The organism is Denitrificimonas caeni (assembly GCF_905120345.1).
Classification (GTDB): domain Bacteria; phylum Pseudomonadota; class Gammaproteobacteria; order Pseudomonadales; family Pseudomonadaceae; genus Denitrificimonas; species Denitrificimonas caeni_A.
In genome coordinates this window covers 332,130-446,193 of sequence record NZ_CAJHOA010000002.1, presented here as the reverse complement: position 1 = coordinate 446,193, position 114,064 = coordinate 332,130, and the positions used below count along the sequence as shown (strand labels likewise).

The 114,064-nt window shown below is 49.1% G+C and carries 110 protein-coding genes, 1 tRNA gene, 2 pseudogenes and 2 riboswitches (2 of these 115 only partly in view); of the genes and pseudogenes, 55 read left to right on the top strand and 58 right to left on the bottom strand.

Annotated elements, in window-relative coordinates; all coding sequences use genetic code 11:
* On the bottom strand, positions 1–105 hold the 5' end (the start) of the coding sequence (locus tag JYJ62_RS05690) for a solute carrier family 23 protein (protein ID WP_205341227.1). It extends 1,272 nt beyond the left edge of the window; 105 of the gene's 1,377 nt are visible here — the first part of the coding sequence; it begins with the start codon at positions 103–105; its stop codon lies off the left edge, out of view.
* A 100-nt stretch (positions 106–205) separates the two neighbouring features.
* Positions 206–1,828 carry an acyl-CoA synthetase gene (locus JYJ62_RS05685; protein ID WP_205341226.1) on the bottom strand — a complete coding sequence of 541 codons (1,623 nt, stop codon included), beginning with the start codon at positions 1,826–1,828 and terminating at the stop codon, positions 206–208.
* A 152-nt stretch (positions 1,829–1,980) separates the two neighbouring features.
* Between JYJ62_RS05685 and JYJ62_RS05680 the strand changes: the two genes are divergently transcribed.
* Complete coding sequence (locus tag JYJ62_RS05680) at positions 1,981–4,287, top strand: PAS domain S-box protein (protein WP_205341225.1); 2,307 nt, start codon at positions 1,981–1,983, stop codon at positions 4,285–4,287.
* 15 nt (positions 4,288–4,302) lie between these two features.
* Entirely contained in the window at positions 4,303–4,950 is a 648-nt protein-coding gene (locus tag JYJ62_RS05675; RefSeq protein ID WP_205341224.1) for a response regulator transcription factor, read from the top strand.
* Positions 4,951–4,959: 9 nt separating this feature from the next.
* Here the strand turns inward: JYJ62_RS05675 and JYJ62_RS05670 are convergent, their stop codons facing one another.
* Positions 4,960–6,195, bottom strand: a complete 1,236-nt coding sequence (locus JYJ62_RS05670; RefSeq protein ID WP_205341223.1) for a multifunctional CCA addition/repair protein — start codon at positions 6,193–6,195, stop codon at positions 4,960–4,962.
* A 282-nt stretch (positions 6,196–6,477) separates the two neighbouring features.
* Here JYJ62_RS05670 and ahpC point away from each other — a divergent pair, with 282 nt between their 5' ends.
* Both ahpC and ahpF read left to right on the top strand, forming a co-directional pair.
* A complete protein-coding gene (gene ahpC, locus JYJ62_RS05665) occupies positions 6,478–7,041 on the top strand; it encodes an alkyl hydroperoxide reductase subunit C (protein ID WP_205341222.1) in 564 nt (187 codons plus the stop codon).
* 122 nt (positions 7,042–7,163) lie between these two features.
* The gene (gene ahpF, locus JYJ62_RS05660; RefSeq protein WP_205341221.1) at positions 7,164–8,717 is read left to right on the top strand and encodes an alkyl hydroperoxide reductase subunit F; all 1,554 of its coding nucleotides are present in this window, start codon (positions 7,164–7,166) and stop codon (positions 8,715–8,717) included.
* Between the two features lie 147 nt (positions 8,718–8,864).
* Here ahpF and JYJ62_RS05655 read toward each other — a convergent pair whose 3' ends face one another.
* Positions 8,865–9,128 carry a DUF2249 domain-containing protein gene (locus tag JYJ62_RS05655; protein WP_205341220.1) on the bottom strand — a complete coding sequence of 88 codons (264 nt, stop codon included), beginning with the start codon at positions 9,126–9,128 and terminating at the stop codon, positions 8,865–8,867.
* A 492-nt stretch (positions 9,129–9,620) separates the two neighbouring features.
* Between JYJ62_RS05655 and JYJ62_RS05650 the strand changes: the two genes are divergently transcribed.
* The 11 genes from JYJ62_RS05650 to JYJ62_RS05600 all read left to right on the top strand — a co-directional run bounded on the left by JYJ62_RS05650 (position 9,621) and on the right by JYJ62_RS05600 (position 21,249).
* Positions 9,621–10,451 carry an SDR family oxidoreductase gene (locus JYJ62_RS05650; RefSeq protein WP_205341219.1) on the top strand — a complete coding sequence of 277 codons (831 nt, stop codon included), beginning with the start codon at positions 9,621–9,623 and terminating at the stop codon, positions 10,449–10,451.
* A gap of 228 nt (positions 10,452–10,679) precedes the next feature.
* Complete coding sequence (locus tag JYJ62_RS05645) at positions 10,680–11,030, top strand: metalloregulator ArsR/SmtB family transcription factor (protein WP_205341218.1); 351 nt, start codon at positions 10,680–10,682, stop codon at positions 11,028–11,030.
* Positions 11,031–11,066: 36 nt separating this feature from the next.
* Positions 11,067–12,350, top strand: a complete 1,284-nt coding sequence (locus JYJ62_RS05640; protein WP_205341217.1) for an arsenic transporter — start codon at positions 11,067–11,069, stop codon at positions 12,348–12,350.
* Between the two features lie 64 nt (positions 12,351–12,414).
* Positions 12,415–13,128 (top strand): arsenical resistance protein ArsH, encoded by a 714-nt coding sequence (arsH, locus tag JYJ62_RS05635; protein ID WP_205341216.1) that lies wholly within the window; start codon positions 12,415–12,417, stop codon positions 13,126–13,128.
* Positions 13,129–13,261: 133 nt separating this feature from the next.
* The gene (locus JYJ62_RS05630) at positions 13,262–13,684 is read left to right on the top strand and encodes a hypothetical protein (protein ID WP_232365721.1); all 423 of its coding nucleotides are present in this window, start codon (positions 13,262–13,264) and stop codon (positions 13,682–13,684) included.
* A 108-nt stretch (positions 13,685–13,792) separates the two neighbouring features.
* On the top strand, positions 13,793–15,988 hold the full coding sequence (locus JYJ62_RS05625) for an OsmC domain/YcaO domain-containing protein (protein ID WP_205341214.1): 2,196 nt from the start codon (positions 13,793–13,795) through the stop codon (positions 15,986–15,988).
* 255 nt (positions 15,989–16,243) lie between these two features.
* Positions 16,244–16,792: a glutathione peroxidase gene (locus JYJ62_RS05620; RefSeq protein WP_205341213.1), complete on the top strand. Its 549-nt coding sequence runs from the start codon at positions 16,244–16,246 to the stop codon at positions 16,790–16,792.
* Positions 16,793–16,925: 133 nt separating this feature from the next.
* Complete coding sequence (locus tag JYJ62_RS05615; RefSeq protein WP_205341212.1) at positions 16,926–17,333, top strand: DUF3592 domain-containing protein; 408 nt, start codon at positions 16,926–16,928, stop codon at positions 17,331–17,333.
* Between the two features lie 232 nt (positions 17,334–17,565).
* The gene (locus JYJ62_RS05610; protein ID WP_205341211.1) at positions 17,566–18,972 is read left to right on the top strand and encodes a YcjX family protein; all 1,407 of its coding nucleotides are present in this window, start codon (positions 17,566–17,568) and stop codon (positions 18,970–18,972) included.
* A complete protein-coding gene (locus JYJ62_RS05605; protein ID WP_205341210.1) occupies positions 18,969–19,979 on the top strand; it encodes a YcjF family protein in 1,011 nt (336 codons plus the stop codon). The genes JYJ62_RS05610 and JYJ62_RS05605 overlap by 4 nt, the downstream gene beginning before the upstream one ends.
* Positions 19,980–20,085: 106 nt before the next feature.
* Positions 20,086–21,249: a hypothetical protein gene (locus JYJ62_RS05600; RefSeq protein ID WP_205341209.1), complete on the top strand. Its 1,164-nt coding sequence runs from the start codon at positions 20,086–20,088 to the stop codon at positions 21,247–21,249.
* Between the two features lie 10 nt (positions 21,250–21,259).
* Here JYJ62_RS05600 and hrpB read toward each other — a convergent pair whose 3' ends face one another.
* A complete protein-coding gene (hrpB, locus tag JYJ62_RS05595) occupies positions 21,260–23,746 on the bottom strand; it encodes an ATP-dependent helicase HrpB (protein ID WP_205341208.1) in 2,487 nt (828 codons plus the stop codon).
* A 222-nt stretch (positions 23,747–23,968) separates the two neighbouring features.
* Here hrpB and JYJ62_RS05590 point away from each other — a divergent pair, with 222 nt between their 5' ends.
* The gene (locus tag JYJ62_RS05590; RefSeq protein ID WP_205341207.1) at positions 23,969–25,042 is read left to right on the top strand and encodes an endonuclease/exonuclease/phosphatase family protein; all 1,074 of its coding nucleotides are present in this window, start codon (positions 23,969–23,971) and stop codon (positions 25,040–25,042) included.
* Between the two features lie 320 nt (positions 25,043–25,362).
* Positions 25,363–25,581, top strand: coding sequence for a hypothetical protein (locus tag JYJ62_RS05585; protein WP_205341206.1), 219 nt, complete (start codon positions 25,363–25,365; stop codon positions 25,579–25,581).
* A 68-nt stretch (positions 25,582–25,649) separates the two neighbouring features.
* Here the strand turns inward: JYJ62_RS05585 and JYJ62_RS05580 are convergent, their stop codons facing one another.
* The 5 genes from JYJ62_RS05580 to rsmA form a co-directional block, all read right to left on the bottom strand.
* Positions 25,650–26,075: an OsmC family protein gene (locus JYJ62_RS05580; protein WP_205341205.1), complete on the bottom strand. Its 426-nt coding sequence runs from the start codon at positions 26,073–26,075 to the stop codon at positions 25,650–25,652.
* A 154-nt stretch (positions 26,076–26,229) separates the two neighbouring features.
* Positions 26,230–26,556, bottom strand: coding sequence for a thiosulfate sulfurtransferase GlpE (glpE, locus tag JYJ62_RS05575; protein ID WP_205341204.1), 327 nt, complete (start codon positions 26,554–26,556; stop codon positions 26,230–26,232).
* Positions 26,557–26,580: 24 nt separating this feature from the next.
* Entirely contained in the window at positions 26,581–27,402 is an 822-nt protein-coding gene (locus tag JYJ62_RS05570) for a symmetrical bis(5'-nucleosyl)-tetraphosphatase (protein ID WP_205341203.1), read from the bottom strand.
* Entirely contained in the window at positions 27,402–27,782 is a 381-nt protein-coding gene (gene apaG / locus JYJ62_RS05565; protein WP_205341202.1) for a Co2+/Mg2+ efflux protein ApaG, read from the bottom strand. Before apaG ends, JYJ62_RS05570 begins: the two co-directional genes overlap by 1 nt.
* A gap of 8 nt (positions 27,783–27,790) precedes the next feature.
* Positions 27,791–28,603, bottom strand: a complete 813-nt coding sequence (rsmA, locus tag JYJ62_RS05560; protein ID WP_205341201.1) for a 16S rRNA (adenine(1518)-N(6)/adenine(1519)-N(6))-dimethyltransferase RsmA — start codon at positions 28,601–28,603, stop codon at positions 27,791–27,793.
* 719 nt (positions 28,604–29,322) lie between these two features.
* Here rsmA and JYJ62_RS05555 point away from each other — a divergent pair.
* Complete coding sequence (locus tag JYJ62_RS05555) at positions 29,323–30,357, top strand: IPTL-CTERM sorting domain-containing protein (RefSeq protein ID WP_205341200.1); 1,035 nt, start codon at positions 29,323–29,325, stop codon at positions 30,355–30,357.
* 369 nt (positions 30,358–30,726) lie between these two features.
* Here the strand turns inward: JYJ62_RS05555 and JYJ62_RS05550 are convergent, their stop codons facing one another.
* From JYJ62_RS05550 to leuS, 5 genes are all read right to left on the bottom strand, one after another.
* Entirely contained in the window at positions 30,727–31,311 is a 585-nt protein-coding gene (locus tag JYJ62_RS05550) for an exosortase H-associated membrane protein (protein ID WP_205341199.1), read from the bottom strand.
* A 17-nt stretch (positions 31,312–31,328) separates the two neighbouring features.
* On the bottom strand, positions 31,329–31,871 hold the full coding sequence (gene xrtH / locus JYJ62_RS05545; RefSeq protein ID WP_205341198.1) for an exosortase H: 543 nt from the start codon (positions 31,869–31,871) through the stop codon (positions 31,329–31,331).
* Positions 31,872–32,093: 222 nt separating this feature from the next.
* A complete protein-coding gene (gene holA / locus JYJ62_RS05540) occupies positions 32,094–33,125 on the bottom strand; it encodes a DNA polymerase III subunit delta (RefSeq protein WP_205341197.1) in 1,032 nt (343 codons plus the stop codon).
* A gap of 42 nt (positions 33,126–33,167) precedes the next feature.
* The gene (lptE, locus tag JYJ62_RS05535) at positions 33,168–33,770 is read right to left on the bottom strand and encodes an LPS assembly lipoprotein LptE (protein WP_205341196.1); all 603 of its coding nucleotides are present in this window, start codon (positions 33,768–33,770) and stop codon (positions 33,168–33,170) included.
* 65 nt (positions 33,771–33,835) lie between these two features.
* Positions 33,836–36,454: a leucine--tRNA ligase gene (leuS, locus tag JYJ62_RS05530; protein WP_205341195.1), complete on the bottom strand. Its 2,619-nt coding sequence runs from the start codon at positions 36,452–36,454 to the stop codon at positions 33,836–33,838.
* Positions 36,455–36,850: 396 nt separating this feature from the next.
* Between leuS and JYJ62_RS05525 the strand changes: the two genes are divergently transcribed.
* Both JYJ62_RS05525 and JYJ62_RS05520 read left to right on the top strand, forming a co-directional pair.
* Positions 36,851–37,237 carry a DsrE family protein gene (locus JYJ62_RS05525; RefSeq protein WP_205341194.1) on the top strand — a complete coding sequence of 129 codons (387 nt, stop codon included), beginning with the start codon at positions 36,851–36,853 and terminating at the stop codon, positions 37,235–37,237.
* Positions 37,234–37,701: a glycine cleavage system protein H gene (locus JYJ62_RS05520; protein WP_205341193.1), complete on the top strand. Its 468-nt coding sequence runs from the start codon at positions 37,234–37,236 to the stop codon at positions 37,699–37,701. The genes JYJ62_RS05525 and JYJ62_RS05520 overlap by 4 nt, the downstream gene beginning before the upstream one ends.
* Positions 37,702–37,727: 26 nt before the next feature.
* Here JYJ62_RS05520 and JYJ62_RS05515 read toward each other — a convergent pair.
* From JYJ62_RS05515 to JYJ62_RS05480, 8 genes are all read right to left on the bottom strand, one after another.
* Positions 37,728–37,823 (bottom strand) — tRNA-Sec (locus JYJ62_RS05515).
* A gap of 13 nt (positions 37,824–37,836) precedes the next feature.
* Complete coding sequence (gene selB, locus JYJ62_RS05510) at positions 37,837–39,762, bottom strand: selenocysteine-specific translation elongation factor (RefSeq protein WP_205341192.1); 1,926 nt, start codon at positions 39,760–39,762, stop codon at positions 37,837–37,839.
* Entirely contained in the window at positions 39,759–41,174 is a 1,416-nt protein-coding gene (selA, locus tag JYJ62_RS05505; RefSeq protein ID WP_205341191.1) for an L-seryl-tRNA(Sec) selenium transferase, read from the bottom strand. Before selA ends, selB begins: the two co-directional genes overlap by 4 nt.
* Positions 41,175–41,178: 4 nt before the next feature.
* On the bottom strand, positions 41,179–42,117 hold the full coding sequence (gene fdhE / locus JYJ62_RS05500) for a formate dehydrogenase accessory protein FdhE (protein ID WP_205341190.1): 939 nt from the start codon (positions 42,115–42,117) through the stop codon (positions 41,179–41,181).
* 161 nt (positions 42,118–42,278) lie between these two features.
* A complete protein-coding gene (locus tag JYJ62_RS05495) occupies positions 42,279–42,902 on the bottom strand; it encodes a formate dehydrogenase subunit gamma (protein ID WP_205341329.1) in 624 nt (207 codons plus the stop codon).
* Positions 42,903–42,906: 4 nt separating this feature from the next.
* On the bottom strand, positions 42,907–43,845 hold the full coding sequence (fdxH, locus tag JYJ62_RS05490) for a formate dehydrogenase subunit beta (RefSeq protein ID WP_205341189.1): 939 nt from the start codon (positions 43,843–43,845) through the stop codon (positions 42,907–42,909).
* A gap of 2 nt (positions 43,846–43,847) precedes the next feature.
* On the bottom strand, positions 43,848–46,922 hold the full coding sequence (gene fdnG, locus JYJ62_RS05485; RefSeq protein ID WP_205341188.1) for a formate dehydrogenase-N subunit alpha: 3,075 nt from the start codon (positions 46,920–46,922) through the stop codon (positions 43,848–43,850).
* A 522-nt stretch (positions 46,923–47,444) separates the two neighbouring features.
* Positions 47,445–48,218: a YdcF family protein gene (locus tag JYJ62_RS05480; RefSeq protein ID WP_205341187.1), complete on the bottom strand. Its 774-nt coding sequence runs from the start codon at positions 48,216–48,218 to the stop codon at positions 47,445–47,447.
* A gap of 146 nt (positions 48,219–48,364) precedes the next feature.
* Here JYJ62_RS05480 and JYJ62_RS05475 point away from each other — a divergent pair, with 146 nt between their 5' ends.
* Together JYJ62_RS05475 and JYJ62_RS05470 are read left to right on the top strand one after the other, a co-directional pair.
* Positions 48,365–49,639, top strand: a complete 1,275-nt coding sequence (locus tag JYJ62_RS05475; RefSeq protein ID WP_205341186.1) for a bifunctional O-acetylhomoserine aminocarboxypropyltransferase/cysteine synthase — start codon at positions 48,365–48,367, stop codon at positions 49,637–49,639.
* Positions 49,640–49,708: 69 nt separating this feature from the next.
* Positions 49,709–50,518 carry a universal stress protein gene (locus JYJ62_RS05470; protein WP_205341185.1) on the top strand — a complete coding sequence of 270 codons (810 nt, stop codon included), beginning with the start codon at positions 49,709–49,711 and terminating at the stop codon, positions 50,516–50,518.
* A 50-nt stretch (positions 50,519–50,568) separates the two neighbouring features.
* On the opposite strand, the gene JYJ62_RS05465 is transcribed toward JYJ62_RS05470, so the two are convergent.
* The 5 genes and pseudogenes from JYJ62_RS05465 to JYJ62_RS15945 all read right to left on the bottom strand — a co-directional run.
* Complete coding sequence (locus JYJ62_RS05465) at positions 50,569–51,195, bottom strand: DUF4136 domain-containing protein (RefSeq protein ID WP_205341184.1); 627 nt, start codon at positions 51,193–51,195, stop codon at positions 50,569–50,571.
* Between the two features lie 20 nt (positions 51,196–51,215).
* Positions 51,216–51,986 carry a methyltransferase domain-containing protein gene (locus tag JYJ62_RS05460; RefSeq protein WP_205341183.1) on the bottom strand — a complete coding sequence of 257 codons (771 nt, stop codon included), beginning with the start codon at positions 51,984–51,986 and terminating at the stop codon, positions 51,216–51,218.
* 128 nt (positions 51,987–52,114) lie between these two features.
* Positions 52,115–52,717 carry a DUF4124 domain-containing protein gene (locus JYJ62_RS05455; RefSeq protein WP_205341182.1) on the bottom strand — a complete coding sequence of 201 codons (603 nt, stop codon included), beginning with the start codon at positions 52,715–52,717 and terminating at the stop codon, positions 52,115–52,117.
* A 47-nt stretch (positions 52,718–52,764) separates the two neighbouring features.
* Positions 52,765–52,857, bottom strand: a pseudogene (locus tag JYJ62_RS15950) (DUF4124 domain-containing protein); the annotation flags it as partial.
* Between the two features lie 255 nt (positions 52,858–53,112).
* A pseudogene (locus tag JYJ62_RS15945) lies at positions 53,113–53,253 on the bottom strand (DUF4124 domain-containing protein); the annotation flags it as partial.
* Between the two features lie 437 nt (positions 53,254–53,690).
* Here JYJ62_RS15945 and glnA point away from each other — a divergent pair.
* The 4 genes from glnA (at position 53,691) to JYJ62_RS05430 (ending at position 60,803) form a co-directional block, all read left to right on the top strand.
* Positions 53,691–55,097, top strand: coding sequence for a type I glutamate--ammonia ligase (gene glnA / locus JYJ62_RS05445; RefSeq protein WP_205341180.1), 1,407 nt, complete (start codon positions 53,691–53,693; stop codon positions 55,095–55,097).
* 149 nt (positions 55,098–55,246) lie between these two features.
* Entirely contained in the window at positions 55,247–56,734 is a 1,488-nt protein-coding gene (thiI, locus tag JYJ62_RS05440) for a tRNA uracil 4-sulfurtransferase ThiI (protein ID WP_205341179.1), read from the top strand.
* A 142-nt stretch (positions 56,735–56,876) separates the two neighbouring features.
* Positions 56,877–58,694 carry a translational GTPase TypA gene (gene typA, locus JYJ62_RS05435; RefSeq protein ID WP_205341178.1) on the top strand — a complete coding sequence of 606 codons (1,818 nt, stop codon included), beginning with the start codon at positions 56,877–56,879 and terminating at the stop codon, positions 58,692–58,694.
* 207 nt (positions 58,695–58,901) lie between these two features.
* On the top strand, positions 58,902–60,803 hold the full coding sequence (locus tag JYJ62_RS05430) for a PhoX family protein (RefSeq protein ID WP_205341177.1): 1,902 nt from the start codon (positions 58,902–58,904) through the stop codon (positions 60,801–60,803).
* Between the two features lie 93 nt (positions 60,804–60,896).
* On the opposite strand, the gene JYJ62_RS05425 is transcribed toward JYJ62_RS05430, so the two are convergent.
* The 5 genes from JYJ62_RS05425 to JYJ62_RS05405 form a co-directional block, all read right to left on the bottom strand.
* On the bottom strand, positions 60,897–61,517 hold the full coding sequence (locus tag JYJ62_RS05425; RefSeq protein ID WP_205341176.1) for a trimeric intracellular cation channel family protein: 621 nt from the start codon (positions 61,515–61,517) through the stop codon (positions 60,897–60,899).
* Positions 61,518–61,540: 23 nt separating this feature from the next.
* Positions 61,541–61,640, bottom strand: a riboswitch (glycine riboswitch).
* Between the two features lie 2 nt (positions 61,641–61,642).
* Positions 61,643–61,734: riboswitch (glycine riboswitch) on the bottom strand.
* Positions 61,735–61,851: 117 nt separating this feature from the next.
* The gene (locus JYJ62_RS05420; protein ID WP_205341175.1) at positions 61,852–62,391 is read right to left on the bottom strand and encodes a DUF3299 domain-containing protein; all 540 of its coding nucleotides are present in this window, start codon (positions 62,389–62,391) and stop codon (positions 61,852–61,854) included.
* 43 nt (positions 62,392–62,434) lie between these two features.
* Complete coding sequence (locus JYJ62_RS05415; RefSeq protein WP_205341174.1) at positions 62,435–63,703, bottom strand: ABC transporter permease; 1,269 nt, start codon at positions 63,701–63,703, stop codon at positions 62,435–62,437.
* Positions 63,704–63,705: 2 nt separating this feature from the next.
* A complete protein-coding gene (locus tag JYJ62_RS05410) occupies positions 63,706–64,419 on the bottom strand; it encodes an ATP-binding cassette domain-containing protein (protein WP_205341173.1) in 714 nt (237 codons plus the stop codon).
* A 66-nt stretch (positions 64,420–64,485) separates the two neighbouring features.
* A complete protein-coding gene (locus JYJ62_RS05405; RefSeq protein ID WP_205341172.1) occupies positions 64,486–65,064 on the bottom strand; it encodes a DUF2796 domain-containing protein in 579 nt (192 codons plus the stop codon).
* A 244-nt stretch (positions 65,065–65,308) separates the two neighbouring features.
* Here JYJ62_RS05405 and gdhA point away from each other — a divergent pair, with 244 nt between their 5' ends.
* The 4 genes from gdhA to JYJ62_RS05385 all read left to right on the top strand — a co-directional run bounded on the left by gdhA (position 65,309) and on the right by JYJ62_RS05385 (position 71,571).
* Positions 65,309–66,646 (top strand): NADP-specific glutamate dehydrogenase, encoded by a 1,338-nt coding sequence (gene gdhA, locus JYJ62_RS05400; RefSeq protein ID WP_205341171.1) that lies wholly within the window; start codon positions 65,309–65,311, stop codon positions 66,644–66,646.
* Positions 66,647–66,833: 187 nt separating this feature from the next.
* Positions 66,834–67,148 carry a TraR/DksA family transcriptional regulator gene (locus JYJ62_RS05395; RefSeq protein ID WP_205341170.1) on the top strand — a complete coding sequence of 105 codons (315 nt, stop codon included), beginning with the start codon at positions 66,834–66,836 and terminating at the stop codon, positions 67,146–67,148.
* A 305-nt stretch (positions 67,149–67,453) separates the two neighbouring features.
* Positions 67,454–69,850, top strand: coding sequence for a Lon protease family protein (locus tag JYJ62_RS05390; protein WP_205341169.1), 2,397 nt, complete (start codon positions 67,454–67,456; stop codon positions 69,848–69,850).
* 299 nt (positions 69,851–70,149) lie between these two features.
* Positions 70,150–71,571 (top strand): aspartate ammonia-lyase, encoded by a 1,422-nt coding sequence (locus JYJ62_RS05385; RefSeq protein WP_205341168.1) that lies wholly within the window; start codon positions 70,150–70,152, stop codon positions 71,569–71,571.
* A gap of 57 nt (positions 71,572–71,628) precedes the next feature.
* Here the strand turns inward: JYJ62_RS05385 and JYJ62_RS05380 are convergent, their stop codons facing one another.
* From JYJ62_RS05380 to JYJ62_RS05345, 8 genes are all read right to left on the bottom strand, one after another.
* Complete coding sequence (locus JYJ62_RS05380) at positions 71,629–72,147, bottom strand: disulfide bond formation protein B (RefSeq protein WP_205341167.1); 519 nt, start codon at positions 72,145–72,147, stop codon at positions 71,629–71,631.
* Positions 72,148–72,255: 108 nt separating this feature from the next.
* Positions 72,256–73,506 carry a heme biosynthesis HemY N-terminal domain-containing protein gene (locus JYJ62_RS05375; protein ID WP_205341166.1) on the bottom strand — a complete coding sequence of 417 codons (1,251 nt, stop codon included), beginning with the start codon at positions 73,504–73,506 and terminating at the stop codon, positions 72,256–72,258.
* A gap of 2 nt (positions 73,507–73,508) precedes the next feature.
* A complete protein-coding gene (locus JYJ62_RS05370; RefSeq protein WP_205341165.1) occupies positions 73,509–74,702 on the bottom strand; it encodes a uroporphyrinogen-III C-methyltransferase in 1,194 nt (397 codons plus the stop codon).
* Between the two features lie 10 nt (positions 74,703–74,712).
* Positions 74,713–75,483 (bottom strand): uroporphyrinogen-III synthase, encoded by a 771-nt coding sequence (locus JYJ62_RS05365; protein ID WP_205341164.1) that lies wholly within the window; start codon positions 75,481–75,483, stop codon positions 74,713–74,715.
* Positions 75,480–76,439, bottom strand: a complete 960-nt coding sequence (hemC, locus tag JYJ62_RS05360) for a hydroxymethylbilane synthase (RefSeq protein ID WP_205341163.1) — start codon at positions 76,437–76,439, stop codon at positions 75,480–75,482. Before hemC ends, JYJ62_RS05365 begins: the two co-directional genes overlap by 4 nt.
* Positions 76,440–76,534: 95 nt before the next feature.
* Complete coding sequence (locus JYJ62_RS05355; RefSeq protein WP_205341162.1) at positions 76,535–77,275, bottom strand: LytR/AlgR family response regulator transcription factor; 741 nt, start codon at positions 77,273–77,275, stop codon at positions 76,535–76,537.
* Positions 77,256–78,344: a sensor histidine kinase gene (locus JYJ62_RS05350; protein ID WP_205341161.1), complete on the bottom strand. Its 1,089-nt coding sequence runs from the start codon at positions 78,342–78,344 to the stop codon at positions 77,256–77,258. The genes JYJ62_RS05355 and JYJ62_RS05350 overlap by 20 nt, the downstream gene beginning before the upstream one ends.
* A gap of 81 nt (positions 78,345–78,425) precedes the next feature.
* Positions 78,426–78,926 (bottom strand): GspH/FimT family pseudopilin, encoded by a 501-nt coding sequence (locus tag JYJ62_RS05345; protein WP_205341160.1) that lies wholly within the window; start codon positions 78,924–78,926, stop codon positions 78,426–78,428.
* Between the two features lie 155 nt (positions 78,927–79,081).
* On the opposite strand from JYJ62_RS05345, the gene trxC reads away from it, so the two are divergent.
* The 5 genes from trxC (at position 79,082) to JYJ62_RS05320 (ending at position 84,657) form a co-directional block, all read left to right on the top strand.
* The gene (gene trxC, locus JYJ62_RS05340) at positions 79,082–79,522 is read left to right on the top strand and encodes a thioredoxin TrxC (protein ID WP_205341159.1); all 441 of its coding nucleotides are present in this window, start codon (positions 79,082–79,084) and stop codon (positions 79,520–79,522) included.
* 73 nt (positions 79,523–79,595) lie between these two features.
* The gene (gene argH / locus JYJ62_RS05335) at positions 79,596–80,990 is read left to right on the top strand and encodes an argininosuccinate lyase (protein ID WP_205341158.1); all 1,395 of its coding nucleotides are present in this window, start codon (positions 79,596–79,598) and stop codon (positions 80,988–80,990) included.
* A 47-nt stretch (positions 80,991–81,037) separates the two neighbouring features.
* Positions 81,038–81,508: a hypothetical protein gene (locus JYJ62_RS05330; RefSeq protein ID WP_332461632.1), complete on the top strand. Its 471-nt coding sequence runs from the start codon at positions 81,038–81,040 to the stop codon at positions 81,506–81,508.
* A 58-nt stretch (positions 81,509–81,566) separates the two neighbouring features.
* Positions 81,567–81,803, top strand: coding sequence for a TIGR02647 family protein (locus tag JYJ62_RS05325; protein ID WP_205341156.1), 237 nt, complete (start codon positions 81,567–81,569; stop codon positions 81,801–81,803).
* A gap of 16 nt (positions 81,804–81,819) precedes the next feature.
* Complete coding sequence (locus tag JYJ62_RS05320) at positions 81,820–84,657, top strand: class I adenylate cyclase (RefSeq protein WP_205341155.1); 2,838 nt, start codon at positions 81,820–81,822, stop codon at positions 84,655–84,657.
* Between the two features lie 18 nt (positions 84,658–84,675).
* Here the strand turns inward: JYJ62_RS05320 and rnk are convergent, their stop codons facing one another.
* Positions 84,676–85,083: a nucleoside diphosphate kinase regulator gene (gene rnk / locus JYJ62_RS05315; protein WP_205341154.1), complete on the bottom strand. Its 408-nt coding sequence runs from the start codon at positions 85,081–85,083 to the stop codon at positions 84,676–84,678.
* Positions 85,084–85,255: 172 nt separating this feature from the next.
* Complete coding sequence (gene cyaY / locus JYJ62_RS05310) at positions 85,256–85,588, bottom strand: iron donor protein CyaY (protein WP_205341153.1); 333 nt, start codon at positions 85,586–85,588, stop codon at positions 85,256–85,258.
* Between the two features lie 181 nt (positions 85,589–85,769).
* Here cyaY and lptM point away from each other — a divergent pair, with 181 nt between their 5' ends.
* The 6 genes from lptM to JYJ62_RS05280 are packed head-to-tail and all read left to right on the top strand — an operon-like array spanning position 85,770 to position 90,314.
* Positions 85,770–85,910 carry an LPS translocon maturation chaperone LptM gene (gene lptM, locus JYJ62_RS05305; RefSeq protein ID WP_205341152.1) on the top strand — a complete coding sequence of 47 codons (141 nt, stop codon included), beginning with the start codon at positions 85,770–85,772 and terminating at the stop codon, positions 85,908–85,910.
* Between the two features lie 11 nt (positions 85,911–85,921).
* Entirely contained in the window at positions 85,922–87,172 is a 1,251-nt protein-coding gene (lysA, locus tag JYJ62_RS05300) for a diaminopimelate decarboxylase (RefSeq protein ID WP_205341151.1), read from the top strand.
* A 1-nt stretch (position 87,173) separates the two neighbouring features.
* Positions 87,174–88,007, top strand: coding sequence for a diaminopimelate epimerase (locus JYJ62_RS05295; RefSeq protein WP_205341150.1), 834 nt, complete (start codon positions 87,174–87,176; stop codon positions 88,005–88,007).
* A complete protein-coding gene (locus tag JYJ62_RS05290; protein WP_205341149.1) occupies positions 88,004–88,702 on the top strand; it encodes a DUF484 family protein in 699 nt (232 codons plus the stop codon). The genes JYJ62_RS05295 and JYJ62_RS05290 overlap by 4 nt, the downstream gene beginning before the upstream one ends.
* Before the next feature lie 23 nt (positions 88,703–88,725).
* Positions 88,726–89,619 (top strand): tyrosine recombinase XerC, encoded by an 894-nt coding sequence (gene xerC / locus JYJ62_RS05285; RefSeq protein ID WP_205341148.1) that lies wholly within the window; start codon positions 88,726–88,728, stop codon positions 89,617–89,619.
* Complete coding sequence (locus JYJ62_RS05280; protein WP_205341147.1) at positions 89,616–90,314, top strand: HAD family hydrolase; 699 nt, start codon at positions 89,616–89,618, stop codon at positions 90,312–90,314. Before xerC ends, JYJ62_RS05280 begins: the two co-directional genes overlap by 4 nt.
* Positions 90,315–90,465: 151 nt before the next feature.
* On the opposite strand, the gene hemL is transcribed toward JYJ62_RS05280, so the two are convergent.
* From hemL to dauA, 4 genes are read right to left on the bottom strand one after another with little or no spacing between them, the layout of a single operon-like run.
* Positions 90,466–91,752, bottom strand: coding sequence for a glutamate-1-semialdehyde 2,1-aminomutase (gene hemL / locus JYJ62_RS05275; protein ID WP_205341146.1), 1,287 nt, complete (start codon positions 91,750–91,752; stop codon positions 90,466–90,468).
* Positions 91,753–91,796: 44 nt separating this feature from the next.
* Complete coding sequence (gene thiE / locus JYJ62_RS05270; protein WP_205341145.1) at positions 91,797–92,435, bottom strand: thiamine phosphate synthase; 639 nt, start codon at positions 92,433–92,435, stop codon at positions 91,797–91,799.
* Entirely contained in the window at positions 92,432–93,232 is an 801-nt protein-coding gene (locus JYJ62_RS05265; protein ID WP_205341144.1) for a bifunctional hydroxymethylpyrimidine kinase/phosphomethylpyrimidine kinase, read from the bottom strand. The genes thiE and JYJ62_RS05265 overlap by 4 nt, the downstream gene beginning before the upstream one ends.
* 53 nt (positions 93,233–93,285) lie before the next feature.
* Complete coding sequence (dauA, locus tag JYJ62_RS05260; RefSeq protein WP_205341143.1) at positions 93,286–95,064, bottom strand: C4-dicarboxylic acid transporter DauA; 1,779 nt, start codon at positions 95,062–95,064, stop codon at positions 93,286–93,288.
* Between the two features lie 454 nt (positions 95,065–95,518).
* On the opposite strand from dauA, the gene rplM reads away from it, so the two are divergent.
* The 7 genes from rplM (at position 95,519) to JYJ62_RS05225 (ending at position 100,405) form a co-directional block, all read left to right on the top strand.
* Positions 95,519–95,947, top strand: a complete 429-nt coding sequence (rplM, locus tag JYJ62_RS05255; RefSeq protein WP_205341142.1) for a 50S ribosomal protein L13 — start codon at positions 95,519–95,521, stop codon at positions 95,945–95,947.
* Between the two features lie 14 nt (positions 95,948–95,961).
* Positions 95,962–96,354 carry a 30S ribosomal protein S9 gene (gene rpsI, locus JYJ62_RS05250; RefSeq protein WP_205341141.1) on the top strand — a complete coding sequence of 131 codons (393 nt, stop codon included), beginning with the start codon at positions 95,962–95,964 and terminating at the stop codon, positions 96,352–96,354.
* A gap of 252 nt (positions 96,355–96,606) precedes the next feature.
* A complete protein-coding gene (gene petA / locus JYJ62_RS05245) occupies positions 96,607–97,200 on the top strand; it encodes a ubiquinol-cytochrome c reductase iron-sulfur subunit (RefSeq protein ID WP_205341140.1) in 594 nt (197 codons plus the stop codon).
* Positions 97,200–98,411 (top strand): cytochrome b, encoded by a 1,212-nt coding sequence (locus tag JYJ62_RS05240; RefSeq protein WP_205341139.1) that lies wholly within the window; start codon positions 97,200–97,202, stop codon positions 98,409–98,411. Before petA ends, JYJ62_RS05240 begins: the two co-directional genes overlap by 1 nt.
* Positions 98,411–99,190 (top strand): cytochrome c1, encoded by a 780-nt coding sequence (locus JYJ62_RS05235; protein ID WP_205341138.1) that lies wholly within the window; start codon positions 98,411–98,413, stop codon positions 99,188–99,190. The genes JYJ62_RS05240 and JYJ62_RS05235 overlap by 1 nt, the downstream gene beginning before the upstream one ends.
* A 92-nt stretch (positions 99,191–99,282) precedes the next feature.
* The gene (locus JYJ62_RS05230) at positions 99,283–99,903 is read left to right on the top strand and encodes a glutathione S-transferase N-terminal domain-containing protein (RefSeq protein WP_205341137.1); all 621 of its coding nucleotides are present in this window, start codon (positions 99,283–99,285) and stop codon (positions 99,901–99,903) included.
* 16 nt (positions 99,904–99,919) lie between these two features.
* A complete protein-coding gene (locus JYJ62_RS05225) occupies positions 99,920–100,405 on the top strand; it encodes a ClpXP protease specificity-enhancing factor (RefSeq protein ID WP_205341136.1) in 486 nt (161 codons plus the stop codon).
* Positions 100,406–100,506: 101 nt separating this feature from the next.
* Here JYJ62_RS05225 and JYJ62_RS05220 read toward each other — a convergent pair whose 3' ends face one another.
* From JYJ62_RS05220 to JYJ62_RS05205, 4 genes are read right to left on the bottom strand one after another with little or no spacing between them, the layout of a single operon-like run.
* A complete protein-coding gene (locus tag JYJ62_RS05220) occupies positions 100,507–101,034 on the bottom strand; it encodes a BON domain-containing protein (protein ID WP_205341135.1) in 528 nt (175 codons plus the stop codon).
* Positions 101,031–101,618 (bottom strand): phosphoheptose isomerase, encoded by a 588-nt coding sequence (locus JYJ62_RS05215; RefSeq protein ID WP_205341134.1) that lies wholly within the window; start codon positions 101,616–101,618, stop codon positions 101,031–101,033. The genes JYJ62_RS05220 and JYJ62_RS05215 overlap by 4 nt, the downstream gene beginning before the upstream one ends.
* A 24-nt stretch (positions 101,619–101,642) precedes the next feature.
* The gene (locus JYJ62_RS05210; protein ID WP_205341133.1) at positions 101,643–102,008 is read right to left on the bottom strand and encodes a YraN family protein; all 366 of its coding nucleotides are present in this window, start codon (positions 102,006–102,008) and stop codon (positions 101,643–101,645) included.
* Positions 102,001–103,809 (bottom strand): penicillin-binding protein activator, encoded by a 1,809-nt coding sequence (locus tag JYJ62_RS05205; protein ID WP_205341132.1) that lies wholly within the window; start codon positions 103,807–103,809, stop codon positions 102,001–102,003. Before JYJ62_RS05205 ends, JYJ62_RS05210 begins: the two co-directional genes overlap by 8 nt.
* Positions 103,810–103,900: 91 nt before the next feature.
* Between JYJ62_RS05205 and rsmI the strand changes: the two genes are divergently transcribed.
* On the top strand, positions 103,901–104,809 hold the full coding sequence (gene rsmI, locus JYJ62_RS05200) for a 16S rRNA (cytidine(1402)-2'-O)-methyltransferase (protein WP_205341328.1): 909 nt from the start codon (positions 103,901–103,903) through the stop codon (positions 104,807–104,809).
* On the opposite strand, the gene JYJ62_RS05195 is transcribed toward rsmI, so the two are convergent.
* Genes JYJ62_RS05195 through folM form a run of 4 tightly spaced genes read right to left on the bottom strand, consistent with a single transcriptional unit; the run spans position 104,783 to position 106,793 of the window.
* The gene (locus JYJ62_RS05195) at positions 104,783–105,124 is read right to left on the bottom strand and encodes a HopJ type III effector protein (protein WP_205341131.1); all 342 of its coding nucleotides are present in this window, start codon (positions 105,122–105,124) and stop codon (positions 104,783–104,785) included. The genes rsmI and JYJ62_RS05195 overlap by 27 nt on opposite strands.
* Positions 105,125–105,127: 3 nt before the next feature.
* A complete protein-coding gene (folX, locus tag JYJ62_RS05190) occupies positions 105,128–105,505 on the bottom strand; it encodes a dihydroneopterin triphosphate 2'-epimerase (RefSeq protein WP_205341130.1) in 378 nt (125 codons plus the stop codon).
* Between the two features lie 3 nt (positions 105,506–105,508).
* On the bottom strand, positions 105,509–106,066 hold the full coding sequence (gene folE / locus JYJ62_RS05185; RefSeq protein WP_205341129.1) for a GTP cyclohydrolase I FolE: 558 nt from the start codon (positions 106,064–106,066) through the stop codon (positions 105,509–105,511).
* A gap of 22 nt (positions 106,067–106,088) precedes the next feature.
* Positions 106,089–106,793: a dihydromonapterin reductase gene (gene folM, locus JYJ62_RS05180; RefSeq protein ID WP_205341128.1), complete on the bottom strand. Its 705-nt coding sequence runs from the start codon at positions 106,791–106,793 to the stop codon at positions 106,089–106,091.
* Positions 106,794–107,035: 242 nt separating this feature from the next.
* Here folM and JYJ62_RS05175 point away from each other — a divergent pair, with 242 nt between their 5' ends.
* On the top strand, positions 107,036–107,491 hold the full coding sequence (locus tag JYJ62_RS05175; RefSeq protein WP_205341327.1) for a flavodoxin: 456 nt from the start codon (positions 107,036–107,038) through the stop codon (positions 107,489–107,491).
* A gap of 8 nt (positions 107,492–107,499) precedes the next feature.
* A complete protein-coding gene (locus tag JYJ62_RS05170) occupies positions 107,500–108,153 on the top strand; it encodes a pseudouridine synthase (RefSeq protein WP_205341127.1) in 654 nt (217 codons plus the stop codon).
* Positions 108,154–108,284: 131 nt separating this feature from the next.
* Here JYJ62_RS05170 and JYJ62_RS05165 read toward each other — a convergent pair whose 3' ends face one another.
* Both JYJ62_RS05165 and JYJ62_RS05160 read right to left on the bottom strand, forming a co-directional pair.
* Complete coding sequence (locus JYJ62_RS05165) at positions 108,285–108,485, bottom strand: DUF2788 domain-containing protein (protein ID WP_205341126.1); 201 nt, start codon at positions 108,483–108,485, stop codon at positions 108,285–108,287.
* A gap of 228 nt (positions 108,486–108,713) precedes the next feature.
* The gene (locus JYJ62_RS05160) at positions 108,714–109,193 is read right to left on the bottom strand and encodes an Lrp/AsnC family transcriptional regulator (RefSeq protein ID WP_205341125.1); all 480 of its coding nucleotides are present in this window, start codon (positions 109,191–109,193) and stop codon (positions 108,714–108,716) included.
* A gap of 464 nt (positions 109,194–109,657) precedes the next feature.
* Between JYJ62_RS05160 and JYJ62_RS05155 the strand changes: the two genes are divergently transcribed.
* Entirely contained in the window at positions 109,658–110,143 is a 486-nt protein-coding gene (locus JYJ62_RS05155) for a glutathione peroxidase (protein ID WP_205341124.1), read from the top strand.
* An 82-nt stretch (positions 110,144–110,225) separates the two neighbouring features.
* On the opposite strand, the gene JYJ62_RS05150 is transcribed toward JYJ62_RS05155, so the two are convergent.
* Complete coding sequence (locus JYJ62_RS05150) at positions 110,226–111,209, bottom strand: outer membrane protein assembly factor BamD (RefSeq protein ID WP_205341123.1); 984 nt, start codon at positions 111,207–111,209, stop codon at positions 110,226–110,228.
* A 150-nt stretch (positions 111,210–111,359) separates the two neighbouring features.
* On the opposite strand from JYJ62_RS05150, the gene rluD reads away from it, so the two are divergent.
* The 3 genes from rluD to JYJ62_RS05135 all read left to right on the top strand — a co-directional run.
* A complete protein-coding gene (rluD, locus tag JYJ62_RS05145) occupies positions 111,360–112,334 on the top strand; it encodes a 23S rRNA pseudouridine(1911/1915/1917) synthase RluD (protein WP_205341326.1) in 975 nt (324 codons plus the stop codon).
* Positions 112,335–112,345: 11 nt separating this feature from the next.
* Entirely contained in the window at positions 112,346–113,080 is a 735-nt protein-coding gene (gene pgeF, locus JYJ62_RS05140; protein ID WP_205341122.1) for a peptidoglycan editing factor PgeF, read from the top strand.
* A gap of 186 nt (positions 113,081–113,266) precedes the next feature.
* On the top strand, positions 113,267–114,064 hold the 5' end (the start) of the coding sequence (locus tag JYJ62_RS05135) for a fatty acid--CoA ligase (protein WP_205341121.1). Its footprint extends 885 nt past the window's final position; only the first 798 of its 1,683 coding nucleotides appear in the window; the start codon lies at positions 113,267–113,269; the stop codon falls past the right edge of the window.

The window sequence follows — 114,064 nt, the reverse complement described above, 5'->3', positions numbered from 1 at the left end:
TTCCGCGGTTTCCCAGCGGTAGTGCACAAAAGGCAGGCGTATTTTAAAAGGGCCGGCAGGCCAGTAAGGTTGTTCTTCACCGTCTTTACGTTGATACAGTTGCATGGTTCTAGTCTCTTCAGTGATCTGTGCGGCAGCAGTCAGCAGGCTAAATGCAGCACAGATACAATTGTTATTGTTGTTATGGCAGCGTCAGCGCCTTTTTTTATAGTGCTCGAGCGGTTTCGCGCAGGACGAATTTTTGTATTTTTCCGGTTGAGGTTTTTGGCAGTTCGGTAAATATCACGGTTTTAGGCACTTTAAAGGCGGCCATATGTTCGCGACAGAAACTCATAATGTCTTCTGCGCTGGTCTGTTCTTGGCCCGCTTTTAACGCAATAAAGGCGCAGGGTGTTTCACCCCAGTGGCTATCGGGACGCGCTACTACTGCTGCTTCTAGTACTGCAGGGTGGTGATAGAGCACACCTTCCACTTCAATGGTGGAAATGTTTTCACCGCCGGAAATAATAATATCTTTGGAGCGGTCTTTAATTTCTACATAACCATCAGCATGCCAGACCGCTAAATCGCCGGTATGGAACCAACCGTCTTTAAAGGCTTCTTCGGTGGCTGTTGGGTTTTTCAGATAGCCCTTCATCACGGTATTACCGCGCATAAAGACTTCGCCAATGGTTTGCCCGTCTTTGGGTGTGAACTCTAAGGTTTTTGGATCACCCACCATCACGCCTTCGAGGGTTGGGTAGCGAACGCCTTGACGGGATTTAATCACCGCACGTTCTTCCAGTGGTAAGTCATCCCATTCTTTATGCCATGCACATAAGGTGACCGGGCCGTAAACTTCAGTCAGACCGTAGACGTGGGTTACTTCAATACCCATTTCCTCTACCGCGCCAATGACTTTAGCCGGAGGTGCAGCACCTGCGACCATCGCTTTAACCGGATGCTCAATTGCCGCTTTGGCTTCGGCAGGCATATTGACGAGCGCTTGTAGGACAATAGGCGCGCTGCACATGTGCGTGACGTGTTCATCGCGGATCAGGTTAAGGATTTTCTGCGGATCGACGCGGCGCAAAAACACATTCACACCCGCAAGAGCAGTAATGGTCCATGGGTAGCACCAGCCGTTGCAGTGAAACATCGGCAGGGTCCACAAATATACGGGGTGGTTGCCCATCGCCCAGGTCATTTGGTTGCCCATCGAATTTAAGAAGGCACCACGGTGGTGGTAAACCACACCTTTAGGGTTGCCGGTGGTACCGGATGTGTAGTTCAGCGAAATTGCTTGCCACTCATCTTCAGGCCACTGCCAAGCATAGTCTGGATCGCCTTCAGCTAAAAATGCTTCGTAATCAAGGTCGCTAACGGGACGGCCTTCACCGTACTCTGGGTCATTGACATCAATAATCAGTGGCGGGTTCTCCAGCATGCGACAGGCGGTCTGTGCCACCTCGCAAAACTCACGGTCAACCACCAATACTTTGGCTTCACCGTGCTGCAGCATAAAACTAATGGCTTCAGCATCAAGGCGTACGTTGAGTGTGTTAATCACCGCACCAATCATCGGTACGGCAAAGTGCAGTTCCAGCATCTCTGGAATATTGGGCAGCATCACTGCAACTGTGTCATCTTTACCAATACCACGACTGGCCAGAGCAGAAGCGAGTTTGCGGCAGCGTGTATAGGTTTGCCCCCAAGTGCGACGGATGGCACCATGTACAACAGCAGGGTAATTTGGATAGATAGCGGCGGTGCGTTCAATAAAACTGAGCGGACTGAGTGCCATATGATTAACTGAGTTGCGGTCAAGGCCTTGTTCGTAGATCGACATTTTTAATACCTGTGGCTTTTTATTAGCTCTGGCCGTTAACTATTAGGCAGTTATACGGTTTGTTTGTGTGTCTGTTATAAGCTTTGTCTTTTTATAATGGTAGATGAACTATAGTTCTATAGTATTTATCCTATACCTTTTTAGGGTTGTCTATGCGCCGTCAGGTTGAACAACGATTGCAGCTGCGATTACTGCAGCGTCTTTTAAGCGAGAGGCAGCCGCTGGCTGAGTGCGCACGGGTTGTGCAAGCGTTGTTGCGCGCTGACCCGCAGGTGCATTCCGTGTGGTATTTCAGCTGGCAGGACAGTGCTGATATTTATAATCCGGAAGGTGATGTGCGCTGTTGGCCACCGGGGCCAAGTGATGTTGTAGCTGCCACAGATCACAATTTATTTACGTTGATGCAAGAACACACGCAGCTGAGTATTGAACAAGTCAGTGCCATGGATTGTTGGTTGTCGAAGCGCATGCGTCGCGCTGGGATCAGTCATGGTGTTGTAGTGAACCTACCTTTATTGGCTCAGCAACATGGGCTGCTGGTGATTGAATTGCAGGCTGCGGCACCGTTGTCCGCGCTCGATAGCTTGTTAGTGGTTCTCGGCACGTGGTTGCATTGCGCCCAGGATGCGCCTTTACCGACTGAGCTGTTAAGCACTGATCCACACCCGGCCTTGTGGGTTGATCAGCATGCGACGCTGCTTGAGGTGAATAAAACTGCCGCCGAGATGTTTGCTGGGCAGATTGCCGAGAATGCGCAACAGGCGTTGCCAAATAATCATAGACAATTAGTGCGCGCCTGTTTAAGCCAGCAACGGATGATTGCCGATGTGTCGGCGCAGTTTGGTCAGCGCATATTGCAATGGAGTTATATTCCTTGCCTAGAGCAGCAGCGTATTTTAGTTCGTGGCCGTGATATCACCGAGCAGGCTCAGCAGTTGCAAGAGGCGGCGCAAGCCTCGCGTTTGTATCGCCTCATTACTGAAAACACCACCGACTTAATTTCACGGCATCTGCCCGATGGACGTTTTATTAGTGCCTCACCAGCATCATGGAGTTTGCTGGGTTATTGGCCTGAAGAGTTATGCGGTATGCGCTGCCAAACCTTGTTGCATAAGCACGACATCGTGTTGGTCGAGCAGAGGGCTAAGAATGCCTTAGCGGAAGACGGTTACCATACGATGACCGCGCGCGTACGCCATCGTGCAGGGCATTATCTGTGGTTTGAAACTGCCAGTCGGGCGATACGTGAGACCTATACCGGTGCGATTGTCGAAGTGGTCAGTGTGTCACGCGACATCACCGAGCGGGTTAAAGCCGAGGAAAATCGCCGCCGTTTAGCTGAGGTGGTTAAGGTTAATACTGATCTGGTGCTATTTGTTGATCCCAATGGTCTGATCCGTTGGATGAACCCGTCGGCGCGACGTTTATTGCATGTTGCTGAACAGCAAGACACATTACAGTTAGCCGATGTGGTCGGTTCGGCAACGCTAAATGAGCTGACTCAGCAGGGCTGGCCAGCGGCTGATAAGCACGGAGTATGGAGTTGTGAAACCCGCTTTCAGCCCTGTGCTAACGTCGCGTCTTTCCCCGTTTCTTTGGTGTTGCTGGCGCATACCGTTGCTGGTGGTGAGCGTTATTATTCATTGGTGGCGCGCAATATGGCGGAGCGTGAATTGCGTGAAGCGCAGAACCGTAAACATCAAGAGGAACTGGCACATACTGCACGTTTGGTGACTTTAGGTGAATTGGCCTCAGGTATCGCCCATGAGATGAATCAGCCGCTGGCTGCGGTGATCAACTATGCGAATGCCAGCTTGCGTTATTTGCAAGCAGCCGATAGTCAATCGCCATCAATTCAGCGCGTGGTGCAAGGCTTGCAGCGCATTACTGAACATGCCAACCATGCCGCTGCAGTGATTAAGCGTTTACGGGCTTTCTTGCGTAAAGAACCGCGGCGGATGCAGGCTTTAAATATTGCTGAAGTTCTGCAGGAAACCGTACAGCTCTGCGCTTGGGAAGCGGTGAATGCGCAGGTGACGATTGAGAAAAAAATGCTGACTGAGCTGCCTTACGTTTATGCTGATCGAGTTTTATTAGAGCAAGTGTTATTGAATGTCTTACGTAATGCGATTGAGGCCAATCGTGAGCAATATCAGGTTGGAAATCAGTCATCACGCATTTTAATTACTGCTGAGCAGCAGGCTGAGCATGTTTATATTAAAGTGCATGATCAAGGAGCAGGCGTAACACCTGCGCAGTTGGAGCAGTTATTTACCCCTTTTTATACCAGTAAAGTCGATGGTCTAGGCTTAGGTTTGTCCATGAGTCGTAGTATTATCGAAGGCTTTGGCGGATCACTGGAGACAGAAGAAGGTTTATTAGGCGGCTTATGTTTAAGTTGCCGTTTACCGGTACGCAGCCGCGCTGATGAGCGGCTTACAGTTCACAAGCATAAATAATTATAAGGACTTAACATGAGTGCAGTAGAGCAGATCGTATATGTAGTGGATGATGATCAGGGTATGTTGGATTCAACGGTATGGTTGCTGGAGTCGATCGGCTTGCGCGCTATCCCTTTTATCAGTGGCCAGGCGTTTCTTGATGCCAAGCTGGCTAGCAGTCATGCCTGCGTTATTTTAGATGTACGTATGCCGGGTATGGGCGGGCTGAATGTGCAAGAAGCTTTGCGTAGCAGAGGGCTGGATTTGCCGATTATTTTTGTCAGTGGTCATGCTGATGTCCCCATTGTGGTGCGCGCCTTTCGTGCTGGCGCGGTGGACTTTATTGAAAAGCCCTATAACGAGCAGCTGCTGTTAGACAGCGTCCAGCAGGTACTGAATCGTTTTAATGAACTCGCTAGTGAGAGTCTGCTCGGTGCTGTTGTGCAGCGTATTGCCAGCCTTACGCCGCGTGAAAGTGATGTGCTACTGCCGTTGGTACAAGGCTATACCAATCGTGAAATCGCTGAGCAATTGGGCATTAGCGTGAAGACCATCGATCTCTACCGCTCACGCGTAATGAAGCATATGCAAGCGCAGACTTTGCCTGATTTGGTTGGGATGGCGATTGCCGCCGACTTAGTTGATTCGCTGGCCCTGCGTGGCGTGGCAGTGAGCGATTAAGACTATTTTTTAGTTCGTTGCGCGAGCGTTGGCGACATAGGTTTGTAAGGTGCGCAAACGCTCAGCATTCAAAGCCAAACCCAGTTCTGCACCTTGCAAGCCCTGCTCCAACAGAGGTTTTACACTCACGGAGCGCACTACTTCAGCGGCACAGCGCAAATAATCCGCTTGCGGATAGAGACGGTCTTCAAGACCTAAACGCCCGCGTGAATCCATCTCACTGGCAGCAACAAAATCAGCAAAGCGTTGCGGTCGGCGCATAATATCGAAGGTCATTAATAATTTTAATAAGGTTTCTGGTCGTAACTCCAGCGCACGGTGGGCATGGGTGTGGTATTCGCCGACCAACACGGCTAATTCAGCGCAGTCATTGGGTGCTTTAAAACGCTTATTAACTTTCTTAATCAGCGCTAAACCCTTTTTTTCATGACCCAGATGACGTGGCCACAGCTCCGGATCGGTAATGCCTTTACCTAAATCATGCAGCAAGCACGCCCAACGAATATTAAGCGTTTGCTGAAAACGCACACATTGTTGCAAGACACTTAAGATGTGTACGCCGGTGTCAACTTCCGGGTGATGCTCAGCCGGTTGTGGCACGCCAAATAACAGATCAACTTCAGGCAGCAGCGCTTTTAAGGCACCGCAGTCACGCAACACTTGCAGGAACACTTCTGGATTATCTTCCATCAGCGCACAGGCAAATTCTTGCCAGATACGCTCAGCAGTTAAATGCTGTAATTCACCCGACTCAGTCAGCACGCGCATCAACGCCAAGGTTTCGCTGGCCACACGAAAGCCTAAATAAGCATAGCGTGCGGCAAAACGTGCCACACGCAATACGCGAAGTGGGTCTTCGGCAAAGGCGGGTGAGACATGGCGCAAAATGCCTGCGGCTAAGTCAGCTTGGCCACCATAGGGGTCAATCAGGCTGCCGTCATCGGCGAGCGCCATGGCATTAACGGTCAGATCGCGGCGCAGCAAATCTTCTTCCAAGGTCACATCTGGACTGGTATGGAAAGTAAAACCACCATAGCCATGACCATTTTTGCGCTCAGTACGGGCCAAGGCATATTCTTCACCGCTGTGCGGATGTAAGAACACCGGAAAGTCATCGCCGACCGGACGATAGCCTTTTGCGCGCATCTGCTCTGGCGAGGCGCCGACTACCACCCAATCAATATCCTTGACTGCGCGACCTAAAAGTTGATCGCGTACGGCACCACCGACCTTGAAAATCTGCATACAGAGACGTACCTTAAATAGCTGTTACGGTAAGGATACCTGTAAATCACTATCCTGTGCTGACTACAGTATTGTGCGGCGGAACCCAATAGATGTATTTGTATCTACTATTGGGTCGCTGGCTTTTCGTCATCGAGGCTGTGATAGGAATGTTTAATTGATGATAAAATGAATCGATTACTAAAAGCTATCGTAGTAATGTCATCAATCAATTATACCTAACGGCTGAAGTGGCCTAGTATTAATCCCGTAAAGTTCTTAACCCCACAAAGGAATTATTAAATGTCTTACATTAATAGCGAAGTAAAAGCGTTTAAAGCAACTGCATTCCACAACGGCGAGTTCGTTGAAGTTAGCGAAGCAGACATGAAAGGCAAATGGTCAGTCGTATTTTTCTACCCAGCTGACTTCACCTTTGTTTGCCCAACTGAGCTGGGTGACCTAGCTGACAACTACGCAACCTTTAAAAAATTGGGCGTAGAAATCTACTCAGTATCAACTGATACCCATTTCACCCACAAAGCATGGCACGACACTTCACCAGAAATTGGCAAAATTGAGTACCCAATGATCGGTGATCCAACTGGTCAAATCACCCGTAACTTCGGTGTGATGATTGAAGAAGCGGGTCTGGCTGATCGTGGTACATTCGTTATCGATCCAGACGGCAAAATTCAAATCGTTGAAATCAACGCCGGTGGTGTGGGTCGTGACGCACAAGAATTACTGCGTAAAGTTAAAGCAGCACAGTACGTGGCCGCTCACCCAGGTGAAGTGTGCCCAGCGAAGTGGAAAGAAGGTGAAGCAACATTGTCTCCTTCATTAGACCTCGTAGGTAAAATCTAAGGTTAAACCTTAGCTTAATCCTAGCTTACTAAGTTGTGATCCAACTGGTAAGCGTCCGACGCCCGGGCGCACACCGCTCGGGCGTTTTACATTCAAAAAACAGATTTTGGAGTACATCAATCATGTTAGACGCAAATTTAAAAGGACAATTACAGGCTTATCTAGAGAAGGTGACGCAACCCTTCGAGATTGTTGCGTCTCTTGATAATGGTGCAAAATCTACAGAATTGCAGAACTTGCTGGAAGAAATAGCCGGCATGAGTGACAACATCACCTTACGTACCGACGGTGATGATGCACGCAAACCTTCCTTTGCGTTAAATCGCATTGGTGGTGACATCAGCTTACGTTTTGCTGGTATCCCAATGGGTCATGAGTTCACTTCATTGGTGTTGGCGCTGCTGCAAGTTGGCGGACACCCATCGAAGTTAGGCCAAGAGGTGATTGAGCAGGTTGCCAATTTAGACGGCGAATACAATTTTGAAACCTACTTCTCACTGTCTTGCCAGAACTGCCCAGATGTTGTGCAAGCACTGAACTTAATGGCCGTACTCAATCCGAAAATCAGTCACGTCGCGATTGATGGCGCGCTGTTCCAAGATGAAGTTGAACAGCGTCAGGTGATGTCAGTACCGATGATTTTCCTTAACGGCGAAATGTTTGGCCAAGGCCGCATGGACGTTGAGCAGATTCTGGCGAAAGTCGACACCGGCAGCGGTGCCCGTGAAGCGGCTAAGCTGAATGAAAAAGAAGCCTTTGACGTACTGGTGATTGGTGGTGGTCCAGCTGGCGCCGCCGCGTCTATTTACGCTGCACGTAAAGGTATTCGTACCGGTATCGCCGCTGAGCGTTTTGGTGGCCAAGTACTGGATACCATGTCGATTGAAAACTTTATTTCTGTCACAGAAACTGAAGGTCCAAAACTGGTGCGTGCCATGGAAGAACATGTGCGTGAATACGATATCGATGTGATGAACTTACAACGTGCCAGCCGTTTAATCCCAGCCACAGAGCAGGGCGGTTTACACACTGTTGAGTTTGAATCAGGCGCACGCTTACAAGCGAAAACTGTGATTCTTTCTACCGGTGCCCGCTGGCGCGAAATGAATGTACCCGGCGAGCAAGAGTACCGTAACCGCGGTGTTGCATACTGCCCACACTGTGATGGTCCTTTATACAAAGGTAAACGTGTTGCAGTGATTGGTGGTGGTAACTCCGGGGTTGAGGCAGCAATCGACTTGGCGGGCTTGGTTAAGCACGTGACTTTGCTTGAGTTTGATACCAAACTGCGTGCCGATGAAGTCTTGCAGAAAAAACTCAACAGCTTGCCTAACGTGACTGTGATTAAAAATGCTTTAACCACTGAAGCAGTCGGAGATGGCAGCAAAATCACTGGTCTAGTCTACAAAGATCGCGCGACCGATGAGTTACACAATGTTGAGCTGGAAGGTATCTTTGTGCAGATTGGTTTACTGCCCAACAGCGACTGGCTGAAAGACACTGTTACGCTATCTAAGCACGGCGAAATTGAAGTGGATGCACGTTGCGCCACCAATATCCCCGGCGTCTTTGCGGCAGGTGATGTGACTACTGTGCCTTACAAGCAAATCATCATCGCGATGGGCGAAGGTTCAAAAGCGTCACTGAGTGCCTTTGATCATATTATTCGTTCGTAACTATCGCACAGACCATTTTTAAACGTTGATTGGAAGCCGTTAACAGCAATATAAGAAGAGTCGTTCAGGTTTAGATTTAGGCATGCTGTAACTTAAAACGCCCGATGCATTAAATGTATCGGGCGTTTTTATTGGCTCAGCTGAAATCTACGCAACTACGATGAAATCAATCATGATCGCACCTGGCTCACGCTGCTGGTAAACAATTTGCACACGCTCGCCATAGCGTTCGCGCATCTGACTGAGCAACGGCAGCGGATCGTGATCGTTGACAAAGCGCATTGCTTCACCTGGATTCAGTGAATCCAACGCACCAAAAATAGCCGAATGGCGAAAGCGGTGCGCAATAGCACGAGCATCAAGCGAATAGGGGGTGTAACGGAATTCTGTCTCTGCAGTCGGAGTGCTCACGTGAAATCCTCTAGTGGATAAACCTCTAAGAAGACTAAATCGAATGCCTGCTACGCGCCTTGATTAGTATTAAGTGCATGGGATCAGGCGTTTTTGGAGTGTTGGTTGCGTGTTTGACAGACTTTTTATACGCGCACAATGCACACTTCTGCGAGTAAGTTACGCGGTCAGCGATGCCAGCTACCTCGCCAAGCATCCTAGATTGGCATCCAAAATCATTCGGCTACTTACACGCTCACTTCTGGCCGATATGAGCACATTCGTTTAGCATGATGAAACAATTGAGCAGTTGGCGATACTCAGAGTAAAAGTATTTGTTTGGTCCGGCAGAGGGTTATTTTGCCGTGCAATGGAAGCAATATTCATTAATGACATCCAGTATGCCGTCAGCTTGATGGCCAGAGTTTCGCTACTTTGTGCTCAGTTTGTTGAATCCTTAGCTGCTGAGTAATCACAGCAAACCAACATCTATTGACTTGAAAGGATCCCATCATGAGTAAGACCGTCTTGATCACTGGCGCGACGTCCGGTATGGGCAAGGAAACCGCGCTGTTGCTGGCTAAGCATGGCTATAGCGTATATGCCGGGGTAAGAAATAGCAGTGAGGAACTGCTGGATGAGGCCGAAAAGCGCGGCGTCAAACTTAATACTGTGGCGCTTGATGTACAGGATATCGCATCGATTCAGAAAGCCGTCCAGCATGTTATAGGCAAAGAAGGGAAAATCGACGTCCTGGTCAATAATGCGGGTTTTGGACTGCTGGCGACGCTGGAAGAAGGCACGGATGAGGAGATATTCAAGCAATTCGATGTGAATGTTTTTGGCCTCATCAAGATGACCCGCGAAGTCCTGCCACACATGCGCGCAGCGCAAAGTGGTGTGGTAATCAATATTTCTTCCTTCCTCGGGAAGATGGGCCTGCCTTTGCTGTCGCATTACAACGCCAGCAAATATGCCGTTGAGGGGATTACCGACTCCCTGAGATTTGAAGTGGCTCCCTTTGGTATACGAGTGCACTCTGTTCTGGCCGGTTTGTTTGGAACCAACTTTGTCAAAAAAGGGCTGGTCGCCAACAGCAAAACCACCAGTGAGGACTCACCTTATAAAGATCTCGTAGCTCATTTCGTTCCGATTGTGGCTAATGCCATCAACGAAGGCCCTGATCCACTGCCTATCGCACAAGCGGTGAAAAACATTATCGAGGATGAGGCGAGCGCTATTGCCGTTGAGGTTGGCAAGGAATCCGAGCTGTTTGTGCCAATGCGCAAGAGCATGGATGACAAAACATTCGAAGAGAAGGTAAAGGAAACCTTTGGCTTATAAGTAAGCCTGGGCGACCTGTTTGGCTAAGGTCGCCCGAGAGCTTTGATGCCATTGATTACTTTTTAAATCCACGTTAACGCAAACTGTCTTTAAAGACACTTCTTCTACATTTACAGAGTATTCGAAAACCCGTATATTCACTTTTCCATATATGTGGTTTAGCATATAAGCTTCTCTGCTGGTTGTTCAGCTTTCGTTTTACTGCCTTACTCTAGAAGGGCTTTCCTTATGCAACTCACACCTACTGAGGTGTTTAAAAGTCTCGCTGATGATACGCGGCTGCGGATTGCTTTATTGCTTGCCAGTGCAGGTGAGCTTTGTGTCTGTGAGTTGACCGAAAGTCTGCAGGCAAGCCAACCGAAGATTTCGCGACATTTGTCCTTATTGCGTAGCACAGGCGTGTTGTTGGATCGTCGCCAAGGGCAGTGGGTGTATTACCGTTTGCATCCAGAGTTGCCGGTTTGGGTGCTGAGCATTCTGCAGCAAACCCTCGCGGCTAATCAGCAGTGGTTGGTGGGTGATCTACTGCGTTTGCAGGCGATGGAGCGCGGGCCGCTCAACCAGCCAGTATGTAACTAAACCCTTCCAATTATTTCCACTGACTGAGTGTTGTTCATGCTGATCGCGTTGCTGATTTTTCTGATTACGATTGTCTTAGTCATTTGGCAGCCGCGCGGGCTGGGCGTGGGTTGGAGTGCCTCTTTTGGTGCGCTATTGGCGTTGCTCAGTGGTGTGGTTGAATTGGCGGATATTGCTCTGGTTTGGCAGATTGTCTGGAATGCTACGGCCACCTTTATCGCCATTATTATTATCAGTTTGCTGCTCGATGAAGCCGGTTTCTTTGAATGGGCCGCATTGCATGTGGCGCGTTGGGGCGGCGGCAGTGGGCGCAAATTATTTGCTTTTATTGTGCTGTTGGGCGCTGCGGTGTCGGCGTTATTTGCCAATGATGGTGCCGCGTTAATTATTACACCGATTGTGATCACCATGCTGTTGGCGCTGCGTTTTTCCCCAGCGGCGACGTTGGCATTTGTCATGGCCGCAGGCTTTATTGCCGATACCGCCAGCTTGCCTTTTGTGGTGTCGAATTTGGTCAATATCGTTTCTGCGGATTACTTTAATCTCAGCTTTAATGAATACGCGACGGTGATGGTGCCGGTGAACGTTGTCAGTATCGCTGCCAGCTTGGCGATGTTGCTTTGGTTCTTCCGTAAAGACTTACCGGCGACGTATGCTTTGAATGAGCTCAAGCTGCCTAAAGAAGCGATCCGTGATCACGCAACCTTTGTGGCGGGTTGGTGGGTGTTAGGCTTATTGCTGTTGGGTTTTTTTGTGATTGAGCCGCTGGGTGTACCGATCAGTGTGATTGCTGCAGTCTGTGCGCTGTTGTTGTATCTGATTGCCGCCCGTGGTCAGGTGATTAGCACCACTAAAGTGCTGAAGGAAGCGCCATGGCAAGTGGTGGTGTTTTCGTTAGGCATGTATCTGGTGGTCTACGGCTTAAAAAATGCCGGTCTCACTGATTATATTGCCCAGCTGTTAAATATCTTTGCCGCGCAGGGCTTGTGGACGGCGACTTTGGGCACGGGACTGCTCACCGCTGTGCTGTCCTCCATAATGAATAACATGCCCACAGTATTGGTCGGTGCACTGTCGATTGATGCCGCTGGCGTCGATGGGGTGATTAAGCAGGCGATGGTCTATGCCAATGTGATTGGTGCCGACTTGGGACCGAAAATCACTCCAATTGGTAGTTTGGCCACACTGCTGTGGCTGCATGTGCTGGCACGTAAAAATATCCAAATCAGCTGGGGTTATTACTTTAAGGTCGGTGTAGTGCTGACGCTGCCAGTATTGTTGGTAACCCTCAGCGCCTTAGCGATTCGCCTGAGTATTTAAGCGAACACCGATGGCTTATTAAGTGATTCACAGCAGACCAAGTAAGATCATAAGAGAGGGATTTATGTACAAAGATTTACCCAATATCAGCGCTGACGCATTAAACATTCCAACGCTGGAGCAATTACAGCCCACTCAGCAGTCTGCGCATAAGCCGCGTATTTTATTGTTATACGGTTCTACGCGTCAGCGCTCTTTTAGCCGTTTAGTGGTGCAAGAAGCGGCGCGTTTGTTAGAAACCTTTGGCGCAGAAACCCGTATCTTTAATCCGTCTGGCTTACCGTTACCGGATGATGTTGAAGATACCCATCCTAAAGTGGCTGAGTTACGTGAGCTGATGCAATGGTCAGAAGGTCAGGTTTGGTGTTCGCCAGAGCGGCATGGCTCCATGAGTGCGGTGTTTAAGGCGCAGATTGATTGGGTACCGTTGAGCATGGGCGCGGTGCGTCCGACCCAAGGTAAAACCTTAGCGGTGATGCAGGTCTGTGGTGGTTCGCAGTCGTTTAATGTGGTCAATCAACTGCGTGCACTCGGGCGTTGGATGCGTATGTTCACCATCCCCAACCAGTCTTCAGTGCCGAAAGCCTTTACTGAGTTTGCTGACAACGACCGCATGCAGCCGTCACCCTATTACGACCGCATGGTTGATGTGATGGAAGAGCTGGTGAAGTTCACCTTGTTGCTGCGCGACCGTCAGAATTATCTGGTGGATCGGTACTCTGAGCGTAAAGAATCAGCAGAAGAATTATCGCAGCGGGTTAATCAACGTTCGATTTGATCCATGAGCTTTGCTCAGAGCGATCAAATTAGAGCTGAGACAACTATTAACTAACGGATTATGCCTTGGCCGATCATATTGCTGGTCGCGGCACAAAGAGCGAGTAGAGTTTGCTGGGAATAGGGTGAATGAAATGTTGGAACCAGTCATTCAAGAAGAAAGCACTGGCTGTGGCATTGCCGCAGTGGCCAATATTCTCGGTAAAACCTATGCGCAGATGAAAGCCATCGCCAATGCTATGGGGATTGCTGCGGCGGATACCTCATTGTGGTCAGATACGCAGTATGTGCGGCGCATGTTAGCCAGTGCAGGGGTGGCAACTTCTGCGGATGAAATACCCTTTAGCTCTTGGGATGCATTGCCTGATTTAGCCTTGTTGTCGATTAAGCATCACCGCGAGGGCGATAAAGACTTTTGGCATTGGGTGGTGTTTAAGCGTGTCGATGGACAACCCGTGGTGCTAGATTCAGCCAGTTATTTGCCCAGCAATATACGAACAGATTTCGAGGCAATGCAGCCTAAATGGTTTATTGAGTGCACAAAAGTCGTTGGTTGATTGCACAAATGGGTAGGGATGGGTTTGCGCGCTACTTTTAGCAACACATCCAGTCAGAATACTGGATAATAGCGACTATTCTTTTGCTATGTATTCTGGTGATTCGCTGTGGAAATCAAGGTTAACTTTCTCGACAACTTGCGTCTTGAAGCCAAGTTCGACGACTTTACAGTAGTGGCTGATCAGCCGATCCGTTACAAGGGCGAGGGTTCTGCGCCCGGTCCGTTTGATTACTTTCTGGCTTCGTCGGCGCTGTGTGCAGCCTATTTTGTAAAGCTGTATTGCCAGACTCGCGATATCCCGACGGAAAATATCCGTTTATCACAGAACAATATTGTCGATCCGGAAAACCGCTACAAACAGATTTTTAAAATTCAGGTTGAGCTACCGACGGATATGTCTGACAAAGACCGTCAAGGTATTCTGCGCTCTATTGATCGTTGTACGGTCAAAAAAGTGGTGCAAACTGGGCCTGAGTTTGTGATTGAGATTGTGGATAATCTTGAATCTGATGCGCAAGCGTTGTTGGGTACTTCGCTGGCTGATGGTGCTAGCACTTATATCGCCGGTAAAGATCTGCCGCTGGAGCAAACCATCGCGACTATGTCGGGCATTTTGGCTGGCCTCGGGATGAAGATTGAGGTTGCTTCATGGCGTAATATTGTCCCCAATGTCTGGTCGTTGCATGTGCGTGATGCGCATTCGCAGATGTGTTTTACCAACGGTAAAGGGGCAACCAAAGAGAGCGCGCTGGCTTCGGCGCTGGGCGAGTTTATTGAGCGCCTGAACTGCAATTTCTTTTACAACGATCAGTTTTGGGGTGAAGACATCGCCAATGCGGCGTTTGTGCATTATCCAAATGAAAAGTGGTTTCAGCCGGGTCCAAAGGATGAGCTGCCGAAGGGTATTCTCGACGAGCGTTGTCTAGAGATTTACAACCCGGATGGCGAGTTGCGCGGCTCGCATTTGTATGACACCAACTCCGGCAATATCGAACGTGGTATTTGTTCGCTGCCGTATGTGCGTCAGTCCGATGGTGAGGTGGTGTATTTCCCGTCGAACTTGATTGAAAACCTCTTCCTTAGTAACGGTATGAGTGCCGGTAATACGCTGGTGGAAGCGCAGGTGCAGTGCTTGTCGGAAATTTTTGAGCGCGCGGTGAAACGTGAGATTCTGACCGGCGAAATGGCCTTACCAGACGTGCCGCGTGAGGTGCTGGCCAAGTACCCAAGTATTTTGGCGGGTATTGAAGCGCTCGAAGAGCAGGGCTTTCCGGTGTTAGTGAAAGATGCTTCGTTGGGCGGTCAGTTCCCGGTGATGAACGTCACTTTGATGAATCCACGGACTGGCGGTGTGTTTGCTTCGTTTGGTGCGCACCCAAGTTTTGAAGTGGCGCTGGAGCGCAGTCTGACTGAGCTGTTGCAGGGTCGCAGTTTTGAAGGTTTGAATGATTTAGCCCGTCCAACGTTTTCGAGTCATGCAGTGACTGAGCCGAACAACTCGGTGGAACACTTTATTGATTCCAGCGGTGTGGTGTCGTGGCGTTTCTTTAGCGCGAAAGCAGATTACGACTTTGTCGAATGGGATTTCACCGATGGCGGCAACAACACCAATGCACAGGAAGCTGATCTACTGTTCGGCCTTCTGGAAGAAATGGGCAAAGAAGCTTACGTGGCCGTGTATGAGCATCTCGGTGCGACCGCCTGTCGGATTCTAGTGCCGGATTATTCCGAGGTGTACCCGATCGATGATCTGATCTGGGATAACACCAATAAAGCGCTGTTTTTCCGTGAAGATATTCTCAATCTGCACCGTCTCGATGATGATCAGTTGGCCGCGCTGGTCGAGCGTTTAGAAGAAAGCGAGCTGGATAACTACACTGATATCACCACCTTGATTGGCGTGGAGTTTGATGATAATACGGTGTGGGGGCAGTTGACGATTCAGGAATTGAAGCTGTTGATTTATCTCGCCTTGAATCAACTGGATGAAGCGTTGGAACTGGTCGAGGAATTCCTGCAGTTTAACGACAACACCGTTGAGCGTGAGTTGTTCTATCAGGCGATGAACGCCGCGCTGGAAGTGGCGTTGGATGATGAGCTGGATATGGACGATTACGAACCGGTTTTCCGTCGTATGTTTGGTGAGGAGCGCATGGATGCGGTGTTGGGCTCGGTGACTGGCGCTGTGCGTTTCTTCGGTTTAACGCCGACCAGTATGCAACTGGAAGGGTTGGATAAGCATTTGCGTCTGCTGGATAGCTTTAAAAAGCTGCATGCAGCACGGGCGCGATTCGTCGGTTGATTGCTTCTGTTACAACAAAAAAGGCACTTTTTTAGTGCCTTTTTTTGGTTTTACCCTACTGTCTTCGCAAGGCTAGATTGTCTGCGCTCATCAAACTTTGCGGTACATAACTCATACCTATTAAAACACGAGTCATGTTATTGCCTGATGTTCTTGCAGTTGTGCTTAAATGGACAAAACCGCAACGACCAAGTGTTGATCACCGTCTAGCGTAACGTGCTCTACTCTAATCAGAAAAATAACAGGAGACAGGCTATGTTGAGATTACTATTCAGTGCTGCGCTAATGATGGCGCTCGGTTCTACGCCGGCGTTAGCGGCTGAAAGCGCGCCATGCCCAGCGTTTCTTGATCACGATTTACCCAAACTGCATTCTAAAGACACCGTCAACTTGTGCGACTTCGCAGCGGGTAAGCCGATGCTGGTGGTGAATACTGCCAGCTTCTGTGGTTTTACTAAGCAGTTTAAAGGACTTGAAGCCTTGCACGAGCGTTATGGCAAGCAAGGTTTGGTGGTGGTTGGCTTTGCCAGTGATGATTTTAATCAGGAAGCAAAAACTGAAGAAGAAGCCGCGACGATTTGCTTCAAGAATTTTGGCGTGACCTTTACCATGATTGCCCCAGGTCCGGTTACCGGCGCTGATGCAACACCGGTGTTTGCGCACATTAACCAGCAGAGCAAAGCGCCGCGCTGGAACTTCAATAAATATCTGCTTAATGACAAGGGTGACGTGGTTAAGTCTTTCGGCAGTACTGTTAATCCTGAGAGCAAGTCTGTCACGCAGGCGATCGAGTCAGTTTTGTAGCAGTCAAACTGACTGATCTACTCTAGTCTGTGACGTGTCGATGTTTGTCAGCCCCATGTTGTGTCGTAGTCGGCGTGCAACTTGGGGTTGCTGATTGGGAAAGTATGAGGCAAATAAATCAAGTCGAGGCTTTATGAAAGCATCGGTACGCGGCGCCATGATGCGGATCTTTATTCTGTTATTGTTTGTCTGTGCAGGCAGTTTTGCATGGGAATCATCACGCAACTCCGACATGCAGCCTGTCACTGGGCAGGTGATCGGTACTGTGTATAAAGGCTACAGGATTAGCTATGAGTTGCAGGAGCAGCGCTATCAGTTTGAAACTCGATTTGGCATTGTTGATCTTATTAGCGGGCTAAGATCGCTTAGATCAGGTGATGCGATACCGCTACTCGTCGATCCTAACCATCGCCATGCAGCGCTGATCAACACGCTGAATGGTCGTCATGGCCTTACGCTGAGTTTCGCTGCGTTACTGTTTTTATTTATTGTCGGTGTGGTGCTCTCGATTCTCGGACGTAGAGACAACAAACCTTTCTGAAAAAGCACGCTATATAATGAGCGATATTTAAATATTAATGATTTATTCTGAAGAGTATAGAGCTGCTTTTATTGGTTTATTGCGTTAGCAAAAAACATTAAAGCCTATGATTTAGAAAGGTTTTTCTGTATCTGAGATATATAAAATACTTATAAAATCATAGGTCTTTGAGTTTTGGTGTGAAAGTTAGTTAAATTTAATGTTTTTTCTCAAGAGTAGCAGGGACGGCATAATGATTATAAAGGCATTAAAAAACACCTTGGCTGACTCTGGAACTAAGAAGATATCTATAGGTGTAACAGGCTTCTCGCGCGCAGGAAAAACTGTGTTTATCACATCATTAGCCCATGCACTAATGACTGCAAAAAACTGGCAAAAAGAAAAGGGTGCAGGACCATTAGCGCAGTTTTCTGTATATGAGAAAGGCGCTTTTAAGTCTGCTCGCATTAGAGAAGATATTGACAGCCATTTACCCCAGTTCCCTTATCGTAAAATGCGAGAGTCACTTCTCGGGATCAATACGCATTGGCCTGAAGCAACAACAGGTATTTCAAGGTTATTTATTGAAATTGATAGCGAGCAGTCTTCCGGAGTTTCAAGCTGGTTAGCTAATAATGCCGGGATGAGTGATTTGGGTTTAGGCAAAGTCATTATTGAACTGGTTGATTTTCCTGGCGAGTGGCTGATCGATCTTCCCATGCTAGATTTGAACTATGCAGATTGGTCAGAAAAAAGCTTGCTGCTTGCGCGTTCAGTCGCACGGCATAAGTTTTGTAACCATTTTTTTACACAGCTTAGTGCTGTTGATGCAGAGTTAGAGGCAGGCCAAGTAGCCAGTGATTTAGCCGAGGCATGGACTCTCTACTTACAGCAATGCGCGGAAACTGGCTTGACGCTTAATCAGCCGGGCCGGCATTTGCGACCTGATGCATTTAAAGGTTCGCCTATTCTATGTTTTGCGCCTATGGATAAGGGCCTTGAAAAAACTGCGTTATATAAATTAATGCAAAAGCGTTATGAAGAATATAAGAAGAAGGTCATTACTCCGTTTTATAAAGAAAATTTCGCCAAAATAGATAGGCAGATTTTTTTAGTTGATGTGTTAAGCACGCTCGAAAAAGGTGAAGCGATCTTCTCTGAAATGACAAATGCGTTGCAGGACGTTTTAAAGCAATTTAATTACAGTAAAGGTGGTGTGCTTTCTAAACTTGGTTTTGCCAAGACAACGCACGTGTTATTTGCTGCGACTAAATCCGATCATGTAATCCGTGGTGATCGTAAAAACTTAGAAGAAATGTTACGTAAAATGCTTTACTTAGCAGATGATTTAAATAATGTGCATGGGAAGGTTGCTAAGTACCAAGTTATGTCGCTGTCTTCTGTAAAAGCTACTAGTGACTTTATGACGACTCAAGCACCTAAGAGAGAAATATTAAAAGGCCGGCCAAATGGTGAGGCTGAGAGTGCTTTATATGATCCGGGTGGCTTACCGCTTGATATGCCTCCTTATTGGGAAGATGTGAATTTTGTTTTTTATAAGTTTGCTCCGCAAGCAATGCCAGATGCTCTTCACCAGGGGTTTCCTGCAATTAATTTAGGCAAAGCACTCGAGTTTCTTATTGGGGATGATGTGTTATGAGCAATATACCGCGTAAGCCAGAAAAAATTATAGAAGAAGCTTTGTCAATTGATGATGTTGGTACGCACTCAGGAGATTCTGATGCTAAGGCTGTTGCGAGCCCATCAGTTGAACGTTTAAATCAAAAAAAGCGAGAACCCGGAAAAGTAGAAGCCGAGGCAGCGCAGGTAACAGAGCAGGATGATTCTGGAGAGCACGCAAAACACACGACAGGATATGCTTTAAAAACAAAAAGCGAGTCTTCCGTAGGCAAGCGTATTGGTTACTTTACAGTATTGATATCGTTTACTGTGTGGTCGCTGTACGAGGCGGTTAATTGGAATATTTCTAAGTGGCATGAATCAATATTCGGTGGGTTAGTAACAAGCATTTTTCTTTTTTCTATCCTCTCCTTTTTGGCTTATTTGATTACAGGTGAGGTAAAAGCTTTTTTAGCAATAAAGAAAATAAACAAGGGTATTCATAAGGCTGCTAATGAAACCTATAGTGATGAGCAGGCAAATGACTATATCCATAGGATTTTAAAAACCATCAAGCTTGATAAACCTGATGTGTATGAGGATTTTGTAAAAGTTTCGAAAAATCGCTCTGAAACTGACGAGTTGGTGTCTTTATTTAAGAACACAGTGCTGGTGGGTATCGATAAAGAAGTCGACCAACAAATCGAGCAATATGCGAAGTCTTCAGGAATTGCTGTGGCAGTTCTGCCTCACCCAGCTTTAGACGCGCTTGTGATTATTATTCAAGCCATTCGAATGACTAAAACAGTTGGTACTTTATATGGTGTTCGCACCGGCTTTTTTACGTCCGCGATTTTAATGCGTGAAACGATTAAAAATATATTGTTGTTAACCTCTATTGATTTTGTCAGTGAGGTTTTAGCTGATGAGTTTAGCGCCGGTGTTGCAGGTAAAGCAGGAAAAGGTATTGCTAAAGGTGCTGTGATTTATTACCGAGTAAGACGTTTAGGTAATGCTACTAAAAAGCTATGCCGTCCTGACTTCTAACGCATAGGCTAATAGTTTATTTTATTGATGGATAATTGATCATATTAGTCATGTTTGACCATTTTAGTGAATATAAAAATATTTAATAGGAAAGTAGCGGGTAAATATGTTCAGAATGATAAAGCTACCCTTTAAGCTTGTTTTTTTAGTTTTGGCTGTTATTTCTTTTAGTATCCTCTGGTATCAAACAAAGCTTTCTATTTTGGCATTAAGCCGTATTGATCCTCTACCAGAAACTAGGGATATGCTTGAAGATAATAAGTATGCAGAGGCTGGTGATTATTTAATGTTTTTTATGAGCTATGAGTATGTTAATGAAAACCCAGAAGCTCAGGAACTACATAAGGAAATTTCAAGCAAACGCAGCAGTTGGAGCTATCAGCTGGATAAGCTCGGCGAAGGGTTAATCTCTGGTACAAGTGATGAAACAATTGGTCAGGCTGCTGGAGTGGCAACTGATTTTTTTGTTATTGGCGATATTCGTGACTTGGCTAAACAGGGCGTTAATCTTGCGAAAGGTGAGGACGTTGACCAGGTACTTGTTGCTCTGGCAACTCTTGGAGTCGTCGCTACTGCTGCTCAAGTGGTTAGTGTAGCGGGGACTGCTGCGACAGGCGGTGCTGCTGCTCCAGCTGTGGCAGGAACCACTGTTACTAAAAGTGGGCTTATTGCATTAAAAGCTGCTAGAAAGTTAGGGAAAATGCCTTCGTGGTTAGGTGAGGCTATGATCAAGGCTGCAAAAACTGCAAAACAATCAAAAAGCTTAGCGTCTGTTACTGGTTTACTTGCAGATGTAAACACACTGGCCAAAACCCGTGGAGGATTTAAAATATTAGGACAGGCAAAGAATGCTACTGATCTTCGGCGTATGGCAAAGTTTGCCGATACTTTTGGAGCAGAAAGTGCAGCGATGTATCGTGTTGGGGGTGATGTGGTTGTTGATGTAGCGCAGCGAGCAAATAAGCTGGGCAAAGAGACAATAAAGCTGGCTACAACCTTTGGGCAGAATGGGTTGAAATTACTTGATAAGGTCGGTGTATTAAAATTCACTAAGCGCGTAAGCCGTGGATCAAAAATGGCCTATAAAGGCGATATATTTCATTTGCTAGCGATATTGTTGCTAATGCTACCAAAATGGATTTTATCTCTTTTTGTTATTATTGGTGCTGCTATATGGGTTCCTTGGCGGATGCTCGCTGCATTTAGCAGATGGCTTTACCGTTATTTTAAAAAGACTTCCAGTATCACGAGTAGTATGGAAAAAATTTAGCAGTATGCAGTTATGATTTATTACGTTTTTTAACCCCTTGCTGTGCTTGCGCGGTTAAAGCATCTTCCGGCCATGGATGCTTGGGATAACGCCCGCGAATATCTTTGCGTACTTCTGGATACACATTGCGCCAGAAGTTATTCAAGTCAGCCGTCACTGCCAATGGTCGCTGTGCTGGCGAGAGCAGATGAATCACTACGGCAACTTTACCGTCCGCTACTGTCGGTGTGTCGGTCCAGCCGAATAGTGCCTGTAACTTAGCGGCTAATACTGGGCCGTTTTCCGCGGTGTAGTCGAGCTTCACCTGCTGACCGATGGGGATAGTCAGCGTGGTCGGTGCCAATGCGTTGAGCTGCTGTTGTTGCTGATAGGTCAGCAGGCTGTGTAGCGCGTCGGACAGATTCAGGTTTTTCAGATCAGACCAGCGGTGCATGCCGGTGAGAAAGGGCAGCAGCCAGTCTTCTAAACGAGCCAGTAATGCTTCGTCACTGACATCCTGCCATTCGTTGGGAAATACTTTTGCCAGTAAGTTCACGCGGGCGCACCATTGCGTTGCGTTGTCCGACCAATTGAGACTGTGCAGACCTTTTTTGCGCACAGCATTAAGCAGACCCTGTTGAATTAACGCGGGATCAGGTTTGGCTAACTCTTTCTCGGCCAAAATCAGCTGGCCAAGTTTGCGCACGTGACGCGCTACAACAGTGCCGCGTTTGTCGTCCCACAGCGCTTCTTCGCTTTCAGTAATCAATGCGGATAAGTCTTGCTCTAGATCAGCCAGATTGACTGGCGCGGCGAGATAAATGCTGGCTTGGCGCGTCTTGCCATCCAGATCAGCAGCCACCAGCCAGTCATAGCGCACCAGCGGGTCATCTTCACGCAGCGATGCACCTTTGCCATTGCTGAGTTGATAACGAGCGGATTGTCCCGATCGGCGCTGGCCAACTCGATCAGGATAGGCCAATGCTAGCAAACGACCGGTTTCGGTATCTGTTGGCATGCTTGCCGTCTCATTATTTTTAATCATCAGCCGTTTGGCATCTTGACGTACGGCGTGCAAGCGCGCCGGATCAACTCGATGCTGTTTCGACTCGCCACGCAGCACTTGTAGCCGTTCGTGCATATCAGCACCGGCACTTGCTCCGAGCAGGTCGCGTTCACCCAAAAGCGCGGCCAATTCTGCCGCTGGCTGACCAAGGCCAAGCTGACGACCACGCAAGACCATATTGGCCAAACGCGGATGAATACCAAGATTGCGTGCGGCCTTACCATGTTCGCTAATCGCGCCGTCGCTGGTGAGCATGCCGAGCAGTTGTAGCAAATCTGTAGCTTGACTCCAATGTGCAGCCGGAGGGGCATCAATCCACGCCACCTGTGCTGGATCACGGGTACCCCACTGTGCCAGTTCCAACACCAGTGAAACGAGATCGGCTTCTTGGATTTCTGGCGGAGTAAATTCGGCGAGTGCAGCTTGCTCTGACTCACTCCAGAGCCGATAACATACGCCCGGCTCGATGCGTCCAGCGCGGCCTTTGCGTTGCTCTGCGGAAGCTTTAGAAACGCGTCCAGTCATCAGCCGGGTCATGCCGCTATTGGGGTCGAACACGGCGCGGCGCTGCTGACCACTATCAATCACCACACGTACGCCTTCGATGGTCAGGCTGGTTTCGGCAATCGCGGTGGCCAGCACCACTTTACGCATGCCTGCTGCAGGTGAGGAAATGGCGCGGTCTTGTTCGTCGGTTTTGAGATTGCCGTATAAAGGCGCGATCAGCACATTATTGGCAACCTGTCCGTGTAACTGGTTTTCGACTCGACGGATTTCTCCAGCGCCCGGCAGAAACACCAATAGCGAGCCCTCTTGCTGCGTCAGTGCTTCGTGAATGATGCTGACAATAGGCTCAATAATGCTGCGATTGCGATTTTGCGTAGGAAGCGAACGATAGAAAACATCCACCGAAAAAGCGCGACCTGCACTGCTAATAATAGGTACATCGCCGAGGATCTTGGCAATCGGCGCGGTATCCAAAGTGGCTGACATAATCAGCAGGCGTAGATCCTCGCGTAACGCTTGCTGCGATTCGCGTACCAGTATCAGCCCTAAATCGGCATGCAGTGAGCGCTCATGAAACTCATCAAACAATACCGCGGCGTAGTCTTCTAGCATCGGATCGCTTTGAATCAGGCGAGTGAGAATGCCCTCGGTGACCACTTCAATCTGCGTAGCTGCAGAGATTTGACTGTCCAGTTTGGTTCGGTAACCGACGCTTTGCCCTGCTTTTTCGCCTAACTGCCGCGCCATAAAAGTAGCCGCAGTACGCGCCGCCAAACGCCGCGGTTCCAGCATTAAAATCTTACGACCTTGGCGCCAAGGTGCATCGAGTAACGCCAGCGGTACCCGTGTGGTTTTGCCCGCACCCGGCGGTGCCTGCAGCAATACCGTGGTGGCTTGCTCAAGGGTTTGTTTGAGTTGCGGGAGAATGACGTCGATTGGCAGCACGGTTGGGTTTGGCCTGAAGTGAGGTGCGTATTAGAACCTTATACTACAGCGCCGCCCAAGTTAATAAACCTGCGTTGTCTGAACGACATCCTTGACTGCGCGCGATTGGCTCGATTGTAAACAGGTTGCAAGCTGAGTATAAACAATAGGATAGATTTTGATTGGTCGAAATTTGCATGGCAGAGAAACGTGCATACTGACTCATAAGCAACTGGAAACACTATGTTAATAATATCTACCATAGCGACGCTATTGATCATCATTAGCACGGTACTGCCGTTGTCTAAAAACCCACATTGGCTTGTTAGAGGGATGGATTTCCCGCGTCTGCAAATTACCGTGTTGGCTGGGTTATTACTGGTTGTTGATTTTGTTTTTCTCGATCTGAACATGCCGCTGACTTGGCTGTTGATGACGGCCACCACGCTCTGTTTTCTTTGGCAACTATGGTGGGTGTTGCCCTATACCTTGATTTGGCCACATGAGGTGAAAACCGCCAGTGCGACTGACCCGAATAAGCAGCTGAGTATCATCACCGCTAATGTGCTCAAAACAAATCGTAATAGCGCAGCGCTGATTGATCTGGTGAATGACTATCAGCCTGATATTTTGGTCACGCTCGAGACAGATCAATGGTGGGAAAACCAACTTAAGGTGCTGGAAGTTGAGATGCCGTATAGCGTTAAGTGCCCTCTCGATAACCTTTATGGAATGCACGTCTATTCGCGTCTGCCCTTTAGTAACGAAAAGATTTCTTATTTGGTCGAGAAAGATATTCCGTCCATACACTTATGTTTGCAGCTGCGTACTGGCGATACCGTGCAGGTACATTTTGTTCATCCTGCGCCACCCAGTCCGACTGAAAACACTGAGTCGGCAGAGCGCGATGCTGAGTTAATTACCATTGCTCGTAGTGTCGCCGAGACGGAGCAGCCAGTGATCGTGACGGGTGACCTAAATGATGTTGCTTGGTCAGCGACAACGCGACTTTTTCGTAAAATTAGCGGCTTACTTGACCCGCGTGTCGGACGCGGCATGTTCAATACTTTCCACGTAAACGTTCCTTTTTTGCGTTGGCCATTGGATCACCTGTTTCATAGCTCGCACTTTACGGTTAAAAATATACAACGTTTGCCGTCGATTGGCTCTGATCACTTTTCGCTGTTTAGCGTTCTGGTCTATGCGCCTAACGAGTCTGTTAATCAAGAAGGACTGACGGCTAACGGTGCAGAACAGGCTGAGGCAAAAAGACTATCGCAAGAGAAGAGCGTGAGTAAGGATGATGTGCCAGGTTAAGCACGGGGTTAGGGGGGGTGGACTCTTAAACGTTATCTAACTCTGAGTGACGCATAAAAATAATCATTGGGTTATGGGAAATCGAAACTATGGCTTGAGCGGCATAAAAACGAGCTTATTGGGCGTTACTGATAGGGTGCAAATTACTGGAGGTTTATGCCTCTTTGACAGATCAGAGTGGATGGCTAAAAAGCTACTTATGCAGCGCATAGAATTGTTAGTGTTACAGGCAGATCAAACCATGCTTTAATGAGTTGAAATGCGTTCACCCAGATACCTTCGGCGCTGAGGTTTGAACATATAACCAAGGAAGTTATGACATGAATACAGTTAGAATGATGGCAATCGCTTTGATTATCGCTGGTACGCTTGGTCTTGCTTATGGCGGATTTAGCTACACAAAAGACACAACAGTGGTCAAGTTGGGCTCTGTTGAGCTGACGGCAAAAGAAAAAGAAACCGTTAACATTCCGATGTGGGCCGGCATTGCGGCAATCTTTGCTGGTGGCCTATTGCTTGTTATGGGCAACAAGAGATAGGGCAATGATGGTTGTTGGCTAAGCGTATTGAACAAATAGGGTGCCTACATCCAGGCACCCTTTATACTTTAGCTTTGCAGCGTGGCGTCCAGCGTGATATCTGCATTGAGCAGCTTGGATACAGGACAGCCACTTTTGGCTTTGCCTGCTATTTCTTCGAACTTGGCCTGATCAATACCTGGAATGCGCGCCTGCATCTGCAAATGCACGGCAGTAATGGTAAAACCATCATCCTGTTTTTCCAACGTGACCGTGGCTTTAGTATCGATACTGTCCGGAGTAAAGTTTTCCTCGCCTAGCAGCATGGAAAAAGCCATCGAGAAACAGCCAGCATGTGCCGCGCCGATCAACTCTTCTGGATTGGTGCCGGGGGCATCTTCAAAGCGCGTATTGAAGCCGTAAGGGTTTTCTTTCAGAGCGCCGCTCTGGGTTGAGATCGTACCTTTGCCTTGCTTAAGGTCGCCTTCCCAGTGGGCTGATGCAGTCTTTTTCATGACGTGTCCTCTCTTCAGATTATCCAGAAAAAGCTGGCCTGATGGCTGGCTTCCTGGTCTTGTTGGGACAACGCAAAGCAATGTTAGGTTCATCTGGCAACCCCAATCTAGGTTTGCTGTTGCTAGATCACGCAGTCAAGGTACAAGCGAGACTTTACTCAGCGCTACGCTCAACCAACTCCGGCAAGGCATGCCGCCACTCTTCAAAACCACCATCCATGCTGTACAGATCACTAAAGTCTTGACTGTGTAAATACGCCGCTGCACTTTGACTGGAATGACCGTGATAGCAGATAACAATGGTGGGTACGTCCAGGTCTGCTTGGGCGATAAACTCAGCTAAAGACTGGTTATCGAGATGGATTGCACCGACTGGGTGGCCACCGGCAAAACTCTCATGGTCACGAATATCAACCATTACCGCACCATCGGCACAGAGTTGTTGAGCTTGTGTCACGTTAATGCGTTTAAAAGCGTCCATAAGGTCCTCGTGCAATAGCAGTGATTATTTAGCTGGCGGGCAAGCGCAACGTTCAAAATGTTGCGTGTCGATATTATACAGCGATAATTTTCCACCCCAGACGCAGCCGGTATCTAGCGCAATGGTGTTGGGTGCGGGGCAGCGGCCTTCGAGAGCTGCCCAGTGGCCAAATAAAATAGTGTCGTTCTTAGTTAAACGCTCTGGGTGACTGAACCAGGGTGCAAAGCCGCTGGGTGCCGTGTCAATGCCTTCTTTTGCATTGAAGTCGAGTACACCTGTAGCACTACAAAACCGCATGCGGGTGAAGTAGTTAGTGATCACCCGTAAACGTTCAATGCCGGTCAGAGTATCACTCCAAACAGTTGGCTGATCGCCGTACATACCATCTAAGTAAGGGATAAATAAGCTGTCATCACGCAGCACACGGTGCATTTCTTCTGCGTGCGCTAGCGCCTCGGTAATGCTCCACTGTGGTGGAATACCGGCATGCACCATACTGATCTGGCGTTCGGCATCGTGGTGCATCAGCGGTAGCTGGCGTAGCCAAAACAACAAGTCGGCACAGTCTGGCGCATTTAACACCTCACGTAAGGTGTCTTTCTTTTTTAGACGGGCGGTGTGGTTGGCAATCGCTAGCAAGTGCAAGTCATGGTTGCCTAGCACGCTGACCACGGAATCACGCATTGAATAGAGAAAACGTAGCGTCGCTAAGGATTGCGGACCACGGTTGACCAAATCCCCGACCAGCCAAAGAGTATCTTGGCTGGGGTCAAAATTAACCCGATCCAGTAAGCATTTTAGAGGCTCGAGACAGCCTTGTACGTCACCAACGGCATAGGTCGCCATTAATGCAAAACTCCCGGAACGGCTAAGCTAAAGGGCGCAATCGGGGCATCAAACTCTTCACCATCGGGTGTTTTCATGGTGAAGCTGCCTTGCATACTGCCGACTGCAGTGGCCATTAAAGTGCCGCTGCTGTAACTGAATTCATCATTGGCATCAATCACCGGTTGTTCACCGACTACGCCTGAGCCGCGTACTTCTTGGGTTTTGCCATCGCCATCGGTAATGATCCAATGTCGGCTTAATAGCTGTGCAGATTCGTCGCCGTTATTGCGAATGGTGATGTCATAAGCAAATACATAGCGGTTGTCTTCTGGGTGTGAATGCTCAGCCAAGTAGCGAGTATTCACACTGATATCAATGGTGTCGCACAGATCAGTCATAGTGTTTCTCAAAGTAATTCTGCTGCTTGCTGCTCAGACAGTTGATCAGCTAAGCGCACAAACGCAGCAATATCTAATTGTTCGGGACGTAAACTGCCATCCACAGCAGCGGCTTCGATTTCTTCGTTGGATAAGACATTTTTTAATGTATTACGTAAGGTTTTACGACGCTGATTAAAGGCTTCGCGAACAATACGATCCAATGCGCGGGCATCTTTAGCTGGATGTGGCAGTTCGGCATAGGGGGTTAAACGTACGATTGCTGAATCAACTTTAGGTGGCGGGCTAAACGAGCCTGGACCTACATTAAATAAGTGCTCAACACGGCAATGGTACTGCACCATAATCGATAAACGCCCCCAATCACCACCACCAGGCTTCGCAGCCATGCGTTGTACCACTTCTTTTTGTAGCATAAAGTGCATGTCGCGGACTAAATGGGCGTTGTTGAGCAGGTGGAAAATCAGTGGTGTGGAAATATTGTAGGGTAGGTTGCCGACCACGCGCAGGCTGCTCGGTGCTGCCTCTAAACGGGTAAAGTCAAATTTTAGCGCATCACCTTCATGCAAGGTAAAGTTCTTCGACAAAGCAAATTTATCTTTCAATATTTCGACTAAGTCACGGTCGATTTCGATCACGTCGAGCTTGGCAGCGCTGCTGACTAAGCTGTCGGTCAGCGCACCTTGGCCTGGACCAATTTCTAGCAGACGATCGCCTTCACGAGGGGAGATAGCACGAATGATGCGATCAATCACGCCTGTGTCGTGCAAGAAGTTTTGACCAAAACGCTTACGGGCGCGGTGCTGATAGATATCCGACATTCGGCTGCTCCAATTAACAAGCAGACTAGTTTAGCAAAAAACCAGCCGCGCTTCGCCTATATCGATGGCTGATGCTGAAAAATAGGTAAGGCCGAAGCCAAGCATCTTTATGCTGGTAAGGATGCCATGCTCGACTGTGGTGGCGTGGATGGCGGACTTCACCGTGTGACAGGCTCTAAATTTGAGGACGTGCTGTTTTGTTGTTTTCTGATGAATGACTGCAGTGATAATAACGAGCACGCAATGAGCTGGTGCACTGATTAAGCCTAGTATGTGCGCCGCGCCTTCTCAAAATCCAGCGTATCCAGCGCTGAGATTTTGATTGTGACTTTGCTCACAAATCTGAAACTTTGTGCTAATCACCATACTGGAGCAGTCTCCGAGCATACGATCCCACCTGTAATCGGCAGAAGCCGCGCTAGGGCTGGCTGCAGCCATTATAACGAGAGTCACAAAATGCCTAACTGGTCACATTTTGCGTCACAGTATCGATCTGAGTGCTTATAGACGCGTCGCAAGTGTCGTTGACCATACGTATCGCTAATTGTATGGTCCACAAAAAAGTCAATGGTTACGATGTAAGAGAGTGCTGTACGACCTGGCTGCACCACAAGGGTATTCAAGACTAACTTGTACTCTTACCTTCCTGTCGACGACACAACATATCGGATAGGCCCTAGTAGGAAGGTAATCCATTTTTACTGAAGGAAAAATAAAAAATGATTGGGTTTAAAAGATTTTGTTCCGGCGTACTTCTGTCAGTGATGTGTTTGGCCTCTAGTGCTCAAGCAGCGAACGTTTTATATTACTTTGATAGCTATATTGGCACTGATTATTGGGTGCAGGCTTTTGCGACACGCGGCGATACAGTGACAACCGCTGTTGACGCGAGTGATCTTGTGACTCAGCTTGCAGGCGGCCCGTGGGATTTAGTAGTCATCTCAGAAAACAATTACAATTACTCTGCAACGTGGGCGACACCAATCGCAGACTATATTACCGCGGGTGGCAAGGTAGTACTGAATGACTGGTACCCGAATGCGATTATCGATGCGGCAACCGAGGTCACGGATCTGAACAACGATAATCAAACCGTAGCCACCATTAACGCGTTAGGTATTGCCACGGGTCTGGCGAACGGGGTAGCAATAAATCCATTTACTCTGACAAATGCTGGCTGGAGCATTTACTCGCAAGCACTCCAGCCGACAGGCAGTGCGGAATCACGCTGTGACTTTCCAATTGGCTCATGTGCGGTTTTTGGTAACTCGGGTCGTACCATGCGGCTTGGGTTTATTCCTGACGGCTTGCCTGCTGCAGACGGAGCACAGATTCTGGCGAACGCAGTGCAAGCGTTGTTCGATGCGCCTGTCGTTGGCTCGTATTCAGTCAGCGGAACGATTTCTGGACTTGGTGCAGGTTTGAACGTTGTACTGAGATTGAATGGTGCAAATGATCTGACGGTAGCGGCCAATGGCGGCTTGACGTTCGGCACATCTATACCAAACAATTCAGCATACGCCGTGACCGTCTTTACTCAGCCAGTCGGACAGACATGCACTGTTATGAATGGCAGTGGCACATCGAACGTTAACATCACCAATGTATCGATTACCTGTGTTAACGGAGCAGTGGTTCCGTCGATTCAGCCAGCCTCTATTCCTACTCTTTCTGAGTGGGGCATGATCCTACTGGCGAGTCTGCTGGCTATTTGGGGCGCCTTCACCTTGCAGCGCCGCAGAAATTACCTGTAAGACCGTTAGTGTCTGCTGATTCGCCAGTAACGTAAGAAAAGATTAGCAGCATTGACAAAACAACGGAGCCTGTGCCAAAGCACAGGCTCCGTTTTTGCGTAAGCCTGACAGAATTGATGATGCACTTTTGAGCAACGGTTGGCAGTACGTAAAGACGTTCAGCTGTCAGTGCTGGTTGGCGATCTCGAGTCAGCCTCATTGACCCGACAGTAATACGGCACTCAGTACACTAGGCAAGGTACGTCTCGCTGTAAAAGTAAGCACTCAGCGCGAATAAGATATGACGCATCAGACTCAGTGTATGGACGAACCAAAATCATATCCTAACCTGTCGGACACGCCAAAGTGCATCCTTGGATGCTAGGGTCATCAGGGTTGGGTAGAGGTATTGTGCGCTTGTGAGCCTAGCAAGCTCTTAATAAAGAGCCGGTTAAAGCTGGTCCATAACACGACAGGTATAAGCGTGGGGAAAATCAGATTGCCGATTTGGTAGCTGAGTGCGATGGCCTCTAAGTGCCATCCGAAGATACCAGCCTGCGCTGCAATATCAGGGCCGAGTTTGATGCCGACTTGCATCAATAAGTCGAAAACAATACCCCAGCTTTGGAAAGGTAGAAGCGCAATTGCACCGGCTAGAATTTTCCACCACTGCGTGTTCGCAGCAAGCATCAGTGCGACAAAAAACGCCAGACCGTAAGTGTAGAGCAGGGGATTCACTTCCGGTACCAGCAAGCCGGTCCGTCCAGCGTCGACTTGTACTTTGAGGTTGGTTACGAATGCTAGATCAGTTCCTGTTTGCTCCAGCGCAGACACCATCCCGGGTTGTAACCCGTTCAATAGCAGGTGCGCGAGCTCGCCAGCGATGGCCACGTGATAAGGTGCGCTGAAATACCAAGCTGCGAGACACAGTGGAAACCATAGCAGGGTGCGTAGAGCAAGCTTCCCGAGTGTCATGCTAGTGCGTACCACCGTCATGGGGCTGTCGCTTGTTGCATTCTGGTGTCTGCCGGTGGAGGAGGTGTGCCAGATGAGGATGAGGGCGCTGGTAGCATCCGAATCCAGACGAGCCAGACAATCAGTACGTCGAGCATGATGAGAGCCTGCCATAGATACAGATGCGCCCAGTTGAAGACCTCTAAACTCCACTGGCCAAGGTAAAAAAGGCTAATCACTCGCACCACATTCAACAGCTGCACTGCTAATAGACCGGACAGAATGCCGATTACGCGGTGCTTCCACGGCGCAGGGAAAGCGAGCATGGCGGCAATAAGGACAATGGCCGCTTCTATGCCGTTACATCCTGCTTCGATGGACACTGCGAAACCGTTGCTCGTACTCTGCAGAATCTTGCCGTAGGCGATAACGTTTGAATCGAAAAGCATGATTAGGCTGGCACTTATTCTGGCTAGCGCTTCGGTCCATGGTAGGACGATGGCGTTTTGCACAGGTGGCGTCAATTCGGCCGCGAACAGCGCAACCAGGATGACAACAAAGAGAATAAAGAATCGAAACATTGAGTAGGAAGCCTGAAATTATTGCTATACGGCTTGTCTAGCAAAGCGAAATGATTATAGGGGTTTCGATACTATCACCCGTATTAATAATATGGAATCGGCAAGAATTAGAAAAGCTCATGATTGTTAAAGCCGTCGCACTTTGGCAGCAATGGCCGTGCTAACAGATAAAGATTTCTGGCTCATCGAGAGTGGCTGGCGCGCTAAACTTAACTCTATCGGTTACTGATGCTGGAAAATAGGTAACCGTGAGCCTGACATCTTCAGCAGTATTGAAGCCATACCCACCCAGGCATCACCAATGGTTTGACCTTTGCTTTGCTCGTCGATCAGTTGTGCGTCTTTGAGTAGCAACTGCCATTGTGTGCCAGATAGACGTTTCAGCGCTTTGCTGAACAGTGGTTTACGTGCGGCAGGCCAGACTTTTGAGAGCGCGCGATCGAGACTGGTACCTTGATTGAGTTGCTGAGCTAACGCGGCCAATTGACGAATATCACGCGCCACTGCCCAAAGGATAATCGGAATGTCGACACCTTCACTGCGCAAACCAGCCAGCATCCGCAAGCTGCGCTCGGTATCGCCCTCGAGTGCGGCATCGACTAAGCCAAAGACATCATAGCGCGCGCTATCCGCGATGCTGGCTTGGATGGTCTCTAAATCAAGATGGGTGGCGTTGCTGAGTAATTTAAGCTTTTCAATTTCTTGCACCGCAGCGAGCAGATTGCCTTCGGTGCGCGCGACGATTAAATCAATGGCGGCGGGATCAGCACTCAGGCCTTGTTGTGCCAGACGCTGATTAATCCAACTGGGTAATTGCTCAATAGTGACACTGGGCAGTTGTACAAAGCCGCACAGTGGACTGTCTATTAATGCCTTGGCCCACTTGGTCTTTAACGTGCTGCTATCGAGACGCGGCACATTGATCACTAGCACCGTATCTTCAGCGGGACGTGCTAAGTATTCCTGTAATACGATGCTGCCTTGGTCGCCCGGTTTACCTGAGTTAATGCGCAATTCCAGTAAGCGTTTTTCGGCAAATAGCGAGAGGCTGGCATTGGCTTCGCGAATGATATTCCAATCGAAGCCACGCTCAACATGAAACACTTGGCGTTCGCTGTAGTCAGCTTGGCGGCAGGCGCTACGAATCACATCGCTGGCTTCTTGTGCCAGTAATGGCTCGTCGCTACTGACTAAGTAAATAGGCAGCAGGGCTTGTTTGAGTTGGCCATTGAGTTTTTCAGGATAAATGCGCATAGGACAAGGGGCAGGGTCTTATTTGCACAAGACCCTAGCGCTCTATGGGAAAGAGATCGGTGATTGTTGTGGCTCATCGAACTGCTGTGCGCGAATTGCCGCTTCACGAGCTTGTATTTCAGCATCCTGACGACGTTGTGTTTGTTGCTGTAAGTCTTGCAATTGAGCAGGCGTGACAGCTTGCAGGCGCATCATCAGTTGCATGACTAAATCACGACGCATTTCTTCACGCAACAATACTTCTTCTTGGCCTGAGCCGGTGACATTGTCTTGGTTATGAGCATAGGTACGCTGCACTTCAACACTGTCTTTCAACAGTGCCGGCAAGTTGCCAGAGCGCAACTCATAGCTGACAGCGCTGGTCAGTGTGTACTCGGCACTGCGCGTACCAGCGGTGAAACTAGCGGTGCGCTTGCTGTTTTCTTCAAGACCTAAGTAGAGAGTGAAAGGTGCACTGCTGGAAACTGATACTTTATTGTGAGCCAGACTTTCTTTAACCTGTTTGCTGAGTGTGCTGAATGCATCACGGGCAGCAAAGTCGAGTTCGGTCAGCGCCATTTGTGTGGTGCCGGTACCGCGTAAATTGAAGCCGCATGCGGTCAGTAAAAAAGCCAGACCCAGTACGGTAAGAGAGCGTTTCAGCATGGTGTATCCTCTATGTCTAACCTCGTTGTGAGGTTAGACAGGTGTGAGTAAAAAATATAACTCAATCAGTTAGCAACAATATTAACCAACTTGTTCGGAACAACAATCACTTTTCGAATAGTTAAACCATCGACATAGCGCAAGACATTGTCATTAGCGCGTGCCGCCGCTTCAATTTCTTCACGGCTAGCGGTGGCGGGTACATCAATATGTCCACGCAATTTACCATTGACCTGAATCACAATGCTTAAGGTGTCTTGTACTAGAGCACTGTCATCGGCTTGTGGCCAAGCGGCATCAATCACCAAGTCGCTATGACCCAGTTGCTGCCATAACGCATGACAAATATGCGGAGTGATCGGCGCCAGTAACAACACAACGGTTTCTAAACCTTCATGCAGTAACGCGCGATCTTGTGCTGTTGCGACAGGAGCTTTTTCCAGTACGTTCATCAGTGTCATCACTTGCGCGATGGCGGTGTTGAATTTTTGGTGTTGGCCAACGTCGTTGCTTGCATGCTTAATCACCGCATGGATTGAGCGACGAATTTCTTTTTGCGCATCAGTTAAAGCGGCAATGTCCAAACCGTCGTGGCTGCCTGCGTTGATATGTTTGTAAGCTAAACGCCAAACCCGCTTCATAAAGCGGCTTGAGCCTTCAATACCAGAATCAGACCATTCCAGACTCATATCAGGTGGCGCAGCAAACATCATAAATAAGCGGCAGGTGTCAGCGCCGTACTCGTCGATCATGATTTGTGGATCAACGCCATTGTTTTTTGATTTGGACATTTTCTCAATGCCGCCAATCACCACCGGCTGACCATCGCTGATCAATGTCGCCGATAGCGCTTTACCTTTGCTGTCAGATTCTACCGTGACTTGATCAGGGTTAAACCATTGGCGCCCGCCATTAGGCTGGATGCGGTAGTAGGTTTCGGCAATCACCATGCCTTGCGTCAGCAGGTTGGTGAACGGCTCATTGCTGTTGACTAAACCTTCGTCACGCATCAGTTTATGGAAGAAGCGGGCATACAACAGGTGTAAAATAGCGTGCTCGATACCACCGATATATTGGTCAACCGGTAACCAATGATCCGCCGCGGATTTTTCGACTAAGCCACCTTCGTAATGCGGTGATGCGTAGCGTGCGTAGTACCAAGAGGACTCAACAAAGGTGTCCATGGTATCGGTTTCACGACGGGCGTCAGCACCACAGGTTGGGCATTTGCACTGATAAAACTCTGGCATTTTATTCAGTGGATTACCTGAACCATCAGGAATGACGTTTTCAGGTAAGACTACGGGTAGTTGCTCTTCAGGGACAGCGACATCGCCACAGCTGGGGCAATGCACAATCGGAATCGGACAACCCCAATAACGCTGACGGCTGATGCCCCAGTCACGCAGACGGAATTGTGTTTTACGCTCACCGTGTTGCTTGGCTTCAAGATCAGCGACAATACCGTCAAAGGCCTCTTGTACGCTTAGACCATCATATTTGCCGCTATTGATGGTGCTAACGTTGGCTTTGTCGGCGTACCAATCATTCCACTTACGCGCATCAAAACTGTTATCAGTGTTGTTTGAGGCAAATACTTGCTGAATCGGTAAATGGTAGGTATTAGCGAAAGCAAAATCGCGCTCATCGTGAGCCGGTACAGCCATTACCGCGCCTTCGCCGTAGCCCCACAGCACATAGTTGGCGATATAAACCGGCAGTTTGTCACCGGTCAATGGGTGAAGCACAAACTGGCCGGTCGGTAGACCTTTTTTCTCCATGGTCGCCATATCGGCTTCGGCCACAGAGCCGCCTTTGCACTCGGCAATAAAGGCGGTGAGTTCTGCGTTATTGGCTGCAGCACGTTGCGCCAATGGATGCTCAGCAGCCACGGCAACATAAGTCGCACCCATAAGCGTGTCTGGACGGGTGGTGTAGACCTTGAGTTGGCCTTCAGTACCGACTGATTCCACATCGTAATCAAAGAGGATATCGGCGCCGAAGCTTTTGCCGATCCAGTTACGTTGCATGGTTTTAACTTGCTCAGGCCAGCCGTGCATATCATCGAGACTGGTCAGCAGTTCGTCGGCATAGGCGGTAATTTTGAAGTAGTACATGGGGATTTCGCGCTTTTCTACCAGCGCATCCGAACGCCAACCACGACCGTCAATCACTTGCTCGTTAGCCAATACGGTTTGGTCGACTGGGTCCCAGTTAACTGTGCCAACTTTTTTGTAAATGATGCCTTTTTTGTATAACTGAGTGAACAGCCATTGCTCCCAACGGTAGTAGTCAGGTTTGCAGGTGGTAATCTCGCGCGACCAATCAATGGCTAAGCCCAACTGGGTAAACTGCGCCTTCATATAGGCCATGTTTTCGTAGGTCCAGGCCGCTGGCGCAACTTTATGTTGAATCGCCGCGTTTTCTGCTGGCATACCAAAGGCATCCCAACCCATCGGCTGCAGCACGTTTTTACCGAGCATGCGCTGGTAACGGGCAATCACATCACCAATGGTGTAGTTGCGCACGTGGCCCATATGCAGGCGGCCGCTGGGGTAAGGGAACATCGATAAGCAGTAAAAGGTTTCTTTACCGGCTTGCTCGGTCACTTCAAAGGATTTTTGCTCGGCCCAATGGCGCTGAGCGGCGGCTTCAATGTCGCGAGGCTGATACTGTTCGTACATGATTTTATGTGGTTATCGTCAAGAAAGTCATAAGGACGATACGCCGCAGCGCATCAATTAAAAATATTTGCTTAGCATACATGAGGCAGGCGCATTCAGGCTAACGAATCACAGTGACGGCCGTCCATTTAGAGCGAGGTGTCACAGTATAAACCACGTTTTTAGGCCGGTAAATTTATCAGGTAAATACTGTTATTATTAAAAATTTGCGCGCTCTATAACCAGTATGGTTTGCGGTTATACACATGACCCAGCACTGCAAAAGTCAGAATGCTGGCATTGCCAGAGGGTTTTATCTATGCTGGATTATCGCTACGTGCGGTGCACAACTTGGTTCAATAACTCCAGCTTTGAGTCTGATATATTTTCCTCGAACCGTTCATATTGGAGGTCGTCTTGACTGTAGCCTCGCCTCAGCGCGTTTTGATTCTGGTGACAAGCGGTCCGAGCACACCAGCACGCTGCGCTGCGCCTTTTCATATCGCCACGCTGCTCGCTTGTATGGATGCCGAGGTAACCCTCTATCTGACGGGGGAAGCCGCTGACTTTGCATACCCCGGTGTTGCTGAGTCGGTGTTTCCTGAAGCCAATGGTGCGTCAGTCCTGCATTTTATTCGCCAAGCTAAGCAGATGGGCGTGCGCCTACTCTTGTGCCGTAAACCACCGAGGCTGGGGCAAACACATCTTGAAGAGCAGGTGTTGATTGATGAAGTGGACGACTTTGGTAGCGGCGGCGAACTGGCGACTATGATTCTTGAATACGAAAAGGTGCTTTCATTATGATACTCGATGGCATGACTTTTCCCGATGCGCTTTGGTATGCCCCCGAGCACAGTATGTGGCTGCGTGAGGAAAGCAACGGTGAAGTGACGCTGGGGTTGACCGATTACGGTGTGGCTTTGTTTGGTGATATCTTCGCCTTCACCCCTAAGCGGGTGGGCTTACATATCGATGTTGATCGTAGCTTGGGCGTGGTCGAGTTTGCTAAGGCGGCCGCGTCGGCAAAAAGCCCCATTGCTGGTACGGTGGTGGCGTACAACGAGCAGCTGTTGCGGCGTCCGGCGCTGATCAACCGAGATTGTTATGGTGAAGGTTGGATGATTCGCCTACGCCCCGACGACTGGGAAAGCGCTCGATTGTATTTGCTGCGCGGCGAAAAGGTGTTGGCAGCCTTTGCTGAGCAAGCGCAACAAGACGGTTTCGATCCGAGTGATGAAAGTGTTCAGGCGCTGAAGTTGAAAAACTAAGCAGAAAACAACTCGGCAGTGCGAAGTGGCGGAGGGCAGTGGGAGTCGAACCCACCTAGGAACGGCTGCCGTCCCCAACCGGATTTGAAGTCCGGCCACACCACCGGATGTGATTGCCCTCCGTAGCGCAATATACTAGCGTGATTTGATGCGCAACACTATGCTGTTTTCCTCGCGAATTCGTCGTTGATTAGCAAAGCGTCGTGTGACTCCAAGACGGTCAAGGTATTCCAGGAGTTGCACGCAGCGTTTGCGTCCCAATCCCAGCGCATCACGAAATGCCACCACCTCTAGAGTATTGTTGTTCTGGGCTAGGGTTATTGCACAGTGTGCCAGCTTTTCGATGGCGGGCTCTGAGTAAAATAAATCGCGTACGACCTGATGCAATTGTCCCAAACGTGCCAGTTTCAACAGCAGCGCCCGCACCTGAACTTCCTCGCAGCTTTCAAGGCGTGCGAGATCGCGCACCCAAGGCGGGTTAATATCACCGGCTTCGAGATGTGGCCACAGCTGGCTTTTTAAGACTTCTTCTTCAGCGTTTAAGCGCACCCGATAACCTGGCATATGCAGCCAAGGGCCGCTGGCCACTACGCTTGCATCGAGCAAGGCTTCATCCAGTAATGCCGTAAATACTGCTGGCTGTAGATAGGGGAGTCCGTAGCGACGCAGTCGGCTACGGTCGGGTCCGGGTTCGTCGGGTTGCTCTTGGTGAAAACGTGTTAATGCTTCGACGAGCGCTGATCGATGTTGTTGCCAAATGCTTTCAGCGAACAGGCGTGGTCCGCTACTGGTGTGTTTGCTGATTGTACTGTGTGGCAGCTGCCAGCCTTGTTGTGGGCGATTGAATTGACGCTCTAGATTTTCCGGCGCTAGACCGTTATCAGCAGCGCTGAGTAACACCGGCAGAGCATCTTCTAACCCGCCTTGTGTCAATGCTTGTAATTGGAGCAACCGTGCGGGTGTTCGGCGTTGACGGGTCGGTGCGGCTGGATCAAGCACAATGCCACCGCCGAGTGTGTGCCAAGCGGACTGGTCACGTAGCACCACTCGATCACCGTAGACCGCGTGCGTGTTGCCGTCGAGTACCAATTGTGCCAAGCCACTTGCGCCCGGAGATAGGCTGGTGTGTTGCAGAAGCGCGACGCGACCGGTCAAGCGCTGGGCACCTAAGTGCAGATGCACCGGCGTCCAGTGTTCCAACGGTCGAGATGCACTGGAGAGCAGGGTCAGGTGGATATCCAGGCGGCGGCTGGGGTTCAATAAGGCAGGGTGTAGCAACCAGTTGCCGCGCTGGATGTGCTCAGCTTTGAGTCGCTCGCCGGCCAGATTTAGCGCCACCCGCTGGCCTGCTTGAGCTTGCTCGGCGACGCGGTTCTGAGCGTGCAAGCCACGCACTCGTACGCGCTGATGGCTGCCGTTTATATCTGTCAAAAGCAGACTGTCGCCCACCGCAACGCGTCCAGCCAGCGCGGTGCCTGTGACGACGACGCCAGCACCTGAAACGCTGAAGGCGCGATCTACAGAGAGACGAAAATGATCGTTATCGGCGCGTAGTGCGATATCTCGGGCTTCTGTTAGTAGTCGCTCACGCAGTGCGCTAATGCCTTCGCCGGTAATATTTGAAAGGCTAAAAAAGGGCGCATTCGAGTAAGGACCAGATTGCAACAGCGCTTTTATATCTGCTTGTGCAGCAGCTTGGCGCTGCGTATCCACTCGGTCACATTTGCTCAGCACCACCCATAAACGCGGAATGCCCAGCAACGCAAGTATGGCGAGGTGCTCGCGGGTCTGCGGCATTACGCCGTCATCGGCGGCCACCACCAGCAGCGCCAGATCAACGCCGGCGGCACCGGCCAGCATGTTATGTACGAAGCGCTCATGGCCCGGCACGTCGATAAAACCCAAGGTTACTTCGCCGCCTAAATCCGCGTAGCGATAGCCTAAGTCGATGGTGATGCCTCGTTCCTGCTCCTGACGGCGACGATCGCCGGCATGACCGGTGAGCGCTTCCAGCAAGGCAGTTTTGCCGTGGTCGATGTGCCCTGCAGTAGCGATAATCATACTGGATTGACTTGCAAGGCTGGTAGCTGTTCTATGAACGCAGTTTCGTCGTCCAGTTGGCGCAGATCGAGCCATAAAGCGTTGTCATCAAGACGGCCGACTACGGCAATGGGCAGGGCACGAAACGCCGCCATCAACGTGGTCAGTGTGCGGTTGCGTTCTTTGCGGGCACCTTGCGGTCGAATGCACAGTGCGGCACTGGGCAGGCGGGCGATGGGTTGTGCGCCGCTGCCAATCATGCCGAGCGCCGCGCGTACCTCGACCTGCCAGTTTGAGCCTAAGTGTTGTGCTATAAGTGGCGCTAAGCGTTGCGCCTGCGCTTCGATGTCGGTTGCGGGTCGCGTCAGAATACGTAGGCTGGTAAGGCGCTCAGCCAAGCGGTCGGGGTCTTGGTAGAGACGCAGAACGGCCTCTAACGCGGCGAGGGTCAGTTTATCCACACGCAGTGCACGCTTGAGTGGGTGCGCTTTGATTCGATCAATCAGGTCGCGACGACCAACGATGATCCCTGCTTGCGGGCCACCGAGCAGCTTATCACCGCTAAAGGTGACGATATCCGCGCCGTCAGCCAGAGACTCCTGGACCAGCGGTTCGCGTGGCAAATCCCATTGAGCTAGATCGACTAAGCTGCCGCTGCCGAGGTCTTCCAGCAGCGGTAAGCCGTTATCATGGGCGATGATAGCCAGACGTTTGGTCGCCACGCTGGCGGTAAAGCCCTCAATACAATAGTTGCTGGGGTGTACCCGTAAGATCAGCCCAGTGTGATCGTTGATGGCTGTTTCGTAATCGTGGGGGTGGGTACGGTTGGTGGTACCAACCTCGCGCAGGATCACGCCGGCTTGGGCCATAATATCGGGAATACGAAAGGAGCCACCAATCTCGATCAGCTCGCCGCGCGAAATCACTGCCTCACGGCCTGCGCCGAGCGCGCTGAGCGCCAATAGCACAGCGGCGGCGTTATTGTTGACCACGGTCGCCGCTTCAGCACCGGTCAGCTCACATAGCAATTGTTCCACTAGGCTGTCGCGGTCACCGCGCTGGCCTGTGGTCAGATCAAACTCTAAATTGGTCGGGTGACGTGCCGCCAGAGTTATGGCTGTAATGGCTTCTTCTGGCAGCAAAGCGCGTCCTAGATTGGTGTGTAGCACTGTACCGGTGAGGTTGAACATGCGTCGCACGTTAGGGGTTTGATAGCGCTCTAATCGAGCAGCTACTGCGGACACCATCATCGTTTCTGTCAACATCTGCGGTAACAGCTCTTTACGGCGATAGATCTCTCCTAATTCGGCCAGATAGTCACGGACTACTTTACGCAACGACGAGCGGCCATGACGCTCTTGCAGAACCGCCATGCCGTGCGCGTTCAGAAGTTGCTCCACCGAAGGAGGGTGCGGTTGTTGCGCAGTATTCATTCGGTCATTTCCCCGCGTGACCTTCGCCACCTGGTGCCAGCAATAGATTGGGCGTACGGCGTTGCAAACCTTGGTCAGCCAAGCGGATATCTAGATCGAGGCTGGCTAGATCTGCCGTTACGGCTTCGCCGTTCGGAGCTATCTCTAGATAGAGCTGCTTCAGGTAGGTATGGCAATCGGGACAGGCTTCAGCCTTGATGCCGTACGGACTGTCGTCGAAATGCAAGTAGTCAAGTTCGCGCGTACTCTTACAGTGACTGCATTTCAGGCGCACGTAATGCCATTCAGTGGCACACAACGAGCACAGTAAGTAGCGCACACCGTCGATGGGGCGGCGCTGATGGACAACGCCAGCCACCGGCAATGAGCCGCAGCAGGGGCACTCGGTCTGATCTTCGCGCTCGCGAATGGCTTCGACATCAATCGCTTGCAACCAATGTTGCCAAGCGAGCTGTAAGGCGGCGCCAAGAAAAGGCACTAGCGCCTCAGGTACTTCGCTAAAGCGCCCACCGAGTAATGCGGTCGCCCAAATACGGCGCTGTTCGGTATCGGCCTGACGTAGTTGTTGCAGTGCAGTGAGCACTGCATCGGGTCGCTTTTCATCTTGTGTGGTGAAAGCCTCGAGCCAAGCGTCCAGCTGTGTTTGCCAGCCGCTGTCGTGAAGTAATGTATCCACTGCCAGTGGTGGCATATCATGCTCTAACGCGGCGCTAAGATTGGAGGCGTTGAGCTCAGGTAGATTGGGTGGTGCGTCAAGCACAGTCTGTTGTGCGCGGCAGACGCTGGCCAGCAAGCTTAGGTAAGCACTCATAGGATGGCCTTCGGATAAGCTATCAAGGCGCATCGCACGTTGGGCAAACAGATCGGTTGGGGGCAGTTGTACAAAGGGCGGAGTCATGGCCGCACTTTCGATCTCCCCAGGCTCGAGAATCTTGGATGACATGGGCTCGTTCCTTGTCTAGGTAGGCACGGTGGCCTGAATGGGCGTAGTTGAGGTAAAGCATACAACTAAATAGACAGCGCACAAGTGCGCTGTCTGACATTACAACCATTATACAAACGTACCGGTCAACCCGTGGTTTTTAAGGGACTGACCGGTGCGGGTTAACGCTCTTTGTTGCGCATTTCGTCATACCATAGTCGGTGATGTTTGCGCGCCCACGCTCGGCTCACTTTACCGTACAGCATCGCTCCCATCGAGCCTTTAACCCAGATGGCAGCATAGATGTGCACAGTGATGCTAGTGATTAGCACAAAGGCGAAAAACGCATGCAGCACACTGGCAAAGCGGATAAGGTCAATGGCGAAGAAACTGCTGAAGTACGCTCGCCAGATCACAATTCCGCTGATGAGTAACATCAGCATGCTGATCACCAGCGACCAGAATAGAAGCTTCTGGCCAGCGTTGTACTTACCCACAGGCGGCAAGTCTTCTTCGTGGTTAGTGACCACCTTACGCCACTGGGATAACCATTGACGATCGTGCGCCTTGATTCGGTTGCGACCGGCAAAGCGCAATGCCATTAAGACAAACAGGATAGACATTAACACCCCAATAAAGGGGTGCAGAATGCGCGTCCAAGTCCCACCGCCAAACAGATTGCTCAACCAGAACAACGCTGGATGGAAGAGTGCCAGACCCGATAGACTCGACAGGATAAATAGCAGAGCGACCGCCCAGTGATTGGAGCGTTCGTTGGCATTGTAGCGCTGTAGGTCTTGCTTCATGTCCTTATTCATGTCGTTCTCCTTCCGCGCGAGGGTCTCGGCGTTCGGCAGGGTCATAGTGCTCGACCGATGCTAACGGCGCATGGGTTTCCTCGTCGTCTTCGACGCGGTTAGGCCCGACCCGTACGTAATGAAAGAACCCTGTCAGCACCGTGGCCGCGACGGCCATCATTGCCAACGGTTTGGCCACGCCTTTCCATACGCCCACCATGGGGCTGATGGTCGGATTCTGAGGTAAGCCGCTGTAGAGCCCAGCTTTATCGGCATGGTGCAGCACATACATCACGTGGGTTCCGCCCACGCCTTGAGGGTCATAGAGTCCGGCGTTGTCAAAGCCGCGTCGATTCAGGTCGGCAATCCGCCAGTCAGCATGATCCTTCATATCCTGCTTGGTGCCGAAGACGATCGCCCCAGTTGGGCAGACCTTCACGCAGGCAGGCTCAAGGCCTACAGCCACCCGATCGGAGCACAGTGTGCATTTGTAAGCTTTGTTATCCTTTTTAGAGATGCGTGGTACGTCGAAGGGACAGCCCGTGATGCAGTAGCCGCAGCCGATGCAATGATCTTGGTTGAAGTCGACGATACCATTCGCATATTTGATGATCGCTCCCGGACTTGGGCAGGCCTTGAGGCAGCCAGGGTCTTCGCAGTGCATGCAGCCGTCCTTACGGATCAGCCATTCGAGGTCTTCATCGGTGGTTTCGTGTTCGGCGAAACGCATCACCGTCCAAGATTCAGCAGTCAAGTCGCTGGGGTTGTCGTACACCCCAACGTTGCTGCCGACCTCATCACGTAGATCATTCCATTCCGAACACGCCACTTGGCAAGCTTTGCAGCCGATGCACAATGTGGTGTCGATTAGTTTTGCCACCTCGTCGAGTTGCCGCACCGAGGGGCTCGCTGTAGTGGTCGCAGAGCGTGCGATTATGTCTTGAGTAGCCATGATTACACCCTCTCCACGTTAACTAGGAAGGATTTGTATTCCGGTGTATGGGTATTGCCGTCGCCGACAAAAGGCGTCAGCGTGTTAGTCAGGTAGCCGTTCTTGGCCACCCCGACAAATCCCCAGTGCAGCGGAATACCGACGTGATGCACGATCTTACCATCCACCATCAGCGGCCTGAGACGCTTGGTCACCACCGCTACTGCTTCGATATAGCCACGGTTGGATGACACCCGTACCCGATCACCGGCCTTAATGCCCAGTTCGCCAGCCATTACCGCGCCGAGTTCGACAAACTGTTGTGGCTGCATGATCGCGTTGATCCGGCTGTGCTTGGTCCAGAAGTGAAAGTGCTCCGTGAGTCGATACGTTGTCGCCGCATACGGAAATTCATCGGCGGTGCCAAATACCTGCATATCGTTACGGAAAACACGTGCCGCTGGGTTACTGGTCACGCCCGGGGAGTCTGGGTGCAGCGGGTTGCGACTGATGGGCGTCTCAAACGGTTCATAGTGCTCGGGGAACGGACCTTCGGCCATGTTGCCACGAGCGAAGAAACGCGCCACGCCTTCTGGGTTCATGATAAACGGGTTCATTTTGTCTTCCGGTGCTGAGGTCACCGCAAAGTCGGGGACATCGGTACCGGTCCACTTGCTGCCATCCCACCATACCAAACGCTTGTCTTTATCGTTCCAAGGCTTGCCTGATGGGTCCGCCGAGGCACGGTTGTAAAGGATGCGACGGTTAGCCGGCCAAGACCAAGCCCAGCCCAAGGTCTGTCCCATATCATAAGGGTCAGAGTTGTCGCGCCGCGCCATCTGGTTACCTGCTTCCGTCCAAGAGCCGCAGAATAACCAGCAACCACTGGAGGTGCTACCGTCATCGCGTAGCTGGCTAAATCCTGCCAGTTGCTGCCCGGCACGCAGGAGTAACTCTCCTGTTTTAGGGTCTTTGAGGTCGACCAGCGCTTTGCCGTTGTACTCTTTGGCAATTTCCTCTGGTGCGGGTTCATCGGGACGCAGATACGACCAATCCAGATTCATAATCGGATCTGGGAAGGCTCCACCTTCGCTCTTATAAAGGGCGCGCAGACGATGGAATAAACCGCCCATAATAGCGACGTCAGTGCGTGCTTCGCCCGGTGGTTCGCCGCCTTTCCAGTGCCACTGCAACCAACGACTGCTGTTGACCAGTGAGCCGTCTTCTTCAGCGAAGCAGGTGGTCGGCAAGCGGAACACCGTGGTTTGAATGCTGGCAGTATCGACATCGTTGTATTCATCGACATGTTTCCAAAACTCTGAGGTTTCGGTGACCAGTGGGTCCATGATGACCAGGTATTTTAGTCGCGCCAATCCTGCGCCAACCTTGGCCTTGTTGGGGAACGCGGCAATCGGGTTGAAACCTTGACAGAAGTAACCGTTGACCTTGCCTTCGTACATCATGTCGAAGTATTTCAACACGTCATACATTGGCTCATCGAGTTTGGGTAGCCAGTCGTATCCCCAGTTATTTTCTTCGGTGACTGCATCGCCGTACCATGCCTTCATCAGACTGACATGGAAGCGACCATAGTGTTGCCAATACGACATTTGTCCAGGGCGCAGTGCTTGAGGAGCGCGCTTGGCAATATAGGCATCGTAATCCTGTTCGTTATCACGCGGCAGAGTTAGATAGCCCGGCAGCAGATTGGAGAGCAAGCCTAAATCGGTCAAACCCTGAATATTGGAGTGGCCGCGCAGGGCGTTCACACCGCCGCCTGGCATACCGATATTGCCCAGCAGCAGTTGCAGCATGGCACCGGCACGAATCATCTGCGAGCCAACCGAGTGTTGAGTCCAGCCTAGCGCATAGAGGATGGTCATGGTCTTGCCAGGCACTGCAGTCTCAGCAATATGATCCCATATTTGCATCATGCGCTTGAGCGGTGTACCGCAGATACCACTGACCATTTCTGGCGTATAACGACTGTAGTGTTTTTTCAGCAGTTGATAGACACAACGTGGATGCTTGAGGGTCATATCGATCTTGGCATGACCGTTTTCGTCAAGTTCGTAGTCCCAGTCGCTCTTGTCCGGATAGCTGCGCGAATCCGCGTCATAACCGTTGAATAAACCATCTGCAAAAGAAAAGTTTTCCTTTACGATAAACGGCATGTCGGTGTAGTTACGCACGTATTCGTGCTGAATCTGATCGGTTTCCAGTAAATAACGAATCAAACCACCCAAGAAAGCGATATCCGTGCCGGTACGAATCGGCGCGTAGACATCGGCCAAGGAGGCGGTGCGAGTAAAGCGCGGATCAACCACCAATAGCTTGGCTTGGTTATGCGCTTTGGCTTCAGTGACCCACTTAAAACCGCACGGGTGCGCTTCTGCGGCATTGCCGCCCATCACTAACACCAGATTGGCGTTCTTGATGTCGCTCCAGTGATTGGTCATGGCTCCACGGCCAAACGTCGGGGCAAGACCTGCCACCGTCGGACCGTGTCAAACGCGCGCCTGGTTGTCGAAACCCAGAATACCCAGCGAACGTACCACTTTGTGCGTCATATAACCGGCTTCGCTGGATGCCGCTGACGCGGCTAGGAAACCTGTGGTCAACCAACGGTTGACGGTTTGCCCAGCGTCATTTTTTTCAATGAAGTTGGCATCACGATCATCTTTCATTAAGCGCGTAATACGGGTCAGGGCATCGTCCCAACTGAGACGTTTCCACTCGTTGCTGCCTGCTTCGCGCACTTGCGGATATTGCAGGCGGTTGGGGCTGCGAATAAAGTCAATCAAACCTGCGCCCTTTGGACACAAGGTGCCACGGTTAACGGGGTGGTCAGCGTCACCTTCAATGTGAAAGATCTCCTGGCTGACGTTTTTTCCACCGCTGCCGCGACTATACATAATGAGACCGCAGCCCACCGAGCAGTAGGGACAGGTGTTACGCGACTCTTTAGTGTTGGCTAGCTTGAAATGGCGAGCAGATTCGGCAAATGCCGGTTCTGGTGCCATACCGAGCGCGGCAAGACTGGATGCGGCTATTCCCACTCCGCAAAACTTGAAAAACTCCCGACGGTTAATATCCATCGTGATCACCTCCTCTTATGCTTCGGAACGATTGCAACTGGCGCTTTTTAATTAAGCAACTGGCCGACAAACAACCGCAAGCAAACCGGAAAAATAGGCCAACCGCACAATGGCGGTGGGCCGAGTATGTATTGACAAAAATCAGGCAAATACTCATACCTTGATCGACGTTAGCAGACGAAAGGTTTTTTACTACTCGCTCAATCAGCTAAATATATATTTCTTAATTTAAATCAAGAATATGTTACGGACGCGATGATCTGGCAGGCCTCAGGGTTACGGGCGCTGCTGAATGCGTTTTATTGTTTAAAAATGACTGTTTTTGCTTTAAATGAGAGGGCGCTAACAAGAAATGCGATGCTGCATTATGCGAAAGTTTGCTCGAGGGCTATCGCGGATATGACCTAGGGGTAGGGCTGCTGAAATCGGCTCAAGGCGACCTGTCTAAATAGACATGGCCGCTGTTACAGGGGCTGTGGTGGTTTATTTGCACAGGTGTCGCTGCAGTACTTTATTTATGCTTTAGGGCTGCTGGACGCTATAACTTAATCGGTACAGCAGGGCGCCAATGGCCTCGTTAAGTAAGGCTGTGTTGTGCCACATTGCTTTACTTTCTGGCATCCAGCCGTTGAGTGGGCGCTCGTTGGCTCCACTTAAAAAGCCAACAGGTGCACTAACCACTTCAAAACCAAACTGCTCGTAACTCCAGCGCGAGCGCGGCATATGCCAAGCATCAGTCACTAATACCACACGTTTAATACCTTCGGCTTGGAGCATTTGCGCGGTGTATTGCGCGTTTTCCCAAGTGGTGCGGCTTTCACCTTCCAGCCAGCGCGCCGTAACAGCAAAATCTTGCTGCAAACTATCCGCCATAATCTGCGCTTCACTGGGCGGATGACCGTAATGTAAGCCACCAGAGAGCAATACCGGCAACTGTGAAGCTTTGGCTAAACGAGCGGCATAACGCAGGCGTTGCATGGCCATCAATGACGGTTGGTCGCTCTGCCAAGCGGGATCGTTGACTTCACGACCGCCGCCGAGCACAACAATGGCATCGGCGTGCTGCTGTAAGGTTGACCATTGTTGGTATGGCAGCGCTGCTTCCGTTTCCAATGCGCGCGCGGCATACTCAACAGTAATCGGCAAACTTATTATATAAAACGTACTGATGCTGATAATAAAACTTGCTAGGGCTAATTTTGGCCAGCGTTTACGTAAAAAGAACGCACACAGCAGTAGTAATAAGAGGCTACTGGGTGGAAAGGCCAGTTGCTTGATAATATAGCGCCAAGTCATGTTCGCACTCTAAGGATGTTGTTGTAAGAATTCATAGTGTGCCTCTATCTTAATTTAGAAGACATCTATCGGTGCACTGCTTGACCCTAGCGTGTTGGCTGGGCATGCTTTGTACCACTATTTTAAATCAGTCTTGAGTATTAGTGATGAAACCAGAAACGATTGCGATCCATGTTGGCTACAGTTCTGACCCAACTACCAAGTCGGCTGCTGTGCCTATTTATCAAACGACTTCATATACGTTTGATGATACTCAGCACGGTGCTGATTTATTTGATCTAAAAGTACCCGGTAATATTTATACGCGTATCACCAATCCAACTAACGATATTTTAGAAAAGCGTGTTGCTGCTTTAGAAGGTGGGGTCGCTGCGTTAGCGATGGCATCGGGTATGGCGGCGATTACCGCAACTATTCAGACGATTGCTGAAGTGGGCGATAATATCGTTTCCGTGGCCAAGTTGTATGGTGGTACGTACAACTTATTTGCCCATACTTTGCCACGCCAAGGTTTAGAAGTACGCTTCGCACCGCACGATGATCTGGCGGCATTGGAAGCAATGATTGATGACAAAACGAAAGGCGTTTTCTGTGAAAGTATTGGTAACCCAGCGGGTAATATCGTTGACATCCAAGCCTTAGCTGATATTGCCCATCGTCATGGTGTGCCGTTGATTGTTGATAATACGGTTGCGACCCCTGTGCTGTGTCGTCCGATTGACTACGGTGCCGATATCGTTATTCACGCGCTGACTAAGTATATGGGTGGCCACGGTACAACCATTGCTGGTGCTATTGTTGACTCAGGTAAATTCCCTTGGGCTGAGCACAAAGAGCGCTTCCCTCTATTAAACACGCCAGATGTGTCTTACCACGGTGTTGTTTACACCAAAGACTTCGGCGCTGCGGCCTTTATTGCCCGTTGCCGTGTGGTGCCATTGCGTAATATGGGGGCGGCGCTATCACCCTTTAATGCGTTTTTAATTATGCAGGGCATGGAGACACTGTCGCTGCGGATGGAGCGTCACTGTGAAAATGCGCAAAAAGTTGCTGAGTTCTTAGAGGCTCACCCGCAAGTGGCATGGGTGCAGTATGCCGGTCTGCCAAACCACCCTGATCACGCTTTGGCGCAAAAATACATGGGCGGTAAGCCGTCTTCAATTTTATGCTTTGGTATTCACGGCGGCCAAGCGGCTGGTGCTAAGTTTATTGATGCGTTGCAGATGTTCTACCGTTTGGTGAATATTGGTGATGCTAAATCATTGGCGTGTCACCCCGCGACCACTACCCATCGTCAATTGACTGAAGAAGAAATGACCAAGGCCGGTGTGAGTCTCGACCTGATTCGCTTGTCGATTGGTATTGAGCACATCGATGATATTTTAGCCGACTTAACTCAAGCGCTAAAAGCCTCTGAGTAACGGTCCTTGCGCGCAAACGAGTGTGCCGTTTGCGCGCCTCTTTTGATTGTCAAAAAGGAATGCACATTTATGCAGCATATTATGGTTGCCCATGACCTCAGTGATAACGCGCAGATTGCTTTGCGCCGAGGCGTGCAGCTGGCCCAGCAGCATCAGGCACGATTGAGTGTGATCTATGTTTTAGAAGATCACTTACCGATGGCCGTGTTAGAAAAACAGATGCTAGCAGCGGATGCTTTGCTGTCTCAGCAATTGCAGGATTGTGATGCGGGGAATGCGCAAGTTTTGATTAAAATGGGCCGCCCAGCACAGACGATTGTTGCCGCGCAAAAAGCCCACAGCGTTGATTTTATGGTGATGGGAGATCATCACCAGGATTCGCCTGAGTACTTTTCTGGTACCACGCTAGAGCGCGTTTTACAGCGTAGCGCCGTCCCTGTGTTGTTGGCGATTGAAGCGAATGTCAGCTCTTATCAACGAGCGCTGGTGCCCTTGGATTTTTCTTTGTGTGCCTGCCATGCGCTGCACCATGTGTTTAAGTTATTGCCTCATAGCGCATCTATCCATGCCTTGCATGTGCTGGAAATGGCGGAAGTGCATGGTTTTGACAGTGACTCAGAGATATCATGGCAGACGTCTTTGTTTGATCAGTTGGTGATGGATGAGCGAGCCAAATTACCCGAGCGTGGCCCGCAGATCAGTCATGAGCTACGCCAAGGTGAGCTGCATAATTGTTTGGCGCAAGTGATTACTGAACAACAACCGCAGATTTTGGCTATTGGTAAGCATGGGCGTGGTGTTTTGGCCGATGCCTTGCTCGGCAGTTTGGCGCAACACTTTTTAGAACACCCCCCTTGTGATGTGTTGGTGGTGAAGTAATGCCTGCGCTGAGCAGCTCTGCTCAGCGTTATCTGTGTTGCAGCTACCTGTCAGCGGTAGCTGCTTAGCATTGCCTCAATCGCTTTGCGCAGCGCCTCTTCACTGGTTTGCCCTTGTTGATCGCTGCTAACGGTGCTTTGCGTACGCCATACCGACTGCTGTGTTTGTGCATCAGAGAAGGAAAGAGTCAGCTGCTGATAGTACTCAGTGTAGCTGCGCGATCGCAACGGAATATTAACGCCAATCCCAGAGTAGCGATGACGATCATAATACGGGTCGCCATGTCCGAAGCCGTAGCCATAGTTCGCTGATGGGAAATCATCATATTCGCGACGTTCATGCTGGCGCTGTCTGCTCGTGAGCTGCACGTGCAGTTGGCACTGTTCGGCAGAAGCTGCTGGGCGCAAACCATGTTGTTCCAGTTGCTCAGCTAAAATACGCTGGGCAACATTATCAGTACTGGCGATTGGCGCTGGAATGGCGTATTGATTGTGCCAGCACCAGTAGTTGTAGGCTTTATTATTGATCTTGGCAGGGTAAGCGCTGGCATCAAAATGTGTTGCGGCAGCCGCCGGTGCCGGTGGTAACGGCAGGCTTTCGCCGGGGTAAGGATTGCTTGCTTGGCAGCCGACTAATAGTAGCGCTGCAGCACTGGGTAGTAGATAACGAAGCATCATGTGCCTCCTAGGAGACTGAGTCATAATGAGTCTACTGTGATCGTGCGCGGCTGGCAAAGCCAATGCAGATAGCGTCCTAAACCTGATAAGGCGGGATGACGGCGATAGCTCAGTTCGGTGCTAATCAACTCTTCTGCTGCGATTTTCTGGCGAAACTGTGGCGGCATATAATCGTGAAAGACACGAATACCGCTACGCTGTTGGATCTGCCAGAGAGGCGCCACTTGAGCAGCTAACTCACGTGGATCGAGCGGTTGTTGCGGGGTCAGGCCACCGGCATCACCGGTAAAGCGTTGTTGGCTGAGTTTACGTAAATTGCCCTTGATCAGGTTCTGTAAGATCAGGCCATCTTTGTTGTAAAACGCCAACGATAGCCAACCGTCAGCGGTGGTGAGTCGATGTAGTGCCGCTAAAATAGCGCTGGGCTCGGCGAGCCATTCCAGTACTGCATGACACAGCACTAGATCATAAGGACGGTGTTCTTGCTGGGCAAAACTTTGCCAGTCCGCATGAATAAAGGTCGCAGGGCATTGTGCGTTAGCAAAACGTTGCTGTGCTGTTTCCAGCATGGCTAACGCCGGTTCTACTAAAGTGACGTGATGACCTTGTTCAGCCAGCCACAGCGACATATGGCCTAAGCCTGCGCCAATATCTAAAACGCGCAATGGACGCTGCGGTAAAACCTCATTAAGGTCGGCTTGCAGCACCGCTAAACGAATCGCGCCTTTATTGCTACCGTAAATTTTTTGCGCAAAACGAATGGCAAGCTCATCAAAGTGCTGATCGTGCATAGGATTACTCTTTAAAATGTCGCGCACCTTAGCAAGGTTGCGTGTGGCGCCGCAAACAAAAAGCCATTGTTGACGGTGCATAGGTTCTTAGTCGATCGGTTAGGATGGTATGGCGCTACACGCTACGCTTATTTTTTAGGCTTATCTTTTAACGGGCACTCGGGCCGCACTCCGTAGTCGTTTTTCTCGCATGGATTCACTCGACGCTTATCGTTTAAAGTGATTTGGCGTAAGTGAAAAGGTTGTGCAGGCGTGCGTTCGAGCACCGCTCCTTGCTGGTTGATGATTTCTACAGCCAGTAGATGGGTGCCACGATTGAGATCTTTAAGAGGGAAAACTGGGCTGCGCGTCGGCTCGCCGACAGCTTCACCATCTAGCAGTAAACGGTAATGATGTCCTTCAAGTAACGCTGGTTCGCTGTTAACTGTGACAATCAGTTGTCGATTATTTGCGCGAATTGTAGCATTGGGTTCGGGTACCAAAATGCGTAATAACTGATACTGCACTGGCAGCGGCTCAAGAGATTCTTGATAGACCGGCGGCGCTGTTATCACTGGGGGAGCGGGGACTTGATTTGTGGGCTTAAGATTAAGTGTTTCGGTACGTTGATGTTTGGGCGGTTGATCGGTAAACACCCGCGCTCCATTCGCATCGATATAGGTATAAATAGCGGCTGAGGTGAGCGGCGCCACACAGAGTAAAAGTACACCGAATAGAGCGCTCAGTTTCATAGTTTAGGGCGCGGTGAAGGTTTAGGTTGGAATGCCGGGCTACCGGTATGTACACGTTGCACGCTTAAGGTTTGTTCATCACTGCGTTGCAGTACTTGCTCACCGGCTAATACCTGAACTGCAAGACGATGCTCGCCACGTGCAAGGTTTGTCACCTGTATGCTGGTCGCGGCACTCGCCGTACCGTAGGCTTGGCCGTCAACCAACAGTTGTAAACGATGTGGACTGACAAGGTCTGGGATGATTGTAACCTGGACGGTAAAGTTACCGTTGTTGGCACGCAACGCTTCGGCGTCAGGCAACCCTATGAGCTGTAATTGGCTGTAAGGCCCTGCTTGATCTGATGCATCACTGTTGTCGGTATCAGATTGTCCGTTTGTTGCTCGATTGGTTGAGGAGGGCAGGCTATTAATCGTCTGCAGCTCAACACTATTGGCATCGGCGCCGAGTGGCGGCCGGTCAGTGTAAACAAGGTTGCCTTTCGCGTCGGTATATTGATAAATCTGTGCAGTAACAGGTAATGCTGCAGCGAGCATGATTGTAGCCAAGACAAGGCGCATAACCCACTCCTTTTAATGTGTGTGTAAGCCTTGCACGCTCGGCATACTTAGGCAAGTGTTTCGCTGGTCAGTGCTGCAAAAGAGCTAGCAATCCTTGCCCATTTAAATATTCTATCGGTGACTAATAAAAAAATGAATTGTGCCTCTGTGCCGCGTACACTATAAAACATTATGCTTTGCTGGTTTAATTGTTGCTTATTGAGTCGCTTATTACGCTGTTTTTTTCTAATAGTGTAGGTTAGGGGCTAGCGCTGATCGCGGGCAACAGTCAAAATAGCACGCTGAATTTATATTACGCGTCTCGCCCTCGGTTTTGACACACTCCTTGTCTTGCCGAGACAGGAAATGTGGCGAGCGCACTGCCCGGAAGCCTGTTGCTGGGCGGGCACCTCGTTCATGAAATCTTGGAGACCATGATGTCAAAGTCGCTCGAACTGATACAAACCCATAACGCAAAATGGATTGATTTGCGCTTTACTGATATTGGTGGGCAACAGCACCATATCACTATGCCAGCTCGTGATGCTGATGATGATTTTTTCGAGCAAGGAAAGATGTTTGACGGCTCTTCTATGGCAGGTTGGAAAGGCATTGAAGCCTCAGATATGATCCTACTGCCTGATGACAGTACTGCGGTAATGGATCCTTTTACCCAAGAGCCGACTTTGATTCTAGTCTGTGATGTGATCGAACCATCCACCATGCAAGGCTATGACCGTGACCCTCGAGCGATCGCCTCTCGAGCCGAAGAATACTTAAAATCAACAGGAATTGGCGATACCGTCTTTGTCGGTCCTGAGCCTGAGTTTTTTATCTTTGATCAGGTTAAGTTTAAGTCTGATATTTCTGGCTCAATGTTCAAAATCTATTCTGAGCAAGCCGCTTGGAACAGTGACGCAGATATCGAAGGGGGTAATAAGGGCCACCGTGTGCCGGTTAAAGGCGGTTACCTGCCCACTCAGCCGAGCGATTATGACCATGAGATTCGTACAGCGATGTGTAATGCGCTGGAAGAAATGGGACAGTTTGTTGAGGTGCATCACCACGAAGTAGCCACCGCGGGTCAAAACGAAATTGGCGTGAGATTTAACACCTTGGTGGCTAAAGCTGACGAGGTACAGGCATTGAAGTATGTGGTGCATAATGTTGCCGATGCCTACGGCCGTACCGCGACTTTTATGCCAAAACCATTATTTGGTGATAATGGCTCAGGCATGCATGTGCATTTATCAATTTCTGCAAGTGGCAAAAATATCTTCTCTGGCGAGGGCTATGCAGGCTTATCTGATAATGCCCTGTACTTTGTTGGCGGAATTATTAAGCATGGTAAGGCGCTGAATGCGCTGACCAATCCATCGACTAACTCGTATAAACGTTTAGTTCCAGGTTTTGAAGCGCCGGTGATGTTGGCTTATTCTGCCCGTAACCGTTCGGCATCGATTCGTATTCCTTATGTGACCAGCCCGAAAGCGCGCCGTATTGAAGCACGTTTCCCTGACCCGTCGGCGAACCCTTATCTGGCCTTTGCTGCGCTGTTAATGGCTGGCTTAGATGGTATTCAAAACCGCATTCATCCTGGTGATCCAGCGGATAAAAACCTATATGACTTACCGCCTGAGGAGTCGAAACAGATTCCACAAGTGTGTGGTAGTTTAAAAGAGGCGTTGGAGGCCTTGGATGCAGACCGTGAGTTTTTATTACGTGGCGGTGTCTTCAGTAATGAATTCCTAGATGCTTTTGTGGCCTTGAAAGCCGAAGAAGAGTTACGTGTACGTACCTTTGTGCATCCGCTTGAGTATGAGCTGTACTACAGCTGCTAAGGCGATCAAATAGTTAGCGGGCAGGACAGTGCGCAGATTGTTGTGCAGTGTGTTGCTCGTTAAATGAGCATTTTTTAGAAAAAGATGCTATGATTTGTGCCCATTTTTGCGGTTGCTTTGGTAACCCATCTTAGCGATCTGTTTGCATAATGAAATTAATTCTAAAATCTTTTCCTGAAATTACCATCAAGAGCCGTCCAGTGCGTCGGCAATTTATGCGTCAGTTAGGCAAAAATATCCGTACGGTATTACGGGATCTTGACCCTGATGTAAAAGTGATTGGTGAGTGGGATAATTTAGAGCTATTTACTGCACTTGAAGATCCCACAGAGTTGCAAGAGTTGTATGCGCGCTTGCGCTGTACGCCAGGCATTTCACACTTCTTTCAAGTGCTTGAATACCCGTTGGGTGATTTTGATGAAATTACTCAGCACTGCAAGGCCCATTACGCTGATCTGTTAAAAGGCCGTACATTTTCTGTACGTTGTAAGCGCAGTGGTAAACATCCTTTTTCTTCTGTGGATGTTGAACGCTATGTGGGCAGTCAGTTGCGTCAACAATGTGCTGCATCAGGTATTAATTTGCGCCATCCTGATGTTGAAGTGCGTTTCGAGATTCGTGGCGAAAGATTGTTTATTGAATATGAACGTCACCAAGGTATTGGCGGTTATCCGTTAGGTACGGTGGAGCAGGCACTGGTGTTGATGTCCGGTGGTTTTGATTCCACTGTGGCAGCCTATAAGATGATGCGTCGTGGTTTATTAACGCATTTTTGCTTTTTTAATTTAGGCGGACGTGCGCACGAGTTGGGTGTTAAAGAAGTTGCTTATTACTTGTGGAAAAAGTATGGCAGCTCACATCGAGTTTTGTTTGTTAGCGTACCGTTTGAAGAAGTACTCGGTGATATTTTAGAAAATGTCGATGACAGTCATATGGGTGTCGTGCTGAAACGTATGATGCTTAAAGCGGCTGACGTTATCGCCGAAGATTTAGAGCTGGAGACCTTAGTCACTGGTGAAGCGATTTCGCAGGTGGCCAGTCAAACCCTGACCAACCTTGCCGTCATTGATAAAGCAACCGATAAGTTAGTGTTGCGTCCGCTGATTACTGAGCATAAACAAGATATTATTAGTACTGCAGTTGAGATCGGTACTGCTGCCTTTGCCGAAAATATGCCAGAATATTGTGGTGTTATTTCAGTGAGTCCGAAAACCCGCGCTAAGCTGGGCCGCGTTGTACACGAAGAAAGTCAGTTGGACGCGAGCATCTTACAGCGTGCGATTGAACGTACGACACGGGTTACTATGGATAAAGTCCTCGACGAATTGGGTAAAGATGTCCATGTCGAAGAAGTTAACCACGCACTACCAGGGCAGATTATCATTGATATCCGCCACCCTGATCAGGTAGAAGATCAGCCATTAATCCTCAACGGTATTGAGCAGCGCACCGTGCCTTTTTATGCGATTAATAGCCGTTTTAAAGATTTTGAGCCTAATCGTCAATATCTACTGTATTGCGATCAAGGTATGATGAGTAAATTGCATGCGCACCATTTATTGCATGAGGGTTATGCAAATGTGCGAGTTTACCGTCCTGACCCAGTGCAACGGCCGCGCGCAAGCAGTCACGCATGATGAGATACCTGTTATGGGTGTGTTTGTGGAGCTGTGTGGCAACGCCGCAACAGTTACGCCCACCAGACCCATAAACCCTACCACTTTGATTCGAACTGACGCGTTTTGCGTGCAGCCTACATATTTTACTTGAGATAAGCTTGTGATTGAGAATTTACGTAATATTGCCATTATCGCCCACGTTGACCACGGTAAAACGACCTTGGTTGACGCCCTGTTACGTGCATCAGGTACCCTAGACCGTAAAGAGCTCGACTCTGACCGCGTTATGGACTCCAACGACCAGGAAAAAGAGCGCGGAATTACTATTCTGGCAAAAAACACTGCTATTAAATGGCACGACTACAACATCAATATCGTGGATACCCCAGGCCACGCCGACTTCGGTGGTGAAGTTGAGCGCGTGATGAGCATGGTGGACTGCGTGTTGTTGGTGGTTGACTCCATTGACGGCCCTATGCCGCAAACTCGTTTTGTAACGCAGAAAGCGTTCCAGTCTGGTTTGAGCCCTATTGTTGTGATCAATAAAGTTGACCGTCCTGGCGCGCGTCCAGACTGGGTTGTTGATCAAGTATTTGACCTGTTTGATAACTTGGGTGCGACTGAAGAACAGCTCGACTTCCCAATCGTTTACACCAGTGCTTTGAATGGTACTTCAGGTTTAGATCCAGCCGAAATGACTGAGAACATGGATGTCTTGTTCCAGTCTGTAGTTGATTTTGTTAAGCCGCCAAAAGTTGATTTGGATGGTCCATTCCAAATGCAAATTTCTGCACTGGACTACAACAACTTCCTCGGCATTATCGGTATTGGCCGTATTACCCGTGGTCGTATTAAAGCCAACAGTCCAGTGACTTCGATTGATGTTGAAGGCAAGCGTCGTAATGGCCGTATTCTGAAATTAATGGGTCACCATGGTTTACACCGTGTTGAAGTTGAAGAAGCGCAAGCCGGTGATATCGTTTGTATCAGTGGTTTTGATCCCCTGTTTATTTCTGACACTTTATGCGACCAAGCACACGTGGAAGCATTGCCGCCGTTGAGCGTTGATGAACCAACTGTGAGCATGACTTTCCAAGTGAACGATTCTCCGTTCGCGGGTAAAGAAGGTAAGTTCGTTACCAGTCGTAACCTGAAAGAGCGTCTGGAAAAAGAATTACTGCACAACGTGGCATTGCGCGTTGTCCAAGGCGATGACGTGGACAAATTCAAAGTCTCTGGCCGTGGTGAATTACACCTGTCAGTACTGATTGAAACCATGCGTCGTGAAGGCTACGAGATGGGTATTTCCCGTCCAGAAGTTGTGATCAAAGAAGTTGACGGTGTTAAGCAAGAACCGTACGAAAACGTTATTCTGGATATTGAAGAACAGCACCAGGGTTCGATCATGGAGCAGTTTGGTCTACGTAAAGGTGAACTCACCGATATGGTTCCAGACGGCAAAGGTCGTATCCGTCTTGAGTACACTGTACCTTCACGTGGTTTGATTGGTTTCCGTAACCAGTTTATGACCATGACTTCAGGTACGGGTATTTTGACCGGTATGTTCAGCCACTACGGTTCAATCAAAACCGGTGAAGTCACTAGCCGTCAGCAGGGCGTATTGGTGTCTATGGCGACCGGTAAAGCACTGACGTACTCACTCGAAACTCTGCAAGAGCGTGGTAAGCTGTTCTTATCACCGGGTGAAGAGATTTACGAAGGTCAGTTGGCCGGTATCCACAGCCGTGACAATGACTTGGCGATTAACCCAACTAAAGCGAAAAAACTGGATAACATGCGTGTGTCTGGTAAAGAAGAAACCACAGCATTGGTTCCGCCAATCCGTTTCTCTCTTGAGCAAGCGCTTGAGTTCATCGAAGACGATGAGTTGGTTGAAGTAACACCTAAGTCGATTCGTCTGCGTAAGAAGTATCTGACTGAAAATGATCGTAAGCGTCATGGTCGTAACAAAGTCTAATTTGCGTTAGTAACATCAAAACCCGCACCGGCAACGTTGCGGGTTTTTTAATGGCTGCACACTACAGGTCGATGTTCAGCACTCGATTTTATTGCGCAACACCTCGCTCTGAGTATTCATCATCTTGTCATCTGTTGGTCATGCTTCTGACATCGACGCTCACTAAGCTGTGAGCTTCATAGTTGAGTTAATCGATGAGGCTGGATCATGAGTCAGTTTGAGCTGCAAGATGAGTTGAATCATCCACGTACGCAAACACCACAATTTACCCAAATGGTTGAGCAGGGTTTATCTCGACGTCGTTTTCTCGGCGCTAGCGCTGCTTTAGGTGCTGTGGCTTTTTTTACTATAGCTCCTCTTAGTCAGTCTATTGCAGCTGTATTAGCGCCGGCGGCGGGACCTCTGTTAGGTTTCAAAGCGGTACCTGTTAGTACGGCTGATACTGTTGTGGTGCCTGATGGCTATCAAGTCGAGCGTCTGATTTCTTGGGGTGATCCTTTGTTTACTGATGTGGCAGATTTTTCTAATCAGGTGCAGAACAACACTGTTGCCAATCAGCAGCGCCAATTTGGCGATAACAATGATGGTATGAGCTTGTTTTCTGTGGACGAGAATACCGCTATTTTGGCCGTCAACAATGAGTACACTAACTACGAGCTGATGTTTGCGCATCAGGGCAAAAAGATGACGGCTGCTGATGTGCGCTATGCACAGGCTGCGCATGGCGTATCGGTGCTGACTTTGGTGAAGCAGGCGCAAGGCTGGCGCTTTGCAAAGGACGGCCAGTTCAACCGCCGTATTGATGCCAATACCCCGATGCGCATCAGCGGTCCAGCTCAAGGTCATGCTTTGTTGCAGACTAAAGCCGACCCCAAGGGTGAAATGGCTTTAGGTACTTTTAACAACTGCGCCAATGGTATGACGCCTTGGGGCACCTATTTAACCTGTGAAGAAAACTTTAATGGCTATTTTGGCAGTGATGCGGCAGTAAAGCTGAGCCCAGCTTTTGCTCGTTACGGTATTGCCGCTGAAGACGCCGGTTACAGTTGGTACAAATTTGATCCGCGTTTTGATTTAGCGCAAGAGCCCAATGAAGCCAATCGATTTGGCTGGGTGGTGGAAATTGATCCGCATAGCCCACAGGCGATACCGGTTAAACGAACGGCCTTAGGTCGCTTTAAGCATGAAAACGCAGAGTTGGTGATTGCTGCAGACGGTCATGTGGTGGTGTATCTAGGTGATGATGAGCGTGGTGAGCATATTTATCGTTTTGTCAGTCGTAACACATACAACCCTACTGATCAGGCTGCTAATCGTGACCTGCTCGACGATGGAGATTTGTTTGTCGCTAAGTTTAATGAAGACGGCAGTGGTGAATGGTTAAGTTTAGTCTATGGCGAAAATGGCTTAACTGCAGAGAATGGTTTTCATAGCCAAGCTGAGGTTTTAATTCATGCGCGTTTAGCGGCCACTCAAGTTGGTGCGACGACCATGGATCGGCCGGAGTGGGTTGCTGTGCATCCGCATGAGCCGATGGTTTTTTGTACCTTGACCAATAATAAAAATCGCGGTTTAAAAGACAATCAACCGGTTGGCGGCCCTAATCCTCGTGCTGAAAACCACTATGGACACATCGTGCGCTGGCGCCCCACAGCAGGGCAGCATAGCGCTAAAGGCTTTCAGTGGGATCTGTTTTTAATCGCGGGTAACCCCAGCGTGCATGGCGCAACCCCCTATGCTGGGTCGAGCAATATCACTGCCGAGAATATGTTTAACAGCCCCGATGGCATTGGTTTTGATCAGGCCGGACGCCTGTGGATTCAATCCGATGGTAACTATTCGAACCAAGGTGACTTTGCCGGACAAGGGAACAATCAGATGCTCTGCGCCGACCCTAAAACAGGCGAAGTGCGGCGTTTCTTAACGGGGCCGGTGGCCTGTGAAATAACCGGTCTGGCTTTTACTGCCGATCAGAAAACGCTATTTATCGGCGTACAACACCCCGGTGAAGAGCTGGAACCATCGCACTTTCCACTGGGCGGTGATTCAGTGCCGCGCTCCAGCGTGATGGTCATCACCCGTACCGATGGTGGCATTATCGGTACTTAGGTTGGGCATTGCTCGGCTGTCGTTGGTGTGTTCAGAACAGGCTTTAAGCTCGGCAGCATGCCTTAACTAAGGCGCCATGTAGCGCCTTAGTTATTAATCACCCCAGCGTCCTGGTGAGTAGGAAAATACTGGCAAGGACAGTTGCCAGCGGATGGCCGAGAGACGTAGAGCCAGTCCAAAACTGAAGGAGGCGAGGGTGTTGATATCGTCAGAGACGCCTTGCGATTTTAGGAACAAATAGACAATCGCTACAATCAGCGACACGCTGGCGTAGAGCTCATGACGCAAGACTTGTGGGGTGCGATTACACATGATGTCGCGCAGAATACCGCCAAAAATACCGGTAGTAATTCCCGCCATAATAATCACAGGTGTTTCATAGCCAAGCTTTAAGGCAACATTGCAACCAATGATGGTAAAGGCCACTAAACCCATGGAATCTAAGATCAGGAAAATCTGATTAAGCTTGTGCATAAAACGCGCCACTAACATCGTCGCGAGACCTGAGCCGATAGTCAGATAGATATAGGGCGGGTGTTGTGTCCATGTGACGGGGTAATTGCCCAGCAACATGTCACGCACGGTACCACCACCAAGCGCGGTGATAAAAGCGATCAGAGCAACGCCAAAGAGGTCCATATTTCGTCGTCCAGCAGCAAGTGCACCGGACATGGCTTCAGCAGTAATAGCAATCAGATAGATATAAGTCAGCACACAGGACTCCTGCAGACAGTCGCGCCTCTCCCTCTGTCCTGTGTACCTGAGAGTTTATGCAGCAATATGCCGCTTGCCCCTTCGGTGGATTGCCTAAAGCAATCGCTCTCCAGTTGGCGAATCTAAGTTGTTTCGCAGTACATGAGCCTGAGCGTTTATGGGAGTTTGCGCCTTCGGCGGAGCAGCTTTTAGCTGCCCTCTCTCCTGCGAGCGCGCATTATACGATGGCTGATCGGATAAAAACGATTAATTTGTAGCACTTTTAGTCTAGGGCTACACAGATTGTTGTTCTAATTGCCGATCTTGGCTGGCCCAAGAACACTGGAGGAGAGGGTTAACGATTTTTTTTGATCGCAGGGCTGTCAAAGACATAAGGGTATATTTGTTCTGCTTCAGCACGGTAGCCAGTATCGCCCATATCACTGCTAAAGGATTCAACACTGAGGGTGCCTTCAATCCAATAGGGCTGCCACATATCGCCTAAGGCAACCCCGCCTTCACTGGTGACGTAAACAATTTGATTCGACGGCGGCGGTGGTACATGGATGCAAGCACCAAAGTAGGGCACTAACAAAAACTCAGTAATACGACTGTTATCATCAATAGTCAGCGGCACGATATAGCCGGGTAGCTTAACTTTTAAACCATCCAGCTCAGGCACTATCGGTGCATTGGGGTGTTGTTGCTCAGCTGCAGGGCCGCTTTCTTCAGCGAGAATGTCAGCCAGTTGATTAAGGTTGTGCAACGGTGCTGGTGCTGGCAAGGGTGGTGCATCAGCGGGGACCATCTCTTCCCACTTTAGCGTGCGCAGCTCTGCGGCAAAGACTGTATTAACACTGCACAGCAGTAAGGTGATCCAAAATAGTTTTCGCATAATACAGGCATCTCTAGTTAATGCTATTGGTTGGTTTTAAGGCTTATAAACGGATATTTAAGCCGTCCGCTAAGGACTGTCGATAGGCACGCCATGCTGGAATCGCGCCCATTAATATCGCCGCGAGCAATACGACCGCAAGCAGTTTCCACTCATACAGCGTGGGTGCCGAGAGAGGGAGATACAAACCGTAATAGCTTTGCAACGGTGCTTGCGCGAGGGCTATACCAGCATAGAGTAAAACCACGCCGAGGAGGATTCCAGCGCCGGCGAGGGTCAAGGCTTCAAGAACCAGCAGGCTAGCAATATGCCAAGGGCGTGCGCCGACAGAACGCAAAATAGCCATCTCGCGGCGACGTTCATTGAGACTGGTTAGAATCGCGGTGAGCATGCCAATAAGACCGGTGAGCACCACAAACAGCGAGACCATAAACAAGGCTTTTTCGGCGGTGCCCATCAAGCTCCACAGCTCTTGCAGAGCAACACCGGGCAATATCGCTAACAAAGGCTCGCCGCGCCATTGATTGATTTCTCGCTGTAGAGCAAAGGTTGCGATTTTACTGTTTAAACCCAGCAGCATCGCGGTGATTGCTTTCGGCTGCAGATCCATTTGCAACGCTTGTTCGGCGCTGATTTTCCGATTGCCATAGGCGGGCGCACCCTGTTGCCAATCAATATGAATCGCTTCCATCCCCGCTAAAGCAATATGCAGAGTGCGGTCTACGGGTGTGCCGGTACGCTCTAAGATACCAACAGCGGTGAAAGGCTTATCATCGTGCTTGACTAAGCTAATGGTAGCGACGCCATGCGCGAGAACGATTTCCTGGCCCAGTTGATAGTTTAACGCGTCGGCAACCTCGGCACCCAGCACCACTTCAAAGGGCGCTTGGTTACTAAAGATGCGGCCAGCGCGGAGCTTTAAGTGCTGTTTGCGACCGTATTGATAATGAGTGAAGTAATCTTCAGAGGTACCTAGCACGCGATAGCCGTGATGGGAATCACCCAATGATAGCGGTACCGCCCATTTGACCTGCGGGTGCTGAGCAATGTGCTCGAAGCTACTCCAGCGGATATTATTGGTCGCGTTGCCAATTCGAAACACTGAGTAGAGTAATAAGTTGACTGAGCCGGAACGCGCACCAACAATTAAATCAGTCGAGCTGATGGTGCTAGCAAAACTGGCGCGGGTTTCCGTACGCACTCGCTCGACGGCCAAGAGTAGAGTGATCGACAGAGCAATAGCAAAGATGGTCAGCAGTGCTGTAAAACGGCGATTATTTAAGCTGCGCAAGGCAATTCGAAGTAAATGCACTTTTAAATCTCCTGCTTGCGTGTGGCACGGTTCAGTTGCGTGAGGTCAATGCTGCGGTCAAACAGTGTTGCCAGTGACTGATCATGGCTAACAAACAGCAGGCTCGCTCCAGCGGCTTGGCATTCGGCAAATAACAGCTGCAGAAAAACCTCACGACTATCAGCATCTAGAGCGGAGGTGGGTTCGTCAGCGATCACTAGTTTTGGCTGACCGATTAAGGCCCGCGCGGCGGCAACCCGTTGCTGCTGGCCGATCGAGAGCTCACCTGCCCGTTGCTGATGAAGCTCGGACGCCAGTCCTAAATGACTGAGTAATGTTTCTGCGGCGGCATGTATCGAGCCGTGGCGCTGAATCGCACGCAGTGTCCGCCGTTTCGAGAACTGGCATGGCAGTAACACATTCTCCAGTACGGATAAAAACGGCAATAAGTTGAATTGTTGGAAAATAAAACCGCTGTGATCCGCGCGAAAACGGTCGCGAGCACTGGCACTGAGTTGACTTAAATCTTGTCCCAGCAAGTGAATACTGCCGCTTTGCGCCAGTTGTACGCCGCCGAGCAAACCTAAAAGCGTAGTTTTACCGCTACCAGACGGGCCTTTTAAAAATAAACTCTGTCCAGGCTCAAGGCGAAACGTATCGATATCTAACAGGGTGGCTTGCTTAGGCCAAGCAAAACGCAAATTCTGCAGTTCGATAATCGGGGTGGAGGTGGTCATGATCAATCTCAGCAGCGGAGGAACGTAGAGCCTGCGCAGCACGGCTGGCGCAGGCACAGAGTGAGCTTACCAGTTTAGTACAGTATTGCTCTGTGAGAGTTCAACGCCGAGCTGTGCGGTGGAGGTCATCAGCTGTACGTTGATTTTTTCTGTGTGTGGAAATGCTTTAAAAAAACCGGCTAAATCGATGCTGTGTAATTTATCCGGTGTTGCGCAGTTAAATAGGTAACCTACCTGAATATCACTGTGGTTCTGTTCATCTTGAGCATCGGCATGTTCGTCATGCTCATGCTCATGCGCGTCTTGAGTGGGTTCGACTAGATCGTTTTCAATCGTTACTGCGCTCAGCACACACTGCGCTGCACTGGAGAGTTTGAATAATGCTTGCTCATTTTTCAAGGTAAGCTCTGCCTCAATCAATGCTTGTTTATCGTTTTCTGAGCTGGGCTTGTATTCAAAACCAAAGATATTCATCGTCGGACTTTCAAATTGCAGTTCGAGCTGCTGGTCGTCTAAGCCTACATTTAGTGTGGCAACGCCATGTACGTGAGCGTCTAAACTTTGTTCGTGTTCGTGTTCGGACGCAGCGATGCTGAGAGGGCTCAGGGCAAACAGGATAGGGGCTAATAAATAAGAGAAACGCATGCTAAAACTCCATTAATACATCATGATTTAGTTATAATATAACTTTACATCTATGTGCTATACATAAGCAAGTCAGCAGTAAAATGAGTGTTGCAATGGAGCTATTAAGGCGGATAGCAGGGTATAAGGTATATTTTTATTAAAAAAGTGTATGTTTTTCTATCGCAAGATGCCCTCGCACTGATAAAGTCAGGTGGTTTTGAACCATGACCGTACATGTACGGTTTGCTGAGGCTTTATTATTATGTCGCAAACTCTTGATGCGTTTTTATCTCATATAAAACAGCGTGACCCTGACCAGCCGGAATTTCACCAGGCGGTTGAAGAAGTGCTACGCACCCTATGGCCCTTCCTTGAGGATAACCCGCGCTATATGAAGGCTGGCATCATTGAGCGTATGGTCGAACCTGAGCGCGTGATTTTATTTCGCGTACCTTGGGTTGATGATGCCGGTAAAGTGCATGTTAACCGTGGTTATCGGATTCAAATGAACAGTGCTATTGGTCCCTATAAAGGCGGTCTGCGCTTTCATCCATCGGTCAATTTAGGTGTTTTAAAATTTTTAGCCTTTGAGCAAGTGTTTAAAAACTCTTTGACCTCATTGCCGATGGGCGGTGGTAAAGGGGGGTCTGACTTTGATCCTAAAGGTAAAACTGACAATGAAGTGATGCGCTTCTGTCAGTCGTTTATGACCGAACTGTTCCGCCATATTGGCCACAACCTCGATGTGCCCGCCGGTGATATTGGTGTGGGTGCACGTGAAATTGGTTATTTGTTTGGTCAATACAAGCGTCTAGCCAATGAGTTTACTTCGGTGTTGACCGGTAAAGGCATGACCTACGGCGGCAGCTTGATTCGTCCTGAAGCAACCGGCTACGGCTGTGTCTATTTTGCTGAAGAGATGCTGAAAAGCGTTAAACGTCGCATTGAAGGCCAGCGTGTGGCGATCTCAGGCTCAGGCAACGTGGCGCAATATGCCGCGCAAAAAGTGATTGAGCTGGGCGGTAAAGTAATTTCCTTGTCTGATTCCGGCGGTACGCTGTATATGGAAAACGGCATGGACAGCGAACATTGGCAGTATCTGATGGATTTAAAAAATATCCGTCGTGGCCGTATTGAAGAAATGGCTGAACACTTTGGTCTGCAGTACCTCGCTGGCCAGCGTCCTTGGGCGCTTAAATGCGATATTGCCTTGCCTTGTGCAACGCAGAACGAACTGACCATTGATGACGCCCGTACTCTGATTAAAAACGGCTGCATGTGTGTGGCGGAAGGCGCCAATATGCCATCGACACTGGATGCGGTTGACCTGTTTATCGAACAGGGTATTTTGTATGCTCCTGGTAAAGCGTCGAATGCGGGTGGTGTTGCAGTAAGTGGCTTAGAAATGAGCCAAAACGCCATGCGTTTGCTGTGGACTGACGGTGAGGTGGATGTCAAATTACATAGCATTATGCAGAGTATTCATGCCGCTTGCGTTAACTACGGTATGGAAAACGGTCGCGTAAACTATGTTAAAGGTGCCAATATTGCTGGTTTCGTTAAGGTCGCGGATGCGATGTTAGCGCAAGGTATTGTTTAACCTTTGATCCTTACGCTGTACTAGTAAAAATGCCTCGTTGAGTAATCACGAGGCATTTTTTTTGCCCTTGTTGTATCTTGATAGTCTGGTTGACACAGATTAGCGCTTTGCATGGCAGTGCGTTCTATAGATTGGATTTTAATTGTAGTCTCAATATTGATTTATCTATTTTTTAGAAGAGGTTGTTATGACTGACATTAAGCTACGTGCGCGCTTGGAAGCGCTGGCCAGTGAGTACAGTAATCGAGCAGACGCCATTGAGCGTGATTTGTCACGTGAGCATGCACAAAGTTTTTCTGAGCAAGCTACGGAGCGTCAAAATGATATGGTTTTGCAAGGTTTGTTAGCTGATGCACGTGCCAGTAACAAAGAGGTGCAGCAAGCATTAGTGCGTTTAGATGAGGGCACTTATGGTGAGTGCGAGAAGTGTGGTGAGCCGATTAGCGCGGCACGCCTTGAAGCCTTGCCCGCAGCCAGCTTTTGTATTAATTGCGCCGACTGAGTTATCACTGAGCGTGGGCTCTTAACCAGCGTGCAAGAACAGTATCGATAATCAACCCGTGTTTCGCTAAGGTTATCAATTTCGCGTAAGACCTCGTACTTTGATTGTGAGGGTGTCAATAGCGGAAAATAACACTAGCGGAACACCCCCATCACAGCGGTTGCAGCATCTTCACCGATTAGCTTTTAGTGCATAATCAGCCGTTAAACGGCCTTCTTTGTACTTCTGCCTTGCACAGAGCCACCAAGCAAGGCCAGAATGCGCCGTTCACTTCGCGGCGTGGCCGCTAGCTGCAAGGAATTCTAATGCCTGATTCAACTGTCAATGCACAGCGTTTATTACCAGAACAACTCACTCGCATCTTTAATGGGCAGTTCAACTTTACCAGTACGGCGGAACTTGAACCCTTAACAGGTGTGCTCGGGCAGGCTCGAGCTGTACAAGCGTTGCAGTTTGGTATTTCCATGCAGCGTCCAGGCTACAACGTGTTTGTCATGGGCGAGTCAGGGACAGGCCGTTTCTCTTATGTACGGCGCTATCTTACCGAACAAGCGAAACAACGCCCGACACCTTCGGACTGGTTGTATGTTAATCACTTTAGTGAAATGCGCGAGCCGCATGCACTACAGCTACCTCCCGGCGAAGGCAGTCGCTTTTGTGCTGATATCAGTGTGTTGCTGGATAATCTGTTAGCGACCTTTCCTGCGGTATTTGAAACACCGGCTTGGCAGCAGAAAAAAAGCGCCATTGATCGGAGTTTTAACCGCCGTTATGACAAAGCCTTGGATGTCGTTGAGAAGCTGGCGCTAGAGAAAAATATCGCTCTCTATCGCGATAGTATCAATATTGCTTTTACGCCGATGTTTGAAGGTAAAGCTTTAGATGAAGCTGAGTTTGCTCAGCGCCCAGAAATCGAGCGTGAGAAGTTTCATGCCGATATCGCTGTGCTTGAAGAGCAACTCAATAAAGAGCTATCTAGCTTGCCACTGTGGAAGCGGGAATCGGGTAATCAGCTACGACAGCTCAATGAAGAAACCATTGCGCTAGCATTGGAGCCTCTACTTGCGCCACTGACACTCAAATATGCCGAACATCCTTGCGTGGTCGACTACCTACAAGCGATGCAAACCAACTTATTAAAAACTGTGGTTGAGCAGTTGGTTGATGAGGAGCACAGCGATGCCATTGCGCGCAAATTATTAGAGGAGCAGTACAGTCCTAATTTAATCGTGGGGCATACGCCTGGTGAGGGCGCGCCGGTGGTGTTTGAATCACACCCCACCTACGATAATTTATTTGGCCGCATTGAATACAGTACTGACCAAGGCGTGCTCTATACCAGTTACCGACAATTGCGTTCGGGTGCTTTGCATGATGCCAATGGTGGTTATCTAATTTTAGAAGCGGAAAAACTGCTCTCTGAACCCTTTGTTTGGGAAGCGCTCAAGCGTGCATTGCACTCGCGACAATTAAAGATGGAATCGCCATTGGTTGAGTTAGGTCGTGTCGCAGCGGCTACTTTAATTCCACAAGTGATCCCTTTGCAGGTCAAAGTGGTAGTGATTGGCTCACGTGATTTATATTACGCATTGCAGGAACTGGATCCTGATTTTCAGGAAATGTTTCGTTTGTTGGTGGATTTCGATGAAGATATTCCTTTGACTGACGAGACCTTGACCCAGTTTGCACAATTGTTATGTGCCCGTACCACTGAAGAAGGCATGGCGCCATTGACCTCGGCAGCAGTAGAGCAGTTAGCCCGTTACAGTGCGCGTTTAGCTGAGCACCAAGAGCGCATCTCGGCAGGTCTTGCGGATTTGTTCCAAGTGGTCAGTGAAGCTGACTTTATAAGGCACAACGCTGGCGCAGAGCTCACAGATGCAGAGCATATTGAAGATGCCATTGCTGCTAGGATAACCCGTACTGGTCGTGTCTCAACGCGAATTATGGATGATATGTTATCTGGGGTTATTTTGATTGATACCCAGGGCGCCGCTGTGGGTAAGTGTAATGGCCTTACCGTACTGGCTGTGGGTGATTCAGTCTTTGGTGTGCCCGCTAGAATTTCTGCCTCAGTGTATCCAGGCAGTAGCGGTATTGTCGACATTGAGCGTGAAGTCAGTTTAGGTCAGTCGATTCACTCGAAAGGAGTGATGATTCTCACCGGTTATCTAGGCAGTCGTTATGCACAAGAGTTTCCCTTAGCCATTTCTGCCAGTATTGCTTTGGAGCAATCCTATGGTTATGTCGATGGCGACAGTGCTTCCCTGGGTGAGGTGTGCGCGCTTATTTCTGCTTTATCGCGCACGCCACTAAAACAGTCGTTTGCTATTACTGGCTCGATCAATCAGTTTGGTGAAGTACAAGCGGTCGGAGGAGTTAACGAGAAAATCGAAGGGTTCTTCCGCTTATGCCAGGAAAGAGGTTTAACCGGAGAGCAGGGCGTGATTATTCCACGCTCTAATATTATCAATTTGCTATTAAATAAGGCTGTGATTGCTGCTGTCAGCGCAGGGCAGTTTCATATTTATACTGTCTCTCATGTTGATCAAGCCTTGTGTTTGCTCAGCGGTGTCGAGGCAGGCTGTGCTGATACGGATAATGTTTTCCCTGACGGATCGATCAATGCTCAGGTTGTTGAGCGCTTACGCAGCATCGCTGAGCTGGATTTAGTGGATGATGAAGCTAAAACACCGAGCTAATAGAGTCGGCCTAGGATAAGCGTACACAGAGTTATCCACAGACGGCTTTGTGTACTATAGCAATTATTTTTCTTGATTTTATTTTATTATCGTTGTGAATCAATAGGTTACTGGTTTTTAATTCTGGCTTTTAGGTAGCGGCTTAGCTTTGCACAGATTGCCCACAGAGTTATCCACAGGTTGGAGTGGGTCGTTATGCCGCAGCTGTCGAGTACACAGGGTTAGCTTTAGGTGCTTGGAAAGTCTAAGATTTGCATCAACTATTATTTAAGAATTTCGGTTACTGGAGTGTATGACCTATGACGGCAACAGCGTTTCGTTCTGAACATGACTTATTAGGCTCTTTGCCCGTTCCTAAAGATGCCTATTACGGCATTCAGACGCTTCGAGCCATGCATAACTTTCACCTCTCGGGTGTTCCCTTATCGCATTACCCTAATTTTGTCAGTGCTTTGGCAATGGTTAAACAGGCCGCCGCCGATGCCAACCATCAGTTGGGTTACTTAAATGATAAAAAGCATACGGCTATTTCTGCAGCCTGTACCCAGCTGATTGAGGGTAAGCATCATGATCAATTTATTGTTGATATGATTCAAGGCGGTGCTGGCACTTCAACCAATATGAATGCCAATGAAGTTATTGCTAACCTTGCTTTAGAGACGATGGGCAAGGAAAAAGGTGAGTACAGTTTTTTACACCCTAATAATGATGTGAATATGGCGCAATCGACTAACGATGCGTATCCAACCGCTATACGTGTGGGTTTATTGTTAGGTCACAATGACTTGTTGGTCAGTTTGGAGCGCTTAATTGACGCATTTTCGCACAAGAGTGATGAGTTTGCGCATGTTCTGAAAATGGGCCGCACGCAATTACAAGATGCTGTGCCGATGACTTTAGGTCAAGAATTTAAAGCGTTTTCAGCCAACTTAACTGCGGATTTAAATCGCTTAAAAAGCTTAGCTAATGACTTATTTACCTCCGTTAACCTCGGCGGCACGGCCATTGGTACCGGTATTAATGCTGATCCGCGTTATCAAGGAATTGCCGTTGAACGTTTAGCGGCAATTTGTAGCTATCCCATTAAAGCCGCTCCAAACTTGATTGATGCCACCTCTGATATGGGCTCTTTTGTGCTGTTTTCTGGCATGCTCAAGCGTACCGCAGTGAAACTGTCGAAGATTTGTAATGACTTGCGCTTATTGTCCAGTGGTCCACGTACCGGGATTAATGAGATCAACCTGCCCGCCCGCCAACCGGGTAGCTCGATTATGCCGGGCAAGGTCAACCCTGTGATCCCTGAGGCGGTGAGTCAGGTGGCTTATGAGGTAATAGGTAACGATCTCTCATTGACCTTGGCTGCAGAAGCAGGGCAGTTACAACTTAACGTGATGGAGCCGTTAATTGCTTGGAAGATGTTTGACTCCATTCGTTTGCTGCGACGCGCGATGGATATGCTGCGTGAACATTGTGTGGTGGGTATCACTGCCAATGAAGAACGTTGCCGTACGCTGATGGAGCATTCTATTGGTCTGATTACGGCACTTAACCCGTATATTGGTTATGACAATGCTACGCGGATTGCCAAACTGGCTTTAGAAAGTGGCCGTGGTGTACTGGAGCTGGTGCGTGAAGAACAGCTCTTAGACGATGTCCTACTCGCCGATATTTTACGTCCGGAAAATATGATTGCACCGCGTTTAGTGCCTTTAAAAGAGTAGCAGCTGACTATTTTCCTAGGGCTTGAGTCAATGGCTCAGCCCTAGGAAATTCTCTAGCTAGTTCGCAAAATGAGTATGACTCGCGGTATCTTTACGCAATAGAAGAAACAGCGCAAACACCAACATCGCGCTAAAGCTGACGATGCTGAGTTCAGCAATACTGAAACCTAATAATGTCCAGTCCACTTTGGCACAGTCAGCCGTGCCATGTAGCATTTTGCTGATAATTTCCTGCATGGGGAAGGCTTCCAGCATAAATTCCAGTGGCGGCAGGCATGCGGGCAGTTGATCCTCTGGTAAGCCTTGTAACCAAATTTGCCGAGCGGCTGTAGCTATACCAAAAGCGGCAGCCAGCATGGCGAAAAAAGCATAAATACGCTGACCCCATAGAGCGGGATTGTGCAAGGTTGCTAGCAAGCAAATTAAGCCAAAAAGGACAACAGCAAAACGCTGTACATGGCATAGCGGGCAGGGAACTAAGCCGACACTATGTTCAAGGTACAGAGCGAAAGCCATAAGACCTGTACAGCCTAAAAAAGCCAAGAAGAACAGCTGGCGAGTGGAGGGTAATTGCATTTAAATTCCTCGGTGTAGCATCAGGCTATAGGTGGTGGTGAGTCGCTGTGCGACAGATGAAAGCTAAACAAGGCTCAAGGTGGTAAACACGCTGAGCCTTGTGAAATATTACGACGATGCCGTTTCTTTTTGTAGTGCCGGTTGCGGTAGTGTCGGTAAAGAATCCTCTAATAGCTGGAAACTCTCGGCAAACAGCTGATTACTACGTTGCGTATCGCCTAAATGGCTGAGTAAACGTGCTAGTTCTGCACAGGTATGTGCTTGGCGGTGCAGACGTAAACTACTCTCGAAATAATCACGAGCTTTACCCCAGAGCTGATTGCGCAGGCTTAAGCGGCCTAAGGCACGCAGCAGTATAGGATGGTTCGGCGCTTGTTTTAGCCAACTCTCAGCCAGTTGCAACTGGCGTGCTGCATCCTGACCTTGAGTGCGCCCATACAATTCGATTAACTCGTCATTTAAACTATTTTTTAACGCATGACGCAGCAATGATTCCGCCTGTTGCTGGGCATCAAGACGCAGCAGCTCAGTAGCATAGGAGGCGACCAGTTGTGGGTCGTTTTTCAGCTTAACCGAGAGTCCTTGCCATGCGCTGTCTAACGATTTAAGTGCAGCTTGAGTATCCTGCTTAAGTGTGCAAATAGTCGCCAAACGTCCAGACCATGCTTGATGCTCAATACTTTGCAGTTGTTCGCTATTCAGACGTTTACATTTGCGTAATGCGGGGAGCAAGCCAATCAGTGCTGACCAGTCCTGACGCTGACGCAGTAAGGCTTGTAGACGCAGAAGAACTTCTGGATGCTGCGGGTGTAACTCGTGCATGGCTTGTAGTGTGACTTGTGCACCGGCGTCATCCGCGCGCTGCAGTTGTAAGTCAGCATGGGCTAAGGCGATGGCCACCTCGGCAGAGGGTTGTTTGATTAAGGCTTGCTCTAATAACTGGTCGGCTTCTTCGCTATACCCTAATTTCTCTGCGGCATTGGCAGCACCCAATAAGTAGACCAAAGGTTTTTTTTCACCTTCAGCAGCGCGGCGTAAATGGCGTAGAGCATCTTTCCATTGGCCTTGCGCTAGGTCCAAAATACCTTGCTCGGCAGCACGGCGTAAGCGGCGGCCTTGGTTGCGTCGTGACCAGGGGTTAACCAACCCGGTTGAAACGAAGGTCATTTTAATTAGCGCACGTAAGCCATACAGCACGGCAAATACGCCAGCGAGAACTGCAAGGAACATCCAGAGGCTTGACTCATAGCGAAATGATTTCCACGAAATCAGCACATAGCCTGTGTGTTCAGCGATAAACATGCCGAGTGCAGCAGCGCAGGCCACCACAACCAGCAAAATAAGGTAGGTCCGTTTCATAATCAGTTGGACTCCTCTGTGCCAGGCTCTTGAGGGGTTGAACGGGTATTAATATAGGCTTGCAAGGTTATCAGTGCGGCATTTAAGTCTGGCAGCTCTTCGCTGACTTTTTGCTCGTGCAGTTCGCTGAGCTGAGTACGTAAGCTGCTAACGCTGCTGTCTTTCACACTAAAGTGAGCCTCTAAAATAGCCAAGGCTTGTTGCAATGCTTGTTGGTATACCTCGGTTGCGCCATTGAGAGCGGCCCACTGTGCTTGCTCTAAGGCTAAACCTAAGGCAAGACGTACTTGTGTCAAACTTTGTCCGGCTAACAGAGGTTGCACTTGTTCGCTAGCATTAAAGTCGATACGTACATAGCGCGAAATTTGCTCCCACCACTGGGCCCAGCGTCCTGGGCCGTCACCTTGCGCAACGTCAGCTTGCTGACCTTGGCTTTGAATAAACTCAGGCGCTAAGTGAGTCAGTTGACTGGCTTGCTGATGCAAAGCACCGAGCTGCACAAATAAGCCGGTACGGTCTAAAGTACTGCTGCTGTTCAGAGCGGCGATGCTGTTCGCTAATTGTTCGCGTGCGGCAAATGCGGCTGGATCATCTTGTTCCATTAAAATCTGATCAGCGGCTTGTAAAAGAAAGCGCGCACTATTGGTATCGTGTAGCGCGGTTAAGCGCAAACTGGCCATGCGCAGCAGATGCTCGGCTTCCGCTAAACGCCAATCTTGACGGCTGGCGCCTAAAATGGTCTCTAGGCGTTGCGATAACAATTGTTGTTCGGCCTGTACACTGGCCAAAAGCTCACGACCTTGCTGTAATTGGCTGGCCGATGGCATTTGTGCCAAGGTTTGGCTGAGTTGTTGTTCACGTCCTGCTAGATCTTTGGTTTGTGACAGCATGCTCGAAAGCTGTTGTTGTTGCTGTGCACTCAGATCATTGGAAGCTTGGATTTGTAGCACACTCCAGACCCCAGCGCCCAAACCACCTAAGCCAAATAATAAAGCAAGTACGGCTAAACCTTTGCCTGATGAGGATGTTGTCGGCTTACTGGCCGGCGTTGCTGTGCTTGCTGATGGTTTCGCCGCTGTTGGCTTAACTGTCGACTCCTTGTTTGCCGGTTGCTCAGGTTTAGACGTGTTATTTTGTTGAGCTGGTTCTGCTGCTGTAGCGGCTTTAAGGTCGGGCTTTTCTGAAGATTGAGTCATGATTAAATCCTTATGCTGTTGGTACGGCATGCGCGGTCAAAGCCTTTAATAAAGCCTGGTTACTAGCTCCCCGACAATCAATCACATGCTGTGCGCCTAACTCTTGGGCAATATGTGCAACGCGTGGACTGGGCACAAATAACGCTAAAGATGCTAGCGTTGACCATGCGTCCCCAGCTAATTCAATTAAGTGACGCAGTCCCTGCTCACTACTGACCACAAGACCATTGAGCTGTTGTTGTTGGATGCGCGTCACTAATGTATCTGTAGGATAAACGGGTAAGCTGCGGCGATAAAGCGGTAAAAAATCAACTTGCACGCCGCGCTGTTTTAATTGCTCGGCGAGAAAGTCACGGCCAACATCTGCTCGCATAATTAAAACGCGAGCATCTTCTATACTCGTGATCTCTAAAAACTTCGGCAGGGCTAATAAAGCTTCACTGTCATCACCCTGTTCAGGCCAGCTGACTGATAAACCATAATCAGCCAAGATACGCCCTGTTCCTGCACCGACGCTAAACCAGTGTTGTTCAGCGAGCGGTTGTGGCCAATATTGATCAACGCGCTGCAAGCCTAAGATTGCGGCGGGTTTGCTCACGACAATCACAGCACAATAGCGATCAAGATTGAGTATCTGCGAGCGTTGCGCAGGCGTTTCTAGCAGCGCTTCAATTTCTAAGAGCGGTAAGCTACTGCTATAGATCTGCTGTTCGGCCAACAGCGCAGCCAACACTGCGCTGTCCGCTGTGGGCCGCGTAATTAACACGCGCCACTGTTTCACGTTACAGGTGTCTCTTCGGCGTAGAGTGCGGCAAGGATTTCGCCCGCACCTTGGGCTAAGAGGTCTTTAGCTACAGCAATACCTAAGGCTTCAGCATCATCTTTATGCGCACGCTGTTCAGCGCGCAGCAACACCGATGCGTCAGGCTGGCCAACAAAGCCACGCAACCATAACTGTTCATCTTCTAATACTGCATAGCAGGCGATCGGTACTTGGCAGCCACCATTGAGATGTTTATTGAGTGCGCGTTCAGCGCTAACACGAACTGCCGTATCAGCGTGATGTAAAGGTTTTAATAATGCATGAATCTCGCTGTCATCGCTGCGGCATTCGATACCCACTGCACCTTGTCCTCCGGCAGGCAAGCTACTGCTGACATCTAAGCTGCTACGAATCCGTTCAGCAAAGCCTAAGCGCAGTAAGCCGGCCGCAGCGAGAATAATGGCATCGTATTCGCCGGCATCCAGCTTGGCTAAACGGGTATTGACGTTGCCGCGTAAAAAATTAATCTGTAAGTCTGGGCGCTGAGCTAATAGCTGTGCTTGGCGACGTAGGCTGGATGTGCCGACAATGCTACCTTGTGGCAAGTCCTCTAAGCAGGCGTAGTTGTTGGAAACAAAAGCATCGCGTGGGTCTTCACGCTCACAGATGCAGTACAAACCTAAACCGGGTGGAAACGCCATTGGCACATCTTTCATCGAGTGCACAGCAATATCGGCTTCTTTGGACAGTAGAGCACTTTCCAGTTCTTTAACAAAAAGGCCTTTGCCGCCAATTTTTGATAAAGGTGAATCAAGCAGTTGATCGCCCCGACTGACCATCGGCACTAAGGTCACGGTTAAGTGTGGGTGAGCCGCTTCAAGTTCGGCTTTAACAAATTCTGCCTGCCACAACGCTAAAGCGCTTTTGCGGGTGGCAATACGAATTTCACGGACAGACTGTTCATTTGCAGACATAGTTATGATCCAAAGTTATCAATTCTCATAGTAGGGATGATAACAGGCACAGCGCAGGCTTGCCTCATGCGCGCAAGCAAGTTTTCTGCAGACCGTTAGAGTTGGTCCATTAATTTACGTACGGCAGCAACATGACGACGGCTGACGCTAAGCCCTTCTGGCACACCGCGCAGATGCAGCTCGTAATGTCCGCTGGGCGTACGCTGTAAACGTTCAATATGGTTGCGGCTGACTAAGGCATTGCGATGAATACGTACAAAACGCTCAGCAAACTCTTCTTCAAGGGATTTTAGTGATTCGTCAAGCAAGGTCTCCCCGTCGGTATGGCGCAAGGTGACATATTTATTATCCGCCACGCAATGGATAACCTGCTCCAGTGGAATCAGCTCAATACCTTTATGAGTGCGAGCGCTGAGATGAGTACGAGGAACGTTGAGGCTGCGCGGTGCACGCGATAAAGTCGCCAACTGTAGCGGACTCAGGTGCTGGGCTTTTTCTAAAGCTGCCAGCAACTGCTCAGTACGAACAGGTTTGACCAAATAGCCAATAGCGCTGACATCAAAGGCTTGCAAAGCATGCTCATCATGCGCCGTGCAAAATATAACCGCTGGTGCGTCACTTTGCTCGCAGAGCTGTGCTGCGACTTGCAGGCCATCTAAACCTGGCATGCCAATATCTAGCAGCAAAATATCTGGTTTTAAACGTGCCACCAGTTGTAGCGCGTCATAGCCGTTTTCTGCACTGGGCTGTAGCACTGTGCAATAGGGTATTTCTGTAAGCATTCGAGCTAAGCGTTCGCGAGCTAAAGGCTCATCATCAGCGATTAAGATCTTCATCTTGTTGTGGCGCCTCAGCTGAGGGTCTAGAGCAAGGATAGCTTAGACCTGTGGTGTGACGATTAAGGTGTTGTTGTATGGCTAATTGTGCTGTTGCACCAAACAGAGCTTTTAAGCGTGCCTCAATATTATCCAACGCTAAACGTGTTCCACGCGGGTTGTAGTTATTATTGCTCGGGGTAAAAGGATTGCTCACTTGCAACTTAAAAACGCCTTGTACATAGTCGGCATTGATTTCAATCGTGCCGCCTTCAATGCTCGGTTGAATACCATAAATCACTGCGTTTTCTAATAATGGCTGCAGGGTTAAATGCGGCATTGGCAGATCATCAGGTACAGCATCAATACTCCATACCACTAGTAGACGCTTGCCGAGTCGATATTGTTCAATGGAAAGGTATTGTTTTGCTAATGCGAGCTCATCTTTCCATGTCGACAGCGAGTCTGGCTTGGCTAAACTAGCACGGAATAAGTCAGATAAATCGAGCACCGCATGTTCTGCTTTATCGGGATTTGAGCCAATTAAACTGGCGATACTATTGAGGCTGTTAAATAAAAAGTGTGGATGGATACGCGCTTGTAGGGCTTGCAAGCGCGCCTTTAACTCAGCCTGCTGTTGACGTCGCCATTGGCTCTGCAAATAAAAATAACGCAGTAGTAGAGCGCACATAATTAAGCTGATTAAAGCGTAGCGAAGATATAAGTGCGTACGAGCCTCATGTGATAACTCTTCGGTAAGGTAAAAGTGCTCGGCAATTGCGGTACATAATAAGGTTAAGCACAGCACCAGTGTGCAGACAATCAGCACTGCCGCACCGGCCGGTAAACGGGCTAAGTAAGGGCGTGCACGGCATAGCGTGGCTGCAGAGAGTAAAACAATCCATTGTACAAATAATGAGGTTAGCGCCAAACGCATCCAGTCAAAGCCGGTCACCATCGGTTCAGCGAGAACCAGGACAAAAACTAACAACTCTGCCAATAGCACTAGACCCAGCAACGCTTCTGCTTGGCAGAGCTCCGGTAGGAAAAAATCATCCGTGGTTTTTGTGCTGTTATTCGATCTGTTCATATCCGCAGTGTTACCTGATGCTGTGGTGGGCGGCAAGTGTTGTTGTGGATATTATCGATAATAATTTATGCTCGTTGGCTATCAATTGCAGCGCGCCAGTTCTGCAACATTTTCTGTCGTGCTGGCGGTACGTAAGCGGCCTTGACGATTTAGAATCAGTTGCCAGCTGATCTCTTGCTTGTAGCAGCTATAAAAGCGGCCGTTACCCATTGGACTGATGCCATTACTATGAAATTTAATTGATGATTGAAACCCACTCCATTGCAAACGTCGTTGCTCTGTATTGAGTTGAGTGACGCTCACTGGTGTTAACTGGCTGGACTCACGCAGCAGCCAGCCCTGTGCCCAATCGTGATCACAGGATAACCCGTCGCCGCTACCGCATAACTCCACGCGGACACGGTGGGTCACCGCATAGGTGCGCGCATTCTGCACGGCTCGGGCAATTTGATTGTATAGGGCCTGCTGTTGATTGCGCTCGATGAAATCTTGCATCGACGGCAGCGCGACTTGAGCTAGAATCGCCAATAAGACCAGAACAATACACAATTCAACTAGAGTAAAAGCGCGTTGATGTTGCATAAACAAACAGCCTCCATGCCGTGAGTGTTTTTCCATCAATAGTTAAAGTTGTAGACTAAGAGGTCGCAATAAGCAAATAGCTGCTACTAGAAGGCTGGGCTATATAGTTAATAATTAGGTAAAGTAGTGCTGTGTTAAATAAAGAGGACGTCAAAATGACTGTATCTATTGTTGTTCCTTGCGCACATTGCGCGACTCTAAACCGTATTCCGAGTGATAAACGTGAAGCACAGCCACAATGTGGTTCCTGTAAGAAGAGTATCTTTATCAGCGAGCCGTTTGACCTGGATCAGGCAACTTTCAGCAAACAGAGTAAAGGCGATATTCCTTTATTAGTCGATGTCTGGGCCAGTTGGTGTGGACCATGCCGACAGTTTGCGCCGACCTTTACTGCAGTGGCTGCACAGTTAGCGACGCAGTGCCGCTTTGCTAAGTTAGACAGCGAAGCCCATCCAGCCCTTTCTGGTGAGTTGGGTGTGCGTTCGATTCCGAGTCTGATTTTGTTTCGTAATGGCCAAGAAGTGGCCAGACAAAGCGGTGCTTTGCCTTTGACGCAGTTATTGAGTTGGCTTAAACAGCACGGTGTACATAATTAAAGCGAGGACGGCATAACCCTGTGCCATCCTGTTATTATGTGCGCATCTTTTATTGTTTAGCTGGGCGGATTCAATGAGCAACGAGAAAACCAATCAGTCGTGGGGCGGTCGTTTTAGTGAGCCGGTTGATGCATTTGTCGCACGTTTTACCGCGTCGGTGGATTTTGATCAGCGCCTCTATCGTCATGACATTATGGGCTCGATTGCCCATGCAACGATGCTGGCTAAGGTTGGCGTATTAACTGTGGACGAGCGCGATACTGTTGTTGCTGGTTTGCAGTCAATTGAAAAAGAAATCGAAAACGGTCAGTTCGTGTGGAGTACGGAGCTAGAAGATGTTCATATGAACATCGAGGCTCGTCTCACTGCGCAGGTTGGTATTGTCGGTAAAAAACTGCACACGGGTCGCAGTCGTAATGACCAAGTCGCCACCGATATTCGCTTGTGGTTACGTGATGAAATTGATCTGATTTTATCTCAGCTGACACGTTTACAAGAAGGCTTGTTGGGTTTGGCACAAGCGCATGCTGATACTATTATGCCGGGCTTTACCCACTTGCAAACCGCACAGCCAGTGACTTTTGGCCATCATATGATGGCGTGGTTTGAAATGCTCTCGCGCGACTATGAGCGCTTAGTGGATTGTCGTAAGCGTACTAACCGTATGCCGTTAGGCAGTGCAGCGCTAGCCGGTACCACCTATCCGATTGATCGCGAAATGACCTGTGAATTGCTGGGCTTTGAAGCGGTGTCTGGTAACTCGCTGGATGGCGTCTCCGACCGTGACTTTGCCATTGAGTTTTGTGCGGCTGCCAGTATCGCCATGATGCACTTATCGCGCTTCTCCGAGGAGTTGGTGTTGTGGACCTCTGCGCAGTTTCAATTTATTGATTTGCCTGATCGTTTTTGTACTGGCAGCTCAATTATGCCGCAAAAGAAAAACCCTGATGTCCCGGAGTTAGTGCGTGGCAAAAGTGGTCGTGTGTTCGGTGCTTTAATGGGCTTATTAACCTTGATGAAAGGCCAACCGCTGGCCTACAACAAAGATAACCAAGAAGATAAAGAGCCGCTGTTTGATGCTGCTGATACCTTGCGCGACAGCTTGCGTGCTTTCGCTGATATGGTGCCAGCCATTAAGCCTAAGCACGATATTATGCGTGAAGCAGCTTTGCGCGGTTTCTCAACGGCCACCGACCTTGCAGACTACTTAGTCGGCAAAGGTTTACCGTTCCGTGATTGTCATGAAATTGTCGGTCATGCAGTAGGTTATGGTGTAAAGGTTGGTAGGGATTTAGCGCAAATGAGCTTGGCTGAGTTACAGCAGTTCAGTACGCAGATTGGTGATGATGTCTTTGCCGTGTTGACCTTGGACGGCTCGGTGAATGCGCGTAACCACATTGGTGGTACTGCTCCGGCACAAGTGCGAGCGGCAGTGCAGCGTGGTCGTGAGCTATTGACGAGTCGCTAAGCACTGTACACTTGCGGCTAAGTTAATCGATTGTTTTGGAGGTGAGCGTGACTGATAAACCGAGAGACCTACGTTTTCAAGTGTCGGCGGATCGCGCTTCAGCCAGCCGCAAGGTGCGTTATGTGGAAACCAATCAAGGTGATGCAGATGATTGTATGCTGTGTCAGCTTGATGAGGGTGGCGTGCCTGTCGGCGATTGTGATGACTCCAAGTCTTTGCCATCTGCGCCGCCAGAGACGGCGTCGCAACCTGTAGACGATGAGGCTGAAGATCAGTTTGTCGAAGAAAAATTGATCGACGCGATTGAAAATCAGTTAGCTGATCAGCAACCACCCGCTGTACAGGCGGTGCTGAATAAGCTGACTTTAGTTGGGCATACACGCGAAGAGAGTGTGCAAATGATGGCACAGGTTTTAGCGTGGCAAATTAGCGAAATGTTAGAGGCTGAGCAACCATTTGATAGGGTTGCTTATGAACGCGCATTACGTGCATTACCGCAATTGCCTGATGCGCCTTAAAATGCACAGCAGTTGTTACGCAAGTCCTTTATTACCTAATAAATAGGTGGAGTAAATTATGTCTTGGACCCCTGAGATTGTCGCGGAACTCGAAGTGTTATGCTTATACAATTTAGACAGTACACAAGAAGGCATTAAAGTGCATAGTAGTGCTGGAGCTGAGCGTGTTGCGGCTGTTCAGCGTTTGTTTGAAAAAGGCCTAATCAGCCAAGATGACGGTGGTTATTTAACCAGTCTTGGTCTTGAAACAGCAGCACATGCGCAAGCAGTGTTAACTGTTTTAGAGGCGAACTAAAATCGTTTGAGCGGTCATGGGTGATATACGCTTGGATATAGATAAAGGGATTGATCGTCAAGATCTGAGTCGTTTACGAGAGCGTTTTTTAAACGTTAATCATGATCGTTTACAGCGTGCTAATTTAGTTCTAACGCAGCACCAGCAATCGGTGCTGCGCTTGTTACCTTTGTTGCTGCATATAAATGATCCTCAGCTACCGGGTTATATCTCAGATAGTACACCGGCTGGTTTCAGCGCTTATCAGCCTAGTGTTGATTTAATTAAAGAAGCGCAAGTTTTTGTGCCCTCCTTTGTTTATAAAACCGTCCGTGGCGCTCAGGCAGCGCATTCTTTGTATGCGTTATTTTTAATGGGCAGCCTTGGCTCTGTCGCGTATGCGGAAGACAGTGATATGGACTTTTGGTTATGTCATAGCGCTGATTTAACGCCGATAGAGCTGCAAGAGTTGCGCGACAAGTGTGACGTATTGCAGGAGTGGGCAGCGGGTTTAGGTGCGAAAATTTATTTTTTCCTGATTGAGCCAGAACAGTTTTCCAGAGGCCAAACCCCAGATGGCCAGCTTACTTTAGATGATTGCGGTGCCACCCAGCACTATTTGTTGCTAGATGAATTTTACCGTACAGCACTGTGGTTGGCAGGGCGTACACCTTTGTGGTGGTTCGTTCCTGTTGCTGAAGAGCATCGTTACCAAGAGTATGGTGCGATGTTATTAGCCAAGCAGTTGCTGCGCAATGATGAGGTAATCGATTTCGGCTGCTTAGCGCAGATTCCTGCCAGTGAGTTTATTGGTGCAGGGATGTGGCAGTTGTACAAGGGTATTGAGTCACCCTACAAGTCCTTGCTTAAGTTGCTACTGATTGAAGTGTATGCAACCGAGCATCCGCAGGTACAGTGTTTAAGTTTGAGTTATAAACGCGCTATTTATGCCGATCAGCTTAATCTTGATGAGCTCGACTCCTATGTAATGCTCTATCGACGACTTGAAACTTATCTGCTGAAACGTAATGAGTTGGAGCGTTTAGAGTTGGTGCGTCGCTGCTTTTACCTCAAAGTGGGTAAACGATTGACGCAGAGTCGTTTACGCCGCTCCACCAGTTGGCGCCGTCGACTGCTAGAGCAGCTTACGCATGAGTGGGAATGGCGAGCAGTATTGCTCAGTCACCTCGACCGCCGCCAGCACTGGAAGGTTTTGCAAGCTGAAAAAGAGCGTAGCTTATTGGTGAATGAGCTGGTTTACAGTTATCGACTGTTAACTCAGTTGGCCCAACACATGCAGGCCGAGCAAGCGGTTAATAGCCGTGACTTAACCATCCTTTGGCGTCGTTTATATGCTGCTTTTGAGCGTAAAGCAGGCAAGGTAGAGTACCTCAACCCAGGTATTGCTCCAGACTTATTAGAACAGAGCTTAACGCTTGTGCAGTGCAAGCATGACGAGCCTGAACAAACCAGTTGGGGCGTTTTTCGTGGCAGTGTCGTGGGTCACGAGTGGCACAATCACTCGCCTCTTAGACGGACAAAAAATCTACTCCCGATGCTTGCTTGGGCATACTTAAACGGTGTCATTGATGACTCGACAGAGCTGCGACTGGTGACCACTGATAGCGCTTTAAGTGAGTTTGAATTACACAGTATTTTAACCAGCTTACGCCGCGTAATACCATTACCGCTGCCTGCTGTTGCAGAAGAAACACTCTTGCTCAGTAGCTATCCCGTCAGTATTTTATTGCTGGTTAATATCGGCCTTGAGCCATTGCCGCAACACAGTCAAGCCCATGTGTCAGGGAGTAGCGAGCAGGTACCGGCCTATGGTTCTTTAGGGCTGGCCGAAAACCTAGTGTTAAGTATTGATCAGGTTGTCTTAAATAGCTGGAATGAGTTAATTGTTAGCCGAGTGAGTGGCGATAATGCTGTGTTGCAGTGTTTGGCAGGGTTGCTCAATGACTGCCCAGCGCATGCGACTGATGTGCAAATTCATGTGGCTTGCTTTGCTGGCAATCAAGCTGATTTGATTGTCGCGCGCGTTGAACAATTAGTTGCTCAGGCTTTTGCTAATACTCAGCAGGGCGATGAAAACCGTTATCTATTGCAGATCGGGCAGCAGCTGCATATCTTGCAATGGAGTGCTGGACGTGCTGGATTTAGATCTTTTATCGATCTGGCTGCGTTCACCGAGTATTTATCACAAGAGCAGGACGAGTATATTCGTTGGCGAGTGGATGAATATGCTTTGCGCGGGCATGTGTTAAAATTTATTTTACCAGTCGGTCGTGCAGATACTGTACAGATCTTCTATCGCGTTGATGGTGCGCAGGCACACTTGTATGTGCTCGATGAACGCAATGGGCTCTGGCAGCAGACGCAACCTTTTGTGGATCAACAAAGACTGCTGGCACCTTTGCAACGCTTTTTAAGTGCCTTATTTCATCGGCACAGTATGACTGAGTTTTGTCTTCAGGCAAATGCTGCTGCCTTGGCTCCGTTGAGTGTGAAATATTATCGTATTTATCCGGATGGACATGCGAATCCACAGCGTATTGAGCCTTGTCACTTAGTCAGCAGTCATCGTGAGCACACTTTTTATCCAGTACAGGCTATTTATGAGGCCGACGGCGGCCTTACACTATATTGCAATCATCAGGAGTTTTCCGAGTTGCAACATGGAGCCCAGCTTTATCATTGTGTTGCGCGCTATATTTTAGACATGCGTGGCACGGACGACGCGTATCCGTGTTACATCACTGATATTGATGTATCGAACTTAGGCACGCAGGGTCACCGACAAACCCTGCACTTTTTACAGCGTAAAGCACTATTGGAAAAACGTCTAAACAAAGCCTTACAGGCGTTTTAAGGGCAACAAGTTACGCATCTATAAGGTGAAATCACCCTGTGCTTCTGGCTGATACTCAATCTCTTTTAAAGTGAGTTTTAGCGTTTTACCTTTTGGCGTTTGCCAGTCAATCGATTGTCCGACGCTTAGGCCTAACAGCGCCATACCAATTGGCGCTAACACTGAAACATTCCCTTCAATACCGCCTTGTGCTGGGTAGGTTAGCGTTAATTGATAGTCTGCGGCACTGCTTTCCTCGCGGAAATGTGCTTTCGAATTCATCGTGACGATGTCCTTGGCTATTTCCGTATGACCAACAAAATTCGCGCGAGCAAGTTCTGCTTCTAAGGCTTCGGCTGCAGCATCATAGTTGTCTAGGTTGTCGAGCATGTGCTCAAGACGTTGCATATCTAAACGAGTGACAGTGATCGCGGGTTTGTTGCTCATGGTCTTGGTGATACTCCTAGGTCTGTAAATCAAAATCAAAAAAGACAAAACCCCGCCGAAGGACGAGGTTTTGAGGTGCTGTATATTCTCTACAGCAGATGTACGCAACGTACCACAGCTATGTAAATAAGCAAGTGCATGAACAGAAAGAATGGCCTGTCATAGCGCTCAGTTATAGGCTGCTTAAATTAAAGGTTTGCTGAGTGTGAGCGAGCAGGATATCGCTCAGCATCTGCGCTAATGTTTGCTGATTAGTATCGCAGCGCCAGACAGTATGCTCGTTATCATAATCGAAATGAAAGCCGCCGCTGCGATCAGCTAACCATAATTGCTGCAAGGGCTCCTGGCGGCTTAAAATCAACTGGTGTTGGTTTTCGAAGGTAAGGGTCAAGATACCTGCGCTGTTTTCAATATCAATGTCAGCATCGCTATCGTCAATGATGTCTTCGAGGTTTCTTTGCGTCGCATCGACAAGGTCGTGGAATTGGCTATTACTCAGGCTCATTGAGAGCTCCTTTATATTTTTTCAGGACTAAACAGGGCATGTGGATAAAACAGGCTCAATAGATCAGCAATAATACGTCTTTTTCATGACTATCCTAGTACTGCAGCCTATTGTGCGCATAGGCAAGATTATGAGGGGTCGGTATACTCATTGCATTCATGGTTTTGAAGAAGGATTTATTATGAAGCGTATTGTGCTTCCGTTTCTTGTGTTGTCGGTGCTGTTGTTGGGCTTAACGGCTTGTGGTCAAAAAGGCCCGCTCTATCATCCTGATGATGAAAAAGCTGCGCATGAACACCGCAAAGATCGTTATGAACTCTAATGGGGACAAGCATGCAAGCGTTTACTTATAAAAAATCTGAGTTGCACGCAGAAAACGTTGCTCTGTCGGCTATTGCTGAGGAGTTTGGTACGCCTACTTATGTCTACTCTCGCGCTCATATTGAAGCACAATACCGTAGTTACGCGGATGCGTTGCAAGGTGTGGAGCATTTAGTTTGCTTTGCAGTAAAAGCCAACTCCAATATCGCTGTGTTAAATATTTTAGCGCGTCTCGGCGCTGGCTTTGACATCGTTTCTATTGGCGAATTAGAGCGGGTCCTTGCTGCGGGTGGTTTGCCTGAGCGTATGGTGTTTTCTGGTGTGGGCAAAACCCGTGAGGAAATGCAGCGTGCGCTGGAAGTGGGAGTGCATTGTTTTAATGTTGAATCAGTCGATGAGTTGGACCGACTGCAAGACGTTGCCACACAAATGAATGTGATTGCACCGGTTTCTTTACGGGTTAATCCTGATGTCGATGCCGGTACTCATCCCTATATTTCTACTGGGTTGAAAGATAATAAGTTTGGGATTGATATCAATATTGCTGAGTCGGTCTATCAACATGCGGCTACTCTGAGCCATATTGAGATCAAAGGTGTGGATTGTCATATTGGCTCGCAATTAACCTCGTTGACGCCGTTTTTAGATGCGCTAGAGCGAGTCCTGCTGCTGGTTGATCGTTTGGCTGAAAAGGGTATTACTATTCGCCACTTGGACTTGGGTGGTGGCTTAGGCGTGCGTTATCAGGATGAGCAACCACCTTGCGCCGGTGATTATATGGCTGCCGTACGCGAACGTCTGGCGGGCCGAGAGCTGGCTTTAGTGTTTGAGCCGGGCCGCTACATTGTCGCGAATGCCGGTGTATTGTTGATGCAGGTCGAATACCTGAAACATACCGAACATAAAGACTTTGCCATTGTCGATGCGGCAATGAATGACATGTTGCGTCCGGCGCTGTATCAGGCTTGGATGGATGTGCAAGCGGTACGGCCGCGCACGGGAGCGACGCGTTGCTATGACATTGTTGGACCGGTTTGCGAGACGGGAGATTTCTTAGCGAAAGAGCGTGATTTAGCTTTAGCTGAAGGTGATCTGCTGGCCTTGTGTTCGGCTGGTGCTTACGGTTTTGTGATGAGTTCCAACTACAACAGCCGCGGTCGCGCTGCTGAGGTCGTGGTCGATGGCGAGCAGGCCTATCTCGTCCGTCGACGTGAAACTATCGAAGAATTATACGCTCACGAAAGCTTACTGCCGGAGTCATAACATGCTCTTGCGTTTTACGAAAATGCATGGCTTGGGCAATGACTTAATGGTGTTGGATTTAATCAGTCAGCATGCTTATATCCAGCCGCAGTATATCCGTGCATGGAGCGATCGACGTTCGGGTGTGGGGTTTCGACGTTTGGCGTTGATTGAGGTACCGCAGCATCCTGATGTTGACTTTAGCTGTCGCATCTTTGATGAGAATGGTGCTGAAGTTGATTGGCTTGCCAGTGATGTCTGCTGTGTCGCTCGCTTGGTGGCTGATAAACGTCTGATTTCCAAAGCACAGATGCGTGTTGAGCTGCGTCATGCGGTCATTGATGTGCAGGTGCATGCTGATGGTTCTGTGTCTGTGCCGCTTGAGCGACCAGACACTATGGTGGACGCTATTGCCTTACCGAGCGGCTTTCTTGAACAGCAGCTGCAAACCCCTTGGTTATTGAATAAAAGTTTTACCATGCTCTCGACAAGTGGTTTGCATGCCGTGTTGCAGGTGTCCGATCTGGCGCAGGTGCCGATGGCAGAGTTAGCCAGTTACCTCGAGGAGCATGCGTGTTTGCCTCGAGGCACGACGATCAGCGCTGTGCAGGTGCAAGACAGTAATAATTTAAATGTGCTGATCTGGCAGTTAGGCATGGACGCGGTGGATAGTTTTCATCCTGCGTTATGCGCCGTTGCAGTGTCGGCGATTGCGCAAGGTTGGGTTAACCAGCAGGTGCATATTGAGTTTGCCAATGGCAAAGCTCGGGCTTGGTTGCAGTGGTCGGAAGGTGATCGCTATGTGCATTTTACGGGCTCAGCGGTCCGTGTTTATGAAGGACAGATTCGCATATGAGTAACCAGAAACAGCTACTATCCACGATTACTGAAGAGCAAGTAGTGGCTTATTTAACCGATAATCCGACGTTTTTTGTTGATCAGGATGAGTTGTTAGCGCAGTTACATATTCCACACTTGCGCGGCGATTCGATTTCTTTGGTGGAGCGTCAGATTAGCGTATTGCGCGAGCGTAATACGGATATGCGTCATCGTTTAGCGCATCTGATGGATATGGCACGCGATAATGGTCGTTTATTTGATAAAACCAAGCGTCTTATTCTCGAAATGCTTGATGCGCAAACACTCGATGAGTTAGTCAGTGTCGTGGATGACAATTTGCGCCATTCGTTTATGGTGCCTTTTGTTGGGCTCACTTTATTTAGTGATAAGCACATTAGTGTGGGTCGCAGTCAAACTTTAAAGGTTGCTCAACAGCATATTGCTGGTTTATTGGCCAGCGGTAAAGCATTGTGCGGCGTGTTGCGACCCAAAGAGTTGGAGTTTTTGTTTGGCTGTGATCAGGCTGAACAAATCAAATCGGCGGCTGTGGTTGTGCTGGAGTATCAAGGCGCTCAAGGGGTTTTGGCCATCGGTAGTCGTGATCAAAAGCACTACAGCAATGCGGTTGATACGTTGTTTTTAACCTATATTGCCGATGTCATGGCGCGCTTACTACCTGCCATGTTAGCGTCATTACGTGCGGTTAAATAAATGACTGGGATGCGGGGTGCTGTATGCAGGTTCAGTTAGCAGCTTACAGCGAGTATTTGCAGGTTGAGCGTCAAGTGTCTGCACATACTTTAAGTGCCTATCGTAGTGACTTGGCTAAAGTTTTAGACTTTGCTCAGCAGCAGGGCTTAGCGAGCTGGCGTGATTTGCAGGTGCTGCAGCTACGTGAGCTGGTCGCCGAGTTGCATAAGGGTGGCCTAACTGGACGCAGTATTGCGCGCTTGTTATCTGCAGTACGTGGTCTCTACGCGTATTTAGTCCGAGAAGGAATATGCCAGCATGATCCGGCGGCAGGAATTCGTCCACCAAAAGGGCCGCGCAAGCTGCCTAAAGTCCTTGATGTCGACCGTGCTCAGCAACTGCTCGACAGCCCCGTTGCTGATGATTTCTCGGCCTGCCGTGATCATGCTATTTTAGAGTTATTGTACTCCTCGGGTTTGCGCCTCTCTGAGCTGGTCGGCTTAAATATAGCTGATATCGATTTGCAGCAAGGTTTAGTCGTGGTGCTCGGCAAGGGCAATAAGCAGCGCATGTTACCGGTGGGCAGCAAGGCTGTTGCGGCCATCCAACATTGGCTGACTGTGCGTGGACAGACTAAAACGGATAATCAAGCCTTGTTTATTGGCGTGCGTGGTCGACGGATGAGTCCGCAATTGGTGCGTGAGCGAGTACGCCAAGCGGGTGCCCGTGACTTGGGGCAGCACCTGCATCCACATATGCTAAGGCATTCCTTTGCCAGTCATATTCTTGAATCATCACATGATTTACGTGCGGTACAAGAGCTGCTTGGTCATGCTGATATCAGCACGACGCAAATTTATACCCACCTTGATTTTCAACACTTAGCGCAAGTCTATGATCAGGCGCACCCACGAGCGAGGCGTAAACCAACAGAATGAGTATTGGCTTAATTACCTTTGATTTGGATGACACTTTATGGTCGGTGCAGCCGGTTATTGTTGCAGCGGATAATACGTTGCGCGCTTGGCTGGGGAGTAATGCTACGCGTCTAGGGTCATTAACCTCGGAGCGTTTACAACAGTTACGTGCCGAAGTAGTCGAGCAACAACCTGAGTTGGATCGACGTGTCAGTGAGTTGCGTTACCAGGTGTTATTGCGTGCTTTATTGCAATCGGGTTATGCCGAGCGTGAGGCGCAAGATATTGCAGAACAAGCCTTTCAAGTGTTTTTGGCTGCGCGGCAAAATGTTGAGCTGTTTACTGATGTCTTGCCGACTTTGGCGCTTTTACACAGTCGCTACATGCTCGGCGCGTTAAGTAATGGTAATGCCGACATACGGCGCGTGGGTCTTGGCGAATATTTTACCTTTGCTTTAAATGCTGACATGCTTGGCGTGGCTAAGCCTGAGCCGCAAGTGTTTTTGGCGGCTTTAGCGCGTGCGCAAGTGCTGCCAGCACAGAGCATTCATATTGGTGATCATCCACACGATGATATTTTTGGCGCGCAACAAGTGGGCATGCGCACCATTTGGTTTAACCCAGAGGGTCATGCGTGGACGGGTGCGCGCGAACCGGATGCGCAAATCAGCCAGATTTCTCAGCTACCGGATTTACTGAAGCGTTTTGCTGAGTAAGTCGGTTACGCAGTGCTTCGCTCCGAGTCGCTGAAATAGCGCAGTAAGGTCCACATAAGTATTACCCACCCGCTCTATAGTTTCTCAAATACAATCGAAACATAATTAAAAACGCCCGAATTAACGGGCATTTTTATATCTACGCGAGCACTTAGCCTTGCATTTTTGCAAAGGCTTTTTCTGCTGCATCGAGAGTGATTTTTAACTCAGCATCACCTAGCGCAATTGAAGTAAAACCTGCTTCAAATGCGCTTGGCGCTAAGTACACGCCACCATCCAGCATCAGATGGAAGAACTGTTTGAAGTGTTCAACATTACTGCCGGTGGCATCTTCAAAGCGGGTGATGTTTTTGCAGTCGGTAAAGTACAGACCAAACATACCGCCGGCCTGCGTGGTGGTAAATGGAATACCTGCTGCATCTGCACGCTCTTGTAAGCCTTGCAGCATACGCGTGGTGTAGTCGGTTAGCTCTGCGTGGAAACCTGGACGGCTGATCAGCTTCAGCGTGGTTAAGCCTGCAGCCATCGCTAGTGGGTTACCCGACAAAGTACCGGCTTGATACACTGGACCCAAAGGCGCGATGTGCGACATAATTTCTTTGCTACCGCCGAAGCAACCCACTGGCATACCACCGCCAATAATTTTGCCGAAAGTCGATAGGTCAGGTGTTACGCCGTATAGCGCTTGTGCGCCGCCCAGAGCGACACGGAAACCCGTCATCACTTCGTCAAAAATCAGCACAACACCGTGCTTATCGCACTGTTCACGTAAGCCTTCGAGAAAGCCCGGTACGGGTGGAACACAGTTCATATTGCCGGCAACCGGTTCAACGATAATGCAGGCGATTTCTTGGCCTTGTTCAGCTAAGCAGGCCGCCACTGCATCAATATCATTGAAGGGTAGAGTGATAGTGTGCTTGGCAAATGCTGCCGGAACACCGGGTGAGCTGGGTACGCCTAAGGTCAGTGCGCCAGAGCCTGCTTTAACCAATAAGCTGTCAGAGTGACCGTGGTAGCAACCTTCAAACTTGATAATGCTGTCGCGCCCGGTGTAACCACGCGCCAAGCGAATCGCACTCATCGTTGCTTCGGTGCCAGAGCTGGTCATGCGCACCATGTCCATTGACGGTACTAAGCTGCAGACTAAATCAGCCATTTCAACTTCCAGCGCAGTCGGTGCGCCGTAAGAGAGACCGTGCTCCAGTTGCGCGCGAACGGCATCCAATACGTCGGGGTGGCTGTGACCAAGAATCATTGGCCCCCATGAACCGACATAGTCGACATAGCGCTTATCGTCTTCGTCGACAACATAAGCACCTGCGGCGTGTTTAAAGAATAATGGTGTGCCTCCCACGCCAGCAAAGGCGCGTACGGGAGAGTTAACTCCACCGGGGATGTGCTGCTGGGCTTGTTCAAAAAGAGATGCTGAACGTGACATTGAAAACCTCATTTAAAAAAGCAGTGAGCCTGTCGCTGCAAAAATTAATCAGTAAAAAGTGCACTAAACGCACGTGCACGTTGTTCGACTGCCGCCGCAGAGTCGGCTGCAAATAATCCATGAATGACCGCAAGCATCGCTGCGCCATGCTCAATCAATAGGCTAGCGTTGGCTAAGGTAATGCCGCCAATGGCAACAATGGGACAGTGCAAGGGTTGTGCTTGCTTGAGCAGTTCGGTGCTGGCCAAGACGCTGCCGGGTTTAGTGTGTGAATTATAAAAACGACCAAAAGCAACATAGTCAGCGGTATGCTCTACCGCTTGCTCGGCTAATTTTAACTGAGCATGGCAGGTGACACCGATAATTGCATCAGGGCCCAGTTGCTGGCGCGCGTTGGGCAGGCTGCCGTCTTCTTGGCCGAGATGTAAATCAGCGCCCAGTTCAACCGCCAAACGAAGATCATCGTTGATAATCAGACGTGCACCGTAGTTTTGGCACAGTGCTTGCAAAGCTTGAGCTTCATGCAGGCGACGCGCCGTATCGGTGGATTTATCACGGTATTGCAAAATTTTTGCGCCGCCTCGCAGTGCCGCTTCACAATAGGGTAACAAGCGCCCATCCGTTAATAAGGCGGAGTCAGTGATGGCATATAAGCCTTTAAGTGACTTAAGGGCTTGGCTCATGGACGGCAGAAGTCCAAGGGTAAGCGGCGTGGAATATATTGCCCGCGACCGGGCGCTTCAGCGTCGCGCAACGTACGCCAAGTATAGTTCAGCGCTGAGTTAACAGCGCTGATGAGTTCCTCGCCTAACGCTAAACGACCTGCGAGGGCGCTGGCTAAGGTGCAGCCAGAGCCATGGTATTCGCCGGGTAGGCGCGCGCAGGTAAAGGTATGAGTGCTGCCATCGGCGCAATACAATCGGTTATGTACTTCGCTTTCATCACCGTGACCGCCAGTGATCAACACGTTTTTGCAATGTTTGAGCAGTACCTGTGCGCACTCATCAGAGCTGCCGTTGGGCAGTTCAGCGAGAATACGTGCTTCGGGTAGGTTCGGTGTAACAATGATTGCGAGTGGCATCAGTTTTGTGCGCAGAGCATAACCGACTTCATCTTTACCCAAGGCGCCGCCGCCACCGGCACGCAACACCGGGTCACAAACAAAAGGAGTGTCAGGTAATTGTTGGATGATTTGCGCCACGGTATCAACCATTTCGAGCGAGCCGAGCATGCCTAACTTAATCGCTGACACAGGTAAATCTTGCAAAATTGCTTGCGCTTGCGCCAACACCCAATCGTGATCAAGAATTTTAAAGTCACTGACGTTTACTGTGTCTTGAATAGTCAGTGCCGTAATAACTGGGGTGGCGTGGCAATTTTGCGCAATCAACGCTTCAATATCTGCTTGCAGTCCAGCGCCACCGACAGGATCATGACCTGATAAGCACAATACAGAAGGGCGAGAGGTGTATGTATTCATAAGCTCAAGTTTACCATGAATTTAAAGGGTGCTGCAGGCACCCTTTCAGTGAGTTAAGACTGCGCGCTAGGCGTCTTATCTGCAGAGTCAGGCGCAGTAGGATCATTAGCATCGGGTAATTCACATGGCGGGTTCAACCAGCGCAGTGCGCGTGCTTGTGCCATTGCAAAGTTACTGACGTAGGATAGTTTGTTGTGTGCTAAGCGAATACCGGCGCGGCGCATTTTATAGCGGACTTTAGCTGATGCGCCTAAAAATATAATACCAATATCATTTTTTTGATAATCAATCAGCACATTGCTCAGCGCTGCCAGCGCGGTCATATCCAGCATAGGTACTGCGCGCATATCAATAATCACAACACGTATTTCTGGGTTAAATTTGCGCAGGACACTCAAGGCTTTTTCTGCCGCACCAAAAAACAGTGGGCCACGAATGGCGTAGACAGTGACAGAGTCTGGCAAATCAGGGATCTCGTGCTCAGTGCTAGAAACGCTTGCTGTATCCGTTAAATCACTCATGCTCTTAATAAACAAACCGGCGGCTAACAGTAAACCCACGCCCACGGCGAGAACCATATCAAACAACACCGTAAGTGACAGGCAGGTGAGTAAAACTAATACGTCATTGCGCGGTGCGATTTTTAGCGTATGTAGCACATGTTTAGGCTCACTCATATTCCAAGCGACCATTAGCAACAATGCTGCCAGTGCTGCCATGGGTAAGTGACTAAAAAGAGGTGCTAAAAACAACATGGCCAACAGGACTACGCCCGCATGAATAATAGCGGCGATGGGTGAGAAGGCTCCCGCCCGCACGTTTGCTGCGCTTCGAGCAATGGCTGCAGTTGCGGTAATACCACCAAACATAGGGGCGATAATATTACCAATGCCTTGACCGAGTAATTCACCGTTAGGGTCATGTTTAGTGCCGGCCATACCATCGGCAACCACGGCGCACAAGAGAGACTCAATAGCACCCAGCATAGCAATCGCAAAAGCGGGTGCTAACAGCTGTCGAAATAATTCAAAAGAAAGCACAAGCGGCTTGCCATCAGGGGCTGGAAGCTGCCAAGGCCATATGAATGAAGGTAAAAAAGGTGGTATGCCAGGATGACTAACACCGTCGACAACATAGCTGAAGCGTTCGCCTAGCGTTGCCACAGAAATATCAGCATTTTTAAGGGCTAGACCGACCAGGCTGCCGACAATTAAAGCCACAAGGTGACCTGGAATTTTCGGTACAATACGCGGCCAAATAATCAGCACTGCTAAGGTTATGGCGGCGACTAGAGTATCACCAAGATGAATGCTAGGCAGTGCTTGTCCTAGTGCGCTGATTTGCTCAATGTAGTTGGCTGCAGGCGCTATATTTTCTAAACCAAAGGCATCTTTGATTTGTAAGGTAGCAATCACCACGCCAATCCCAGCAGTAAAGCCTAACGTGACCGGATAAGGTATAAATTGCAGTAGAGCGCCTGCCCGCAAGACCGCCATGCTAATTAAGATCACACCCGCCATGGCGGTGCACAGTAATAATCCGCCAACACCAAATTGCTGGGTGATCGGTAGCAGAATGACGACAAAGGCTGCTGTGGGCCCGGAAACGTTAAAGCGCGAGCCACCGGTTAGCGCGATTAGCGAGCCACCAATAAGGACGGTATACAGTCCATGTTGTGGTGGGGCACCTACCGCAATAGCCAGTGCCATCGCCAGAGGAATGGCAATAATGCCAACGGTTAGGCCTGCGCTAATGTCACCGCGTAAAGCGTTTAGCGTATAGCCAGCGGCAAATGATTGCCGTAAAGCAGAAAATAATGGCGGAATATACATGATGGCTCCACAAGTGAATGCCATCTTATTATAGACCCATGGACAGTAGGGAATGCTAGAGAACTAAACCTTTTACTGCTTCTTCAGTGCGACTTGTGAACTGCAACAGGCTAAAAACCAAGAAAACAGTTAGATAAAAGCTGCTATACTTTATGCCGTCACTATTTTTATAAATCGGTAAAATTATTTTTAATAACGTTGCGGACAATTAAGCAGTTGCTTTTTTTTCGCTAACGGGCATAATTACGCGGCTGTTTTGTTGGCAATGCCTAGCCTATATACAGAACAGAAGGCGAAACGATGCAGATTTGCCGAACTTAGAGCCATAGCAGACGTGATAGACCCGAGCCCCCGAAGTAGCGTCTGTCATATGAGCTTACTTTGACTTGTCAAAGACAATACTATTCATTAGGATTTGCCGTCTATTTTTAAGGCGGCCCTGAGGCCATAGCGAATGAAAACTTTTACAGCAAAAAATGAAACTGTACAGCGCGACTGGTATGTCGTCGACGCTGCAGGCCAGACTCTGGGTCGTTTGGCCACTGAGATTGCTAGCCGTTTGCGCGGTAAGCACAAGCCTGAGTATACTCCGCACGTTGATACTGGCGATTACATCGTTGTTATTAATGCTGAACAGGTGCGTGTTACTGGTAAAAAAACATCAGACAAAATCTATTACTCCCACACTGGTTTTCCTGGCGGTATTAAGGAAATCAGTTTCGAGAAACTGATTGAGAAAGCACCTGAACGTGTTCTTGAAGCTGCGGTAAAAGGTATGCTTCCAAGAAATCCGCTGGGCCGCGACATGTATCGCAAGCTGAAAGTGTATGCAGGTACTAACCACCCGCACGCTGCACAGCAGCCCCAAGAACTTAAGATTTAACGGGATAGTTGATTATGTCGGCGACTCAAAATTACGGCACTGGCCGTCGCAAGACTGCAACCGCACGCGTTTTTTTACGTCCGGGTACAGGCAGCATTTCTATTAACAATCGCACGCTAGAGAATTTTTTCGCTCGTGAGACTGCACGAATGATGGTTCGTCAGCCGCTTGAGTTAACAGATACTTTGGAAAAGTTTGACATCATGATCACCGTTGCTGGTGGTGGTGCAAGTGGTCAGGCTGGTGCAATTCGTCACGGCATTACTCGTGCTTTGATGGACTATGACGAAACTTTACGTCCTGAATTGCGCAAAGCTGGCTTTGTTACGCGTGATGCTCGTGAAGTTGAGCGTAAGAAAGTTGGTCTACGTAAAGCACGTAAGCGTCCTCAGTACTCTAAGCGCTGATCGATACTTGCTGCAGAAAAACGCCCGTTTCCGCAAGGAATCAGGGCGTTTTTTGTATCTGCTTGGTCCTGCGACAAAATGTCGCTCGCTTGCTGCTGGTCGCTTGGTAGGGTTTTCGTCGAATTGTGGTGTGCGATAAACTTGTCAAGAAGACACCTTTTCTTTACCATTTGTTACAATCAAGAAAGTAAGTAGCTTTTTTCTTATTACAAGGCCTGACAACAGGCCACATAGCTGATGGGAGACGACTTAATGAGCAATGACGGCGTGAATGCGGGCCGACGTCGCTTTCTAGTGGCAGCCACCTCTGTGGTGGGTGCAGCTGGAGCGGCAGGGGCTGCGATCCCGTTTCTGGGGTCCTGGGCCCCTAGTGCTAAGGCGAAAGCCGCGGGAGCACCGGTGCGAGTCAATGTGGGTAAGATTGAGCCAGGTCAGCAGATTGTTGCTGAATGGCGTGGTCAGCCTGTATTTGTTCTGCACCGTACACCGGAAATTATGCAAGGGCTGAAGAAAATTGAAGCCCAACTCGCTGATCCGGAGTCTAAAGAATCAGAACAGCCGGCCTATGTTAATCCTGAAGAGCGCTCAATTAAGCCTGAGCTGCTGTTTGTGCTGGGTGTGTGCACACACTTGGGCTGCGCGCCAACCTTTAGACCAGAAGTCGCACCAGCGGACTTAGGGCCTGACTGGGTGGGTGGTTATTTCTGCGCATGTCATGGTTCGCGCTATGATCTTGCTGGACGTGTCTATAAAGCACAGCCTGCACCGCTGAATCTGCCAGTTCCTCCGCATTCTTATGAGTCGGATAATATCGTCATTATTGGTATTGATGAGGGAGCCGTCTGATGAGTAAGTTTATGGAATGGGTGGATGCACGCTTCCCCGCCACGAAAATGTGGGAAGATCATTTATCTAAATATTACGCACCAAAAAACTTTAACTTCTATTACTTCTTCGGGTCACTTGCTCTGTTAGTGCTGGTCAATCAGCTGCTAACCGGTATTTGGCTGACCATGAGCTATGAGCCTTCGGCAGAAGGTGCGTTTGCCTCTGTTGAATACATCATGCGTGATGTGGAATACGGTTGGATTCTGCGCTATCTGCACTCTACCGGTGCTTCAGCGTTCTTTATCGTAGTTTACATGCATATGTTCCGTGGCTTGCTCTACGGCTCATACCAGAAGCCTCGTGAGTTAGTTTGGGTCTTCGGTATGCTGATTTACTTAGCGCTGATGGCCGAAGCCTTTATGGGTTACTTGCTGCCATGGGGTCAGATGTCATATTGGGGCGCACAGGTGATTATTTCACTGTTTGGTGCGATTCCAGTGATTGGTGCTGATCTGACTGAGTGGATTCGCGGTGACTATCTGATTTCAGGTATCACACTCAACCGCTTCTTTGCTCTGCACGTTGTAGCTGTACCGATTGTCTTGCTGGCGCTGGTTGTTTTACACATCCTAGCGCTGCACGAAGTGGGTTCCAACAACCCAGATGGCGTCGATATCAAAAAGCATAAAGATGAAAATGGCATTCCTTTAGACGGTATTCCTTTCCATCCGTACTACACAGTAAAAGATATCGTTGGCGTTATCGTATTCTTGTTTGTGTTCTGCTTCATCGTGTTCTTCTTCCCTGAGATGGGTGGGTACTTCCTTGAAAAGCCGAACTTTGAACAAGCTAACGCACTAAAAACGCCTCTGCATATTGCCCCTGTTTGGTACTTCACCCCGTTCTACGCAATTTTGCGTGCAGTACCTGATAAGTTAATGGGTGTTGTCGCGATGGGTGGTTCGATTGCAGCCTTGTTTGTATTGCCTTGGTTGGACCGTAGTCCAGTTAAATCAATGCGCTACAAAGGTTGGTTGAGCAAAATTTGGTTATTAGTATTCTGCATTTGCTTTGTGATTCTCGGTGTCTTAGGTGTCTTAGCACCAACGCCAGAGCGCACATTGGTTGCACGAATCTGTACTGTCCTTTACTTCGCTTACTTCATTCTGATGCCTTTCTATACCAGAATGGAGAAGACTAAACCGGTTCCGGAAAGGGTGACTGGCTAATGAAAAAGCAAATTGCTGCGTTAATTTTGGCTGCAATCCCTATGTTTGGATTTGCTGCGGCTGGCGAGTATCCTTTGGATAGCGTCTCAATTGATCTGACTGATAAAGCGGCTATGCAAGATGGCGCAAAAACTTTTGTGAACTATTGCATGGGTTGTCATGGCGCGAAGTTCCAGCGTTATGAGCGTGTTGCGAATGATCTGGGGATCAGTGAAGAGTTGATGATGGAAAACTTAGTCTTAACTGATGCTAAGTTTGGCGATCATATGAACTCGAGTATGACAGCTGCTGATGCTAAATCTTGGCTGGGTGTTGCACCGCCAGACTTGACCTTGGTTGCTCGTGTACGGGGAGCGGATTGGTTGTACACTTACATGCGTACATTCTATGAAGATCCAACCCGTCCGTATGGCGTCAATAACAAAGTCTTCCCGTTAGTTGGTATGCCCAACGTTTTAGTGGGTTTGCAAGGTCGCCAAGAGATTGGTTGCAAGCAAGTGCAGATTGAAGAAGACGGTAAAAAAGTCTTTGATCCATTGACTGGTGTCGCTGTGACCCACGAAGCCTGTGATCAATTGACGATTGTGCCTAAAACAGGCTCGCTGAGTGAAGTTGAGTTTGACGAGAAAATTAAAAATCTTGTCACTTTCCTCGAATACTCTGCAAATCCTGTTAAGCTCAAGAGCCAGCGTATCGGCACGTACGTGTTGTTGTTCCTTGCTTTCTTCTTTGTATTTGCTTACTTCTTGAAGCGTGAGTACTGGAAAGACGTGCATTGACACACAATGCGGTAACGATCGAGTGACGCACGCGCCCTAATGGGCGCGTGCGTTTTTGTGCTTTATGTATATTTATAGTGGAGGAGGTAAGCATGTCTGCCCCCAATAAGTTGGGCTGTTATTCTGATCCGACCTGCCAGTATTCGCACCGTGTGCGTTTAGTCTTGGCGGAGAAGGCAGTAACTGCTGAAATCATGGATGTCGTAAATGGTGAGTGCCCAGAGTATTTGGCGGAGGTCAATCCTTACGCTACAGTACCGACTTTGGTCGATCGCGATTTAGCTTTATACGATTCAACGGTCATACTTGAGTATTTGGATGAGCGCTATCCACACCCGCCGCTGTTGCCTGTGTATCCCGTGGCACGCGCGAATACGCGCATGTTATCGTATCGTGTACAACGTGACTGGTGCGCGCAAGTCGATTTAATTCTTGATAAGCGCAGCAAAGAAACTGCACGCACCAAGGCGCGTAAAGAACTACGCGAAAGCCTAACCGGTGTTGCTCCGGTATTTGCTAGCATGAAGTTTTTTATGAGTGATGAGTTCAGTCTGGTGGATTGCTACTTGTTACCGCTGTTGTGGCGTTTGCCTGCTTTAGGAATTGAGTTACCGAAAGCGGCACAGCCACTGTTGGATTACATGGATAGAAATTTTGCGCGAGAAGCTTTTCAGGCCAGTTTATCTGACGCTGAGCGCTTGATGCGTCCTTAAGGGGAATGAGTACATCATGAACTCCAGTCGTCCTTACATATTACGCGCACTGCATCAGTGGATTGTTGATAACGAGTGCACGCCACATATACTAGTTGATGCAAATTATCCTCAAGTTAAGGTGCCGCCTGGCTATGCAGCAGATGGGCAGATTGTCCTGAATACTGCGCCTGCAGCGGTGCGTTATTTTGAAATAGATAATCAGGCTGTGAGTTTTGAGGCGCTTTTTTCCGGCGCACCCTTTTCGCTGTACGTGCCTATAGCGGCCGTTTTAGCGATATATGCGCGTGAAAACGGGCAGGGCATGTTCTTTGATGCTCATTCAGATGTGCTTGCTGATGATGACGAAGAGTTGTTAGACGAGAGTGCTAGTGACACGGATGAGCCGCCGACAATCCTGCATGCGGTAGATAGTGAGACACCCGCTGATCCAATAGATCCTGATGATGAACCACCAAAGCCACCATCCTCAGGGCGTCCGAGTTTGCGGATTATAAAATAGTTTGATTCTTTTATGACACTGATTGCAGTGCGTCTGGCACGTTGCAATCAGTGTTATAAAGGGCTTTGTTATGTGCTGCTGTTGATCTGTGCAATGCGGATCTAGTCGATATACTCAAACAAGCGCACAATTTTTTGCACACCGTTTACATCTTGCACGACTGCCGTTGCACGGCTGGCTTCAGCGCGACTGAGAATCCCTAGCAGGTAAACTACACCATTTTCAGTAATCACTTTGATCTTCGAAGATGGCACATCGTTGTAGGACAGCATACGAGTTTTGACACTGGTGGTGAGTAAACCATCATTGCTACGCACTAAGCCTGAAGTTGGCGTGGTGACTTGTAACTCATTATGGATTTTCTTAGCGCTGGTTATCGAATGGGCTGCTTTGCCAGCGATTTCTTTTAGCTCTGCGCGAGGGGTTTGCCCAGCGACTAAAACGATCCCATTGTAACTGGTGACAACAATGCGTGAGGTGCTGGTGGAAAGATCGATATGCGCATCTTTAATCGCGCGTGCAACTTCAGGACCAATAAACTGGTCATCAATTTTATTACCGAAACTACGAGCACCACAAGCGCTCAGTAATACGCCGACTAAGGCGATGGTAAGGATTTTACGAATCATTCTTCACTCCCGAACAGTTGGTGGTCAATTAAGTCGCATAAGCAGTGAATGGTCAGCAAGTGTACTTCTTGCACGCGGGCGGTCACATTAGAGGGCACACGAATCTCTACATCATCCGGTAGTAGTAGTGGCGCGATTTGTCCGCCATCTCTGCCGGTTAATGCGACAACATGCATGTTACGATCATGTGCGGCATGGATAGCTTGCACAACGTTACCTGAGTTACCGCTGGTGGAAATCGCGAGTAATACATCACCTTCTTGGCCTAGCGCACGAATTTGTTTAGAAAATATTTCTTCGTAGCTGTAGTCATTAGCAATTGAGGTGATGGTTGAGCTGTCTGTGGTCAGTGCAATAGCAGGAAGACTTGGGCGCTCGCGTTCAAAGCGGTTAAGCATTTCTGAGGAGAAATGCTGTGCATCGCCAGCTGAACCACCATTACCACAGGCTAAAATCTTGCCTTCATTAAGTAATGCGCTGACCATCATGAGGCTAGCGTTTTCAATGGCTTGCGGCAATACGGTTAAAGCTTGTTGTTTGGTTTCAATGCTGGCTTGAAACATCTGTTTTATACGCGATTGCATAGGGTCAGCCCTTTTAAAATGGGATTAGGATTCAAATGCATCCTGAATCCAGTCAAGTTTGAATGTTTCTGGTTGGCTTGGCTGTACAGTAATGACATCAAAACGGCACGCATGTTCTAACCAGTTTGGATTTTCGTTTAAAAAAGACTCTGCAGTTTTAAGTAGCTTGCGACGTTTGTGCTGATCAATACTCTCAAGGGCGCCGCCGAAATAATTGCTTTTTCGGTAGCGCACCTCAACAAACACAACAGTCTCGTGCTCTAGCATGATCAGATCAATTTCACCAAAACGACATGACCAGTTTTGCGTTATGGTGCTTAAACCTGCTTTTTTCAAGTAGTTTAAAGCATAGCGCTCAACGGTTTTGCCAATACTTAGTGACTTAGTCACTCTGTGCTTCCTTAAGCTGCTCAATGTTGTTGTTGGTAAACTGCGCCCAGTACAAGGTACGCTCAATACGTTGCTCAGGACTTAATTTTAAAGTGCCGGTTAAGCCGACCACGCTGCTATTGGGTATAGCGCTGAGCTGTTGTAACTGGTTAGCAAGTTGATAGGCATCGACGCCCATCGCATAAAAGCGACCCATACTGCCCAAGGCTTGTGGCCAGTGATAGGTAATGTGCTGACGTGTTGCATCATCAACTTCAATAAACCACGGCATTTCGCTAAATTGTAAACCATTGAGTTCAGGGTAGGCTTCGCCAGAACCCGAGTTCACTGCTGATGTCGCATAGATAGGTACGTCGCCAGCATACTGAAACGTTAGCGTTGGTTTAATTTGTCTCGCCTGCTGTGGCGTAGCCGCTAGGAAAATAAAATCAATATCTTGGCGTCGTGCGGGCTGTGCTGCTACTTTTGAGCCTAGGGTGCTTTCCAATTGTTTGGCGCGCTGTTCGCTCGCACGTAGTTGAAAAAGTTCGGCGATTTGTCCCGCGAGCTCAGTCGGGCGATCAATATGTTGAGTCGCTACCAGTTCACCCCCTAATGACTGCCAGTGCGTTGAGAATGCATCCAAAACACGTTCGCCCCAGGCGTTTTTGGGTACCAGAGCCGCTGCGCGACGCATACCGTCAGCCCATGCACGATCCGCTGCAACACGGGCTTCATCTTCCGCGGCTAAGCCATATTGGAAAAGCTGCTTAGGGCTGTGCTGTTGGTTGTCGGCGTAGTTCAGCGCTAAGGTTGTGATGGGCAGTTGAGTACGACCTGCCAGTTGGCTGACTAGATTTTTCTCCCATGGGCCAACCACTAACTCGATACCGTCGGCTATGGCTTGTTGATAAAAGGCGTCCATTGATGGAAGAGTGCTGCTGTCATATATATGAATCGTAGGCGTGTGCTCGCCATTGGCTTGGGCGAGATAATGGGCAGCAAAAAAACCATTACGCAGTGCACTGACCACGTTTTGATTTGGATCTTTTGACGGTAACAATAGAGCTATGCTATTAACGTTGTCGGCCTCTAGCTGTTGCAGTTTTATCAATGCGTCCGGTAGTTGCTGAGCGGCTGGATGGCCTGGATTTTGTAGCGTCCATTGGCTGATGTTCATTTGTTGTTGCACCAATGAACCAGGCGCTTTGCTGATACGTAGTAAAGCCAACCAGCCATCAAGTACTGCTTCGCCGGTATCTTTAGTTTGCGCGCGCGGTAGATCGTTGAGTAACGCCCAGATGCTTTGCTGATTCGCAAATGCTTGTTGCTCTTCTAGCCAAGCAGCAATGTAAATGCGCTCACGGATAGCAGCAAGTGGCTTGCCAGTATCTTCGAAAGCCTGCGCACGCGCCAGTTGACTACGCACTTGCTGATTTAATGGCATTTCAGTTAGGTGGGTAAAGCTGGGGTGCTCTAATGCTTTTAAAGCACGCTTGGCTTGTTGGCGCGCTAACGCTAATTCTGCTTCTAGAGTTTTAGCAAAGATTTGTTGCGCTGGGGTTGCTTGGCTGAGATCAATGCCCTCTAGAATTTTACGCGCGCGCAGCGCTTGGTTTTGTTGCCACGCGAGATCAGCAGCCGCCAAGTACAATCCTAACGCTTGGCTAGCATTTTTCTGACTTGCTTGTAGTAACAGCTGGTCTACATCATTGTACTTAGTCGGCGGTAATTCTCCCAAAGAGTTACTTGGAGAGCTGGAACAAGCCACTAAAAAAGCTGACAAGCACAGGGTTGAGAGTACGCGTAGCGGGGTTTTCATAGACAAGCAATCCAAGCACGGTGAAATGAATGCTTTGATTGTACCCAAGCGCGCGCATTGGTGCGATCTTGTCATGCTAAATCAGGCTACAATGGCGTTTTATTTTGTATCTTCGGAGTGTTTTGTGAGCGTATCCACACCTCAGTCGGGCGAGTTTGGCACATTGTATGTCGTCGCTACACCGATCGGTAATCTTGATGATATTAGTGCGCGAGCGTTACGTATCTTAGCTGACGTGAGTTTGATTGCTGCTGAAGATACTCGGCACTCAACACGCTTGCTGCAACACTTTGGCATTCGCACGCAGCTGGCCGCGTGTCATGAGCATAACGAGCGCGAAGAAGGTGGGCGCTTTATTACTCGTCTTTTGGCCGGTGATGATATTGCTTTGATTTCTGATGCTGGTACGCCGTTGATTTCTGATCCGGGTTACCATTTGGTACGCCAAGCTCGAGCGGCCAATGTGCGGGTGGTGCCGGTGCCGGGTGCTTGTGCTTTAATTGCTGGGTTATCGGCAGCTGGACTGCCTTCTGACCGTTTTGTCTTTGAAGGGTTTTTACCCGCTAAGCAAGTCGCGCGCTGTACGCGACTGACTGCTGTTCAGTATGATCCGCGCACATTAATTTTTTACGAAGCGCCGCACCGTATCTTGGACAGTATTGCTGATATGCGTGATGTATTGGGCGCTGATCGCCCCGCAGTATTAGCGCGTGAGTTGACCAAGACCTTTGAAACCATCAAAGATCTACCGCTGCAAGAGTTGTATGACTGGGTCGCGGCTGATACCAATCAGCAGCGGGGTGAATGTGTGCTGTTAATTGCGGGGTATCAAGAGCCTGCTGATGCTCTGGAGGTCTCTTTGGAAGCACAGCGTGTCCTAACGCTCTTAATGGTTGAATTACCGCCCAAACGTGCCGCAGCAATCGCTGCCGAGATTACTGGTGCGCGTAAAAATGCACTCTACCAGTGGGCATTAGACAATAAGGCGGCTGAGCGGTAATTGAGTAAAGCGTACACCGGCTAAACCATGCTGCAGCAGCTTGCGGATATTCGCGTGCTCTGTTTCATTGGGCGTTGCTAACACATAGGTATAATGCTCGCCAAATGCCAGTAAAGCATCCTGACTACTGAGTTTTTCCAATAATGCTAAGCCTAGAACTTTACACGAGCCTTGATTGCTACCAGCAGGGTTGTGCAGCCCACCATTATCAAATGCAGATGGGCTGTATTGGTAATGAGCATCAATAAAAGCCAGGGTGTCGATAAAACGATGGCCTGGCTGTCTAGTGGCTTTTAGAAAATCGTCTAATGTCATTATTCAGGCTGTACGGTGCGCAGTGAGAGTAATCGACACTGACTCAGAAAAACGCAAAGCGTGAGGCTTGTCGACTTCAACTTCGGCATAACGCACTTGCTGGTGGCGCATCACGCAATCGAGTACGTCTTGGGTTAGACGTTCAAGTAGTGCAAAGCGATTTTCCTCAACGTACTGAATAATCTCTTTAGTGATGGTGCGGTAATTTAATGCATGGTTAATGTCATTGATTTGCACTGCATCATCTGCAGGATAGAACAGGGTGACGTTGATTAAAATATCCTGTTTGTTGCGGATTTCATCTTCATTGATACCGATGTAGGTGCGTAAACGCAGATTTTTAATACGAATCCGCGCCATTCCCGGTTCTAGACGTGCCATAGATTAGTGACTCCGAATCAGTTGTAAAAATTCTTGACGGGTCGTACCTGACTTGCGGAATACGCCGAGCATGGCAGAAGAGGTCATCACTGAATTTTGCTTTTCGACACCACGCATCATCATGCACATATGCTTCGCTTCAATAACCACTGCAACACCGGCAGCCCCCGTCACTTCTTGCACTGCGTCAGCAATTTGACGAGTCAGGTTTTCTTGAATTTGTAGACGACGGGCAAACATATCAACAATACGCGCTACTTTTGATAAGCCCAGTACTTTACCTGTTGGAATATAGGCAACGTGTGCTTTGCCAATAAAGGGCAGCATATGGTGTTCGCATAATGAGTAGAGTTCGATATCGCGAACAATTACCATTTCATCACTGTCAGACTTAAACAGCGCACCATTGACGATTTCATCAAGATTTTTCTCATAGCCGTTGCATAAGTATTGCATAGCTTTTGCGGCACGCTTTGGCGTATCCAGTAAGCCTTCACGCTCAGGATCTTCACCAAGGCCAACGAGGATTTCGTGGTAGTGTTTGCTTAAATCATCACACATGTTCAGCTCTCCGAGCCAAGCATCATTTCAGATGCCGGCCACCATTAACAGTAAGGGTTGTGCCTGTCACATAAGGCGTATCGAGTAAGTAACGCAGACTTTGGTAAATAACTTCCGGGCCAGGCACTGTGCCCATGACGGATTTGGCTGTTGCACGACGTTGATATTCATCATCATCATCGGGATGTAGCATAATTAGCGCTGGTGCTAATGAGTTTACCTTAATATGTGGTGCGAAACGTGCAGCAAAAGATAGGGTTAGGTTATCTAGGCCTGCTTTACTGGCGCTATAAGCAATGCGTTTAGCACTACCTTTACGGATCACATCATCAGTAATGTGAATAATATCAGCATGAGTGGATTGCATCAGCAGCGCTGCACAATGCGTATTGATTAAATAAGGTGCAAGTAGATGGACATTAACCATCTGCGTTAAAGCGCTGGCATCGGTGCCGTCTTCTGCGAGCCATAACGAGGCATTGTGAATGATCGCGCGCAGAACGGGTGTTGCATTTTTTACTTGTGCAATAAAATCAACAACACCTTGTTCAGTGGCAAAGTCTGCTTGAATGCAGTGCACGCCGAGCTGGCGCAGTTGATCAACCTCAGCACGTTCTTGACGATAACTGATAATCAAGGGCTGACCGGCATCTAAAAAACGCTGGACGCAATGCAGCCCCAATCGTTGACTGGCACCTGTGAGTAGAATCGGAGCGTTATGGCTCATACGTTAGCCTTATCCTCAGCAATTGGCAGGGTAATATTGACGATCAACAGCGCTGTCTTTGAAGTCGATAAAGTTATACTAGAGTTAAACTTTGTACAACCTACAAACTCTAGGTGAATAGCTTTTGTTACAGTTTTTTGGTTTCTTGTTATGATGAGAATCATTTGAGTTGTTTAGATATGACTTACCTGACTTACCTGACTTACCTGACTTAACTGATGAGGCGGTTGCACAGCATGACAATGAACGTGGTGATTATTTCTGGCACAGTGTTTGGCGCAGCAGAGGAGGTAGCACACCATGCCGCGCAAATATTGGCTGAAGCAGGGTTGGATGTCACTTATAAAACCCGTGTGTCTTATTCTGAATTGTTAGCTCTAGACGCTGATGTGCTCTTGTTTGTCACCTCCACCACTGGGATGGGCGAATTACCTGAAACCTTACAACCCTTGGTACATGCTTTGCGTGAGCAACCGCCGCAGCAATGGCATGGTTTACTCGCGGGGGTCATCGCTTTGGGTGATGCCTGTTACGGTGAGGATTTTTGCGCCGGTGGCGAAATGATACGTGAGCTGTATGCAGAGCTTGGTGTAGTTGAGTTGCAAGACATGCTGCGTTTGGATGCCAGTGAAACTGTTAACCCAGAACGCGATGCTGAGCCTTGGTTGGCTGAGTTTGCTGCCAGCCTAACAGTGTAGGGTGCCCCATGAAAAAACCAATGAAAGCGCGCGCTAGACCCGGTGCAAGCACAGCCAATCCGCGTCAGGTACGGCCCTCTGCACGGCGGCAAGCAATTGAGCCCCACGAACCTTGCTTATTGATGTTAAACAAGCCCTATGATGTCTTAACTCAGTTTACTGACGAACAGGGGCGAGCAACGTTGAAAGACTATGTGTCTGTTGCTGATGTTTATCCTGCCGGTCGTTTAGATCGCGACAGTGAAGGTTTGGTATTGCTAACCAATAGTGGTCGCTTGCAGGCGCGAATAGCTGATCCAAAATATAAACTGAGTAAAGTGTATTGGGTGCAAGTTGAGGGCGAGCCTCAGAGTGAACAGTTACAACGCTTACGTGACGGTGTTGAGTTAAAGGATGGTTTAACTGCAACAGCGTTGGTTGAGCGCATCGCTGAGCCTGAATTATGGGAGCGTAATCCGCCGGTGCGCGAGCGTAAGAATATCCCCACTGCTTGGCTGCAGTTGACCATTTATGAAGGGCGTAACCGCCAAGTACGGCGGATGACTGCTGCGGTAGGCTTGCCGACCTTGCGTCTAGTGCGCGTACAAATAGGTGAGTGGCGTTTAGCTGATCTGCCCAATGGCCAGTGGCGCAGGCTGGAGCTGCCAAGTACTTTGGCTTAGTAGCAACGTTTATCGTTGCCAGCAAATTGACTTTGCAGGGTGATCTGCTTGGTTGTTCTCAATGCCTATCGGGTGACCGTTGAAAGATAGAGATTGTGTTGCTGGGTGTGAAGGCTTGTAGTGTTAAATGTCTATAAACCTTTTACGGCAATGACGATGCTTTTGATAACGAAACCGAGAACACCCAAGCCCAAAGCAAAAAATAATACTGCAGTGCCGTAACGACCGGCTTTAGATTTTTTGGCTAAATCCCAAACAATAAAAGCCATAAATAAGATCAAACCACCCACTAAGACAGTCATCATTAAGTCTTCAAATACTTCAGTTTCCATGGTCTTTCCTCCTGATATTACAGAGTGTTGGGTTTTTTAATGGCTGCTCGTTTGCTCTGCATGGTGAATGTATCAAGCGTATGGATCAGGTCAGTCGCGTTATCTTATTGATCCAAGGCAAGGTATTCATAGTATATGCCAGAAAAAAGACAATATAAGTAGCTGTGGCGCTTGTTACATGAAATTTATAATGTCAGCGCTGTATGCTAAAGCATTTTTTCGATTGTATTAACATTGCAAATGGCTCAAAGGTAACGCCGTTGATAGCTGTACATGATTAAGCACAAAGCTTGAGCGTACGCTGGTCACTCCGTCGACGCGCGTCAGCTTTTCAAGTAGAAATTTTTGATAGTGGTCCATATCTGGAACTATCACTTTCAGTTGATAGTCGGCATCCATACCGGTAATTAAGCTGCACTCAAGCACTTCAGGCCACTGGCAAATGTGTGCTTGAAAGTTCTCAAAGCGCTCTGGCGTATGCCGATCCATACCGATCAAAACGTAAGCGGTTAAGGTCAAGCCCAGTTTTTTACGATCGAGTAAGGCAACGTGTTTTAGAATATAGCCTTCATCTTCTAGTGTTTTCACCCGTCTTGAGCACGGTGAAGCGGATAGGCCTATACGCTCGGCCAGGTCTTGATTGGACAGGTGTGCGTCTTGCTGTAGTTCTTGCAGAATACGCAGGTCGTAGCGGTCAAGTTTGTCCATGAGAGTCTCTTTTTGTTGTTTGGATTGCTTGTAATATAGAGGGTATGGTTTTTTATTGCCATATAATTAGTTTTAGCGCGATTATTTTGTGTATTTTTTTGTTTTTAAGCGAAATGCGCAATTATTCTCTGCAATCTATTGTGTACACTAAAGACCAGTTCGCAGCTTGTATAGAGTCTATGCCCATTGACTCAATTTTTACCGAGATTGAGTCTGTAAAAACATTTACCCCATGTTTTTCACACAAGCGCGATGGTCTTATCTGACTATCGATTGAGCCGACAGCACAACTGTTGATCAGGGCGCATTAAAGGAGCATCTGCTTAGATTGCTCCTTTTTTGTATGTGCGAAGCAAGCACTGCTTGTACCCGAGTAGTCTGTATTATTACTAAGATGAATAAGCTGCAAGACTCTGCGATACTTGCTGTCTAGGAATTCTAGCAAGCTAAATAGAGGGCGTATAATGAGTGCTTTTCATGCTTTAACTCTCACTGCACTGGATGGTACCGAGTTGCCATTGGAACAGTTTAAAGGACGTTTGTTGTTAGTGGTGAACGTAGCCTCCGAGTGCGGACTAACCCAGCAGTACATTGCTTTACAAGCACTGTATGAGCAGTACCAAGCGCACGGCTTCAGTGTATTAGGCGTACCCTGCAATCAGTTCGGTAAGCAAGAGCCGGGTAACGCAGCCGAGATTCAAACGTTTTGTACGGAGCGCTTTGGTGTGACTTTTCCGTTAACAGAAAAGTTGGATGTGAATGGCTCAACGAATCACCCTTTATACCGTTTACTGGCAGGCGAAGGTGCTGAGTTTCCTGGCGAGATTACGTGGAATTTTGAAAAGTTTTTAGTTGATGGGCAAGGACGTGTATTGGCGCGTTTTTCTCCGCGCACAGAGCCTAATGATCCGCAGTTGCTGAAAGCTATTGATGAGGCTTTGGCTGTATAGAGTGATTAAGTATTGGTTGTAGGTACATATTAAAAAAGAAGGCTTTAGCCTTCTTTTTTAATTTACGCGGCGCTGTTTTAAACTATTTACCGAATAAGCCAAAGGTTAAACGGTTGAGCCAGCTGCGTTTAGGCTGCTCGTTATCAATTGCCGCACGGACGCTGTCAGGTATTTCTTCGGCCGCATTTTCATACTGACTGATGACATCTTTGCTGGCTTGTGTCTGCTGTGGACGTAAATCTTCGTTGTTACCGATAAAGCCTAATGTTGCTGTGCTCAGCCATGAACGGTTTTCAATATCTTTTTCACGAGGCTTAAATGTACCGCTTGCCAAGCTTGGGTGCTCAGGGTAGTTCAGCTGTAAGGTTTCTAGACTGGTTTGCGCTAGCTCTGGCAGAGTCAGATGCTGATAGGCTTCAGTCATAATCGCTAAACCATCACCCACCGCTGGTGTTTCTTGAAAGTTTTCTACGATATAGCGCCCACGGTTTAATGCTGCGACATAGGACTGGCGCTTCAGGTAATAGTGGGCAACGTGTACTTCATAAGCGGCCAATAAGTTGCGCAAATAAATCATGCGCTGTTTTGCATCGGGTGCGTAACGGCTATTTGGGTAACGATTGGTCAGCTGTGCAAACTCATTATAGGAGTCACGTGCAGCGCCAGGATCACGTTGTGACATATCCAGCGGTAAGAAGCGCGCCAGTAAGCCACGGTCCTGATCAAAGGATGCGATACCTTTCATGTAATAGGCGTAGTCGACATTACTATGCTGTGGATGCAGGCGAATAAAACGATCAGCAGAGGCACGAACTGCTTCAGATTCCATGTTTTTGTAATAAGCGTAAATCAACTCTAATTGTGCTTGCTCCGCGTAACGACCAAAAGGATAGCGCGATTCCAGCGCTTTGAGTTTGGTGATGGCTGCTGAATAGCCTTTTTTGTCAAGATCCGTTTGTGCTTGTTGATAGAGCTCGGTTTCACTTAAATTCGCATCGATTTGCTTGGACGCACAGGCGCCTAATAAGGTAAAAAGAGCGATAAATAGCAGGTGCCTTAGATGCATGATTGAGTACGCCGGTAAACGGTCGGCTGACTTGCAGTGAGCCGTCCTGTTATAGTGAACACCCTGAATCACGATTCAGGGCAAATAATGCTGTATTTAACCACAAGCGTGCGCTTGAAACCAAAGCCTACGCATTCTCTGTTGATGAGTATGCCAACAAATACGACCGAAACAATTAAATTATACGCCAAGGTTCCAGTGGAATTGGGTGGTCAACGCTTAGATCAGGTTGCTGCGCAGTTGTTCCCGGAGCATTCCCGTTCACGCTTGACTAACTGGATTAAGGAAAACCGCCTAACCGTTGATGGCCAAGTTATACGACCACGCGACACTGTTTATAGCGGCTCAGAGCTGGCATTAACGGCCGAACGCGAAGCGCAAGGTGAGTGGCTTGCTCAAGATATTCCTCTAAATATTGTTTATGAAGACGAATATATTCTGATTTTAAATAAGCCCGCTGGCCTCGTGGTGCATCCTGCTGCAGGGCATCCCGATGGTACTTTGTTAAATGCATTGCTTTTCCATGTGCCTGGCCTGATTGAAGTGCCGCGTGCAGGTATTGTGCACCGCTTAGATAAAGATACAACCGGCTTAATGGTGGTTGCCAAAACACTAGTGGCGCACACCAGCCTAGTTGATCAAATGCAAGCTCGTTCAGTGGGTCGTACCTATGAAGCGATTGTGGTTGGTGTGATTACTTCAGGCGCTACGATTGATGCGCCGATTGGTCGTCATGGCCAGCAGCGTCAGCGTATGGCAGTGATTGATAGTGGAAAGCCTGCGGTCAGTCATTATCGTGTCTTAGAACGTTTTCGGTCGCATACGCATACGCGCGTGATGCTGGAAACTGGACGCACTCACCAAATTCGGGTGCACATGACCCACGTGGGTTTTCCACTGGTAGGTGATCCTGCTTATGGTGGACGTTTTCGTATCCCGCCGGCCATTAACCCGACTTTGCTAGAAACGTTAAAAACGTTTCCTCGGCAAGCGTTGCATGCCCGTTTCTTGGAGTTGGATCATCCCATCACCGGCAAACGAATGAAATGGGAGGCGCCACTGCCAGACGACTTTACTTGGCTGCTGAGCTTGTTGCGCCAAGATCGTGAAGCGTTTGTTGGGTGAGTGAGACGTCTGTGACACGGCCGTTTGATTGGCTGACCCCAGATTGGCCTGCACCGCAGCATGTGCAGGCCTGTGTGACCACCCGTAGTAGCGGTAACAGTGCTGAACCTTTTGCAGCGTTTAACCTGGGTGATCATGTCGGCGATGCGTTTGAACAGGTTCAGGCTAACCGCCAATATTTAGCGAATGCTTTAGGCTGTCAGCCCACTTGGTTGAATCAAGTGCATGGCGACCATGTGGTTGCTGCAGATGCTGGACGTATACTCACGGCTGATGCCAGTGTGTCGCGCGAAGCCGGCCTTGCCTGTTGCATTATGAGCGCAGATTGTTTACCAGTGTTATTGACTGATCAAGCGGGTTCTTGTGTTGCCGCCGCGCATGCGGGCTGGCGCAGTCTGGCTGCTGGTATCTTAGAAAATACTGTAGCAAGTATGCAGGTTGCACCGCAGCAGGTCATGGCTTGGTTGGGACCCGCGATTGGCGTGGCAGCTTTTGAAGTGGGTGGCGAAGTGCGTGCAGCCTTTATGCACGATAACCCAATCACTGCGCAGGCTTTTGTTCCGAGTGAAAATGATAACCGCTGGATAGCTGATATTTATCAGTTGGCACGTCTTCGCTTAGCCGCTTGTGGTGTTACGGCAGTATATGGCGGCGGTTTTTGCACAGTCACCGATCCACGATTTTACTCCTATCGCCGTCAGCCGGTGACCGGTCGCTTTGCTAGCTTGGTATGGCTCGCTGAGTGACTCGTTCTGCTACTGTCACGTTAAAATCTCAATGACAGCTGCCATTATTTAGCTGTATATAAAGGCTGAATGATCTTCCTGTGTCTTTTTTGCGAGCTGGTCAAATTCATCCTTTAGGTGGATGCATGGCCCACTGCGCTGTCTTAACCTATGTCACACAGACCAAAAATAACAATAGGTGTCGATATGTTAAAGACGCGTATTTTGCCTTCTGCTAAGAATGCACATGCTGCCCCTTTATTGATTAAAAGCCTTTTACTCTCCGGCGTACGCTACGAGAGTCAGCGCGAAATTGTTTATCGTGATCAACTCCGTTACAGCTACGCCACTTTTGTTGAGCGGGTGGCGCGTTTGGCCAATGTTCTGACAACGATGGGTGTTAAGGCCGGTGACACTGTGGCAGTGATGGATTGGGACAGTCATCGCTATCTTGAGTGCATGTTTGCCGTACCGATGCTGGGAGCGGTATTGCATACCATTAATGTGCGCTTATCGCCGCAGCAAATTCTTTACACCATGAATCATGCCGAGGATCGCTTTGTTCTAGTCAATAGCGAGTTTGCTGGGCTATATGCAGGGTTGGCGAATTCGTTAACGACTGTTGAACGTACTTTATTGTTGGCTGATAAGGACGCTGAGAGCGTTGAGTTGCCTGACTCGGTAGGTGAGTATGAAGCGTTGTTGGCGGCAGCGCAGCCCAGTTATGCGTTTGCCGAGTTTGATGAAAATTCTGTCGCCACTACTTTTTATACAACCGGTACTACTGGGAACCCTAAAGGTGTGTATTTCACCCATCGTCAGTTGGTTCTGCATACGTTAGCCATGGCGTCAGTTGTGGGCAGTGTCGACAGCGTGCGCTTATGTGGCACGAATGATGTGTATATGCCGATTACTCCGATGTTTCACGTACATGCGTGGGGGATGCCTTATGTTGCTACGATGCTGGGGCTCAAACAAGTTTACCCCGGACGTTATGATCCAGAG

What these genes read in the sequence shown, in the direction of transcription:
- JYJ62_RS05685 (WP_205341226.1), bottom strand. Translation starts at nt 1,828, where the DNA reads ATGTCGATCTACGAACAAGGCCTTGACCGCAACTCAGTTAATCATATG.
- JYJ62_RS05680 (WP_205341225.1), top strand. Translation starts at nt 1,981, where the DNA reads ATGCGCCGTCAGGTTGAACAACGATTGCAGCTGCGATTACTGCAGCGT.
- JYJ62_RS05675 (WP_205341224.1), top strand. Translation starts at nt 4,303, where the DNA reads ATGAGTGCAGTAGAGCAGATCGTATATGTAGTGGATGATGATCAGGGT.
- JYJ62_RS05670 (WP_205341223.1), bottom strand. Translation starts at nt 6,195, where the DNA reads ATGCAGATTTTCAAGGTCGGTGGTGCCGTACGCGATCAACTTTTAGGT.
- ahpC (WP_205341222.1), top strand. Translation starts at nt 6,478, where the DNA reads ATGTCTTACATTAATAGCGAAGTAAAAGCGTTTAAAGCAACTGCATTC.
- ahpF (WP_205341221.1), top strand. Translation starts at nt 7,164, where the DNA reads ATGTTAGACGCAAATTTAAAAGGACAATTACAGGCTTATCTAGAGAAG.
- JYJ62_RS05650 (WP_205341219.1), top strand. Translation starts at nt 9,621, where the DNA reads ATGAGTAAGACCGTCTTGATCACTGGCGCGACGTCCGGTATGGGCAAG.
- JYJ62_RS05645 (WP_205341218.1), top strand. Translation starts at nt 10,680, where the DNA reads ATGCAACTCACACCTACTGAGGTGTTTAAAAGTCTCGCTGATGATACG.
- JYJ62_RS05640 (WP_205341217.1), top strand. Translation starts at nt 11,067, where the DNA reads ATGCTGATCGCGTTGCTGATTTTTCTGATTACGATTGTCTTAGTCATT.
- arsH (WP_205341216.1), top strand. Translation starts at nt 12,415, where the DNA reads ATGTACAAAGATTTACCCAATATCAGCGCTGACGCATTAAACATTCCA.
- JYJ62_RS05630 (WP_232365721.1), top strand. Translation starts at nt 13,262, where the DNA reads ATGTTGGAACCAGTCATTCAAGAAGAAAGCACTGGCTGTGGCATTGCC.
- JYJ62_RS05620 (WP_205341213.1), top strand. Translation starts at nt 16,244, where the DNA reads ATGTTGAGATTACTATTCAGTGCTGCGCTAATGATGGCGCTCGGTTCT.
- JYJ62_RS05615 (WP_205341212.1), top strand. Translation starts at nt 16,926, where the DNA reads ATGAAAGCATCGGTACGCGGCGCCATGATGCGGATCTTTATTCTGTTA.
- JYJ62_RS05610 (WP_205341211.1), top strand. Translation starts at nt 17,566, where the DNA reads ATGATTATAAAGGCATTAAAAAACACCTTGGCTGACTCTGGAACTAAG.
- JYJ62_RS05605 (WP_205341210.1), top strand. Translation starts at nt 18,969, where the DNA reads ATGAGCAATATACCGCGTAAGCCAGAAAAAATTATAGAAGAAGCTTTG.
- JYJ62_RS05600 (WP_205341209.1), top strand. Translation starts at nt 20,086, where the DNA reads ATGTTCAGAATGATAAAGCTACCCTTTAAGCTTGTTTTTTTAGTTTTG.
- JYJ62_RS05590 (WP_205341207.1), top strand. Translation starts at nt 23,969, where the DNA reads ATGTTAATAATATCTACCATAGCGACGCTATTGATCATCATTAGCACG.
- JYJ62_RS05585 (WP_205341206.1), top strand. Translation starts at nt 25,363, where the DNA reads ATGAATACAGTTAGAATGATGGCAATCGCTTTGATTATCGCTGGTACG.
- JYJ62_RS05580 (WP_205341205.1), bottom strand. Translation starts at nt 26,075, where the DNA reads ATGAAAAAGACTGCATCAGCCCACTGGGAAGGCGACCTTAAGCAAGGC.
- glpE (WP_205341204.1), bottom strand. Translation starts at nt 26,556, where the DNA reads ATGGACGCTTTTAAACGCATTAACGTGACACAAGCTCAACAACTCTGT.
- JYJ62_RS05570 (WP_205341203.1), bottom strand. Translation starts at nt 27,402, where the DNA reads ATGGCGACCTATGCCGTTGGTGACGTACAAGGCTGTCTCGAGCCTCTA.
- apaG (WP_205341202.1), bottom strand. Translation starts at nt 27,782, where the DNA reads ATGACTGATCTGTGCGACACCATTGATATCAGTGTGAATACTCGCTAC.
- rsmA (WP_205341201.1), bottom strand. Translation starts at nt 28,603, where the DNA reads ATGTCGGATATCTATCAGCACCGCGCCCGTAAGCGTTTTGGTCAAAAC.
- JYJ62_RS05555 (WP_205341200.1), top strand. Translation starts at nt 29,323, where the DNA reads ATGATTGGGTTTAAAAGATTTTGTTCCGGCGTACTTCTGTCAGTGATG.
- JYJ62_RS05550 (WP_205341199.1), bottom strand. Translation starts at nt 31,311, where the DNA reads ATGACACTCGGGAAGCTTGCTCTACGCACCCTGCTATGGTTTCCACTG.
- xrtH (WP_205341198.1), bottom strand. Translation starts at nt 31,871, where the DNA reads ATGTTTCGATTCTTTATTCTCTTTGTTGTCATCCTGGTTGCGCTGTTC.
- holA (WP_205341197.1), bottom strand. Translation starts at nt 33,125, where the DNA reads ATGCGCATTTATCCTGAAAAACTCAATGGCCAACTCAAACAAGCCCTG.
- lptE (WP_205341196.1), bottom strand. Translation starts at nt 33,770, where the DNA reads ATGCTGAAACGCTCTCTTACCGTACTGGGTCTGGCTTTTTTACTGACC.
- leuS (WP_205341195.1), bottom strand. Translation starts at nt 36,454, where the DNA reads ATGTACGAACAGTATCAGCCTCGCGACATTGAAGCCGCCGCTCAGCGC.
- JYJ62_RS05520 (WP_205341193.1), top strand. Translation starts at nt 37,234, where the DNA reads ATGATACTCGATGGCATGACTTTTCCCGATGCGCTTTGGTATGCCCCC.
- selB (WP_205341192.1), bottom strand. Translation starts at nt 39,762, where the DNA reads ATGATTATCGCTACTGCAGGGCACATCGACCACGGCAAAACTGCCTTG.
- selA (WP_205341191.1), bottom strand. Translation starts at nt 41,174, where the DNA reads ATGAATACTGCGCAACAACCGCACCCTCCTTCGGTGGAGCAACTTCTG.
- fdhE (WP_205341190.1), bottom strand. Translation starts at nt 42,117, where the DNA reads ATGTCATCCAAGATTCTCGAGCCTGGGGAGATCGAAAGTGCGGCCATG.
- JYJ62_RS05495 (WP_205341329.1), bottom strand. Translation starts at nt 42,902, where the DNA reads ATGAAGCAAGACCTACAGCGCTACAATGCCAACGAACGCTCCAATCAC.
- fdxH (WP_205341189.1), bottom strand. Translation starts at nt 43,845, where the DNA reads ATGGCTACTCAAGACATAATCGCACGCTCTGCGACCACTACAGCGAGC.
- JYJ62_RS05480 (WP_205341187.1), bottom strand. Translation starts at nt 48,218, where the DNA reads ATGACTTGGCGCTATATTATCAAGCAACTGGCCTTTCCACCCAGTAGC.
- JYJ62_RS05475 (WP_205341186.1), top strand. Translation starts at nt 48,365, where the DNA reads ATGAAACCAGAAACGATTGCGATCCATGTTGGCTACAGTTCTGACCCA.
- JYJ62_RS05470 (WP_205341185.1), top strand. Translation starts at nt 49,709, where the DNA reads ATGCAGCATATTATGGTTGCCCATGACCTCAGTGATAACGCGCAGATT.
- JYJ62_RS05465 (WP_205341184.1), bottom strand. Translation starts at nt 51,195, where the DNA reads ATGATGCTTCGTTATCTACTACCCAGTGCTGCAGCGCTACTATTAGTC.
- JYJ62_RS05460 (WP_205341183.1), bottom strand. Translation starts at nt 51,986, where the DNA reads ATGCACGATCAGCACTTTGATGAGCTTGCCATTCGTTTTGCGCAAAAA.
- JYJ62_RS05455 (WP_205341182.1), bottom strand. Translation starts at nt 52,717, where the DNA reads ATGAAACTGAGCGCTCTATTCGGTGTACTTTTACTCTGTGTGGCGCCG.
- glnA (WP_205341180.1), top strand. Translation starts at nt 53,691, where the DNA reads ATGATGTCAAAGTCGCTCGAACTGATACAAACCCATAACGCAAAATGG.
- thiI (WP_205341179.1), top strand. Translation starts at nt 55,247, where the DNA reads ATGAAATTAATTCTAAAATCTTTTCCTGAAATTACCATCAAGAGCCGT.
- JYJ62_RS05430 (WP_205341177.1), top strand. Translation starts at nt 58,902, where the DNA reads ATGAGTCAGTTTGAGCTGCAAGATGAGTTGAATCATCCACGTACGCAA.
- JYJ62_RS05420 (WP_205341175.1), bottom strand. Translation starts at nt 62,391, where the DNA reads ATGCGAAAACTATTTTGGATCACCTTACTGCTGTGCAGTGTTAATACA.
- JYJ62_RS05410 (WP_205341173.1), bottom strand. Translation starts at nt 64,419, where the DNA reads ATGACCACCTCCACCCCGATTATCGAACTGCAGAATTTGCGTTTTGCT.
- JYJ62_RS05405 (WP_205341172.1), bottom strand. Translation starts at nt 65,064, where the DNA reads ATGCGTTTCTCTTATTTATTAGCCCCTATCCTGTTTGCCCTGAGCCCT.
- gdhA (WP_205341171.1), top strand. Translation starts at nt 65,309, where the DNA reads ATGTCGCAAACTCTTGATGCGTTTTTATCTCATATAAAACAGCGTGAC.
- JYJ62_RS05395 (WP_205341170.1), top strand. Translation starts at nt 66,834, where the DNA reads ATGACTGACATTAAGCTACGTGCGCGCTTGGAAGCGCTGGCCAGTGAG.
- JYJ62_RS05390 (WP_205341169.1), top strand. Translation starts at nt 67,454, where the DNA reads ATGCCTGATTCAACTGTCAATGCACAGCGTTTATTACCAGAACAACTC.
- JYJ62_RS05385 (WP_205341168.1), top strand. Translation starts at nt 70,150, where the DNA reads ATGACGGCAACAGCGTTTCGTTCTGAACATGACTTATTAGGCTCTTTG.
- JYJ62_RS05380 (WP_205341167.1), bottom strand. Translation starts at nt 72,147, where the DNA reads ATGCAATTACCCTCCACTCGCCAGCTGTTCTTCTTGGCTTTTTTAGGC.
- JYJ62_RS05375 (WP_205341166.1), bottom strand. Translation starts at nt 73,506, where the DNA reads ATGAAACGGACCTACCTTATTTTGCTGGTTGTGGTGGCCTGCGCTGCT.
- JYJ62_RS05370 (WP_205341165.1), bottom strand. Translation starts at nt 74,702, where the DNA reads ATGACTCAATCTTCAGAAAAGCCCGACCTTAAAGCCGCTACAGCAGCA.
- hemC (WP_205341163.1), bottom strand. Translation starts at nt 76,439, where the DNA reads ATGTCTGCAAATGAACAGTCTGTCCGTGAAATTCGTATTGCCACCCGC.
- JYJ62_RS05355 (WP_205341162.1), bottom strand. Translation starts at nt 77,275, where the DNA reads ATGAAGATCTTAATCGCTGATGATGAGCCTTTAGCTCGCGAACGCTTA.
- JYJ62_RS05350 (WP_205341161.1), bottom strand. Translation starts at nt 78,344, where the DNA reads ATGAACAGATCGAATAACAGCACAAAAACCACGGATGATTTTTTCCTA.
- JYJ62_RS05345 (WP_205341160.1), bottom strand. Translation starts at nt 78,926, where the DNA reads ATGCAACATCAACGCGCTTTTACTCTAGTTGAATTGTGTATTGTTCTG.
- trxC (WP_205341159.1), top strand. Translation starts at nt 79,082, where the DNA reads ATGACTGTATCTATTGTTGTTCCTTGCGCACATTGCGCGACTCTAAAC.
- argH (WP_205341158.1), top strand. Translation starts at nt 79,596, where the DNA reads ATGAGCAACGAGAAAACCAATCAGTCGTGGGGCGGTCGTTTTAGTGAG.
- JYJ62_RS05325 (WP_205341156.1), top strand. Translation starts at nt 81,567, where the DNA reads ATGTCTTGGACCCCTGAGATTGTCGCGGAACTCGAAGTGTTATGCTTA.
- JYJ62_RS05320 (WP_205341155.1), top strand. Translation starts at nt 81,820, where the DNA reads ATGGGTGATATACGCTTGGATATAGATAAAGGGATTGATCGTCAAGAT.
- rnk (WP_205341154.1), bottom strand. Translation starts at nt 85,083, where the DNA reads ATGAGCAACAAACCCGCGATCACTGTCACTCGTTTAGATATGCAACGT.
- cyaY (WP_205341153.1), bottom strand. Translation starts at nt 85,588, where the DNA reads ATGAGCCTGAGTAATAGCCAATTCCACGACCTTGTCGATGCGACGCAA.
- lptM (WP_205341152.1), top strand. Translation starts at nt 85,770, where the DNA reads ATGAAGCGTATTGTGCTTCCGTTTCTTGTGTTGTCGGTGCTGTTGTTG.
- lysA (WP_205341151.1), top strand. Translation starts at nt 85,922, where the DNA reads ATGCAAGCGTTTACTTATAAAAAATCTGAGTTGCACGCAGAAAACGTT.
- JYJ62_RS05295 (WP_205341150.1), top strand. Translation starts at nt 87,174, where the DNA reads ATGCTCTTGCGTTTTACGAAAATGCATGGCTTGGGCAATGACTTAATG.
- JYJ62_RS05290 (WP_205341149.1), top strand. Translation starts at nt 88,004, where the DNA reads ATGAGTAACCAGAAACAGCTACTATCCACGATTACTGAAGAGCAAGTA.
- xerC (WP_205341148.1), top strand. Translation starts at nt 88,726, where the DNA reads ATGCAGGTTCAGTTAGCAGCTTACAGCGAGTATTTGCAGGTTGAGCGT.
- JYJ62_RS05280 (WP_205341147.1), top strand. Translation starts at nt 89,616, where the DNA reads ATGAGTATTGGCTTAATTACCTTTGATTTGGATGACACTTTATGGTCG.
- hemL (WP_205341146.1), bottom strand. Translation starts at nt 91,752, where the DNA reads ATGTCACGTTCAGCATCTCTTTTTGAACAAGCCCAGCAGCACATCCCC.
- thiE (WP_205341145.1), bottom strand. Translation starts at nt 92,435, where the DNA reads ATGAGCCAAGCCCTTAAGTCACTTAAAGGCTTATATGCCATCACTGAC.
- JYJ62_RS05265 (WP_205341144.1), bottom strand. Translation starts at nt 93,232, where the DNA reads ATGAATACATACACCTCTCGCCCTTCTGTATTGTGCTTATCAGGTCAT.
- dauA (WP_205341143.1), bottom strand. Translation starts at nt 95,064, where the DNA reads ATGTATATTCCGCCATTATTTTCTGCTTTACGGCAATCATTTGCCGCT.
- rplM (WP_205341142.1), top strand. Translation starts at nt 95,519, where the DNA reads ATGAAAACTTTTACAGCAAAAAATGAAACTGTACAGCGCGACTGGTAT.
- rpsI (WP_205341141.1), top strand. Translation starts at nt 95,962, where the DNA reads ATGTCGGCGACTCAAAATTACGGCACTGGCCGTCGCAAGACTGCAACC.
- petA (WP_205341140.1), top strand. Translation starts at nt 96,607, where the DNA reads ATGAGCAATGACGGCGTGAATGCGGGCCGACGTCGCTTTCTAGTGGCA.
- JYJ62_RS05240 (WP_205341139.1), top strand. Translation starts at nt 97,200, where the DNA reads ATGAGTAAGTTTATGGAATGGGTGGATGCACGCTTCCCCGCCACGAAA.
- JYJ62_RS05235 (WP_205341138.1), top strand. Translation starts at nt 98,411, where the DNA reads ATGAAAAAGCAAATTGCTGCGTTAATTTTGGCTGCAATCCCTATGTTT.
- JYJ62_RS05230 (WP_205341137.1), top strand. Translation starts at nt 99,283, where the DNA reads ATGTCTGCCCCCAATAAGTTGGGCTGTTATTCTGATCCGACCTGCCAG.
- JYJ62_RS05225 (WP_205341136.1), top strand. Translation starts at nt 99,920, where the DNA reads ATGAACTCCAGTCGTCCTTACATATTACGCGCACTGCATCAGTGGATT.
- JYJ62_RS05220 (WP_205341135.1), bottom strand. Translation starts at nt 101,034, where the DNA reads ATGATTCGTAAAATCCTTACCATCGCCTTAGTCGGCGTATTACTGAGC.
- JYJ62_RS05215 (WP_205341134.1), bottom strand. Translation starts at nt 101,618, where the DNA reads ATGCAATCGCGTATAAAACAGATGTTTCAAGCCAGCATTGAAACCAAA.
- JYJ62_RS05205 (WP_205341132.1), bottom strand. Translation starts at nt 103,809, where the DNA reads ATGAAAACCCCGCTACGCGTACTCTCAACCCTGTGCTTGTCAGCTTTT.
- rsmI (WP_205341328.1), top strand. Translation starts at nt 103,901, where the DNA reads ATGGCGTTTTATTTTGTATCTTCGGAGTGTTTTGTGAGCGTATCCACA.
- JYJ62_RS05195 (WP_205341131.1), bottom strand. Translation starts at nt 105,124, where the DNA reads ATGACATTAGACGATTTTCTAAAAGCCACTAGACAGCCAGGCCATCGT.
- folX (WP_205341130.1), bottom strand. Translation starts at nt 105,505, where the DNA reads ATGGCACGTCTAGAACCGGGAATGGCGCGGATTCGTATTAAAAATCTG.
- folE (WP_205341129.1), bottom strand. Translation starts at nt 106,066, where the DNA reads ATGTGTGATGATTTAAGCAAACACTACCACGAAATCCTCGTTGGCCTT.
- folM (WP_205341128.1), bottom strand. Translation starts at nt 106,793, where the DNA reads ATGAGCCATAACGCTCCGATTCTACTCACAGGTGCCAGTCAACGATTG.
- JYJ62_RS05175 (WP_205341327.1), top strand. Translation starts at nt 107,036, where the DNA reads ATGAACGTGGTGATTATTTCTGGCACAGTGTTTGGCGCAGCAGAGGAG.
- JYJ62_RS05170 (WP_205341127.1), top strand. Translation starts at nt 107,500, where the DNA reads ATGAAAAAACCAATGAAAGCGCGCGCTAGACCCGGTGCAAGCACAGCC.
- JYJ62_RS05165 (WP_205341126.1), bottom strand. Translation starts at nt 108,485, where the DNA reads ATGGAAACTGAAGTATTTGAAGACTTAATGATGACTGTCTTAGTGGGT.
- JYJ62_RS05160 (WP_205341125.1), bottom strand. Translation starts at nt 109,193, where the DNA reads ATGGACAAACTTGACCGCTACGACCTGCGTATTCTGCAAGAACTACAG.
- JYJ62_RS05155 (WP_205341124.1), top strand. Translation starts at nt 109,658, where the DNA reads ATGAGTGCTTTTCATGCTTTAACTCTCACTGCACTGGATGGTACCGAG.
- JYJ62_RS05150 (WP_205341123.1), bottom strand. Translation starts at nt 111,209, where the DNA reads ATGCATCTAAGGCACCTGCTATTTATCGCTCTTTTTACCTTATTAGGC.
- rluD (WP_205341326.1), top strand. Translation starts at nt 111,360, where the DNA reads ATGCCAACAAATACGACCGAAACAATTAAATTATACGCCAAGGTTCCA.